The organism is Sphingomonas sp. BLHR8 (genome assembly GCF_056821725.1).
Map to the genome: position 1 here is coordinate 1,468,268 of NZ_JBPDIM010000001.1, position 108,599 is coordinate 1,576,866.

Consider the following 108,599-nt stretch of genomic DNA (forward strand, 5'->3'; position numbering starts at 1 on the left):
AGGTTCGAGCGATGCGAACACCGAAGGAGCGCCGGACAAGGCTGCTGCCAAACCGGCCCGTCGACCGCGCAAGCCCCGCGCGAGCGAAGCACAAAGTCGGGAGAGTGCACCCAGTAGCGACGCCTCCGGGTCCGGCGTCTAAGAGCTTTCAAGAATACACCGTCCGCGTGCTTTCCCCCGTCTCGACGGAGGCCATCACGCGGACGGACGTTCACCTCGACAATCTCGCTAGCTCAGCAAATTGCGGGCACACCCTGCCAAGCCTACGAGGGTCATGAACACGACCAGTGCGCCGATGAGCTTCTCCCCGACCGTCAGGTGATCGGAGCCGTCCTCGGCGTGCGGCCATTTGCGCGGCATGTGTTAGAACAGCCCTATCGGCTTCGCGCGCGACGAAAGCCCGCCGCCCGGGCCTCTTCCTCCGAGCAGAAGGTCGCCTCTGGTCTTGTCCTGGCATAATATGGATCGCTCGGCATGTGATAGATGCGTTCGCCTTCGCGGTTGATATTGCCCTTGATCCTGCATCCGCCCGTGGGTCCGACCGCGCGCTGAGCGACAGCCGTCGCTGCCCGGCCTTCGCCACGGAACGCCTCGGGCCGTACCAGCTCTGCGTCGGCCCAAGCCCCCCTCCGCTGCTCTCGGGCTGCCTGCTCGTCTGCCTGATAATCGAGACTGTAGCGGGTGAACGCCACGGCCATTCCGGCACGCACCATCATTGCACCCAAATCGGTCGCGCCGACACGACATACCGCCACGATCCGCCCGTAAGCGTCGCGGTCACGCGGACTGCACAGAACCGACTGCCCCTCGATCAGGCGTCGCAGCATGTTGCTCGCTTCACGACCACGGGGCTGCTCGGTCTCGAACGCATCGATGCCGAACAACCGCACCCGCTGACCTTGCAGCTCGATCGTATCCCCGTCGACGATCGTGGCAGGTCCCAACAACGGCGGCGTGAGCGTCGCCCCGATCGGGGGGGGTGGGGAAAGCAGCGGCACTATCGGTGACCGGAGACACAACCTGCTCGACTGGCCGATAGACCGGCACCGGTCGCACCACCGACGATCTAGGCGCTGGAGGGCTGGCGCTGACACCCCCGCGGAGCGGTTCACAAGCTATCCCGTCGCCGTCTCCATCGAGATGCGGATTGTAGCCCGGCTCGCCACGACGCATCGGAGCAGCGCCCGCAGCGCGAGCCGCGACGCAGCTGGGGTAACCTCCCTCGGACGACGGATAGGATTGGAGTGCCGAGTGGGGGGCCGGCGGAGACGCGCTAGCCCGGTGACAATGCCGAGTCCCCGCACGACGATCAAAATGGCATCCGTCCGCTGCCAGTCCGCCCGGATGAACCATCAACAACAATGCGACCGCGATCATCGTCCCTCGTCCTGTCGAAACTTGCGCCAGCGTAACACGCTACGCCTGTCAGCATGGAGGAGTCACGCGAATGCCGTTCGCGCAATCAAAAGCACGCCCTCTTTGGTGGCAACGACAACGCGGAGTCTAATGCCCGCCACCATCGCCGCGCTCATCGGGATCGCGGCTCACTCGATCGGCACACTCCAGAAAAAACGACAAGGCGAACCGGTCGATGACCCGGCGGCGGACCGCCCGCCGACAAATGGCGTCGAGGTCGCTCAAAAATTTGCCGCGGTGGCGACAGCGTCGATCCTGGGTCGCCCACACGCTCGATCGGTCGCGCGGCGGCACGCTGCCAGTCCACTGATCCAGGCAGCGTACAGCGACAAATGCGGTGCGCCCGCTCGTCAGGCACTCGACACGAATTTCGCCGAGATAGGCATCGCTCGCAGAGCGCCGGAGCCCTTCCAGCCACGAGGCCGAAACCGTTCCGGTTAGCTGGCGCAAGAGATACGGCCCCTTAGCTGACGGACGTAAGCGCCACCAGCAACGTACATTCGTCCAGCGAGCCATTGCGGGCGATTGACGCACACCCGATGGCGAAGCACCGCGCCACTCGTTCGCCACCGCCGACAAGGCGAAAGCTTCAACGACGTCTGATTGCATCCGTCCGCCCTTCGCTTGGCGGAGTGAGCGCGCACCCCTCTCCGCCGATCAGGGCAATCATGGGAAGCCATGCACCATGTTTCAATGGTTTCTGAACTATACAACTGTTTGGGTCTTCGCCGTCGAGTGAACGAGGTGGGTGTGTCAGAAGGGCTTGCCGTCAAGGCGGCCCATGACCCATTCGGTGTCTTTCCGGAGCTCGTCATAGGAAATGTGGACGACCCTCTCGTCAGCCACGATCATTCGCACGCCAGGCGCTTCGAAAAATTGAAGTTCCGTTATCAGCGCGTGGATTGCGGACATCATCTTGGTCCGAGCTTCGAACCGCACCATCTCGTCCTCATCATCCAGGCTGGAGCGCAACTCCTCGACACGGCGGGTTTGCTCTTCGGGATCAGGTGCTCCGCGCTTGATGGTCAGTTCTTCCACGACCGCCGACATCTCGCGAATGATCCTGTCCTCTTCCGCAGTCAGGTCGAGCCAAGCCGAGCGAGCCTCCAAACGTCCAGTCTCGATCGCAAATTGCATCGCCCGCTCGGCTTTGGTGCGGACCATCGCCGCAGCTCTATCGAGTTCGGCATACTGTATTTCGAGCCGCCGGACTTCTTCCAAAGGCGCCTGGGGGGCTTTGCCGATCGCCTCGTACACGATCGGATCAAGGATCGCATTGAACCACAGGTCGTAGTTGAAGTGAACGCCGTTCGGGCACCCGCGGCCGCGCTGGTAGCTGTCGCACACCAGGTAGTCCTGGTTGACCCACGAACCGCCCGCGCGTGACGCGCGTCCCTTGCTGCGGAAAGTCATCTTCGCGCCGCAGGACCCGCACGTCGCCAACCCAGCGAGCAGGTTGACGAGGCGGCGACCGCGACCGACCACCCGCCGCGACCGATCGGCCATACTGGCCCTGGCCCGCTGGTAAAGCTCCGCATCTATGATCTGCGGATAGTAGCCGCTCACGACGTCGCCGAGCACACGCTTAGAGCCGCGAGGCTTATGTCCGAGCTGCAGGTCGCCCAACACGGCCGGGCTGCGCAGAATTTTTTGCACGTACGACTCATGCCACGCATCCGCTCGACCGAAGGGCGGCACACCATCACGGTTCAAATTGCGCAGGATGGTGTTCTTTCCGTAACCGGCGGCGGTTTCCTCGTAGATCCGCCGGACCACGGCAGCACGCTCTTCGATGATCTCGAATCGACGGGGGCTTCCGGTCACCCGGAGCCACGCCGGAGCGCGCTCCGACATGACAAATCGTTCACCGCTCTCGAGCCGACGATGCTTGGACGCCCACGCCGCGCTGATGCGCTGGCTCTTCTTCTCCGACTCCTCGTGGCTCAGCTGCGCCTTGACGACCACCTCGATGATCGCAGCCATGTCGAGGTTGCCCTTGGCATACATGCGGCCGCCGTCGACCGTCGCTATCTGGACGCCGGCATCCGTCATCTGCATCATCCAGAGGAACACCCGCCCGGGCTCTTGGCGCGACAGCCGATCGAGCTTCTCACAAAGAAGGATGATGCCGTCGGGGTAGCGACCGGCGGTCACCTCATCGACAAAGCGACCGAGTGCGCCCGCCTCGGTATGGCGGCCGCTGAATGCGCTCAGACCATCGTCAACTAGTTCATCGACGACCTTCCAGCCTTTCTCAGCGGCGTGGCGACGGCAATCCTCGCGTTGCCGCTCGAGGCTCGATCCTCTAGCCTGCTCCGCGGACGACCAACGGATATAAATGACGCAATCCATCGTTTTCTCGATCGAGGTGTAGCCCTATCCTACATTAATAGGTTATGTCCCCCCGCAGCGGCGATCTCCAGCGCGCGGCGGGCCACTTCCTGCCCCTTCACCTGCGCAAGGTCGGGGCCGGCGGTGCGCCCCGGCGCTTCCGCCGGGTGTGGCGCCGGCAGCCGCGCGTCGCCGCGCAGATGCGAGAGGAGCGAGAGGAGATCGGGCGCCGCGAGCACGTCGATGTCGCCGGCCCAGGCCGCCTCGGGCCCTTGATGCGCCGGGCAGATGAGGCCCTTGCCACGTTCGGACGCGTGCAGCGCGGCAAGCAGCACGCCCGGTGAAGCGGCAAGCCGCCCGTCGAGCCCGAGTTCCCCCACCGCCACGAACCGGCCCAGCGCGCTCGCGTCGATCGCGCCCATCGCGCCGAGCAGGGCCAGCGCGATCGGCAGGTCGTAATGCGACCCTTCCTTGGGCAGGTCCGCCGGCGACAGATTCACCGTGATCCGCTTGGGCGGCAAGGCGAGGCCGATAGCGGAGAGCGATGCGCGCACACGCTCGCGGCTTTCCGCAACCGCCTTGTCGGGCAAACCGACCACCACGAAGGCCGGCATCCCGGCGGCGATGTGGCATTGTACTTCGACGCTGCGCGCCTCGAGCCCCAGAAATGCGACCGTCGTCGCGATTGCGACCATGTATCCGCTGCCCCCCTCGCCCACGCTTCGCCGTGTGAGCCCTGCCCGCCCTGCCACAGCGTTAACGCAGCGCCAACCGCACCTGTCGCATCGGGGTTAGCGTTCGTGCGCGAAAAGCGATTGCATGCGCTGGCTCCCTGCCTTGGCCATTCTGATTGCGACGCCTGCCCTCGCGGCGGAGCGGATCGACGTCGTCATGGCGTCCGACAGCCGCGATACGGTGCTCACCTACAGCGAGACGGTGATCGAAGAGGTCGACGAGGACGACGGCGAATTTGTCACCGACAGTGACGATGACGGCAGCGCCGACGCGGTGATCGCTCGCTGGGCCGGAGTTTCGCCGCATCGCGAGCCGGTCCCCGCGATCGCGGTTGCCGGACCCTTCCGCCTCGTTGCGCGCGACACGCTGGCGCTCGTCGGGACGATCGACTCGCGCGGGCCTGCGCAGTTTGCTGCGATCATGGCGCGTTATCCGGGCGTTACTCGCCTGCTGATGGTCGACTGTCCGGGCTCGGTGGACGAGGACGCCAACCGCCGCCTCGCTCGAGCGGTGCGCGCCGCAGGGCTGATCACCACCGTGCCGCACGGCGGGTCGGTGCGGTCGGGCGCGGTCGACCTGTTCCTCGCCGGTCGCACGCGCGAAGCTGCGCCCGACGCGGAGTTCGGGGTCCACAGCTGGCGCGACGAAGACGGCCGCGAAGCCAATCGCGTGCCCCCCAACGATCCGGTCCATGCGGGTTACATCGCCTATTATCGTGAGATGGGCATGAGCGACGCCGATGCGCGCCGCTTTTATGCGCTCACCAACAGCGTCGGTTTCGAAAATGTCCGTTACCTCAGCGCGCGCGAGATGGCGGCGATGGGACTCGCGCGCGTCATCAAGTGAACCGAGCGGGGTTTCGTCGATTGACTTCCTGACGCTCCGCGCTTAGTCGCGCGGGCTTGTTGGACGGGTCGAATGCGCGGATTCGCGTGGGCCCGATCCGGTTATACCGACAGATAAACGAAAAGCGATTTGATCGATGAAGCGCACCTTTCAGCCGAGCAACCTCGTCCGCGCCCGCCGTCACGGCTTCCGCTCGCGCATGGCGACCGCGGCCGGCCGCGCGATCGTTCGCATGCGTCGCGCGCGCGGCCGCAAGAAGCTGTCTGCCTGATCGGCGAAGGGCGGGCCGCTTCGGCGCCGCCTGACGGACCGATGACGATGGCGACGCCGGGTCGCCTCGACAATGCCAACGACGACGGCGCCCCGCCCACGCCTCTGCGCGGGTTGGTGAAGCGGTCGGAGTTTATCGCCGCCAATGCGGGCACGCGCGTGCCGATGCCGGCGTTCGTGCTGCTGCGGCGCGATCGCGGCGATGCCACGGCCGCTGTCGGCTTCGGCCTCACCGCGACCCGCAAGCTAGGCGGCGCGGTCGTTCGCAACCGTGCCAAGCGACGCCTGCGTCATGCGATCGCCGCCGTGTTTCCCCACGGCGCGGAGGCTGGGTGCGATTATGTGCTGATTGCGCGCGATGGCGCACTGGCCCTTCCCTGGCCGCGGCTCACCGCCGACCTCGCGGCGGCGCTGACGAAGGCGCGCAAACGCGCCGCCGACCCCCACTACGTGCCAGCGCCCCGCCGGAGCCCCCGGCGATGATCGCGCGATTGCTGATCCTCATCGCGCGGGGCTGGCAACTGGGCCCTTCGCGCATCCTTCCGCCAACCTGCCGCTACAGCCCGAGCTGCTCGGCCTATGCCATCGAAGCCCTGCAGCGGCATGGCGCAGTTCGGGGTGGATGGCTTTCGTTCAAGCGTATAATGCGCTGCCAACCCTGGGGCGGGCATGGCTATGACCCGGTGCCGTGAGGTTCGTCCTCGCCGCATCTCGATCCCGACAGAATAAGGCCGTTATCGCCGGTGAATGACCAAAAGAACATGATCACCGCGGTCGTGATCGCGCTGCTGCTCGCGATCGGATGGCCGTTCGCGATGAAGGCGTTGTTCCCCAGCCTCGTCGCCGAACCCGCCGCGACCGCTTCGCCCAAGGCGGTGCCGCCGCGGCCCGGCACGCAGGCGGCAGGCGCGGAGGCGGCGTCGATCCCCGGCGTCACCGCGCCGGCGCAGCAACCGGCGCGACCGATCAACGAGGCGCAGGCGATCGCGGCATCCCCCCGCATTGCGATCGATACGCCGCGGCTGCGCGGCTCGATCAACCTCGCGGGCGCACGCATCGACGATCTCGTGCTGCTCGACCATCGCCAGAGCGTGGAGCGCAACGCCCCGCCGGTGCGCCTGTTCGCACCTGCTGGCACACGCCAGAGCTTTTTTGCCGGCACCGGCTGGGGCGCAAGCGGAGTCGCCGTGCCGAGCGCCGACACCGTGTGGACGGCTCCGGCAGGCGCGCGGCTGACGCCGAACACGCCGGTCACGCTCACGTGGGACAACGCCACCGGTCAGCAGTTCGCGCTGACGGTGTCGGTTGATGCCAATTACATGTTCACGCTGCGGCAGAGCGTCACCAACCGCAGCGGCGCCCCGGTCGCCATGCGCCCCTTCGCCTTCGTCACGCGGCGCGGGACATCGCCGGATCCGGACACCTGGACGATCCATTCGGGCGCGGTCGGCTTCACCGGCGGCGAGATGCGCTATGTCGATCGCGACGACATCGACGAAGCGCCCGGATCGACGCTCGCCCGCCGCAGCACCGGCGGCTGGCTCGGCTTCACCGATCATTTCTGGCTCGGGGCGATCATTCCCGGGCAAGGCAACGTCGTGGATACGGCCTTCCGTCGCGCGGACGGTGGAATCTATCAGGCGGACTTTGCCGGCGCCGAGAAACTGCTGCCTGCCGGGGCGACGCGCTCGGTGTCGAGCCAGCTGTTTGCGGGGGCGAAGGAGACGCAGCTGCTCGACGCCTATTCCGCGTCGATCCCGCGGCTTGATCGCGCGACCGACTGGGGCTGGTTCATCTGGTTCGCCAAGCCGATCTTCTACCTGCTCGACTGGCTATTCCGCCTGTTCGGCAATTTCGGCGTGGCGATCATCGCGCTGACCTTCATCATCAAGGCGCTGATGTTCCCGATCGCGCAGCGGCAGTTCCGCTCGATGGCACAAATGCGCGCCGTGCAGCCCAAGGTGAAGGCGCTGCAGGAGCGGTACAAGGACGACAAGCCGCGGCAGCAGCAGGAGATGATGAAGCTCTATCGGGATGAGAAGATCAATCCGCTCGGGGGGTGCCTGCCGATCTTCATCCAGATGCCGATCTTCTACGCGCTCTACAAATGTCTGATGCTGACGGTCGAGATGCGCCACCAGCCGTTCGTTGGCTGGATCAAGGACCTCAGCGCGCCGGATCCGGCGCACGTCCTCAACCTGTTCGGGCTCCTCGACTTCAACGTTCCGGCGATGCTCGGCATCGGCGTGCTGGCGATCCTGCTGGGCATCACCATGTGGTGGCAGTTCCGCCTCAACCCGCCGGCGACCGATCCCATTCAGCAGCAGATGTTCAGCATCATGCCATGGGTATTGATGTTTGTGATGGCGCCGTTCGCGGCCGGGCTGCTGCTCTACTGGATCACCAACAACCTGCTGACGATCGCGCAGATGAAGGTGCTTTACGCACGGCACCCCGGAGCGAGAATGCCGCTCGCCGCGGCGACATGAGCGAGGCGGAGGCCGACGTCACGGCGGCGCGGGCGGCGCTGGAGGAGCGCGCCCGCAAGCTGTTCGCGGGGCCGATCGCCTTCCTCAAATCCGCACCGAAGCTTGAGCATCTGCCGAGTCCGCAAGTGCCGGAGATCGCATTCGCCGGCCGGTCCAACGTCGGCAAATCGACGCTGATCAACGCATTGACCGGGCGCAAGGCGCTGGCGCGCGCATCGAACACCCCCGGCCGCACGCAGGAACTCAATTTTTTCGACATCGGCGACCCGCTCAGCTTCAGGCTGGTCGATATGCCCGGTTATGGCTTTGCCGAAGCGCCGAAGGATGTCGTCAAGCGCTGGCGCTTCCTCGTGAACGACTATCTGCGCGGTCGTGCGGTGCTGAAGCGCGCACTGGTGCTGATCGACGCCCGGCACGGCCTCAAGCCGGTCGACGGCGAAATCCTCGACATGCTCGATGCGGCGGCCGTGTCCTATCGACTGGTGCTGACGAAGGCCGACAAGGTGAAGGCGAGCGCACTGGCGGACGTCACCGCCGCAACCGAGCAGGCGGCACGCAAGCGGCCCGCCGCGCATCCGCAGGTCATCGCGACGGCCGCCGAAACCGGCATGGGCATCGCCGAGCTGCGTGGCGCGGTGGTGGAAGCGATCGAGGAGTGAGCAGGCCATGAAACTGGTCATCGGCAACCGGGCTTACTCCAGCTGGTCGATGCGCGCGTGGCTCGCCGCGCGGCACAGCGGCCTGCGGTTTGAGGAGGTCGTCGTCCCCCTCTACGACGCGGAGTGGGAGGAGCGCCGCGGCGGCGACGAGTTTGCGCCGTCCGGTGGCAAGGTGCCGCTGCTGTGGGACCATGACGACGCCAGCGGCGATGACATCGTCGTCTGGGACAGTCTTGCGATCATCGACTACCTCGACGAGTGCACCGACCGGTCCAAAGGTTTCTGGCCCGAGGGTCGGGCGGCGCGTGCCATGGCACGGTCGATGGCATCGGAAATGCATTCGAGCTTCGCTGCGCTCCGCCGCCACTGGCCGATGAACATTCGCAGAATTTTCGACCCCGCGCCCGTCCCCGAAGATGTCGCCGCGGACATCGGTCGCATCCTCCAGATCTGGGCCCAGGCGCGCGCCCGTTTCGGTTCAGGCGGCGAGTTCCTGTTCGGCACATGGAGCGCCGCCGACATGATGTTCGCGCCGGTGGTCACCCGGTTCATCAGCTACCAGGTCCCGGTCCCGCCCTTCGCGCTCGCCTACGGACGAGCGGTGATCGCGCACGACGAGGTACAGAACTGGATCGGCGCGGCTCAGGAAGAGGACTGGACGATCGCGCAGTATGAGGCCGAACCGCAAACCCGCCCCTGACGGTGCGGGCCTGACCGGTCTCAATTGCTCTTCGGCTTCGGTGGGGCGACGTCGGCCGTTGCATCCGGATCTCCGGTGATCGCCGCCTGCATCTGGCGATGCGCCTTGGGATAGGCCTCCGGCGTGACTGACGACTGAATGCTGGTCGCAGCTTTCAGCTTGTCGTTCTTGCCGGGGTCGTCCGAGTTAAGTTCGACGGGATCGTCGGTTCGTGGCATTATCACCTCCTTGAATTGCCACCAGAGCGTCTGGCGAGCGCGAGCAGCGTGCCCCCGACCGTCACCGCCCCGGTTACGGCCAAAGTCAGCGCCGGGTGCTTCTGCGCTTTCAGGAAATAGCTGCTGGTGCGGTAGGTCACGTCCTGACTGCCCTTCTCCGCCCCGTCGGCGCGCGGTTCAAACAGATTGTCGTAGGTTGCCGCACTCGGCCTCTCGTCGGTCGTCTGTAGCTGACGCCCAATTTGCTCCATCACCATGTCGGTCAGCCGCGGCGCGACGCGACCCGTGAGGCTGATGAGATAGCCGCTTCCGCCAACGTACAGCTCGCGCTTGTGGTTCTCGGCGGCGAACAGCACCGCGTCCGCGACAAGCCGCGGGTCGTAGAGCACGGGCGGCAGCCGTGCCGGTTCGTCCATCAGATTGCGGGCATGGTCGGGATAAGGAGTATGAATGGCCGCCGGCTTGACCAGCGTCACCGAAACCGACGTCCCACCCCTCGCCAACTCCATACGCAGGGAGTCGGTAAATGCTTTCACCGCGTGCTTGGAGGCGGAGTAGGCGCCTTGGTCGATCATTGTTCGGTCGGACAGGACCGACCCGATGTTGATTATCGCCCCGCCTTTGACGCGCAGATGTTCCGCAGCGACGAGCGAACCCTTAACCAGCCCGAAATAGTTGACGTCGAATACGCGGCGGTGTTCGTCCATCGACATGGCGGCAACCGGACCGAACACCGCCGCGGCGGCGTTGTTCACCCAGGTATCGAAACCGCCGAACCGTTCGATCGCGGTCGCGGCAATCGCCTCGACGTCCTGGTCGTTGGCAACATCGGCGACGCACACGACCGCCTCACCGCCATTTGCCTTAATCTCCGCGGCGATTTTCTCGAGCGCTTCACGATTGCGCGAGGCGAGCACCACGCGCGCGCCCTGCTCGGCCGCAGCGCGCGCCGTGGCGAGCCCGTTGCCGCTGCTCGCGCCGGTAATGACGATGGTCTGTTGGTGGATAGGTTTTAATCGCATGCCGTCCGGCTCCGGCGAACTCGGCGGCTAGCCGAAGCTTCGACAGAGGGAACGCAAGGTCGCGCGTTTCGTCCCATGCGCTTTGCTTAAAAATTGTCGGCCTACCGTGGCGCGCCCGGCAGGGTTCGAACCTGCGACCCCAAGCTTAGAAGGCTCGTGCTCTATCCAGCTGAGCTACGGGCGCGCGCGGCAGTGGGGTTAGCGGAGGCGGGGGGGCGGGGAAAGGGTGGCGCGCCGGTGGATCAGCCGACCAGTTGGCACAGCACCCCCTCGAACAAGGCGCGACCATCGGTGTTGCCGTGCGCTTCATCGACCGCACGCTCCGGATGCGGCATCATGCCGACCACATTGCCGGCGTGATTGACGATCCCGGCGATGGCGCGGGCCGAACCATTGACCTCTCGCACGTCGGTGTAGCGAAACAGCACCTGCCCCTGCTGCTCCATGCGGTCGAGCGCGTCCGGATCGGCGACATAATTGCCGTCATGATGCGCGACCGGCACGGTGATGCGCTGTCCGGCGCGGTAGCCGCGGGTGAAACGATTATCAGCGCTCACCACTTCGAGTTCGACGTCGCGGCAAACGAAATGCAGCCCTGCGTTGCGCATCAACGCGCCCGGCAGCAGGCCGGCTTCGGTGAGCACCTGGAAACCGTTGCACACGCCCAGAACCGGCACCCCACGCCCTGCTGCATCGACGACCGCGCGCATCACCGGCGACCGTGCCGCCATCGCGCCCGAGCGAAGATAATCGCCATAGGAGAAGCCACCGGGCAAAGCGATGAAGTCCGTCCCCTGGGGCAGTTCGCCATCGCCGTGCCAGACCATCGCCGGCGCCTGCCCCGTGACCGCGTGAATCGCGCGCGCCATGTCACGGTCGCAGTTGCTGCCGGGAAAGACGATGACCGCGCTCTTCATGATTCTTACTCCGCGCCGACGATGCGGAAGTTCTCGATCACCGTGTTGGCAAGCAGCGTTTCGCACATGCGGCGAACGTCAGCCTCACCGGTGCCCTCGGCCACGTCGAGCTCGATATAGCGCCCGGCGCGAACGTCGTTCACGCCGTTGAAGCCCAGCCCTTCGAGCGCATGCTGGATGGCGCGTCCCTGCGGGTCGAGCACCCCGGGTTTGAGGGTGACGAACACCTCGACCTTCATCGCATCTGGCTCCCTGACGGCGGTGCCGCGCCTATGCCCCGCGAGGCGGCGGAGGGCAAGGTTCAGCCGATGAGGAACCACAGCGCGACGGCCGCGAGGCCCACTGCGAGCAGGCGGCGGACGGTGCGGGTACGCGCGGCATCAGCAACCCAATCATGCGCGCTCGCGCCGGCCGCGACCACCGCGATATGCACCAGCGTCGCGATCGTTACGCTGACGGCGCCCAGCGCGACCGCCGAGCCGAACGTGAGCCCGCTATCCCCAGAAAGCGCGGTGCCACCACCACAAAGAACAGCATCGCCTTCGGGTTGACGAGGTTCACGAGCCCGCCGCGCAACGCCGAGCCCCAGGCGGTGCCCGCGCCGCCCCGTGCGGTTTCGCGCTCGCTCGCCCCGGCCCACGCTAGCCATGCCATCATCGCCGCGCCCGCCCAGCGCAGCGCCCGACGAGGCTGGGCATCGCTTCCAACAGCGCCGCCATGCCGAGCGCCGCCAGTGCGGCGTTGATGGCCAGGCCGACCACGGTCCCCGCAACTGCGGCCAGGCCGACGCGGCGCCCCTCGGTTGCCGCCAGCGCGGCGAGCCAGGCAATGTTCGGCCCTGGCGTCAGTTCGATCAGCAGGACAGAGAGCGCGAGGCCCGCCCAGTCGGCGTTCACCCGGCGCGGCTTCAGCGCCCGCGCTTTTTGCGCTGGTCGTCGAGGTCGAGCACCACCGATTCGCCACCCTCGGGCAGCAGGCCCAGCCGCCGCGCGACCTCCTGATAGGCTTCGACCTCACCGCCGAGGTCGCGACGGAAACGATCCTTGTCGAGCTTTTCGTTGGTCGCCATGTCCCACAGGCGACAACCGTCGGGGCTGATTTCGTCGGCGAGCAGGATGCGGCTCCAGTCGCCGTCCCATTGCCGCCCGAACTCGAGCTTGAAATCGACAAGGCGGATGCCGATTCCGGCGAACAGCCCGCACAGAAAATCGTTGATGCGCAGCGTGAAATCTTCGATGTCGCGCATCTCCTCCTCGCTCGCCCAGTTGAAGCACTGGATATGCTCCTCGGCGATCAGCGGATCTCCCAGCGCGTCGTCCTTGTAACAATATTCGATCAGCGTGCGCGGCAGCGGGGAGCCCTCTTCAAGACCCAGCCGCTTACAGATGCTGCCGGCAGCGACATTGCGCACAACCACCTCGATCGGGACGATCTCGACCTGCTTGATGAGCTGCTCGCGCATGTTGAGGCGGCGGATGAAATGGGTCGGAATGCCCACCTGTCCGAGCAGGGTGAAGATATGCTCGGAAATGCGGTTGTTGAGCACGCCCTTGCCATTGATGGTCCCGCGCTTCTGCGCGTTGAAGGCGGTCGCATCGTCCTTGAAATATTGGATGAGGGTGCCCGGCTCCGGACCCTCGTACAGGATCTTGGCCTTGCCTTCGTAGATCTGACGGCGACGTGCCATGCGGCGTGAATTCCCTGACGACGGCCGTCGAGCGGGTGCCCGGCGCGACCGCAATGCTGACAGCCTCGGCGCCCCCGACGACTTGCCGGGAAGCGGCGAGGCCCCATCGCTTGCGCCACTAGGCGATTATGCCTGCCGCCTCAACTCAACGCCCGCGCGGGCGACGACGCGGCGGGGGCGAACTGGCTTCGCCGGTTCCCTGCTGCGTGCGACGGAGGCGCGACGTATCGTAGCCCAGCGCTGCAGCACGATCGACCATCGCGCGATAGTCCTCCTCCGACGGTTGGGGCGCGCGGTGAAGTAGCCAGAGATAGCGCCCCGACGGCTCACCGACGATCGCCCAGCGATAGTCGGGCGCGCGGTCGAGGATCCAGTAATCGCCCCAGAAAGGACCGAAAAAGCTCACCCGCAGGCGGGCGCGGGTCGCCTCGTCGACAACGCGCGCGCGTCCCTCGGCGACCTGCAGCTGGCCATCGAGAGTGCCCTGCCGGCAGCTGTTGATGACCCGGATCAGCCCGTCGGGGCGGCGGCTGTAGTCGGCGGTGACCCCTTCGCAACCGCGCTGAAACCCGGTTTCGTAGCGGGCGAGCTCGTACCAGCGGCCGAGATAGGAATCGAGATCGACCGCCTGCTGTGGCGCCGGCACCAGGCTGTTGCTGACGGGCGGGCGGTCGAGCAACGCGCATCCGCCCAATAATCCACCCGCGAGAGCGGCGGCAACGAGGGCGAGCGGTAGCGGACGGCGCATGCCGCGAAGATAGGGTCGCAGCCGATCAAGGGCAACGCTTGCCCTGCGCGCGCAGGCTCCGCAAAAGTCGCGGCAGCCGGGAGGATGAGACGTGAGTGACGCGACCCAGATACGGATCGAGCGCGCGGACGGGGCGATGCTGCTCACGCTCGACCGGCCGCAGGCAATGAATGCCTTTACCTCAAAGATGAAGGACGAGCTGATCGCGGCGTTCGACGAGGCCGACAAGGACGACGCGGTGCGCGCGGTGATCGTCACTGGCGCGGGAGAGCGCGCTTTCTGCGCCGGCGCCGACCTCAGCGAGGGCGCGAAAACGTTCGATTATGCCGCGCGTAGCGACGCCACGTCGCCGGTCGGTCCGAACGGCGAGGTCGACTGGACCCATCCGCTGGTGCGCGATTCGGGCGGCGAGCTGACGCTTCGCATCTTTGCGTCGAAAAAGCCGGTGATTGGAGCGATCAACGGCGCGGCGGTGGGCATCGGCGCGACGATGACGCTGCCGATGGATCGACGCATCGCCAGCGACCGCGCACGCTTTGGTTTCGTCTTTGCCCGCCGGGGAATCGTGCCCGAAGCCGCGTCGAGCTGGTTCCTGCCGCGTCTGGTGACGATGCCGACCGCGCTCGACTGGTGCCTTTCGGGGCGGTTGATCGACGCGGCCGAAGCCGCAGCGGCGGGGCTGGTGCAGGAGGTGACCGCTCCGGGCCAATTGGTCGACCGCGCTCTCTCCTACGCGCGCGAGCTGACGCGTCACAGCGCGCCGGTCTCGGTCTCCCTGACGCGGCGCATGCTGTGGCGCATGGCCGGCGCATCGGACCCGGGCGAAGCGCATCGCTGGGATAGCCGCGTGATTTTTGCGCGGGGGCGATCGTCCGATGCGCGCGAAGGCGTCACCAGCTTCCTCGAAAAGCGGGAGCCCGACTTCACCGATCGCGTAAGCGCCGACTACCCCGCCTTTACCCCGTGGGATCGAGACCCCGACTGGCCGTGATGGCGGGTCGCTTCAGGTTGCGCCGTCACAGACCCGGATGTCGCCGGGACGGGGGCGCGTGGGGGCGCGGACGAAGCTCGCATAATAGCCGCCGGTGCGCGGCAGATCGACGAATTCGACCGGGCGGTAGCCGACCGCCTGAAATTCGCAGATGAGCTGCGGCAGCGGGGTGCCGTGCTGCGCGATCGGGCGGTTCGCGTCGACCACCACGACCTGCCCGTCGCCGCGCAGCGCGGGCCACAGCCGCCACAGAAAGGCGTAGGGCTCCGCGATCTCGTGATACATGTGCACCATCATCACGCGGTCGAAGCTGTTGGCCGGGAGCTTCGGGTCATCGGGTGCGCCCAACTGCACCGAGACATTGTCGAGCCGTTCGCGCGCCACGCGCACGCCAAGCCGCTCCTTCACCTGCGGCACGATGTCCTGCGCCAGCACACGGCCCCCCTCACCCACCCGCTGCGACAGGCGCACGGTGTAATAGCCATCGCCTGCGCCGACGTCGGCGACGCTCATGCCGGGGCCGATGCCGGCGCGCTCCATGATGGTTTCCGCTTCCCCGACACGGTCGCGCGTGTCTTCATCGGACCATTGCGAGCTGACGATCGGCGCGACGGGACGCGGCGCGCGCGGGAACTGCGTCGCGCTGCCTGGGCGATTTCCCGTGCTGCCCGCGCCGAGCATGTCGCACCCGGCGAGGCCGAGCGTCGCGAGCATGAGCAGCGCGGCGCGGCGCATCAGTCGACGTCCTCCACCTCGACCTTTTCGCCGGTCACCCGCTGCGCCAGCGCGGCGGCCATGAACGGGTCGAGCGCGCCGTCGAGCACGTCCGACGGTGCAGTCGAGGTGACGCCGGTGCGCAGATCCTTCACCAGCTGATAGGGCTGGAGGACGTAGCTGCGGATCTGGTGACCCCAGCCGATGTCGGTCTTGGCGGCATGTTCCGCGCTCGCCGCTTCCTCACGGCGCCTGAGCTCCGCCTCGTACATTCGCGCCTTCAGCATCCGCATCGCTTCGGCGCGGTTCTTGTGCTGGCTGCGCTGCGTCTGGCAGGCGACGATGATCCCGGTCGGTACGTGCGTAATACGCACCGCGCTGTCGGTGGTGTTGACGTGCTGCCCGCCCGCACCCGACGCGCGATAGGTGTCGATCTTGAGGTCGCTTTCGTTGACCTCGATGTCGATGTCGTCGTCGACCACCGGATAGACCCACACGCTCGAGAAGCTGGTGTGGCGCCGTGCCGAGCTGTCGTACGGACTGATGCGGACGAGGCGATGCACCCCGCTCTCGGTCTTCGCATAGCCGTAGGCATTCTCGCCCTTGAGCATCAGCGTCGCGGATTTGATCCCCGCCTGCTCGCCCGCTTGCGCTTCGATCAGCTCGACCTTCAAACCGCGGCGTTCGGCCCAGCGCTGATACATGCGCAGCAGCATCTCGGCCCAGTCCTGGCTCTCGGTGCCGCCTGCGCCGGCGTGGATTTCGAGGTAGCTGTCGTTACCGTCGGCTTCGCCCGCGAGCAGCGCCTTCGTCTTGTCCTCGTCGGCGCGGTCGGCGAGCTTGGCGAGGCTGGCGACGGCGTCGTCGACCAGCGCCTCGTCGCCCTCCATCTCGGCGAGCTCGGCCAGTTCGACCGTGTCCGCCATCTCCTGTTCGATGGCGCGGGTGGCGCCGATGGCTTCGTCCAGCCGACGGCGTTCGCGCATGACCTCCTGCGCGGCCTTGGGGTCGTTCCACAGCGCGGAGTCCTCGACCCGCGCGTTCAGTTCGTCCAAACGCACCACCGCGCGATCCCAGTCGAGAAAGCGGCGCAGCAGCGCGGTTGCGGCATTGATCCGGTCGATATGGGCTTGCGCTTCGGCGCGCATAATTCCTCCAGCAGGCAGTGCCGCGCCGCATAGTCGCCACGCCTTGCCGTGTCGAGGCGAGCGGGGGTTGAGGGCGCGCGCCGGCACGCTAGGGGGCGGGCAATGACTTCCTCGCGCCGCCGTGCCGACCCACCGCCCGCCTCCCCGCGCCCGCTGTTGCTGATCGTGGCGCTGCTCCTTGCAGGCATCCTCGTCGCGTGGCTTTGGCCGCAGGGCGAGCGAGCGCCGGTCGAGGCACCTACCCCACCGCGTCAGGAGACGCCGGAGGTCCCGCCGCCGCCCGCGGACGCAGTCAAGGGCGTCGACGCTGTCCCCCTGCCCCCGCCCGCGCCGCCGAGCGTCGACCCGCAGGCGGCCGCTGCGCGCGCGATCTGCGCATCGGGCGGCACCGACTTTGCCGGGCAGAGCAAGCTCTACGGCCACCTGCGCCAGCCGCAGGCGTCGATGGCAAGCCTCACCCCGCCGGCCTTCGGCGCGGGTGCGGGCAACTGCATGCTGATCGAGGCGGACGCGGGCACCGCGCTCGGCGAAATGATCGCCGCCGCGCGGACCGAAGGCGCGCCGGGCCTGTTCGCCTTGTCCTGTTTCCGCAGCCACGCGCGGCAGTCGGACCTCTATTGCAAGGGCGCGCAGCTTGGTGCGCGCGGCTATGCCGGGCAGGCGCGCTGGGTGGCACCGCCGGGGTTCAGCGAGCACGCTACGGGCCGCGCGGTCGACTTCGCCGACAACAGCAATCGCGGTTGCGACCTGAGCGAATGTTTCGAGAGTACCGCGGGCGGGCGCTGGTTGGCCGCCAACGCGCGTCGCTTCGGCTTCGCCATGTCCTTTCCGCGCGGCAATGCGCAGGGGGTGAGTTACGAGCCGTGGCACTTTCGCCACCGCGGCGGCTATCGTCGCGTGGAGGTGGTCGAACAGCCTGACCCGCTGGCCGCGAATGACTCAGCCGCGCCGCCTGCAACGCCGCCAACGCCGAGCGAGCCGCCGCCCACTCCGGTCACGCCGCCGCCTCCGCCTCAGCCCGAAGCGACGCCGCCCAGCTGACACACTGGCGCGTCGCACGCCGCCGCCCTAGCTAGGCGGACATGACCGACGTGATCTCCACCGAAGCGCTCGCCGCGCCGCAGCATCCGACGATTCGCCGCGAGGATTATCGCCCGCCCGAATGGCTGGTTCCGCGGGTGAGCCTCGATTTCGACCTGTCGCTTACCGCCACGCGCGTCGAGGCGACGCTCGAGGTGACGCGGGGCGGCGCGCACGCCGAACCGCTACGGCTCGACGTCGACGGCGCTTGGCCGGAGGGACTGACCGTCGACGGCGCGCCGGTGGAGGCGACGCGGGGCGAGGATCATGTGCTGGTGCCGATCGCGGGCGATGCCGCGACGGTGCGCTTCACCACCACCATCGACCCCAGCGCCAACACGCAGCTGATGGGGCTATTCGCGTCCAACGGCATGCTTTGCACCCAGTGCGAGGCGCAGGGGTTCCGGCGGATCATCCCCTTCCCCGATCGCCCCGACGTGCTGAGCGTCTATAGCGTGCGTATGGCGGGCGACCGCGCTGCATTTCCGGTGCTGCTCTCGAATGGCGAGCCGGGCGAGGCGGGCGAGCTCGAGGGCGGGCGGCACTTTGCGGTGTGGCACGACCCCTGGCCCAAGCCCTCCTACCTGTTCGCGCTGGTGGCGGGGCAGCTGGTTGCCAACCACGATCGATTCACCACCATGTCAGGGCGCGAGGTCGCGCTCGGCATCTGGGTGCGCGACGGCGACCTCGATCGCACGCATCACGCGATGGCCGCACTCAAGGCGTCGATGCGCTGGGACGAGGAGAAATACGGCCGCGAATATGATCTCGACACCTTCAACATCGTCGCGGTCGCCGACTTCAACATGGGCGCGATGGAGAACAAGGGGCTGAACATTTTCAACAGCCGCTATGTTCTCGCCGATGCCGACACCGCCACCGACATGGACTTCGACGGGGTCGAAGGCGTCGTAGCGCATGAATATTTCCACAACTGGTCGGGCAACCGCGTCACCTGCCGCGACTGGTTCCAACTCAGCCTCAAGGAAGGCTTCACCGTCTATCGCGATCAGGTCTTTTCGGGCGACATGGGCAGCCACGCGGTCGAGCGGATCGGCCAGGTGCGACTCCTGCGCGCGGCGCAGTTCCCGGAGGACGCGGGGCCGCTGGCGCACCCGATCCGCCCCGAAAGCTACCAAGAGATCAGCAACTTCTACACCGCCACCGTCTATAACAAGGGCGCGGAGGTCATCCGCATGATGGAGACGATGGTCGGCCCGGAGCGCTATCGTGCCGGCACCGACCTCTACTTCGCGCGCCACGACGGCGAGGCGGCGACATGCGAGGATTTCGTGCGCGCGATGGAGGAAGGGGCGGGGGTCGACCTCACCCAATTCCGCCGCTGGTACGAGCAGGCCGGCACGCCCCGCGTAAGCGCGCGCGTCGAGCATGACGAGGCGAGCGGCGAGGCAGTGCTGCACCTCAGCCAAAGCGTGCCGCCGACGCCGGGGCAGCCGGTCAAGCAGCCGATGCTGCTCCCCCTCGCCATCGCCGCGCACGACGCGAGCGGTAATGCGCTGGGCGAAGAGCGACTGGTGCTGCTGACGCAAGCCGAGGACCGCGTGCCGCTCGGACGCTTCGCGACGCGGCCGATGCTGTCGTTTAACCGCCGTTTTTCCGCGCCGATCATCGCCGATGTCGAGCGCGCCGAGGGCGAGCTCGACTGGCTCGCCGCGCATGATGACGATCCGTTCGCACGTTACGAGGCGCTGCAGGCGCTGATGCTGCGCGCGCTGTTGGCGGGCGCGAAGGGCGCGCTCGACGCGGGTGCGGATGATGCGGTGGTGACCGCGGTCGGCAACCTCATCGCCCGGTGGAAGGACGATCCAGCTTTCGTCGCGGAAGCCGCCACGCTTCCCGCCGAAGCCTTCGTCGGCGACCACCTCGACACGGTCGACCCCGACGCGATCCGTACCACGCGGCGCGCGCTGCAACGCCGGCTGGGCGAGACGCACGCCGGGCAATGGCGCGCGATCCTCGACGGCTGCGCGACCGACCCGACCGACCTCGCGCCGCTGGCGAAGGGCAAGCGCAAGCTCGCCGGACTCGCGCTGATGATGCTGTGGGCGGGCGGCGTCGCGGGGACGGAGGCGCATGCGCTCGACCTCTATCGCAGTGCCAAGGGCATGACCGACCGCATGGCCGCGCTGGCGGTGCTGGCGCATGGTGACGGACCGGAACGCGACGCGGCGCTGGCGGACTTCCACGAACGCTACCGCAAGAATGCGCTGGTGCTCGACAAATGGTTCACGACGCAGGCGCTGTCGCTGCGCAGCGACGTGCCCGAGCAGGTTGAGGCGCTGGCGCAGCACCCCGCCTTCACGCTCGCCAACCCCAACCGCGTGCGCTCGCTCTACGGCGCGCTATCGGCCAACCAGTGGGCGTTTCACCGCGCCGATGGCAAGGGCTACCGCCTGCTCGCCGACCTCATCATCGCGCTCGATCCCGCCAACCCTCAAACCGCGGCGAAAATGGTACCGCCGTTCGGTCGCTGGAAGCGCTTCGACGAGGCGCGGGCCGAGAAGATGCGCGCCGAGCTCGAACGCATCCTCGCGACGCCCAGCCTGTCGCGCGACGTGACCGAGCAGGCGAGCAAGAGCCTGGCGGGGTGACCGCTCCCCTCCCCTGAAGAGGAGGGGGTTTGCGTCGCCCCGTAACAGCCTTCCCACCCCCGCGCGGCTGGGCTAGAGGAGGCGCATCGCGTGAGACCGGGGATCGCTTGTCCGCGCGCCTTCCGTTCCCCTAACCGGATGGCAGGATGCAGGGCACAGCGCGTTTGATGGCTTCGCGGCAGTTCGTGCCGCTGTTCGTCACCCAGTTTCTTAACGCCTTCAACGACAATTTCTTCAAGATGGCGATGGTCATGCTCGCCACCTACACCATCCTCCAGGGCGGTGAGGCGGAAGAGGCGAGCTACAACGCGCTCGCGGGCGCGATCTTCATCCTGCCGTTTTTTGCGCTGTCGGCGGTGGCGGGGCAGCTCGCCGACATGATCGACAAGACCCGCGTCATCCGCATGGTCAAGACCGCGGAGATCGGCATCATGGCGGTCGGCGCGGCGGGGCTGTGGCTGCACAACACCCCGCTCATGTTCCTCGCGCTGTTCGCGATGGGGGTGCATTCGACCTTCTTCGGGCCCATCAAATACGGGATTCTTCCCCAGCATCTGCCGCCCGACGACGTGCTCGGCGGAACCGGGCTGGTCGAGGCGGGGACCTATATTGCGATCCTCAGCGGCACCGTCGTCGGCGGGCTGATCCCGGCCCACTACGCCGCAGTCGGCGTGCTGGTGATCGCGCTGGTCGGGCGTGCGGCCGCGCAATATGTCCCCCCCGCCCCGCCCGAGGCCGACGCGCCCAAGGGGCCGATCGACTGGAACATCTTCCGCTCCTCCTGGACGCTGGTGAAGGCGACGATGCACGTCCGTCGGCTGTTCATGGCGATCGTCGCGATCAGCTTTTTCTGGGCAATCGGCACCGTGCTCGCCGCGCAGTTTCCGCCGCTGGTGAAGAGCGAGATCGGCGCCGACCGCACTGTGGCGACGCTGTTTACCGCGATCTTTTCGGTCGGGGTGGCAATCGGCTCGGTGGCGATCAACCGTCTGCTCAAAGGACAGGTTTCCGCGCGATGGTCACCGATTTCGGTGATCGTGATGGGCGCGTTCGTGCTGCTCCTGTGGTGGTCGGCGCGCCAGTTTTCCGCGGACGGGATCATTGGCGCTGGCGAACAGGGCCTCCTCAACTGGCGGCAGTTCCTGAGCCAGCCTGATGGCGACTTCATCCTGCTGGCGTTGCTGGGCGTGGCGATCAGTGGGGGAATGTTCGTCGTGCCCCTCTACGCCTTCCTGACCACCATCGTCGCCAAGTCGGAGACGAGCCGCACCGTCGCTGCGAACAACATCGTCAACGCCGGCGCGATGGTGCTGGGCGCGGTCGTATATGGCGCGTTGACCGCGCTCGGGGTGCAGGTTGTCGACACCTTGCTGCTGGTGGCGGGAGGCTGCCTCGTCGCCGCGATCATTGCCTGGCGGCTGCACCGGATCTGCGAGGACGGCCAGTGCACGGTCCCTGCGCACCTCGACTAGGAAGCTCGCGACCCTCGCACTCATGAAATCCGGGCGCTGCCCGCGCGGTGCGATTTAAAACAGCAGGATCATTGCCGCGGTAAAGGTGAGCGCGAAGGTCGTGGCCGCATCGCGCAGGTCCTGACGTTCGAACCAGCGCGGTTCGTTGCGCGGCGCGTAGCCGAGCCGGACCGCCGCGTCGGCGCTGAGCAACTGCATCGGCGCGGTGGTCAGTCCCCCGTTCCTGGCATCAGCCTGCGTTGTAAGGCCGCGCGGCCTCCGATAGGTGGAGGTGGTTTCGACTCGCGCGGGTGAGGTAGCCATGCCCGAAGGCTAGGCAGTGGTTACCGACCCGTTAAGGTTAAAAGGTGGTTAACGACCCGATCGTGCCGAAACGGGACGTGGCTGAACGATCCGAAGTGCGACGCTGTCGGGCGCGCCGCGCTGCCACGCGGGGCAGTGCGCCCAGCCAAAGCTGCGATCCATGCAGATGCGCACCTCGCGCAGCGAGCGGTCTGCGCGGTTTGTCTCAACGGCCAGCATGTCGCGGGTAAGCCCCGGGTTAGCGCGGACGAACGCGGCTTTGAGGTCGCCGACATTCACGAGTCTCACATCGCGCATGTCGGGGAAGCGTACGCGGCGATATTCCCGCTCGGCGACGGCGAAGTAATCGGCCGGCGTGCGGCTCATGCAGCGGCCGTGGCGCGCCCATTCGTGCTGGAGAAGCTCGGGGCTCGGCGTTATGCACATGTGGCGTCGCAGGACGTTCGGCGGCACGCGGCCGACGGGTGCGCAATATTGCGGCCATTGCCGCGTCGCGCCCTCCGGCCACAGCCCGTGCAGGGTAAAGCCGAAGCTGCCGCGGGTCGCGTCGCACTGGATCGAGCCGCGCTCGAACCCCTCGCGCCCGTCTTCGCAGAAGCTCGGCGACCAGCTCAGCGCAAGCGTGTAGCGGGTGATCGGCGTCGTGCGCCGCTCGGCCGGATTGTACCGCTCGAGCCTGGGCAGCGTGATTCGCTCAGGCACGCGGCAGGTCAGCGCCTGCGCCGCCGCCGGGCTGGCGAGGCCGAGCGCGATCAGCGCGGCGAGCGCGCGCGCCTCACGCCTGAACATGGTCGAGCCCGATGTCCGCCGCCGGCGCCGATTGGGTAAGTCTCCCGACCGAAACATAGGTCACCCCCGTGCTTGCGATCGCGCCGATCGTGTCGAGCCGCACGCCGCCGCTTGCCTCGGTCGGCACGCGCCCGCGGACCAGCGCCACCGCCTCGCGCAATTCATCGACGCTCATGTTGTCGAGCAGCAGGTGAGTGGCGCCCGCGGCGATGCCTTCCTCGATCTGGCCGATGCGGTCGACTTCGAGGATGATGCGCTCGATTCCGGCGGCGACCGCGCGGCGCACCGCTTCGCCGACGCTCCCGGCGACCGCGACGTGATTGTCCTTGATCATCGCCGCATCGTCGAGCCGCAGCCGGTGATTGGTCGCCCCGCCAGTGCGCGTCGCATATTTCTCGAGCAATCGCAGGCCGGGGATGGTCTTGCGCGTGTCGAGCAGCGTCGCGCCGCTTCCTGCCATCGCTTCGACATAGCTGCGGGTCATGGTCGCAACGCCGGTGAGGTGCTGCACCGTGTTCAGTGCGCTGCGCTCCGCCGACAGGATCGCGCGCGCGTTGCCGCTGATGCGCATGAGGTCGGTGCCCGCCGGCACTTGCGCACCCTCCGCGACCAGGATCTCGATCTCCGCTTGCGGATCGAGGCGGGCAAAGAACAGCGCCGCGATCGGGAGGCCGCAGACCGTCACCGCATCGCGACTGTCCATCACACTCGCAAAGCGTGCGTCGGCGGGGATGACTGCGGCTGAGGTAATATCGCCCCCCGTCCCCAGATCCTCGGCGAGCGTGGCGGTGACGAAGGCATCGAGATCGACGCCTGGGAGCGTGAAGGTCATGCTGCGTGCCTATGGGCGCGGCGGAGCGGGGGCAAGGGGGGGCACTCTCCCCTCCCCCTTGTGGGGAGGGGTTGGGGTGGGGGCCGCTCGCGTCTGCGAGCGGAGGAGCTTCATCGCCAGCTTGCACCAAGGATTCTTCACGAGCCGCAGACGCGGCTCAGCCCCCCACCCTGCCCTCCCCACAAGGGGGCGGGGATGAGCATCGAACAGCTCCTTACCGCACTAGCGCTCCCTCACCGCCCGCATTAGCCTTCCTGCAAAACACCCGGGGTAGAGGGCAGCCGATGACCGACGATCGCATCACCGCGGACCCGTGGCTGTCCGCCCTCACCCCGCGGAGCGTCGAGGACCTCACCTCCTGGACCAGCAATTTCGCGCGCGCGCAGGCCCTGCTTGCGGAGTTCGCGCTCGATCCTCAGGTGCAAGCGAACGGCCTGCAGGCGGCGTCGCCATGGGGCGATCCGGCGAGCTGGCTGGCGCTGATGCCGCCGCCGTTCGGCATGGCCGGGCTCGCGAACCTGAGCGGCGCCCCCGCCACTGCGCCGCTGAGTGACGGAGTCGCGCCTCCCATTCCCGGCGTCGGCATGCGTCCCTGGCCCGCGACCGGGGTCGCGCCCGAGACGGGGAACGACACGGCGAACACCGCCGCTGCCGGCGCCGCGACCATCCCCGGACTCGCCGCGACCCCCTGGCCCGCCACCGGTAAGACCGACCCCTTCGCCGGCGTCGAGGCATGGTGGAAAAGCGGGATCGAAGCGTGGCAGGCGATCCTCGGGGCGATGCTGCCTGCAAGCGCCGCCGGTGACGCGCCGAGCGCCGCCAACCCGCCCAGAGACGACAAGCGCTTCGCCGCCCCCGACTGGCGCGAACAGCCGGTGTTCGCGCTGATCAAGCAGAGCTACGACCTGTTCGCCGCCCGCATGTTCGCCGCGGCGGAGAGCACGCCGGTTACCGACGAGCGCGCGCGAGAACAGCTGCGCTTTGCGACGCAGAACATCGTCGATGCGATGGCGCCGACCAATTTCGCCGCGACCAATCCCGAGGTGATGCGCCGCACGCTCGAAACGCGCGGCGCGAACCTCGTCAAAGGACTCGAGCACATGCTCGCCGACCTGAAGCGCGGGCAGCTGACGCACGTCGACGCCGACCGCTTCGAGGTGGGCGGCAACATCGCCACCACGCCCGGCAAGGTCGTCCACCGCACTGACCTTTACGAACTCATCCACTATGCTCCGATCACCGACACGGTGCTGCGAACACCGCTGATCGTTTTTCCGCCGTGGATCAATCGCTTCTACATTCTCGACCTCAACGAGAAGAAGAGCTTCGTGCGCTGGGCGCTCGACCAGGGGCTGTCGATGTTCATGGTCAGCTGGCGCTCCGCCGACGCGTCGATGCGCGACCTCGACTGGGACGATTATGTCGCAGCGCAGATCGAGGCGATCGCCACCGTGCGCGAGGCGCTCGACGTCGATGCGGTGCACGCCATCGGCTATTGCGTCGCGGGGACGACGCTCGCCGCGACGCTGGCGCTGCTTGCCGCGCGCGGGGCCGACGATGCGGTGCGGAGCGCGACCTTCTTCACCGCGCAGGTCGATTTCGAGGATGCCGGCGACCTCGGCCTGCTTGTCACCGAACCCAATCTGCAGCTGATCGAGCAATTGTCCGCGCCTGGATATTTCGACGGGCGCTACATGGCGGCGACGTTCAACGCGCTGCGCGGACGCGACCTCATCTGGAATTATGTCGTCAGCAATTATCTGCTCGGTGAGGATTATGCGCCGTTCGACCTCCTCTACTGGAACGGCGACACCACCAACCTGCCTCCGAAATGGCACGGCGCCTATCTGCGCGACCTCTACCGCGACAACAAGCTGGTCGAGGCCGGCGGGGTAACCATCGACGGGACGCAGATCGACCTCAGGCAGGTGAAGATCCCCGCCTATATCCAGGCAGGCGAGGACGACCATATCGCCCCCGCGACGAGCGTTTTCCGCATGACGCAGCTGTTCAGCGGGCCGACGCGCTTCGTGCTGGCGGGATCGGGGCATATCGCGGGCGTCATCAACCCGCCTTCCGCGCAGAAGTATCAATATTGGCGCAACGACCGGCGCGTCGACAGCCTCGAGGAGTTTGTCGCGGACGCGACCGAGACCAAGGGCAGCTGGTGGCCCGACTGGATCGAATGGATCGCCGCCTTCGACAGGGATGAGGAGCGCGTGCCGGCGACCGGCGCGCGCGTGCCCGGCGAAACGCTCCCGGCGCTCGGCGACGCACCGGGGGAGTATGTGAGGGCGCGTTAAGGGCTGCCCCTCCCCTTTGGGGGGAAGGGGCTCCTGCGCCAGTTGCCAGTCTGGCCCCGTTCATCGCGCACCGCTACAGCCGCCCGCGATGTTCGTTCGCCTCCGCCTCTTGCTCGCCGCGCTGCTGCTCACGCTGCTCGCCTCGCCCGCCGCGGCGCAGGTCAAGCTCACCTTTTGGGGGCACGATCGCGACCAGAACTACCCGCACGCCTTCATCACCATGGAGGGGCGCGCCGGTGGGAGGACGGTAAACGACGCGATCGGCTTCACCGCGCGGCGCATCACCCCGGCGGTTCTGTTCGGCGCGGTGCCCGGCATGCTGGAGCGCCCCAGCCGCGACTATATGCGGCGTGCGACGACCTACCCCACCTTCTCGGTCACGCTCGACGACGCCGGCTATGCGCGATTGCGCGCGCACATCGCGCGCTGGCGGGCGCTCTCGCAGCCGAGCTACGACCTCAACCGGCGCAATTGCGTTCACTTCGTGCTCGAAGCCGCCGCCGCCGTCGGGTTGCGCGTCAACCGCCAGACTCCGCATACGCAGGCCCCGCGGGCGTTCCTCGACGAACTCCGCCGCCTTAACCCCCAGGTCACCCCGGAGCGGCGCGCGACCGGCTAGAGAGCGGGATTGGCGTAGGCGTGCCAGGCGAAGATCGCCGCCGCCCCACGATACGGCCGCCATGCTTCCGCAATTGCCCGCGTCGCGCGCTCGTTGGGGCGCTCGTCGAGGCGTTTGATGCGCTTGACCGCCTCCTGCACCGCGAGGTCGCCCGCCGGCCACATGTCGCGCCGCCCCTCCGCGAACAGCAGGTAGATTTCCGCCGACCAGCGCCCTACCCCGTCGATCCGCACCAGCTCGGCGATGGCTGCCTCGTCATCCTCGGGCAGCGCGTGAAAGGCGAGTTCGCCATTCGCCACGAGGCTCGCCAGGCTGCGCAGGTAGCGCGACTTCTGTCGCGACATCCCGCAACTGCGCAGCAGTTCATCATCCGCCGCCGCAAGCGCGGCGAGGTCGATGCGATCGCCGAAGCGCTCCGTCAGACGCCGCCACATCGATGCCGCCGCGGCAACGCTGACCTGCTGTCCGACGATGGTGCGCAGCAGCGTGTCTGCGCCGCGGTCGCGAATACGCGGCTCGGGATAACCGACGCGCGCAAGTTCGACGGCCATATCCGGGTCGATGCCCGCCAGCGCGTCGATGTCGGCGTTGAGCTGCTCCGCGCTCAGCCCCACGGTGCGCCTCGCTTGATCTCGCGCGAGGGCGTCGGCATGGCGCGGTGACGCACAGCCGAGGAGCGCGCATTTATGGCCGAACTGATCGTCGTCACCCGCGATGGCACCGAACACCGCGTGCCGGGCGACCCGTCGCTGACGGTGATGGAGATCATCCGCGACGCCGGCTTCGACGAGCTGCTCGCGCTGTGCGGCGGCTGCTGCAGCTGCGCCACTTGCCACGTCCATGTCGACCCGGCGTTCAAGGACGCCGTCGGCGCCATGAGCGCGGACGAAGACGACCTCCTCGATTCGAGCGGGCATCGCGACGCCAACTCGCGCCTGTCCTGCCAGATCAACTTCTCGGACGCGCTCGACGGGCTGAAGGTCACCATCGCTCAGGAAGACTGAGCGCCACGCGCCTGCGCCGCGGCATAAAGCGCGATCGCCGCGGCGTTGGAGACGTTGAGGCTTTCGACCGCGCCGCTGATCGGCAGCCGCACGATCTGGTCGCAGTGCGCGGCGGTGTTGTGGCGAAGGCCCGACCCTTCCGCGCCCATCACCAGCACCGGGCGGGCATCGCTCAGCGCATCGGCCAAGGTGACGTCGCCATCGCCGTCGAGCCCGAGCCGCCAGTAGCCACGTTCCGCCAGCGTTTCGAGCGAGCGGGCGACATTGACCACGCGCACCCACGGCACCCGCTCCAGCGCGCCCGATGCGGCCTTCGCTAGCGCACCCGATTCGGGCGGGCTGTGCCGATCCTGCGTCACCAGCGCGAGCGCATCGAACGCCGCTGCGGAGCGCATCACCGCGCCGACATTCTGCGGGTCGACCACCTGATCGAGCAGGATGATCGGCCGCCGATCGTCCGCTCCTGTGGTGTCGAGCACGTCCTCCAGCGCCAGATCGGGAAGCGGGCTCGTGTCGAGCACCAGCCCCTGATGCGGCGCCCCCGGCGCGACCATCGCGGCGAGATCTCCGGCGGTCAGCAGCACCGGCTGCACCCCCGGCGGCGCGTCGAGTTCACCGAACGCCTCGCGCGTCGCGTAGAGCGCGGCCGGCCGCCTCTGCGGGTTGGCGAGCGCCGCGGTCACCGCATGCCGCCCCCACAGCCGCACCTTGCCCGCCGGCGGCCCGGCATCGCGCGCCGCGCCGCGCCCTTCGCCGCGCGCCTGCGTCCCCCGCCCCTGCGGTCCGCGTGGAGCCGAGCCGCCACTACGGCGTCGGTCATGGGAGGGGGTTCGGCCACGCATCGTGCGCGGCTGTGAAGCGAAGGGCGTTGACTGGCAAGCCCGTCCGGTCCAATGGACGCGCCGCCGTCGAGGAACGCGCGCCCGCGCCGTCCCTCCACGCACCCGACCGATGGGGCCACGCCCGATCAGCGACGGGGACAGGTGGCCGAGTGGTTAAAGGCAGCAGACTGTAAATCTGCCCGACGTTGTCGTACGCTGGTTCGAATCCAGCCCTGTCCACCATTGTCTTCCGGGTTCAGGTCTGCCCTCATCGAGCAAGGCCTGTCATGCTGAACTCGTTTCAGCATCCTCACTCAACATTAGAGCACGACCTCAAACAAGTTCAGGGTTACGTTGGCGTTGCCATCGAGCGCGCCGTTACTTCCCGTAATATTCCCGGAACCACGTAACGAACTGCGCGATCCCCTCGCGCACGGGCGTGTTGGGGCGGAAGCCGGTGAGGCGTTCAAGGAGGCTCGCGTCGGCCCAGGTGGCGGGGACGTCGCCGGGTTGGATCGGGAGGTAGTTGCGGATCGCTTCGATGCCGAGTTCGGCTTCGATGGCATCGACGAAATCGAGCAGGCGCACCTTGTCGCTGTTGCCGATGTTGACCACGCGGAACGGCGCGACGGGGGAGAGGCTGTCGCCTTCGGGGATCGCATCGGCGCTCTCCGGGCGTACCGGCGCGGCGTCGATCAGCAGCCGGATCGCCTTCACCAGATCGCCGACATAGGTGAAGTCACGATACATCTCGCCGTGATTATAGATGTCGATCGGCCGCCCATCGAGCATCGCATCGACGAATTTGAACAGCGCCAGGTCCGGTCGTCCCCACGGCCCGTACACCGTGAAGAAGCGGAACATCGTCGTCGGCAAGCCCCACAGGTGCGCATAGCTGTGCGCCATGCTTTCGTTCGCCTTTTTGGTGGCGGCGTAGATGGTGAGCTGCGTGTCGGCCTTTTCCGTCTCGGTGAACGGCATCTCCTCGTTGGCGCCATAGACCGAGGAGGTCGACGCCATCAGCAAGTGCTGCACGCCGAGCTTGCGCGCCGCCTCCATCACGTTGAGCGTGCCGACGATATTGCTGTCGATATACGCGCGCGGGTTCTCGAGGCTGTAGCGCACCCCCGCCTGCGCTGCGAGGTGGACAATCACCTCGGGCTCGAACTTCTCTGCCACCGACCACAGCGTCGCATCATCCTCGAGCAGCGCCTCGGTCGCCGCGAAACGCGGGTTCTGCAACAGCATCTGATGGCGGCGCCGCTTCAAATTGACATCGTAATAGTCCGACATCCCGTCATAGCCCTGCACGCTGAACCCCTCGGCCAGCAGCAGTCGCGCGAGATGAAAGCCGATGAACCCGGCCGTCCCTGTGACGAGTACACGGCGGGGCGCGGGGGCGGGTTCGGTCATGCTGGCTCCGTTCGGCGATCGAATGTTCGACCCGGGCTCTACAGCCGACGCTCGGAGGCGCAACCGATAGACCCGCAGCGCTAGCTAGCGTTCCAATGCTAGCCAGCTAGCGTTCCAATGCTCATCCCATTATATGCGTGGCGATCCATGGACAGCATCGCCACGCCTCTGATGCCCATTGCCGGGCTGATCGACCCCGTGCCCGTCGCGCGTCCTGTGCCGACGACGGACGACCCGCGCGTGTCGCTGGTGGGGCTCCCCAAGGGGGAGATCGCTGCGGCGCTGGCCGCGGCCGGGCTGGATGCCAAGGCAGCGAAGCTCCGCGCCAAGCAGATCTGGCACTGGATCTACCACCGCGGGGTCACCGACTTCGAGACGATGACCGACATTGCCAAAGCGATGCGCCCGTGGCTCGGCGAGCGGTTTACCATCGACCGCCCGCGCACCGTCACCGCGCAACAATCGAACGACGGCACGCGCAAATGGCTGCTCGCCACCGCCGACGGGCACGAGTTCGAGATGGTGTTCATTCCCGACGCCGACCGGGGCACCCTGTGCATTTCGAGCCAGGTCGGCTGCACGCTCAACTGCCGCTTCTGCCACACCGGCACCATGCGCCTCGTGCGCAACCTCACCGCGGGGGAAATCGTCGGGCAGGTGCTGCTCGCGCGCGACGCGCTCGGCGAATGGCCGCGTGGGAGCATGGCGGGCGGCGACGAGGATTTCGACGACGACGCGCCGCAATATACGTCGGACGGACGCCTGCTCACCAACATCGTCCTGATGGGCATGGGCGAGCCGCTTTACAATTTCGACAATGTCCGCGATGCGATGCGCATTGTCATGGACGGCGACGGACTCGCTTTGTCAAAGCGGCGCATCACGCTGTCGACCTCGGGCGTGGTGCCGATGATGGCGCGCGCGGGTGAGGAGATCGGCGTCAACCTCGCGGTCAGCCTGCACGCGGTGACCAAGGAGATCCGCGACGAGATCGTGCCGCTCAACCGCAAATATGGCATCGACGAGCTGCTCGAAGCGTGCGCCGCCTACCCCGGCGCCAACAATGCGCGACGCATCACGTTCGAATATGTCATGCTCGCGGGGAAGAACGACAGTGACGACGACGCGCGCGAGCTGGTCCGGCTGATCCGCCAGTATCGGCTGCCGGCAAAGGTCAACCTCATCCCGTTTAACCCGTGGCCCGGCGCGCCCTACGCCTGTTCGTCGCCCGAGCGGGTCAAGCGCTTCTCCGACATCGTGTTCGAGGCGGGCATCTCCGCACCGGTTCGCACCCCGCGCGGGCGCGACATCATGGCCGCCTGCGGCCAGCTCAAAAGCGCCGCGGAAAAGAAGAGCCGCGCCGAATTGGATCGGCTGGCTGAGGAAAAGCTTGCCGCCCTCGACGCCTGAGTAACTGCCATAGGGGGAATAGAGACGATGGCCAGCGACGATCCGCTCCCTGAAGGCGAGCCCGCCATTCGCACGCGCGCCATGCCGCGCGACACCAATCCCGCAGGCGACATCTGGGGCGGGTGGCTGCTGGCGCAGATGGACCTCGCCGGCGAAGTCGCGGCGCGACAGCGGACCCGCCGCCGCGTGGTGACCGTCGGTATCGACGCGATGGAGTTCCACAGGCCCGTCCACGTCGGCGACGTCGTGAGCTTTTACGCGCAGGTGGTGCGGGTCGGCCGCACCAGCCTCACCGTCCACATCGAAGCGGTTTCGATGAAGGAAGAAAGCGGCGACCGCGCCCGCGTGACCGAGGGCAACTTCACCTTTGTCGCGCTTGACGACGCTGGAATGCCGACCCCGATCGGAACCGCCGCGAACCCCTGACGCTGATGTCGGCATGGGCGGTGCTGAGAACTCCCGTCCGCTCAATCACTTGACCGCCCCGTGCGAAAAATCGCGCAGGGTTGCGGAGCCGACCCGGCGCGCAGGTGTTTTGCACATCGAACCCCCGACGGCCTGGTCCGCTCTCTCAATGTAGGGCGCCGACACCTGTCTGGATGGGCGAGGAGAGATAGGGTGCACAACAACGTTCCCGGTGAAACCCCCGGCCGCAAGGTCGACAATCTGACCGACGGTCACGACGATCCGAACCGCGGTCCGCTCGATCGCGCGGCGAATGTGGCGCAGGGCACGGACGACCCCAATCGCGGTCCGCTCGACCGCCTCGCCAACGCCGTGACCGGCGGCACCGGCGGCGTGAACGCCGCCTTGTCGGGTCAGCACGACGATCCCAACCGCGGGCCCGTCGACCGGATGCAGAACGCGACTGACGGCTACGACGATCCGAACCGCGGCCCAGTCGATCGCACCGCAAACGCGCTCGATGGTCGTGACGACCCGAACCGCGGTCCGCTCGACCGCGCGGCGAATGCCGTTACCGGCCTGACTGGCGGCGTAGCGGCCGCGATGGGTGGCACCAGCCAAACTCAATCGCAGGGTTACACGACCGGCCACGGCTCGAGCGGCGATGCGACGATGGCTGCAACCGCCGGCGGCGGGGTCGTTTCGGCGATCTTTGACACGCAGGAAGAAGCGCAGACTGCCGTCCGCGATCTTCGCGCCGCCGGTGTCCCTGATGCCGCCCTGTCGGTGATCGCTCAGTCGGGTCGCACGACCACGACGACCGATGGTTCGGGTGAAGTCGTCGACGAGGAGCACACCAGCTACTTGCGTGGCATTCTCGGCGGCGGTGCGCTGGGCGCGGGTCTCGCCATCGCGGCGCTCGCTATCCCGGGTGTCGGCCCGTTCGCGGCTGCTGGGGCCATCGCGGCCGGCGCAGTTCCGGGTGCGGCGGCCACCGGTGCGCTGATTGGCGCGGCGGCCGGTTCGCTGAACGAAGCGCTCAAGGGCCACGGCGTGAGCGACGAGGACGCGACCTACTACAGCGAGCGGATGGGCAAGGGCGGCGTGTTCGTATCGGTCGACACGCGCAATCATCCGATGGACGCGGCGACTGCGGCGGACATTCTTTACCGCAACAGTGGCCACAACGCGGGTCGCGCGCGGGTCTAAGCGTTCGCTGGACTTGCGACGACCATGGAGGGGGGCGCGCGGGAAACCGCCGCCCCCTTTTTTGTCGCTATTTTACCCTGTCGCTCGCCTGACCGGGATGTTCAGTCGGAGTTCTCACTGCCGGTCTCAAATTCAAGCTGGCTCCGATGCCCCGAGGAGAATCAGGATGAAGAAGTTTACTGCCATCGCGCTTATCGCGGCCCTCGCCGTTCCCAGCTTCGCCAGCGCGCAGAGTGCGCGCGAAGTGCGCGACAGCCGCCGGGAGGTGCGCGAAGCACAGCGCGACCTCAACCAGGCTCGTCGCTACGGGAATCGCGACAACGTCCGCGATGCTCGTCGGGACGTGCGTGAAGCGCGCGAAGAACTGCGCGAGGATTGGCGCGACTATCGTCGTGCGAACCCCAACCAGTATCGTCAGGGCCGCTACCAGGCGCCGCGTGGCTACACCTACCGCACGCTGACCCCGGGCTACCAGCTGCGTCCCGAATATGTCGGCAACCGCTACTGGCTCAATAATCCGCAGCAGTATCGTCTGCCGGGCGTTCGCGCCGGCCAGCGCTACATCCGCTACGGCAACGACCTGGTGCTGATCAACGCCAACACCAACCGAGTCATCCGCGTCTACCGCGGTTTCTACTACTAAGTTTGGCGACGGGGCTCCGGTATCCGGGGCCCCCGCCTCGCGTCAGAAATTGAAGGCGAGGCTCACCTGCACGGTCGCGTCGTAGCGATCGGACAGCGCCGAATCCTTCGGCACGTCCGTGTCGACGTAGCGCACCCCTGCCGTTAACCCCATCGGCAGCGCATAGTCGGCGCCTAGCGACCAGTCCCAGTAATTGCGCCCCGGCGTGAGGCTGCCTGCCGAGCGCCCGAGATGCGCGTTCAGCGTCAGCGGGGTGAACGGCACCCCTGCGCTGAGATCGGCGAAGGTGTAGAGGTTGTCGCCTCCGCCGATGGCGTCCTGCGCGGGCGCGTAGGCGACGCCCAGCTTGGCGCTTGCCGGCCCAAGTGTGCCCCGCACCGAGGCATAGGGTTCCCAATAGTCGGTCCGCCCAAGTGCCCGGTCGCGATCCGGGTAAATATAGCGCAGGACTCCCACGTCGCCGGTGAGTGCGCCTCCGACCGAACCCGACCAGCCGGCGTAGAGGTCGAGCTCGATGTCGCCGCGGCGCGGGTTGTCCGAAAGGTTCGAGCCCCACGCGCCGATGTAGAAGCCGCTCTCGTGCGTCACCGTCAGCGTCGGTTGCAGCGCGCCATCGGCCCGGTTCTCGCCACGGAGACGATAGTCGCTGGTCGCGGTGATACCGCCGCTGACGTCGATCGAACCGATCACGGGCGGGTCCGCTTCGCTGGTCGCGGCGTCGGTGCCGCTGTCCTGCGCGAGAGCAGGCACGGCGGCGAAGAGGGCAAGCGGGAACATTACGGCATGGCGCATGACGCTTCCCTGACGCCCTCCGCTTCGCCCCGCAACCCGCGCTGCGCCGAGCGAAGGCGCCGAGACGTTGCGCCGAGCGTCATGGTGGGCGATAGGGTGCACGCTCCGCCGCGAAAGCGGGGTCAAGCTGCGAGCCCTCCCCCCATGTCCGTGCGTCCCTGGCGCGATATTCACCGCCGCAAATCCCGTCAGATCATGGTCGGCAACGTCGCCGTCGGTGGCGATGCGCCGATCACGGTGCAGACGATGACGAACACTCCGACCGAAGATGCGGTGGCGACGATCGACCAGATCCGGCGCTGCGAGGAAGCGGGCGCGGACATCATCCGCGTCTCCTGCCCGACCGAGGAGGCAACCGCCGCCTTCCGCCAGATCACCCGCGCCGCGCGGGTGCCGATCGTCGCCGACATCCACTTTCACTACAAGCGCGCGCTCGAAGCGGCCGATGCGGGCGCCGCGTGCCTGCGCATCAATCCAGGCAACATTGGCTCCTCGGACCGAGTGGCGGAGGTGGTTCGCGCCGCCAAGGCCAACGGCTGCGCCATCCGCATCGGCGTCAACGCCGGCAGCCTGGAACGCGACCTCCTCGAAAAATATGGCGAACCCTGCCCCGAGGCGCTGGTGGAGAGCGCGCTCGACCACATCAAGCTGCTGCAGGACCACGACTTCCACGAATATAAGGTGGCGGTGAAGGCGAGCGACGTGTTCCTCGCGGTCGCCGCCTATATGCAACTTGCCGAAACGGTCGACTGTCCCCTGCACCTCGGCATCACCGAAGCCGGCTCGATGATCGCGGGGACGGTGAAGAGCTCGATCGGGCTGGGCTCGCTCCTGTGGGCGGGAATCGGCGACACGCTGCGGGTCAGCCTGTCGGCCGAACCCGAGCAAGAGGTGCGCGTCGGCTTCGACATCCTCAAATCGCTCGGCCTGCGCACGCGCGGGGTGCGCATCGTCTCCTGCCCCAGCTGCGCGCGACAGGGTTTCGACGTAATCCGCACGGTCGAGAAGCTCGAGGAGGCGCTCTCCCACATCCGCACGCCGATGTCGGTGTCGGTGCTCGGCTGCGTCGTCAACGGCCCCGGCGAAGCGCGCGAAACCGACATCGGCATCACCGGCGGCGGCGCGGGGCGGCACATGGTCTATCTCTCGGGCGTCACCGACCACCATGTCGACGACGCCGCGATGGTCGCGCACATCGTCCGCTTGGTCGAAGCCAAGGCGGCGGAGATCGACGCCGGCACCGCCGTCAGCATGGACACGCTCCACGGCAAGGCGGCGTAGTCGCGACCTTACACCATCGCGTCGATCGCCGCCGCGAGCTTGGCATCGCGCTCGCTCAGCCCATCGGCATCATGGGTGGTGATGAGGATGGTGACGCGATTGTAGACGTTCGACCACTCCGGGTGGTGGTCCATCTTCTCCGCCACGAGCGCCACCCGCGCCATGAAACCGAACGCCTCCGCGAAATCGGCGAAGCGAAACTCGCGCACCATCGCGTCGCGCTGCGGTTCGTGAGCCCATTCAGGATGCGCCGCGAGCAGGTCGGCGCGCTCCGTCTCGTTGAGTTTCGCTACCACCGGTACCTCCCGCTTTGCACGCATCGCCCTGCCCGACTATCAGGCGCGCCATGCCGATAGCGCCGCCCAGCGACCTGCGCCACGCCCCCGATGCGGCGACCATCGAAGCCTATGCGCTGGACGCACTGGCTTCACTGCCGACGGTGCTGCGCGACGCCGCCGCAGGCGTCCGGCTCACGATCGAGGAGGTCGCGCCCGACGACGTGCTGCGCGAGCTCGGCATCGAGCACCCCTACGATCTCACCGGGCTCTATCACGGTCGCCCGCTCACCGAGCAGAGCATCATGGACACCGGCCGCCTCGCCGACGCGGTGACGCTCTACCGCGTGCCGATCCTGATCGAATGGGTCGAGGGCGGCGAGGAGCTGGGCCACCTGGTCCGCCATGTGCTGATCCACGAGATCGGCCATCATTTCGGCTTCTCCGATGAGGACATGCACCGGCTGGAAGCGGCGGCGGATTGAGCGCCGCCGCGCCCCTCGTCGAAGGCACCTCGCTCGCCTGTCTGCGCGGCGAGCGGCTGCTGTGGCGCGGGGTCGGCTTCGCGCTCCACCCGAGTGAGGCGCTGCACGTGCGCGGCGCCAACGGCATCGGCAAATCGAGCCTGCTACGCATTGTGGCCGGGCTGCTCCCCCCCGCCGCGGGAGAAGTGCAACGCCATGCAGCGATGGGGATGATCGCCGATGCAGCGGCGCTCGAAGCGGACCGACCTTTGGGCCGAGCACTCGCGTGGTGGGCGCGCCTCGATGGCGTGCCTTCGGATCGGGCAGCGGCGGCAGCTGAGCGGCTGGGCGTGGCGCGATTGGCGGAAGTTCCGGTGCGCTACCTCTCGACCGGCCAGCGCCGCCGCGCCGCGCTGGCCCGGCTGATCGCGCAAGCGCCGGCCGTGTGGCTACTCGATGAAGCCGCCAACGGTCTAGACCGCGACGGCGTGGCGCTGCTCGAAGCCTTGATCGCCGAACATCGCAGCAGCGGCGGGGCGGTGCTCTACGCGTCGCACCAGGCGCTGGCGGTGCCGGGCGCCGCGATGCTGGACCTCGCCGACCATCGTGTCGAGTTGGCGGCGTGAAGGCCCTCGCCGCCCTCATCGCGCGCGATCTGCGACGCGATCTCAGCGGCGGCGGGGCGTGGGTGCCGGTCACCTTCTTCCTGCTCGTGGCGACGCTCTACCCGTTTGCGGTTGGCGCGGACGCGGCGCTGCTCGCGCGCACCGGCGGCGGGATCGCGTGGATTGCTGCGTTGCTCGCCGCGCTGCTGCCGATCGAGCGGTTGTTTCGCACCGACGTCGACGACGGCACGCTCGACCAACTCGCGCTGCGCGGCGTGGCGGAGGAGTGGGTCGCGCTCGCCCGACTGGTCGCGCACGCGCTGGCCTTTACCCTGCCGCTGCTGCTGGCGACGCTGCCCGCGTCGGCGCTGCTCGGCATTCCTGCCGAGCGGCTTTGGCGCCTCATCTGGACTTTGGCGATTGGTGCGCCGGGGCTTGCCGCACTGGCGGTGATGATCGCCGCGATCACGCTCGGTGCGCGCGCGGGCGCGACGCTCGGCGGGCTGATGCTGCTGCCACTGGCGGTGCCGCTCTTGATCTTCGGCGCGAGCGCGCTCGATCCCGCCGCCATCGGGCCGAGCCCGCTGCTGCTAGTGGCGACCTCATTGCTGCTGGTGGCGATCGCCCCGCTTATCGCTGGTGCCGCCCTGCGCGCCGCGCGCGAACGCTAGTCCGCGCTCCAGCGCGCCCAAATCGCGGTCGGCAGGAGCAGCCCGCGCGCTTCCTCACGGATGGCGAGCTCGCCCACCTCGACCCGCCCGCCGCGCGCGCCCAACGCCTGTCGCAGCAGCTCGCCGATCGCCAGCGCCGACATGCGTACGGCATAGACGGTGAGGAACAGGAAGCGCGCATCGTCGGCGAGCAGCGTCGCGCAGTCGCGGATCAGCGGCGGGAGATGCTCCTCCAGCCGCCACAGCTCGCCCTCGGGTCCGCGCCCGAACTTGGGTGGGTCGAGCAAGATGCCCTGGTAGCGCCGCCCGCGCCGCACCTCGCGCGCGACAAACCCGCTCGCATCGTCGACGATCCAGCGGATCGGGGCGGCGTCGAGCCCCGACATTGCCGCGTTGGCGCGCGCCTGCGCGACCGACTTCTTCGACGCATCGACATGCACGACCCGCGCCCCATGTGCCGCCAACGCAAGGCTCGCGAGCCCGGTGTAGCCGAACAGGTTCAGCACCTCCGCCCCTGCAGGTTCGGGCAACCGCTCGCGCATCCAGCGCCACACCGGCGCCATGTCCGGGAAAAAGGCGAGGTGACGGAATGGCGTCGTCTGCGCGTTGAAGCGCAAGCCCTCCCACGCCAGCGGCCAGCCCTCGCGCGGCACCCCCGGCGACAGCTGCCAGCGCCCGCCGCCCTCTTCATCGCTGGCGGGCACGAACTCACCATCGGCGCGCCAGTCGGCGCTGGCGGGCGCCCACAGCGCCTGGGGTTCCGGACGGATCAGCCGCACGTCGCCGTAGCGTTCGAGCTTGCGACCGTTGCCCGAGTCGAGCAGCGCAAAGTCCGCCCACGACTCGCCGATCATCGTGTGGAGCGTGGGGCTGCTCACCCGCCCACCGCCAGCACGAAATCGCGCACCGCGGCGTAATCGTTGGGCAGCGTCGTCAGCCGCTCCTCGCGGTCGAACAGCGCGCCCACGCGCGGAGGGAGCGACGGGCGCGCGCCGGTCGCACGTTCGACCGTATCGCTGAACTTCGCCGGGTGCGCGGTAGCGAGCGTGACCATCGGCACGGCGGGGTCGCCATCATCGCGCCGCGCGGCGGCGAGGCCGATTGCGGTATGCGGGTCGATCAGCTCGCCACATGCCTCGCGCGCCCAGCGCATCGTCTCCGCCATTTCCGCCGGGTCGACGCGCGCAGAGCAGAACAGCGAAGCGATGGCGGAGCGCTGCTCGGGCGACAGGAGGAGGCGGCGGTCGCGGTCGAACGCGGTCATCTGCGCCGCGAGTTTGCCTGGGTCGCGCGCCCCCGCGTCGAACAGCAGCCGCTCGAAATTGGAGCTGACCTGGATGTCCATACTCGGCGTCGCGGTCGCGACCACATCCGCGGCGCTGTAGTCGCCGGCACAGACGGCGCGGTGGAGGATGTCGTTGACGTTGGTGGCGACCACCAGCCGCTCGACCGGCAGCCCCATGCGCGATGCGACATATCCGGCGAACACGTCGCCGAAGTTGCCGGTCGGTACGGCGAAGGCGACACGCCGCTCGGGCGCGCCAAGCCGGACCGCCGCGTAAACATAATAGACCACTTGCGCCGCAAGCCGCGCCCAGTTGATCGAGTTGACGGCGGAGAGCCGAAGCTGCGCGGTCACCGTCGGTTCGACGAACAGCCGCTTTACCATCGCCTGCGCGTCGTCGAAGCTCCCTTCGATGGCGAGGTTGTGGACGTTGGGCGCGAGCACCGTCGTCATCTGCCGCCGCTGCACTTCGGTGACGCGGCCGGCAGGATGCAGCATGACGATGCGCGTCCGCTCGCGCCCCGCCACCGCCGCGATCGCCGCCGAGCCGGTATCGCCGGAGGTCGCGCCGACGATGGTCAGCGGCGGCCCGGCATCGTCGGCGAGAAAGCGCTCGAACAGCAGCCCGAGCAGTTGCAGCGCGACGTCCTTGAAGGCGAGCGTGGGACCGTGGAACAGCTCAAGCAGCCACTGGCGCCGGTCGAGCTGCACCAACGGCGTCACCGCCGCATGCGCAAAGCTCGCGTAAGCCTCCTCGACCAACGCAGCGAGCTCGGCACGGCTCAGCACGTCACCGACAAACGGCGCCAGTACGGTGACCGCAGTCTCTGCATAGCTCGCCCCGCGCAGGCTGCGCAGGGTCTCCGCGGCGAGCGTTGGCCACCGGTCGGGCACATAAAGCCCGCCGTCCCGCGCGAGCCCCGTTAGCGTGACGCCGCGAAAGTCGAGCTCCGGCGCACCGCCACGGGTCGAGATGTAACGCATGAGCACGCCGCTATCCCGCCCTCGCCCGGTGAGCAAGGGCACCCGGGACTCACCCTACGGCACGTCGCGCTGCGGCGCGCGCAACTGACGCTGCCTCAGCGCCAGCACGTAAATCACCGCCGCCGCAATCGCGAAGAACAGCCATTGCCAGGCGTAGGCACGGTGATTATTGGGCACTTCTTCCGGGTTCGGAGTGGCGGTCGCCACCCGGCCCGGCACTGGATCGGCCGCGACGATCATCGGCCGCGCCACCGGCTCGCGCTTGCCCACCAAGCGGTCGAGCAGGCCATAAGCGACCGGCTCCTCGACCAGCACCCCGCGCACGATCCCCCCGTCATAATCTCGAGCGTTCCCGGCGTCGGCGACGCCCAGGTCCGCCACGAAGCCGGGGCCTTCGACGCCGGTCCGGCAGTCGGCGAGCAGGCGAAATCCGCTGCGACCATCCGCCCCGCGTCCGCCTATCTCACGAAAGTTCAGGGCTTCGAGGCAGTTGGCGCTGGTGGTGCGATAAAGGAGGTCGCGGGGAACAGGTCCGGGTACGGGCATCGTCACCGGCGGTTTGCCGAGGTTGGCCCGCCAAGCGGCTACGGCGCGATCCTTGATCGGCGCCTTACTCCACTGCCACCATCCGAGCGCCAGCATCGTGGCAATGGCGAGCCCGACGAGCAGCGTCGGCCACAGCGGCCAGCGCATCGGCATCAGTTCCCCGCCCCGCTGCCCGGTTCTGTGGCCGGCGCGACGACCTCGCGGGTCACCAGCCGCCCTTCACGAGCGCCGCGCTGAAACTCTGCGGCGATCAGCCACCCCTTGACGATCCGCAGTCCGACGATGGTCAGGGCAAAGCTCATCGCCGTCCAGAACAGGATCTGCACGATGACCGGGGGGTGCCACGCAAAATGCGCGACCAGCGCCGCCGGCACGACGATTGTGCCGACCACCATCATGACCAGCGCCGCCGGCCCGTCGCCCAGATTGAAGGCGTCGAAATCGAGCCCGCACTCCGGGCAGCTGCGAGGCACCTTGAGCCAGCCGGCGAGCAGCGTCTTGGCGCCGCAGCGGGGGCACAGCCCGCCCATCGCCGCGCTGGCAGTGCTCGGTCGGATCCAGCGCGAGGGATGCGCGCGCGGCAGCACCACGGGTGTGGTACCGCCGGCCGAGGACGAAGGTCGTGCGGTCGCCGGTTCGCTCACGGGCCGCTCCCTCCGTTAGTGCGTGGGAGCGCCCCAGCCGCCCCAGACGTAGATGGTGATGAAAAGGAACAGCCACACCACGTCGACGAAATGCCAGTACCAGGCGGCCGCTTCGAAACCGAAGTGCTGCTTTGGCGTGAAGTGCCCCTTGTACGCGCGCACCAGACAAACGATCAGAAAGATCGTGCCGACAATGACGTGGAACCCGTGAAACCCCGTCGCCATGTAGAAGGCCGCGCCGTAGTTGAGCCCCTTGAATGGGATCGGAGCCACCGAATATTCGTAGAACTGGATTGCCGAGAACAGCAGCCCCAGCCCGATCGTGAGCCATAGCCCGCGGATCAGGTTCCCGCGGTCACCTTTCAGCAGCGCATGGTGCGCCCAGGTGATGGTCGTGCCCGAGCAGAGCAGGATCAGCGTGTTGAGCAGCGGCAGATCGAAGGCGTTGATGACCTCGAGACCCTTTGGCGGCCACTGCAGCAGCGCAGCGGCGCCATCCTGACCGATCAAATTTTCCGTCGCGCCCTCGACCACCTGCAGTGGCGAGGGGAACAGCGAAAAGTCGAACCACGCCCAGAACCAGCCGACAAAGAACATCACTTCCGAGGCGATGAACAGCAGCATACCGTATCGCATGTGCAGCTGCACCACCGGCGTGTGATCGCCGGCATGCGCCTCGCGAATGACGTCCGACCACCAGAAATAGAAGGTCGCGATCACCCCGGCGATGCCGAGACCGAACACGATCTTGCCGATCGGGCCGAACGTTTCCGGATGCCACCAGGCCACCAGCCCGAAGAACATGACGAGCGCCGCGACGCTCCCCATCAACGGCCACAGGCTTGGGTTTACCAGGTGGTAATCGTGGTTCTTGCTCGCGGCCATTGGCTTCCCCGGCTCTCGACTCGTCTCATTGTGCACGGCGGCGGCAGGTCGCCCTCCCCCCGGCATTTCGCCCGCCTTAGCTCCCGCTACGGGAAGCGTCTACGGGGTAGAAGGTGTAGGAGAGTGTGATCTCGTCGACGTCGCGGGCGTCCGGATCATCGAGGATTGCCGGGTCGACATAATAGACGACCGGCATGCGCACTTCCTCGCCCGCCGCCAGCGTCTGCTCGGTGAAGCAGAAGCACTGCACCTTCTTGAAATATTTGCCCGCCTGCGCCGGCGAAACGTTGAACGTCGCGGTGCCTGTCAACGGCTCGGACGATTCATTCTTGGCGAGGTAGATCGCCATCGAACGCGCGCCGACGGTCACCGTGTTGCGATTGCGTTCCGGGCGAAAACTCCACGGCACGCCGCGCACATTGCTGTCGAAGCGGATCGACATCGTCCGCGTGTCGCTGGCGACGATGCCGGCGGCCTCGTCCTCGGTGATGCGCATCGTCGTGCCGCCAAACCCGGTGACCTGACAAAAGAGCTGATAGAGCGGGACCGCGGCGAAGCCCAGGCCAAGCATACCCCCCGCCAAAGCGATCGCCAGCAGCGCGGTGCGACGACGCGGATCGCGGGGAGTGTTGGCGGTGACCGCGCTCATCCGACCAGCCCGATCTTGGCGATGGTAATGAGGTAGAACAGCGCGGCGAGCACCAGCAGTCCCAGTGCCATCACCCGCGCCCGCCCGCGCTGGCGCCGCCGGATCTCGACCGTCTGCTCGCGCGTGAAATGGTCGGGGACGGTCATGCGAAGCTCCCGGCGAGAAGATGGTCGGCGACCAATATGCCGAACAGGAAAAAGAGGTAGAGCACAGAAAAGCCGAACAGCTGTTTCTCGGGCTTCATTCGATCGTCCGTTGCACTGCGGCGGAAACCGACCTTGATTGCCAGCAGCAGGAACACGCCACTCAGCACAGTGGCGACCATCCCGTAGAGTGGGCCCGCCAGCCCCAGCGCCCACGGCGCCACCGCCGCCGCCACCATCGGCAGGGTGTACCAGAAAATCTGCCGCCGCGTGGTCGGCTCACCCGCAACGACGGGCAGCATCGGGATACCGGCGTTGGCGTAGTCGGTCTTCACGAACAGCGACAGCGCCCAGAAATGCGGCGGGGTCCACAGAAAGATGATCGCGAACAGCAGCAGCGGCAGCAGGCTCATCGTGCCAGTCGCAGCCGCCCAGCCGATCATCGGCGGGAACGCCCCGGCAGCACCGCCTATGACGATGTTCTGCGGCGTCCGGGGCTTTAGCCAGATGGTGTAGACGAACACATAATAGAGGATCGACAGCGCGAGCAGAGCCGCGGCGAACCAGTTGGTCGCCATCCCGAGCAGCACGACCGAAAAGACCGCGAGCCCGACGCCGAAGTGCAGCGCTGCCTGCCGATCCATCCGGCCTGCAGGGAGCGGACGCGCGGCGGTGCGCCGCATCGCGGCGTCGACGTCATGTTCATACCACTGGTTGAGCGCCCCGCTCGCCCCGGCGCCGAGCGCGATGGCGAGGATGGCGGCAAAGCCCAGCACCGGGTGCATCGACCCGGGCGCGACGATCATCCCGCACAGCGCGGTGAAGATCGCGAGGCTCATCACCCGCGGCTTGGTAAGCGCAAGGAAATCGCGCCACTCCGCCGGGACGTCCGGCTGCCCGGCCGCGAAGGGCGCCACCGCCGCCGGCGGGGCAAGGGGGATGGGGACGGATCGGCTCATGACAATCGCGCGGCCTTCGTCGGTGGACCCGGCGCCCCCCCCCCCGGAGCGCCGGGTCAACCTAGTCAGGCGATCTTCGGCAGTTCGTTGAACTGGTGGAACGGCGGCGGGCTCGACAGCGTCCATTCGAGCGTCGTTGCGCCTTCGCCCCACGGATTGTCCGCGGCCTTGCGGCCGGCGATGAACGTCCAGGCGAGGTTGACGAAGAAGATCAGCACACCCGCGGCCATGATCGAATAGCCCCAGGCCGACGAGACGTAGTGCCAGTAGCTATACGCTTCGGCATAGTCGGGATAGCGCCGCGGCATCCCCTGCTGACCGAGGAAGTGCATCGGGAAGAACAGAATGTTCACGCCGATGAAGAACACCCAGAAGTGCAGGTGGCCGAGGAACTCGGAATACATCCGCCCCGACATCTTCGGTAGCCAGTAGTAGAAACCGGCGAACAGCGCGAACACCGCACCCAGCGACAGCACATAGTGGAAGTGCGCGACCACATAATAGGTGTCATGCAGGTTCTGGTCGATGCCGCCGTTGGCGAGCACCACGCCTGTCACGCCGCCCACGGTGAACATGAAGATGAAGCCCAGCGCCCACATCATCGGCGTCTTGAAGCTCAGCGAACCGCCCCACATGGTGGCGAGCCAGCTGAAGATCTTGATGCCCGTCGGAACCGCGATGATCATCGTCGCGGCGGTGAAGTACATCTTGAGGTTCACGCTCATGCCGACCGTGAACATGTGGTGCGCCCACACGACGAAACCGACCACGCCGATCGCGACCATGGCGTAGGCCATGCCGAGGTAACCGAACACCGGCTTGCGGCTGAACGTCGCGATGATCTGGCTTACGATGCCGAAGCCCGGCAGGATCATGATGTACACTTCGGGGTGACCGAAGAACCAGAACAGGTGCTGGTAGAGCACCGGATCACCGCCGCCCGCCGCATCGAAGAAGGTGCCGCCGAAGTTGCGGTCGACCAGCAGCATCGTAATCGCCGCGGCGAGCACCGGCAGCGCCAGCAGCAACAGGAACGCGGTGACGAGCACCGACCACACGAACAGCGGCATTTTGTGCAGGGTCATGCCCGGCGCGCGCATGTTGAAGATGGTGGTGATGAAGTTGATTGCACCGAGGATCGACGCCGCGCCGGCAAGGTGCAGCGAGAAGATCGCCATGTCCACGGCCGGACCCGCCGAACCCGCGGTCGACAGCGGCGCGTAGACGGTCCAGCCCGTGCCTGCGCCTAGGCCGCCGGTGCCGCCCGGAACGAATAGCGATCCGCACAGCATGACGAAGGCGACAAAGGTCAGCCAGAAGCTGACGTTGTTCATGCGCGGGAAGGCCATATCCGGCGCGCCGATCATCAGCGGCACGAACCAGTTACCGAACCCGCCAATCATCGCCGGCATGACCATGAAGAACACCATGATCAGCCCGTGCGCGGTGATCATCACGTTCCAGAAATGCTTGCCCGCCTCAACCGTGGCTTCGTTGCCGAACAGCCCCGCCCACTGCGGCAGATACTGGATGCCCGGCTGTGCGAGCTCGACCCGCATTAGGCCCGACAGCGCACCGCCCACGATCCCCGCGACGATTGCGAAGATCAGGTAGAGCGTGCCGATGTCCTTGTGGTTGGTCGAAAGGAACCAGCGGGTGAAGAAGCTCGGCACATGATCGTCGTGATGATCATGACCGTGCACATCATGCGCCGGGGTCGGGGCCCCACGGAAGTCGGCTGGGTTGGCGGCGATATCGGTCATCGCTTGTCGTCCTTGACTGCGATCAGCGGGCCGGAGCGACAGCCGGAGCCGTCGCCGCGGTCGCGGGAGAGGAAGCGGGGTTGGGCGTGTCCGAGGCCGGCGCGCCGCCGGCGGCGTTCGCACCGCCGCCCTGCGAAGCGGCAGCGCCTGCCGCCGCCTGACCGTCGGGGTTCTCGACCGCGACGCCGGGGACGGCGGCATTGTCGTTGGCACCCGCCTGCGGCGCATTCGGCGTCGTCGCGGCGTTGGCGGTCGCGGCGCTCGGCATCTGCCCGCCCTTCGACGCGACCCACTGCGCGAAGCGCTCCGGCGTCACGACCTCAACCGCGATCGGCATGTAACCGTGATTGATGCCGCACAGCTCTGAGCACTGGCCATAATAGACGCCGGTCCGTTCGGCGCGGAAGGTCACTTCGTTCAGCCGACCGGGAACCGCGTCCATCTTGGTCCACAGCGAAGGCACCGCCCAGCTGTGAATGACGTCGGAGCCGGTGACGATCAGCTTCACGGTGCGTCCGACCGGCACGACCATGCGGTTGTCGACCGCCAGCAGGAAAGGTTCGCCGCGCTGCTTGGCTTGGTCTTCGGGCAGCAGGTTGGAGACATATTCGCCGATTCCGTGGTCGGGATATTCGTAACCCCAATACCACTGATAGCCGGTGACCTTGATCGTCACCGCGTCGCGCGGCGGCGGCGCATATTGCCGCGCCAGAAGGTCGATCGACGGGACCGAAATGCCGACCAGAATCAGCACCGGCACCAGCGTCCAGATCACCTCGATCAGGGTATTGTGCGACGTCTTGGACGGGGTCGGATTGGCCCGCGCACGGTAGCGGGCGATGATCCACAGCAGGAGCCCGAGCACCAGCAGCGAGATGCCGAACATCATCGGCATCAGGATCGCGTTGTTCATCCAGTGCGCAAACTGACCGTTGGCGGTCACCTGCGGCTGGAAATCCATGCCCGCCTGCACCGGCTGACCAACGCCAGCCTGCGGAACGGCATAAGGAAAGGTGTCGACCTTGGGCGCGGGTGTCGCCGCGGCGGCCGGGTCCGCCGGAGTCGCGGCCGCGCTGGTTGGCGCGGCAACAGCGGAGGCGGCAGCCCCCGCCGCAGCCGGCGCGGCGGCGGTCGTCTGGGCGGTCGGCTCTGCCGCCGGGGTCGCGGTGGCCTGGCTCGTCACCGCGGGGGCCGCGGCGGCCTGGGCATGGGACGGCGCGGCCCATCCGAGCGGCGCCGCGATCAGCGCGACAGCCAGAGAAATTCGCTTGATCATCTGCATCGCGTGATCGTCACCGTCCCTGTTCGAATCCGACAGACCCGCGCGGCAGCCATGCCGAGAGAGTCGCAACCCGTTCGCTTTTCAGCCTCGCCGTAGCGTCGTTCAGGCGCGAAGCACCCCGCCCTGTTCGCTATCGGTGGGGCCGCTATAGTCGGCCTTGTTCCGCCTCACAAGCGCCTCTAAAGGCGGCGCGCGACGAAGATCCAAGCGGCAGCCCCCTCCTCGCGGAATGGGCCTGCTCCTGCCGGAAGACAAAGGCGTTCTGCTGTCCATGACCGAAGATGAAGTGCTGTCCGAATTTCGCGCCGCCGATGCGCTTTTGTCCGGTCATTTCCTGCTGAGCTCGGGCCGCCATTCCGGACATTATCTGCAGTGCGCGCGCGTGCTGATGGACCCGGCGCGTGCGTCGCGGCTGGCGCTAGCTCTGGCGCAAAAGCTGCCGCGTGAAACGCGCGCCGCGATCGATGCAGTGGTATCGCCGGCGATGGGGGGCGTGATCATCGGGCACGAGATGGGGCGCGCACTCGAACGTCCGGCGATGTTCGTGGAGCGCCCGGAAGGAAAGTTCGAGCTGCGTCGCGGCTTCTCCCTACCCGATGGCGCGCGCGTCCTGCTGGTCGAGGATGTGATCACCACCGGCCAATCTTCGCGCGAGGCGATCCGCGCGGTAGAGGCCGCGGGGGGCGAGGTGATCGCCGCCGCCAGCCTCGTCGACCGTTCGAGCGGCCAGGTGGACATCGGCGTCCCCTATGTCTCGCTGGTAAGCCTCAACTTCCCGACGTTCGCCGCGGATGAGGTTCCCGCCGAACTGGCCGCTCTGCCCATTACCAAGCCGGGTAGCCGCGCCGCCGCCGACACCGCGGCCTGAGCGGGGTGGAGATGTTCCCCCAGCGTCTGCGGCTCGGGGTCAACATCGACCATGTCGCGACCATCCGCAACGCGCGGGGCGGCGATCATCCCGACCCGGTGCGCGCGGCGCAGATCGTCGCGGCGGTGGGCGGGGACGGCATCACCGCGCATCTGCGCGAAGATCGCCGCCACATTCGCGACGATGACCTCGCGCGCATCCAGGCGGCGACCGACCTCCCGCTCAACCTCGAGATGGCGGCGACGGAGGAGATGCTGGCGATCGCGCTTCGGCATCGGCCTCAAGCAGCCTGCATCGTTCCCGAACGCCGCGAGGAGCGCACCACCGAAGGGGGACTCGACGCCGCGGGGCAGCACAACCGGCTCGCGCCGATCGTCGCCGCGCTCACTGATGCCGGTATTCGCGTGAGCCTGTTCATCGCGCCCGAGGCACGTCAGCTCGAGGCGGCGATGCGGCTGCGCGCGCCGGTGGTCGAATTTCACACCGGCGAATATGCCCATGCCACCGGCGAGGCGCGTGCGCGCGAGCTAGCGCGCATTGCGGACATGGCGGCGCTGGCCGTCAAGAATGGCATTGAGCCCCACGCGGGGCACGGCCTCACCTACGACAATGTCCAGCCGATCGCCGCCATCCCCCAGCTCGCCGAGCTCAACATCGGCCATTATCTGGTGGGTGAGGCGGTGTTCGTCGGTCTCGAGACCGCGGTGCAGCGGATGCGGACACTGATGGACGAGGCGCGGTGATCGTCGGCGTCGGGTCCGACCTCTGCAACATCGAGCGCATCCAGGCCTCGCTCGACCGTTTCGGCGCGCGCTTCGAGCAGCGTGTGTTCACCGAGGGCGAGCGCGCGAAAGCCGATCGCCGCCCGTTCACCAAGGCGGGCACGCTCGCCAAGCGCTTTGCCGCCAAGGAAGCCTTCTCAAAAGCGGTCGGCACGGGCTTCAAGCGGGGCGTGTTCATGCGCGACATCGGCGTCGTCAATGCCCCTTCGGGTGCGCCAACGCTGGCGCTCACCGGCGGCGCGGCGGAGCGGGCGGCCGCGCTTACGCCCGGAGGTCACGCGCTCCACATCCATTTGACCTTGACCGACGATCATCCTTGGGCACAAGCCTTCGTCATATTGGAGGCGCGTCCCATCGGCGCGTGATCGGGCGGGCTCACTGGGCCGCGCTCTTTAAAGCGGAGCCAAGGCGATTTCCGTGCCCCCCGCCCACACGACAGCCCCGACCCCCGCCGCGCCCACGCAAGCGCCCGAGAAAAAGCCGAACGGGCTGTGGCAGGAAATCAAGAGTTTCGCGCTGCTTCTGCTGGGCGTGCTGGCAATCCACAGCTTCATCGCCAAGCCCTTCTATATCCCGTCGGCGTCGATGATGCCCGGGCTGATGGAGGGGGATCATCTGCTGGTCACCAAATATCCCTATGGATTCTCGACCGCGTCGGTGAGCCTCCATCTGTTGCCGATCGTGCCGGGGCGGCTGTTCGGACGCACGCCCGAGCGCGGCGACATCGTCATCACCGAACCCGTTCACGCGCGGCAGGACTGGATCAAGCGCGTCATCGGCTTGCCCGGCGACACGGTCGAGCTGCGCGCGGGCCGCCTGATCCTCAACGGTCGCGCGGTGCCGAGCCAGATCATGCCGGCGCGCCTGTTGCCCTACGACGCCGCGCAGCGATGCGAGGGCATCGACGGCGGCGTGCGCAAGCTCAGCGATGGACAGCAGGCATGCGAGGTGCCGATCGTGCGCGAAACGCTGCCCAATGGAGCCACCTATGACACGATGGATCTCGTCCCGACCGGCCCTGCCGATGATTTCGGTCCCATCACCGTTCCGGCAGGTCACGTATTCCTGATGGGCGACAATCGCGATCAGAGCGCGGACAGCCGCGTTTCCTCCGCGGATGGCGGGCTTGGGGGACCGGTGCCGCTGGAGAAGATCACCGGCCGAGCGGAGCTGATCACCTTCAGCCTCGACGGGTCGCACCGTTGGTACAATCCGTTCAGCTGGTTCGGCGCAGCCCGGCCCGGACGCGCCGGGACGTCCTTGCGCCCGGCCAAGGTCGCGCCCACGCTCGGTCCGGTCGCAGGTGACGCGACGCTTCAGCCCCGATCCCCGCGCCCGTGAGCGAGGGGGGCACGAGCGGCCGCGAGAACGGCCCCGCCGACGGCACGGTGACCTCCCGCCTGCCCGCGTCGCACGCGGGGGCAATGGCGCTCACCGGCGCCGCCCCGGACGCCGCTGCCACCGCGGCAAGTTCAGCCCCTGCCGAAACGGCGCCCGTGCACGAGGCCCCCGGTCCTAACGACGCACATGATCCGGAAATTCGCCGCGAGGTCCGCCGCGCGCTGATCTGGGTCGGACTGGTCGCCGGGGTATGGCTCGCGTGGCAACTGTGGCAGCCGTTGCTGCTGATCCTCGGCGGGTTCGTCGCCGCAACCATTTTCGATGGCGGCGTGCGGCTGCTGGGCCGAGTGCTCCCGATCGGACGCGGCTGGCGCGTGGCGATCATCCTCCTTGCGGCCACCGCCGCGCTGATCTGGGTGGGATACTTCGCCGGCTCACAGATCGCGCAGCAATGGTCGCAGCTGCAGGCGGTCGTGGTCACGCAGGCCAACCGCGCGATCGAATTCGCCGCAGGATATGGCTTGGTCACTGGCAATGTGAACGCCTCGACCGTCCTCGAATATCTCGGTGCATCGGTCGGCCGAGTCACCGCCGCGGTCGGTTCTGTCGCGAGCGGCCTCACGTCGCTGTTCATGATCTTCGTGCTCGGCATCTTCATTGTCATGGAGCCGCGCCTGTACGAGCGCGGCTTTGGCTGGTTCGTCCCCATCGAAAAGCGCACCGATTTCTACGACATGTCGCGCGCCATGGGATCGACGCTGCGGCGGCTGATGGCGGGGCGCCTGCTGGGCATGGTGGTCGAAGGCGTCGCGACGGGCATCCTGCTCGCGGTCTATGGCATTCCCCTCGCCGCGCTGATCGGGCTGCTCACCGGACTGCTCGTGTTCATCCCCAACATTGGCGCGATTCTGTCGGGTGTCTTGATGGTGCTGGTCGGTTTTTCGGTGAGCACCGACGCCGGGCTTTATGCCTTTGCCGTCTACCTCATCGTCCAGACCATTGACGGCTACGTCATCGTGCCGATGGTCGCCAAACGGACTGTCGATCTTGCCCCGGCGCTGGTGCTCGGCGCGCAGCTGATTTTCGGGACTTTGTTCGGCATCCTCGGGCTGGCGCTGGCCGATCCGATCGTGGCGTTGCTCAAGGTCGCTCTCACCAAAGGCGCGGAGCATCGCCACCGCGACGCGCCCTCCACCGATATCGCAACGCAACCTGCCCTCGGCTCCAGAGCGCCGAGCATCCGCGCGCGCTGGCTCGCCATGCGGGGGCGCGCATCCTAGGATGGCAGGCGCCCGCAATCACGTCTGATTGATGCGCGGCGGTGGCGCGGGGATCGCGGGTCGGCAGGGCCGAGGGTGAGGCGCCGCGGGTGAGGCGCCGCGCGTACTACGCCCCACCCGATCGGTCTCAGCTCAGAGCTTCTGCGCCATTTCCAGATAATGCTGCAGCGTCGGGATGGTCTCCCGTGCGAGCGCGGCCGTGGTGGCGAAGTTCGATTGGGCCTGGCGCTGATATTTCTCGATGCCCTTGCGGTGATCGTCGCGCATCAACTTGCCGAATTCGCGGTCGAAGGCGGGGCCGCGCAGGCCCTGCAGCTTTTCGTAGTTGCGCTGGCGTTCCTCGGTCGCTTCATCGCGCAGGGTGATGCCCGCCTGCGCGGCCCGCGCCGCCAGCCGGACGCGGTGAGCGCCGTGATCGCGTTCGAGCATGCGGCCATATTCCTTGCCTGTCTCGCTCGTAGCGCGCTCCTGGGCGAGACGGCCGATCTGCGTTTCGCCGAAGTCGCCCTTGGCAGCTTTAACGATGAACGCGGAGTCGATGCTGCTGGGGTCGACATTGGCGGGGGTCGTGGCTGACGGCGCAGTTGCAGGTGCCGTCTTCGTCACCTCGGTCGAAGCGGTGCGATCGGCGGCTGACGCTGGCACCCCGACACGGCGAGGGCGAGCGCGAGCGCGGTCGAGGTCAACGCGGTTCTGGTGATATCGTCATCGATTCAATCCTTCGCGGTTGAACCAACTGGCGAAGAGGCTGTTTCCGGCTTCCGGCCTGTGATCATCGCCAGCGATGGTTAACGCGTTGCCTGCCTAGGTTAGCTTTGCGCCCCAAATTCGGTCGTTCGGCCTTGTCGCCTACGATCCCGAAAGCCGCCGTTCGTTCGCCAGCGCTCAACTGGTTCAGACCCGACATTGCGCTGACGGCCCAGCAGGTGTGGCCACAATTATATTCGGAGTGCAGCAATCAGGGCGTCCCGAGCCATGGCCACGCGCGGGTGGCGCAGCGATGAGCGTGCCCAGACGAGGTAGTAAGCGTTGCGCGGTACCGTGACTGGGGCAGGTATCTCGATCAGCGTGCAGGCCGAGCGTTCGCCGCGGGTGAGATAGCCGGGCAGTACCGTCCAGCCGAGGCCCGCGCACAATCCCGATCGCAACACTCTCAAATCGGGCGCGGTCAAGACGGGCTGGTTCGTCAGCTCGATCTGGTTTGCCTCAAGCCAGGTTCGTAGCAGCGGCCGGTCGAGGTCGTAGGCGAGGTGGGCCGTCCGGTTGAGCCCTTCGCCCAGCGGCAAATTGGTAATCCGCGCTGCCACGGCGGGCGAGGCGACGGCGTGCAGGTGCTCTTCGCCCAGCGCATGGAAGGCCAGCCGCGGATCTTCGGGTTGCGAGGCGGTGACGGCCAGGTGCACCTTGTCTTCAAGCAGCATGGCATAGAGCGCCTCGCGCCCGCCGATATGCAGGCGCAGGTCCAGCCCTGCTTCCAGCAGCGGAGCCAGCCTTGGCGTTATCATTTCGCCCAGCAGGTCCGACGGCGCGGCGATGTGGACCGTGCCCGAGATGCGCGACGAGCGGGCCCGCGCGCTGGCCAGTGCCGATTCCGCCGTGTCGAGGCTGCTTCCGATCGAAGCCGCCAGATCGTCGGCAATCGCGGTCGGTCGGACACCCCGCGAATGGCGATCGAACAAGGGACGGCCCAATTGCGCCTCGAGCGATGCGATGTGATGCGACGCAGCCGGTTGGGTAATGCCGATTGCCCGGGCCGCCTCGCTCAGTGAACGACGGCGGTAGACTTCGACGAAGGTGCGCAACTGCAGGAGGGACATTGCTGTTCCATAAGCGGATTTATGGCCGTCCGCCATTCCCGCTGGATTTCATGATGCCGTTCCCGGCGTATCTAAGCCGCCGAAAGGCACGATCGAATGCGCAATCGCCGCCAACTGCTGAAAGCTCTCACCGCTGTCTTCGTGGCGGGTGCGGCTGCGCCGGTTGCGTTTGCTCGTGTCCCCGACATCAATGGAAAAGGACAATTGACGATGACCCGCATTCTGATGGTGGCCACCTCCGCCGACCGTATGACTCCCGGCACCGAACCGACGGGTGTCTGGCTCGAGGAACTTACCACCCCGTACTACGCGTTCCGCGATGCGGGCGCCGAGGTGACGCTGGCCTCGATGAAGGGCGGCGCCATCCCCGTCGACCAGCGCAGCGTCAATGCCGACGGCGAGAACGACGCTTCGGTCGAGCGCTATCTGAAGGACGAGGCCCTGAAGGCCGAGGTTCTCGGCACGCCAGTGTTCACCAGCATCGATCCCGCCGGCTACGACGCGCTGTTCCTGCCCGGTGGCCACGGCACCATGTTCGATTACCCCGGCAGCGACGAACTGGCCCGCCTGGTCGAACGCTTCGACCGCGAAGGCAAGATCGTCGCCGCCGTCTGTCATGGACCGGCTGGGCTGGTCTCGGCGAAGAAGGCCGATGGCACGCCCTTCGTCGCCGACCGCCGTGTCGCGGGCTTCACCGACAGCGAGGAACGTGCGGTCGGCCTCGACAAGGCCGTGCCGTTCCTCCTCGAAACACGTCTCAAGGAACTCGGCGGCAAGCACGAGGGCGGCCCCGATTTTGCCCCCTTCGCCCTGCGCGACGGCAATCTGGTGACCGGTCAGAACCCCGCCAGCGCGGCGCGCACCGCGGAGCTCGTGATGGAAGCCCTCAAGGAAGTCGCCTGATCATGCGCTATCTCCACACCATGCTGCGCGTCGCCGATCCCGAGGCGGCGATCCGGTTCTTCACGCTGCTGGGTCTCAAGGAGACCCGGCGCATGGAGCACCAGGCCGGGCGTTACACGCTGATCTACCTTGCCGCCGACGAGGATTTCCGCGGCGACGGCGAGCGGGGCGATGCCGAAGTCGAGCTGACGTACAACTGGCCGCCCGAGGATGGCAGCCCTGCCGAGACATACACGGGGGGCCGAAACTTCGGCCATCTCGCCTACCGGGTCGACGACATCTACGAGACGTGCGCGCGGCTGCAGGCGGGCGGCGTGACGATCAATCGCCCCCCGCGCGACGGATACATGGCGTTCGTCCGCTCGCCGGACGGGATCTCGATCGAACTGCTGCAGCAGGGCGAACACAAGGCTCCGGCCGAACCCTGGGCCTCCATGCCCAACACGGGCGAATGGTGATGGCGAGATTGTTCGAACCGATTGAGGTTGGCGGGCTGCGGCTCGCCAACCGCATCGTCATCGCTCCGATGTGCCAGTATTCGGCCGAGAACGGCGAGATGACCGACTGGCACCAGATGCATCTCGGGCAGTTGGCGCTCTCGGGCGCGGGCGCGCTGACGATCGAGGCGACCGCGGTCAGCCCGGAAGGGCGCATCACCTACGGTGACGTCGGCCTGTACGATGACCGTACCGAAGCGGCGATGCAAAGCGTGCTCGAAAGTGTGCGCCGTTGGTCGGACATGCCGATGATCATCCAGCTGGCCCATGCCGGCCGCAAGGCGAGCTGCGCCAAGCCGTGGCACGGCGGAACGCAGATCGCCCCCGATGCGGAGAATGGCTGGCAGACCGTGGCACCCAGCGCCATTCCCTTCGCTCCGGACGACCATCCCCCTGTCGAACTGGACAAGCCGGCTCTTGCCCGCATCCGGGAGGCCTTCGCCGACGCCGCCCGCCGCGCCGGAAGGCTGGGCATCGATGCCGTCCAGATCCACGCTGCGCACGGTTATCTGCTCCACGCGTTTCTTTCGCCAATCTCCAACCGCCGCGCCGATGAATACGGCGGCAGCCTCGACAACCGGATGCGGTTCCCGCTCGAGGTGTTCGATGCCGTGCGCGAAGCGTTTCCCGCCGACCGCCCGGTCACCGTCCGCGTTTCGGGGACCGATTGGGTCGAAGGCGGCTGGACAGCGGAGGAAACCGCAAGGTTCGCGCAGGAACTGGAGCGGCGCGGCTGCGCGGCGATCCACATCTCCAGCGGCGGGCTTGACCCGCGCCAGCAGATCCCTGTCGGCCCCGGCTATCAGGTGCCGCTGGCGCGGGCAGTCAAGGACGCGGTCGCCATGCCTGTAATCGCTGTCGGCTTAATCACCGATCCGCATCAGGCGGAGCGCATCCTCGAAGACGGCCATGCCGACGCCATAGCAATTGCGCGCGCTGCGCTGTGGGATCCGCGCTGGCCCTGGCACGCCGCCGCCGCGCTTGGCGCCTCGGTCAAGGCACCGCCCCAATATCTCCGCTCCGAACCGCACGAGGCGGGCCGCGTTCTCAAGGAAATGTCCCTATGAAGACCTCCGCCAAACTGCTTCTAGCCGCGGGCGCTGCCCTCTCGCTCGCCGCCTGCGCGACGACCCGCGAGGGTGCATCCGCGCCCCAAATCGAACGGGTCGCGACCTTCGATGGCGCGATGCCGACTGGCGTGACCGTCGCCCCCGACGGGCGCATCTTCGTCAACTTCCCGCAATGGGGCGACAACGCGCCGTTCACGGTGGCCGAGCTGGTCGACGGCAAGGCGGTGCCCTATCCCGACGCCGCGACCAACCGTCCCGATCCGGCCGACCCGGCGGGGCATTTCATATCGGTGCAGAGCGTGGTGGCCGACGGCGCCAATCGCCTCTGGGTGCTCGACACGGCGGCTCCCAATTTCTCGCAGCCGCAGGCCGGCGGTGCAAAGCTCGTGGCAATCGACCTCGCGACCGACCGGGTGGTGAAGACGATCGTCCTGCCGCCCAGCGTGGTGCTCCCCACGACCTACCTCAACGACGTGCGCTTCGATCTGCGTCAGGGCGCCGAGGGCGTCGCCTACATCACCGACAGCAGCAACGCCGGCGTCGGCGGCATCATCGTCGTCGATATCGCCAGCGGGCGTGCGATCCGGCGCCTGTCGAACCATGCGACGACCAACCCGGAGCCCGGCTTCACCCCGGTTGTCGACGGCGCGGTGCTCATGAACCGCCCGGCTGACGGCCCCACGACGCCGGTCGCGATCGCAAGCGACGCGATTGCGCTCAGCGCCGACGGCAGCCTGCTGTATTACGGACCGCTGTCGGGTCGCACGCTGCACGCGGTGCCCACAGCGATGCTGCGCGATCCCGCGGTGTCCGAGGAGGAGCTGGGCCGCGCGGTCCGCAGCCTGGGGCGCAAAGGCGCCTCGGACGGGATTGCCGAGGACGACAACGGCCGCGTGTTCGCCGGCGATTACGAGAACAACGCAATCCGCGTGCTCGACCAGGGCCGCTGGACGACGGTGGTCAGCGACCCGCGCATCAGCTGGCCCGACACGCTGTCGATCGGCACCGACGGCTATCTCTACTTCACTGCCAACCAGCTTCACCGCCAACCCGGCTTCCACGGCGGGCGGGACTTGCGCCGCAAGCCCTACGAACTGCTCCGCATCAAAGTGGGCGCCGGGCCCGTCCTATTGCGCTCGCAGTGATCCCATCACGCCGGGCAGGCTCGCGCGGGGCCGCGATCCGGCGCAAATCAACATCTGAAATGAAGGAAATACAGTCATGACCAAGGGTATCGCAGGCAAGGTCGTTCTCATTACCGGCGGCAGCAGCGGTATCGGCGCGGAAACCGCGCGGCTTCTCGCTGATCGCGGCGCCAAGGTGGCCATCGCCGCCCGGCGCAAGGACAGGCTCGACGAGGTCGTCGCGGACATCGCCGGAAATGGCGGCACGGCACGGAGCTACGCGCTCGACGTCACCGACAAGGCGGCGGTCCAGTCTGTCGTCGCCGCGATCATTGCCGATTTCGGCCGCCTCGATGTGCTGATCAACAACGCCGGGCTGATGCCGATCCGTCCGATGGCCGAGGTCAACACCGACGAGTGGGACCAGATGATCGACGTCAATCTGAAGGGTACGCTCTACGGCATCGCGGCGGCCCTTCCCGGCTTTCTCGAGCAGGGCAACGGCCACATCATCAACCTGAGCTCGGTTGCGGGCATCAAGGTCTTCGCACCGGGCGGCACGGTTTATTCCGGCACCAAGTTCGCCGTCAGCGCGATCAGCGAGGGCTTGCGTCAGGAGGTGGGCGAAAAGGTCCGGGTCACGTCAATCGAGCCAGGAGCCGTTGAAAGCGACTTGAAGTTCACGACGTCGGGCACGGCTGCCGAGACGGTTCTCGACTTCTACAAGCGGGCGATCCCGGCGGCATCGGTAGCGCGTGCTATCGCGTTCGCTGTCGAACAGCCTGATGACGTCGACATCAACGCGATCGTCATCCGGCCGACCGCACAGGAGTTCTGATTTCGACCGGGAGGCGGGGCCGCGTGCGCTCCGCCTCATGGGGAACGTACCGGCCCGCTTGCCCGTTAATTTGCCGAATAATATCTGTTCGTTTCACTTGAGGAATAAATTATGCCCAAACTTGCCCTGTATGTACCGCTGAAGGCCAAGCCCGGAAAAGAACGCGATGTCGCAGATTTCCTGACCTCGGCATTGCCGCTCGTTCAAGCTGAGTCGGGCACTCTGACCTGGTACGCGATCGAGGGAGGTCCCGGTGAGTACGCGATCTTCGATTCGTTCGACACCGAGGAGGATCGGCAGGCCCATCTTGACGGCAAGGTTGCCGCCGCACTGATGGACAAGGCAGAAGAACTGTTTTCCGAACCGCCGCAGATTCACAAGTTCACCCTGCTGGCCGCGAAATAGCGGAGCGGTCGGCACGCTAGCGCGTCGCTCTCATCGCCCGCGTGGGGGAGGGACCTGCGCGCGGCGGGGTGTGTTGAGCGGCTTTCCCAGAACTGGCCAAGGATACACACCATGCTTACCACCCAGACGCTCGACCTGAACGACGCGCGGACAATCATCGATGCGGGGATCGCGGAGGCCGAGCGGATCGGAAACCCGATGAACATCGCGGTGGTGGATGCGGGCGGATGCCTGCTAGCGTTCGCGCGAATGGACGATGCGTGGCGCGGCAGCGTCGACATCGCGATCGGCAAGGCGTGGACGGCGCGCGCGTTCGACGTGGAGACCAAGGCGCTGGAGAAGCTCGCCCAGCCGGGCGCCGACTTTTACGGCATCCATGCCTCCAACGACGGCAAGGTGATGATCTTCGCCGGGGGCGTGCCGATCAAGGAGGGCGAGACGGTGATCGGCGCGGTGGGCGTATCGGGCGGCACCGGCAAGCAGGACCAAGGCGTGGTCGAGGCGGCGGCGCAGGCGTTCGCGCGCGGCTGAACCTTAGAGCGCGGTGCCGGCTCAGTTAACGGCGGCGGGCTCGGGCGCCGGCCAGTGCAACGTAAAGCCCTACAACCGGCGACTGATTAAGCTTATCGAGCAAGACCGGGCCAATCCTGTCCAGATCATCTCGCACCGACTGCAGCTTGATCAGACACCAGACGCCCTCAAGCATTTCGACGATCGCGATGCTGATCGGACGAAGGTCGTATTCAAGCCAGGCATCTGAACCCAGTCTTCGACGGAATAGGAGAGGAATTATGACTTTAGAAGGCAAATCAATTGCCATTCTGATCGCACCCCGCGGGACGGAAGAACCAGAATTCTCGAAGCCCAAGCAAGCTATCGAAAAGGCTGGCGGCAAAGTGACCGTGGTCAGTTTCGAAGCGGGCGTGGCTCGCACAGTCAATAACGATCTCGACGAGGGCAGCAGCTGTACCATCGATAAGACGTTTTCCGAGGTCAAAGCCGACGATTTCGACGGACTTGTTGTCCCCGGAGGGACTGTCGGCGCCGACAAGCTGCGCGGGAGCGACGAGGCAATTGGTTTCATCCGGGCTTTCTTCGATCAGAAGAAACCTGTTGCGGCTATATGCCATGCACCCTGGACATTGATCGAGGCGGGCGTGCTTCAGGGTCGTACCTTGACGTCTTACTCGACGTTGAAGGTCGATATCGAGAACGCCGGCGGTACATGGACCAATGAGGAAGTCGTGGTCGACAACGGCCTTGTTACCAGCCGCGATCCCGATGATCTGCCCGCCTTCTGCGCCAAACTCGTTGAAGAAATCGCGGAAGGTGTGGGCGCTGGGCCCGCGGCCGCGATTTAAGACAGGGCGGTTTCGACGAACCATGTGAGGGCCCGCTCCCTGGACAAGGCCAGCACAAACAGGCGTAGCGGATGGCCGGCGATTGGCTCTCCGCTACGCCGCGTACGAGACGAACACGGCGAGCACTAAATCCCCAAGCCGGGTCACCCGCGGCGACACATCGCCGGCTCCCGCTTCCAGATGCCACCTTTTCGGCGTCCGTGCGGTTGAGATTCGTCTGATCGAACGTGCGTTCGGCCAGATTTACGACCTATAGTGCCGCCTTGAGATAGCGGGCGGTGAGACTGCCTTCCGCTTCCGCAACGACGCCAGGGACGCCGCTGGCAACGATACGGCCGCCATCTTCCCCGGCTCCCGGTCCCAAATCGATGACCCAGTCCACCTGTGCGATGGCGCGCATGTCATGTTCGACGACGACGACCGTATTACCGGCGTCGACGAGGCCCTGCAGGTGGTGCATCAGCCGGTCGGCATCGGAGGGGTGGAGCCCCGAAGTTGGCTCGTCGAGGATGTAGATCGTGTTGCCGCGCTGGGCGCGTTGCAGTTCAGTCGCCAGCTTGATACGCTGCGCCTCCCCGCCAGACAGCTCGGTCGCCGGCTGACCGAGCCTCAGATAGCCAAGACCGATCTCCCGCAACACGTCGAGGGAGCGCATCACAGATGCCTCGCCAGCGAAGAAATCGCACGCATCGTCAACCGTCAGTTCGAGCACCTGGGCGATATTGCGCCCGTTCCATTCGACTTCGAGCGTTTGCGGGTTGTAGCGAGAGCCATGACAGGTCGAGCACGGGGCAAAAACGCTCGGCAGGAACAGCAGCTCCACCATGACGTATCCCTCGCCCTCGCACACAGGGCAGCGGCCTTGCGCGACGTTGAACGAGAACCTTCCCGGGCTGTAGTGCCGCCGGCGGGCGAGCGGCGTATCTGCGAAGATCCGTCGCACATGGTCGAACATGCCGCTGTAGGTGGACAGGTTCGAGCGCGGCGTGCGGCCGATCGGCTTCTGATCGACCCTCACGAGCCTGCGAACATGCTCCATGCCTGCGACAATGCGTCCTTCAGTGTCGTTCTGCGCAACATCGAGCAGCGGATCGATATCCTCTTCCTCGGCCACGGGGGAGCCGCCGAGGTGTTCCGTGACGAGCTCGGGCAGCGCCTGACTGACCAGACTGGATTTGCCTGATCCCGAAACGCCGGTGACAGCGGTGAAGCAACCGATGGGAAACTCGACGTCGAGACCATGGAGATTGTTCCGCCTGATCCCTTCAAGGCGTAGCCATGCCTTGGGATCGCGCGGTGTGCGCTCACTGCGGAGCGGCTCTGCGAACAGGTAGCGGCGGGTGATCGAAGTCTCGACGTCGGCAAGCCCCTCTATCGGCCCGCTGTAGAGGATTTCACCGCCCTTTTCCCCGGCTCCTGGCCCGACGTCGACGAGCCATTCCGCGCGGCGGATTACGTCGAGATCATGTTCGACGACGAACAGGGAGTTGCCCGCCGCCTTGAGACGCTCGAGGATGGTGAGCAAGGCTTCGCTATCTGCCGGGTGCAAACCTGCCGAAGGCTCGTCGAGCACATAGACCACCCCGAAAAGCTGTGACGACAATTGCGTGGCAAGCCGCAAGCGCTGCAGCTCTCCGGAGGAGAGCGTCGGCGTGCTGCGGTCGAGCGAAATGTAGCCAAGGCCAAGATCGATCAGCGGGTCCAGCCGTTCGATCAATTCGCAGGCGAGGCGTTGGGCAGCGATCCGCTTTTCGTCGGAGAGATTGGGCGTGCGGCGTACGTCGGGCGCGCTCTTGTGCGCAGAGCCGCCCGCCGCAACCCGTTGTTCGACCGCTGCATCGCGGGCCGCTTTTTCCAGAACATGGCCCTTTGAGGTGTCGGAGACCGCCCCATACGCGCCTTGCGCGACGGGCATCAGCAAGTCCTTCAGCTTGAGCACCGTCAGGTCGCCGAACTCGGCAATGTCGAGGCCGGCGAATTTGACCGAGAGGGCTTCGCGCTTCAGGCGCTTTCCGTCGCAGGTCGGGCAATCGCGGCCGATGATATATTGCGAGACGCGCTTCTTCATCAGCGCGCTTTTCGTGTTGGCGAAGGTTTCCAGCACATAGCGGCGCGCGCCGGTGAAGGTGCCCTGGTAGCTCGGCTCCAAGCCGCGCTTGAGCGCCGTCCGGGTCTGTTCGGGCGTCAGGCCCGCATAGACCGGCACCGTCGGCGCCTCGTCAGTGAAGAGGATCCAGTCGCGATCCTTTTTCGGCAGGTCGCGCCACGGCGTATCGACGTCGTAGCCGAGCGAAACGAGGATATCGCGCAGGTTCTGGCCATGCCAGGCGGCCGGCCAGGCGGCGATCGCCCGGTCGCGAATGGTGAGGCTGTCATCAGGAACCATCGTCTCTTCGGTCGCGTCATATACGCGGCCGATGCCGTGGCAGGTCGCGCAGGCCCCCGCGACCGTGTTGGGGGAGAAATCCTCCGCATAGAGCATGGGTTGATGGCGCGGATATTCGCCGACGCGCGAATAGAGCATCCGCACCAGGCTGGAGAGCGTCGTCACGCTGCCGACCGAGGATCGCGCGTTGGCCGAGCCGCGCTGCTGCTGCAACGCGACCGCAGGCGGCAGACCATCGATCGCGTCGACCTCGGGCACGCCGGCCTGGTCGATCAGGCGACGGGCATAGGGCGCAACCGATTCCAGATACCGCCGCTGGGCTTCGGCATAAAGGGTGCCGAACGCGAGCGATGACTTGCCCGAGCCCGATATGCCGGTGAACACTACGAAGGCGTCTCGCGGTACATCGACGTCAATATTTTTGAGGTTATTCTGGCGCGCGCCGCGAACCTGCACGCAAGCGGGCGGCCCCGCATGCCCATGATCGGTGGCCGGCGTCGCCGCGTGTACATCCTTGCTCTTCAATTCAGTCTTCCTGCCCTATACCCCCGTGCAGCCCGTGGTTCATCACAGTCGGGTAACAGATGAATGCATATCCCCGCGTTGCCCATTTGCCAGAGCGCGCGTCATCATGGCTGGGGCGAGCCATGATGACGCCCGACTTGTCGATACGAGCCTCGCGCCGCTTCGGATCGGTGGGTCAGTAGTGAATGACCGTGCGGATCGACTTGCCTTCGTGCATCAGTTCGAACGCCTCGTTGATCTCCTCCAAACCCATCGTGTGGGTAACGAACGGGGCCAGATCGATATCGCCCCTCATCGCGTCCTCGACCATGCCCGGGAGCTGTGTCCGTCCCTTGACGCCGCCGAAAGCGGACCCCTTCCATACGCGGCCCGTGACGAGCTGGAATGGGCGGGTGGAGATTTCCTCGCCCGCGCCGGCAACGCCGATCACGATCGACTGACCCCAGCCACGGTGCGCAGATTCAAGCGCGGCGCGCATGACGTGAACGTTGCCGATGCACTCGAAGGTATGATCGATGCCCCAGCCCGTCATCTCGATCAGCACTTGCTGGATGGGCTTGTCATGGTCCTTGGGGTTGATGCACTCGGTCGCACCGAACCGGCGTGCCAGCTCGAACTTGGACGGATTGGTGTCGATGGCGATGATGCGACCCGCTTTCGCCTGGCGCGCACCCTGAATCGCCGCGAGGCCGATGCCGCCCAGGCCGAACACGGCGACCGAGTCTCCGGGCTGGACCTTGGCGGTATTGTGGACTGCGCCGATGCCGGTCGTGACGCCGCAGCCCAGCAGGCAGACATGTTCGGGGTTTGCCTCGGGATTGATCCTGGCGAGCGAGACTTCGGCGACGACAGTATATTCACTGAAGGTCGAACAGCCCATGTAGTGATAGAGGGGCTGGCCATTGTACGAAAAGCGGGTCGTGCCATCGGGCATCAAGCCCTTGCCCTGCGTTTCGCGGACAGCGACGCACAGGTTGGTCTTGCCCGACAGACAGAAGTCGCACTTGCCGCACTCGGCGGTGTAGAGCGGAATCACGTGATCGCCCGGCCCGACGCTGGTGACGCCTTCACCGATCTCGACAACGATGCCCGCGCCCTCGTGGCCCAGAACCACCGGGAAAACACCCTCCGGATCGCTCCCCTCCAGCGTGTACGCGTCGGTGTGGCACACACCGGTGTGCGTCACCCGTATGAGGACTTCGCCTTTCCGCGGTGGGGCGACATCGATCTCGACGATTTCGAGTGGCTTGCCCGCCTCGAAGGCAACAGCGGCGCGAGATTTCATGTTGGGATACCCTAGTTGAGTTAAACTGATTGCTGGTGCGAGGCCGTTGCGTCGGAGCCATCGCTCGCTCCCCCCGGTTTGCCGGTCAGACCGTGACGACGACCTTGCCGATCTGTTCGTTCGATTCGAGGAAGCGGTGCGCGTCCTGGACGGCGTCGAGCGGGAAGGTGCGCGCGATCCGCGGCTTTAGCGCGCCCGATTCCAGACCCGCCACGATGAACGCCTTGGCGCGATCGAGGGCGGCGTCATCCGAGACGATCTCGCTGTAGAGATACCCCTTGAGCGTGAGGCTCTTGCCCAGCACGGAGAACAACGGAAACGGCGTCGGTTCGTCGCTGAGCGCGCCATATTCGAGCAGGATGCCGCCGCGTGCCATGCTCGCGGTCAGAAGTTCGAGCAACGGTCTGGCAGCGCGGCTACGAGGCGACATCGATGGCCGATCTGGTGGCGGAGACCGGCGTCGCCGCCGCCAGTCTCTATGCAGCGTTTGGCAACAAGGCGGGGCTGTTCGCGGCGGTGATCGAGCGCTACGCCGCGACGTTCAGCGTCCACCTCTATGCCCCCATCAACGATCCGGCATTGTCCACCTACGATGCCGTCAAAGGCCTGCTGGAACGAGCGGCGTCATCCTTCTCGGAACCCGGAACGCCGGCCGGCTGTTTCATGTATTCGGCAGCGGCAGCCGTTTCGCCGGCGTCCGCCGCCATTGAATGCCTGCTGCGCGACAAGCGTATCGCGGCGGAGGCCCTCCTGATCGAGCGTCTGCAACGCGGCGCCGCGCAGGGCGAGCTTGCGGCCAATGCCGATCCGGCCGTGCTGGGCAAATTCTTCAATACGGTCATGGAAGGCATGTCCGTTCAGGCACGCGACGGAGCTACGATCGACGAACTGCTCTCCATTGCCAGAATGGCACTGGATCGATGGCCGGCTGCGGTATGATCGTTACAGGGTGGTCATCTTCCTCTCTGCCTTCCGCGACCAGACAATCGAACTCATCTCATAGGACGAAAGAACATGCAACACTTGACACTGCCAGGCGGGGAAGTGGTTCCTTCACTGGGTCAAGGGACCTGGAAGATGGGCGAACGTGCCGAGCGCCGATCCGATGAGATCGCCGCGCTACGCGCCGGTGTCGAACTGGGCATGACGCTCATCGATACGGCCGAAATGTACGGCGATGGTGCGGCGGAAACGCTGATATCCGAGGCGCTGGGCAGCGTTCGCGACGAGTTGTTCATCGTCAGCAAGGCATATCCGCACAACGCATCGCGCTCCCGCCTTGCCGGTGCGTGCGAGGCGAGCCTGAAGCGGCTCGGCACCGACCGGCTGGACCTCTACCTACTCCACTGGCGGGGATCGGTGCCGCTCGCCGAGACAGTGGAGGCATTGGAGGCGCTCAAATCGGCAGGAAAGATCCGGCACTGGGGTGTCAGCAATCTCGATACCGATGATATGGAAGAGCTTGTCGCCGCGGGCGGGGATGGCTGCGTGACCGATCAGATCCTCTACAATCTGGTCCGCCGAGGTCCCGAATTGGACCTGCTGCCGTGGCTCGCCGAGCGTAGCATACCGGTCATGGCGTATAGTCCGGTCGAGCAGGGGCGGCTTTCTACGCACCCCGCTCTCGACAAAATTGCAACCGAGGTTGGTGCAACCCCGGTGCAGGTCGCCCTTGCGTGGACGTTGCGGCGCGACGGTCTCATCGCGATCCCCAAAGCGAGTTCAGTCGCCCATGTGCGGGAGAACCGCGCGGCGGCCGATATCGTTCTTTCCGACGCTCAGCTTGCGACACTCGACGCGGCATTTCCCAGGCCACGCGACCGCCGTCCACTCGAGATGCTTTAGCGCCGGATGGCGATATTATCGCTGGAAGGGACAAGACGCAAACCGCATCGGCGGTAGGCGCGCAGCGGTGCGGCGGTCGGACCAGTGTCGACACCGCTATCGGGCGGGTGCTGCGCGACTGACGGTTCGGGAACCAGGCCTATCGCGCCCCTGTCCCCCATTCTGCTCCTAGCCTCCATGAATAACCGTCTGACCGTTCTTACCGTCTATGGGGAGTATCCGAGCTGGCAGGGCATCCAGCCAAGGGCGTCATTCTTGTCCATCGGGTGCTCTTGATCGAAGCTTGGGCGGCCTAACTGTCAGCAGACACCGCGCTGCCTGAGTTTCCAAATCTCGACCGCCCTTGCCGCGGCGCTGATGGCGATTTTCGAGGAGGTTGAAGCGTGAGCCTGAAATCGCAAGTCAAGCGCCAGGGCCCGCGCAAAGCCTTCATCTACCTCAGGCTGTCGGTCGACAAGGAAAATGGCAACGCGCAGTCGATCGAGGCACAGCGTCACGCCATTGAAGAATTTGCGGCGTCCCGGAATATCGAAATCGTCGGCGAGTTTGTGGATAGCGGCTTGAGCGGTCAGTTCGCCGAGCGAATGGCGGCAAATCGCGCCAAACTCGCAGCCGTCACCAGCCGTATCGAAACACTGGAAGTCCAGCTGGCACATGGCCGTCGCCGGATCACCGAGGCGCACATCGATCGCTTCGGCGCGCTGCTGTCGGAAAAGCTGCGCAACGAAGACGCGCCACTTCGGTCCGCCTACCTCCGCATGTTTGTGTCAGAGGTGAGCGTCTCGGAACGCAAGATCGTCGTTTCCGGTCCTATGGCAGCCCTCGAGAGGGGCGCCACCGCGGCAGTACTGCGGCCAAAGGCCGTAGTGCCCAGCTTTGACCGGAAATGGTGCCCCAGGCCGGACTCGAACCAGCATGCCTTGCGGCGTTCGATTTTGAGTCGAATGCGTCTACCATTCCGCCACTGGGGCACGCTCGGCCGCCATAGCGCCGTCGTCGGCCCGTGCAAGGCGTGGCGCTATTTCTTGAGGTCGCGGGCGATGGTCTTGGCGGTCGCCTTGCCGAACGGTGGCTTCAGCCCCGCGAGCTTGGCAACGTCGACCCGCGCTTGGCGGTAGACCGACTTGGCGTGGCTGAAGGTGCGGAAGCCGTCGATACCATGGTACGCTCCCATGCCCGACGGACCGACCCCACCAAAGGGCAGATCTTCCTGCGCGACATGAAAAATCACGTCGTTGACCGTCACCCCGCCCGAAATGGTCGTGTCGAGCACGCGGCGTTCCTCGTCGCGGTCGGGGCCGAAATAATAGAGGCCGAGCGGGCGTGGGTTGGCGTTGACGTAGGCGACCGCCTCCCCCGCGCTGGGCGTAGTGCGGATGGGGAGGACCGGGCCGAAAATCTCCTCCTGCATCAGTTTCATGTCGTCGGTGACCCCGCGCACGATGTGGAGTGGCATCTTGCGACTGTTGGCGCTGGCGAAATCCTCGTTGGCCGGGTTGATGACGGTGACGTCCGCGCCCTTGTCACGGGCATCGTCGATCAGTCCGGTGAGCCGGGCGTGGTGCCGGTCGTTGACCACCGACGTATAATCATCGTTAGCGAGGAGCGTCGGATACATCGCCTTGACGCTCGCCCCCAGCGCCTCGACGAACGCACCCTCGCGCGCCGCGTCGATCATTACATAGTCGGGCGCGAGACAGATTTGCCCTGCATTCATCATCTTGCCCATCGCCACCTTGTCCGCGACTTCGCCGAGGTTGGCGCCCTGCCCGACGATCACCGGCGATTTGCCACCTAACTCAAGCGTCAGAGGCACCAGATTGTCGGCAGCCGCCCGCGCGACGTGCCGACCGATGCTGGTTGCGCCAGTGAAGATGAGGTGGTCCCACGGCAATTTGGTGAACGCCTCCCCCACCGCCGGGCCGCCGGTGACGACGGCAAATTCATCCTCCGCGAAATATTGCGGCACGAGCCGGGCAAACATTTCGGAGACGCGCGGCGTGAACTCTGAGGGCTTGGCGATGGCGCGATTGCCCGCCGCGAACACGCCGGCGAGCGGCCCCATGACGAGACCGATTGGAAAGTTCCAGGGCGCGACGATCCCGACCACGCCCTTCGGCTGATACTCGACCCGCGCCGACGCGCCGAGCAGCCCCAGCGGAAACATCGGCGAGCGTTTTTCCGGCCGCATCCAGCGCTCGACATGCTTGCGCGCGTGCTTGAGCGCATTGGCGCCCGCGAGCACGTCGCTGATCAGGGTAAGCTCCCGCGAGCGGTTGCCGAAATCCTCCGACGCGGCGCGAGCCCAGTCGTCGGCGTGATCGATCATCAGCGCGATGGCCCGCGTCAGCCGATCCTTGCGCACGGCGGCACTGACCGGAAGCTCAGTCGTAAATGCCGCGCGCGCACGTTCGAGGAGTGCTGCCATTGCCTCCAGGCTGGTCTCGGCAACGCGCGGCGCATCGGCCAGCGGCGGGAGGTCGGCAGCGAGCGTGGCCATCGGCAATGCATCCTGTAAACAACGATGTCAGCAATGCAGCATCGCCACCCGTCGCGTGCAAGCGAAAAGGGGGCGCTCCGCCAACGCGGAACGCCCCCTTTCTCCCGCACCAGGGCGCAGACGATTAGCTGCGGGTGCGCGTGCGCACGGTCGTGCGGTGCGACGTGCCGCGCGGGGTGACGCGCGTCGTGTGGCTGCGAGTCGAGCGCATCGTCGTGCCGCGATTGGTCGTGGCGCGCGTGCTACGGCGCGTCGTGCTCATCGTCATCCCACGCTCGTGCGCCTGAATGCAGTTGTCGGTGACCGTTCGGCCGCAGACCGGGTAGTCCTGGTTGCCCATATTGGTCGTACCGGGCTGCATATTGCCCTGCATGTTGCCCTGCGTGGTGGTGGTCGTCGTGGTCGTCGTCATGTCCTGCGCGGCGGCGGGAGCGGCGAGGCCGAGCGCGGCGATGGCCGCAGCAATACCGTAACGAAGCATAGAAACTCTCCCTCACTCATCCCGCAGACGCGGGCGTGAAGGCCGAAACGCACGGCTTCGCCCAGTGTTGCATGACGAACCGCCGCCGCCAGCGACAGCGGTAATTCGCCGCCCCGTGGGTGCGGCGTCGTCAGCAAGTCAGCGCCGGCTTGCAGCCTATCGCGCCGTTACGGCGGCGATCGCGAAGCGTCGCAATCCGTGCCGGGCCGTTGCGCCCGCGGCCGCGAGCGGCCACCTTTGCGCGATGCCGCTCCACCCCACCGTCGCCACCGTCACCGAACGTATCGTCGAGCGGAGCCGCGAGTCGCGCCGTCGCTATCTCGACCTGATGACCGCCGAACGCGAGCGGGGGATGAACCGCACGCGCCTCTCATGCGGCAACCTCGCTCACGGTTTCGCCGCCGCGCTCGACGACAAGCCGCGCATCCGCAGCGGCGCGGCGATGAACATCGGCATCGTCACCTCCTACAACGACATGTTGTCGGCGCATCAGCCATATGGTCGCTACCCCGAGCGGCTGAAGCTCTACGCGCGTGAGTTCGGCGCGACGGCGCAGGTCGCGGGCGGCGTGCCCGCGATGTGCGACGGCGTGACGCAGGGGCAGCCGGGGATGGATCTCTCCCTGTTCAGCCGCGACAACATCGCGCAGGGGACGGCCATCGCGCTCAGCCACGCGATGTTCGAGGGTGCGCTGCTGCTCGGCATCTGCGACAAGATCGTGCCCGGACTGCTGATCGGCGCGCTGCGCTTCGGCCACTTGCCGATGATCTTCGTTCCCGGCGGGCCGATGCCCTCGGGCCTGCCGAACAAGGAAAAAGCCGCGGTGCGCCAGCGCTATGCGGCGGGGGAGGCCGGCCGCGACGAGCTGCTCGAGGCCGAAGCCGCCTCTTACCACAGCCCCGGCACCTGCACCTTTTACGGGACCGCCAACTCCAACCAGATGATGATGGAGCTGATGGGGCTGCACATTCCCGGCGCGGCCTTCGTCCATCCCAACACGCCGCAGCGGGAGGCGCTCAACCGGGAGGCTGTGAGTCGTCTGACGCAGATCGGGCACGGCGGTCACGACCCTCGCCCTTTGAGCGCTTGCGTCGACGAGCGCGCTATCGTCAACGCCATCGTCGGCCTGCTCGCGACGGGCGGGTCGACCAACCACGCGATCCACCTCCCCGCCATCGCCCGCGCCGCCGGGATCGTCGTCGACTGGGAGGATTTCGACCGGCTGTCGAGCGCGGTGCCGCTGCTCGCGCGGGTCTATCCCAATGGTAGCGCCGACGTGAACCATTTCCACGCCGCGGGCGGCATGGGTTTCGTCACGCGCGAGCTGCTCAATGCGGGGCTCATCCACGGCGACATTCTCACCGTTGGCGGCAGCATGACCGACTACACCTGCGCGCCTTGCCTCGTGCGCGACGGGCCCTACCCGGGCGATGCTTCGGAATTCTCGTCGATCGCCGACCCGACGCCGGGGGACGGGGGCACACGGCTCGCGTGGCAGGAGGTGGGTGCCTCCGCGAATCTCGACATTCTGCGCCCCGCCGCCGATCCCTTCGCGCCCGAGGGCGGCCTACGCCTCCTCACCGGCAACCTCGGCCGCGCGGTTATCAAGCTGAGCGCGGTGGCGCGCGGACGCTGGCGGGTGGAGGCGCCGGCGCGCGTGTTCGCCGACCAGGACGCGGTGCTGGCGGCTTTCAACGCGGGCGAGCTCGACCGCGACGTGGTGGTGGTCGTACGCTTCCAGGGCCCGCGCGCCAACGGCATGCCCGAATTGCACAAGCTGACCCCAGCGCTCGGCGTGCTGCAGGACCGCGGTTATCGCGTCGCGCTGGTGACCGACGGCCGCATGTCGGGCGCGAGCGGCAAGGTGCCCGCAGCGATTCACCTTTCCCCCGAAGCGCTGAGTCACGCCGGCGCCGCCCCCGGCCCCGTCTCGCGTCTGCGCGACGGCGACGTGGTGCGGCTCGACGGCGCGGCGGGGACGCTCGACGCATTGGTCGATGCGTCGGACTGGGCTGCACGCGGAGCCGCCCTCCCCCCGCCCCCGCCGATCGGCACGGGGCGCGAGCTGTTCGCGCTGCAACGCCTGACCGCCGACGACGCCGAACGCGGCGCCAGCGCCATGCTCGCGGCGATGGAGGGCGTGACGGGGGTGTAGCCGACCCCTTCCCCCTCATGCTGCGGCGCACTAAGTCGCGCTCAACACTCTCTCCCCGGAGCAATTCATGGCCGACAACATCGTCATCTATTCCTACGCGCGCACCCCGATGGGGGCGATGCAGGGCGCGCTCAGCGATGCGAGCGCCACCGACCTCGGCGCGGCGGCGATCAAGGCGGCGGTCCAGCGCGCGGGCGTCGAGGGCGACGACATCGACCGCGTATACATGGGCTGCGTGCTCCCGGCCGGGCTCGGCCAGGCGCCGGCGCGGCAGGCGGCGATCAAGGCGGGGCTCCCCACCAGCGTCGGCGCCACTACCGTCAACAAGGTGTGCGGGTCGGGCATGCAGACGATCATCATGGCGCATGAAGCGATCGCGGCGGGCAATGCCGACGTGATCGTCGCCGGCGGCATGGAGTCGATGACCAACGCGCCGTACCTGCTGAAAAAGCACCGCTCGGGCGCACGCATCGGCCACGACACCGCGTACGACCACATGTTCCTCGACGGACTGGAGGATGCGTACGACGCTGGCCGCGCGATGGGCACGTTCGCGCAGGACACAGCCAACGAATATCAGCTGACTCGCGAGCAGCAGGACGCTTTCTCGATCGAATCGCTACGCCGCGCGCAGGCGGCAATCGCGGACAGCAGCTTCGCCGATGAGGTCGTGCCGGTCACCATGACCACCCGCGCGGGCGAGGTTACCGTCGACACCGACGAAGCGCCCGGCCGCGGCAAGCCCGACAAGATCCCGACGCTCAAGCCCGCCTTTGCCAAGGACGGCACGATCACCGCCGCCACGTCGAGTTCGATCAGCGATGGCGCCGCGGCGCTGGTCGTCGCGCGCGAGGGCGCGGTCGCAGGGACGCCCGTGGCGCGCATCGTCGCCACCGCCGCGCATGCCCAGGCCCCCGCTGCCTTCACCACCGCCCCGGTCGGCGCGATCCGGAAGCTGCTCGACAAGGCGGGCTGGTCGATCGACGAGGTCGACCTGTTCGAGATCAACGAAGCGTTCGCCTGCGTTGCCATGTTCGCGATGCGCGACCTCGACATTCCGCACGACAAGCTGAACGTCCACGGCGGTGCGACCGCGCTCGGCCATCCGATCGGCGCATCGGGCGCGCGCATCGTCACGACGCTGATCGGCGCGCTCAAGGCCAAGGGCGGCAAGCGCGGCGTTGCGAGCCTGTGTATCGGCGGCGGCGAAGCGACCGCAGTGGCCATCGAACTGATTTGAAGGCCGCCCCCTCTCCCTCCGGGAGGGGGCCGGGGTGGGGGTGTGTTGCTGACGCGACATAAGCGCCCCAGCCCTCACCCAACCCTCTCCCACAGGGAGAGGGCTTTGCGCTCAGTCCTCGACCGCGCCCCACAGCCCGTCGCGGGCGACCCAGCCGCGACGGCCCTGTCCGACGTCGAGCAGGCACCAGCCTTCATCGCACCGTTCGATCGTGCCGATGACCCCCGCGGCGGCGCGCCAGGCAATACCCGCCGCCGGATCGGGCCGCGTCCGCATCGGCTGCACGCCGCGCACGACCATCGCCGTCGCTCGGCCGGACAGGAGGCTACGGTGCATCCAGCCGATCGTCCCATCGGGTTCGCGCACCTGGCGCCAGTCGTCCATCACCGCCACCACCTGCACCGGCAGGCCCGGGCGGCGGTAGGTCCACATCGCCCGCATGTCGCGTGACGGGCCACGGCGCATGGTCGCCTCGCTCGACTTGATCGATCCCCAATAGGGCGTGGCGGGCGCATTTTGCGCCGTGGCGGGCGCGGCGATCGCAGCGCACAGCACGACGGCAGCGAAACGGGAATGGGAGAACGGCAAGCGCATCGCACAGCATCCTAGCAGCGGATTGGCCCCGACGCACCTTCGCGCATGACGTGCTGCTCGCAAAGCGTTAACCAACCCGTGCGAAGGACATTGTCCGAAGTTGGCACAGATGCGCTGGGGATTGGGGAATCGGAATGACAGGCAACCGATGGTGCGCGGCCGGCTCTACAGCGCTCCTCTCATTCCCCGTAACGGCACTGGCGCAGGCACAGGTCGTCCCGCTGGAGGAGATCAACGCTTCGATCGCGCCGGATAGCGGCGACACAGGCTGGCTACTGGGTGCCTCTTTCATCGCCGCGCTGCTGTTGATCCCCGCGCTCTGGCGCTGGTTCGACGCCGACGATCGGGGCCTGCTTTCCCGCCTCACCGTCGTCCTGTCCGCGGTGACTGTGCTGTTTCTCGCCATCGGTTACAGCCTGATGTTCGACGTCGCGGGGGGCGACATTCTCGGCGGCGGCGGCAACTGGATGCTCAACCTGATGGGATCGGTGCGCGACGGGACGAGCGTTCCCGAAACGGGCTTCGCCTTTGCCAATCTGCTGCTGTGCCTGGTCGCGACGACCATGCTCGTCAGTGCGCTCCATCGCCGAGCGCAGGGCGGGTGGCTGATGGGCTTTGCCGTGCTGTGGTTCCTGGTGGTGCTCGTGCCGCTGACCCGGTGGACGATCGGCGCGGGGTGGATTTATGCGCTGGGCGCGCTCGATCTGGCCGCCGGGATGCTGCTGTTCCTCGGTACCGGGGTAAGCGCGCTGGTGGCGCTCGCCATCGTCGGCGGCAGCGAAGCCGCGATCCCCGACCGTGGCCGCCTGGTGCCCGCCATCGGCATCGCCGCCGGACTTGTCGCTCTGGCCGGGGCGAGTCCGCTGGGCGCCGGTGACAGCGCCGCCGTCGCCATGCTCGTCGTAACCATCGCTGCCGCGACCGGCGCGTTAATGGGCGCGGCGCTGGCGCGCAGCATCGACGAGCGCGCGCTCGCCACGGGCCTCGTCGGCGGCGCGGTCGCCGCAAGCGTCGTCGCCGACGGTGTGAGCTTCGGCGGGGCGGTGCTGACCGGCGTGCTCGGAGCGCTTGCCGCGCGGTATGCGCCGCGGCTCGTGCCGCGACGGTTCCGCTGGCATGATGCCGACCATCGGCTCACCCCGTTGATCGCGTCCGCCGCGATGGGAACGCTATTGCTGGCGCCCCTGCTGTCGAGCGAGTGGTTCGGCGGTTCGGGCTATGCCGACGGCTTCGCCATGGGCAGCCAGCTGATCGCGCAGGTCGTGGCGATCATCGCCACCGCGGCCTGGGCGACGATCGGCACGGTCATCGCCGCGCTTACGGTCGGTCTCGTCACCCGCATGCGCGCGGAACCGTCGCAGCCCTCCCGCCCCCGCGAAGAGGCCCCGCCACCACTGGCCTGAGCGTCAATCGCCGGTCAGGATCCGGTCGACCAGCTCGCGGACGGTTGGCGTGAAGTTGTTCGAATAGAACGGGTCTTCGGCGAACCGATAGGCCGCGTGCCCGGCGAACATCAGGTTCTGCTCGACCGGCCCCCCGTGCGCGATGTCCTGCAGCGTTTTCTGGATGCAAAAACTGCGCGGGTCGGCCAGGCGACCGGTGGTGTAATCATCATGGTCCTTCCACGATGAAAACTGGCAGTGCGACAGGCAGCCCATGCAGTCGCGCTGGTCCTTTAGGATATCCTCACGCTCCGCCGCGTCCACGAACACGAGCGTGTCGTCGGGCGTCTTGAGCGCGGCGGTGAACCCCTGCGCGGCATAGCTCATCGCCTGCTCATAGGCTTCGGGCGAGACCCAGTATTTCTTGCGGTCGATTTCCATCCGCACCGGGGTGGCGGCGTCCTCGCCCTTGCCGAACGGCACCTGCCGCTCGCTGCGCGCTTCGAGGTTGCGGAGGAACGGGTTGCGCACCGCCGACGAATAAAATCCGGTGGGGGAAAATTTGTGCAGCAGCACGTCGCCGGGCTTGAGGTCGCGCAGCGCGTCCTTCCACCCCTGGGGGATGGGGCTCTCCCGCGTCAGCAAAGGGCGCGTGCCGAACTGGAACGCGATCTGCCCCAGCTCCGGATTGTCGAGCCAGTTGGCCCATTCACGCAGGAACCAGACGCCGCCCGCCATGACGATGGGTACGCTATCGGCGATGCCCTCCGCGCGCATCGTCTTGCGAAGCTCCGCCACGCGCGGATATGGGTCCTGCGGCACGCGCGGGTCCTCGGCATTGGATAGGCCGTTGTGCCCTCCGGCGAGCCAAGGATCCTCATAGACCACCGCACCGAGCCATTCGGGCACCTTGGAATAGCTGCGCTTCCACAGCGCGCGAAAGGCGCGCGCCGAGCTGACGATCGGCAAGTAGTAAACGCCGTGCCGCGCAGCGATCTCGCTCAGCTTGTAGGGCATGCCGGCGCCGCAGGTGACGCCCGTCACCTTGTCCGCGACGCGGTCGAGCGTCCCTTCGAGCACCGCCTGCGCGCCGCCCATTTCCCAAAGCACGTTGATGTTGATCGCGCCCGCGCCGCCGCTCATCGCGTGCGCACGCTCCACCTGCGTTACCGCGCCGGCGATGGCGTAGTTGATCAGCTCCTCATGACGCTCCTTGCGGGTCATGCCGGCATAGACCTGCGGCACGATGCGCCCTTCGGGATCGTAGCTGTCGGCATTGACCGCGCTGACCGTGCCGATGCCGCCCGCCGCGGCCCACGCGCCGGAGCTGTCGCCATTGGTCGCGGATACGCCCTTACCGCCCTCGATCAGCGGCCACATTTCACGCCCCGCATAGGTGATCGGCCTCAGCCCGTTCAGCAACTCAAGTGTCCCCGTTGATCGACGATTGCAGTTGCAACCGTCGTTGGCGGGAAAAGGCGGCGGGGGGAAGCAGGAAAGTGCTGCGGCAGCCTACACCGGTCTGTTGCGAAGCGATTAGCGCGGCCGCAACGCGCCCCGCCGGCCGACCGCCTGCTCATAAAGCTCGGCATAGCGCGCGACCATCTTCGCCTCGTCGAATTCGGCAACGGCCTTCGCGCGGTTGGCATCGCCCACGGCTCGCCGCAGCGCCGGATCGCGGGTGAGCGTCGTCAGCGCCGCCGCGAGATCGCTCACCGACCGGCTGGTCACGAAGCGGCGGTTTGGGTCGGCGACCATCCGTGCTACATCGCCGACATCGGGCGCGACAATCGGCAGCCCGGCCGCCATCCCTTCGATCACCGCGATCGGCTGCTGCTCCGAGAGGGATGACAAAGCCAGCACGTCGAACGCGCCGACGTAGCGGTGGGGTTCGGCCTTGAACCCGACCAGATGCACCCGGTCAGCGATGCCATGGGCAAGCGCCGCGCAGGCAATCGTCTCGCGTTCGGGGCCCTGGCCGATGATCACCAGCCGCATCGGCGCATCGGCGCGAGCGATGGCTTCCACCAACAAAGGGATGTCCTTGACGCGCCGCAGCCCCGCGATCGTTCCGACCAGCAATTCGCCGGCCACCCGGGGGACTTCGGGGAAGGGAGTTTCGCTCGGACGCTGCGCGTAAAGGCTGGTGCGGATGCCGTTGGGAATGCGGACGGGATGCGTCACCCCCCATCGCCGGCGGGCGAATGCCTCGAGCCGGTGACTCGGCACGACCAGCGCGTGCGCCCCGGGCAGCGCATAACGGCGATAGGCATTGCGTCGGCGGTAGGTGCGCTGGGCTTCGTCGGCGTTGAAGCCATCCTCATGGTGGATGAGCGGCGGCAGCGGCATGAAGCGGTGCCACATCCGCCGAGCGCCGACCACGTCCATCGCTCCCCAATTATAGCTCAGCACCAGGTCGAACCGCGCCATGTAGCGCGCCAGCTCGCGATAGCGGCGGACGCCCGGCTTGCCGTTGAGCGAAGGCGCATCGCGCGGCAGATCGACCGCGATGCCGGGGGCGATCGCCTCGCGCGCGCCCCAATCATCCGCTGCCGCCAGCACGGTATGCCGCGCGCGGTCGCCCCACGCATTCATCAGCGCGACCGCCCGCGCCTCCTTGCCACCAAGCGCGAAGGTGGAATGGCAATGCAGGATGTTGAGCGGCTGCGTCATACCGCTGCGGTATCAGGCGCGGCGCCGCGCGTGGCAAGCGCCTTGCCCCCTCCGTCCGCCGCCCCCACCTGAAGGACGATGACCCTCCCCCCGCTTCTCTCGATCGTAGACCTGATCGCCGACCCCGTTGTCCCGGCGAAGTTTCCGCAAACGATCCTGCGCTGGCGCAATGATCGGGTCGCGGCGGAGCTTGGCTTGAACACGCTCGGCGACGAGGCCTGGGTCGCGGCGATGGCGCGTTTCGAACCCTTGCCCGACAATCTCCCGCAGCCGCTCGCGCTGCGTTATCACGGGCATCAGTTCGGCCATTACAATCCGGACCTCGGCGACGGACGCGGCTTTACCTTTGCCCAGTTGCGCGATCGCGGCGGGCGCTGGCGCGACCTCGGCACCAAGGGGTCGGGGCAGACGCCCTACAGCCGCTTCGGTGATGGTCGCCTCACGCTGAAGGGTGCGGTGCGCGAGCTGCTCGCGACCGAGATGTTGACCGCGCTCGGCGTGCCGACCAGCCAGACGCTGTCGATCATCGAAACCGGCGAGCAGCTGCACCGCGGCGATGAACCTTCGCCTACGCGCTCCGCCGTGCTGGTGCGTGCGAGCCACGGACACATCCGCGTCGGCAGCTTCGAACGCCTCTCCCACCTCGGCGATGCCGCGGGGATCGAGCGACTGGCGCGTTATGCGCTGACGACGCTCTACCGGCTCGATCCTGCGGAGGTGTCGGCAATGGCCCCCGCGCAGGCCGCAGCGGCACTGCTGACGCGCACCGTCGCCTCCACCGCGCGCACAGTCGCGGCGCAGATGATCGCGGGCTTCGTCCACGGCGTCCCCAACAGCGACAACATCAATGTGACGGGGGAGAGCTTCGACTACGGCCCCTGGCGCTTCGCCCCGGCGTGGGACGCTGCGTTCACCGCCGCCTATTTCGATCACGGTGGGCTTTACGCCTTCGGCCGCCAGCCGGGCGCGGTGCACTGGGCGGTCGGCCAGCTCGCCGCCGCGCTCCGGCACATCAGCGAAGCTCCGCCGCTGATCGCGGCACTGCAGGGGTTTGCGCCCGCCTATGAAACCGCGTTTGCGCAGCAGCTGTGCTGGCGGCTGGGGGTGTCGACCGACACGCCCGAGCGCGACCGCGCGCTGGTCACCGCTGCCGATGCCTGGCTCGCGCGCAATGCGTCGGCGGCGGTCACGGACGATCCGGGCGGCCTCTCCGCGATCGACCGCTTCTTCCTCGATTGGGCGGGCGGACGCACGCCGCCTGACGCGGAGGGGGATCTCGCCGCGCCGCTGATCGCCGCGCTCGCCGAACGCACCGACCTGCGCGGACCATGGTGGTCGCGCGCGGCGCCGCAGGGCATGCTGATCGCGGAGGTCGAGGCGCTGTGGGCACCGATCGCCGAACGCGACGACTGGACGCCTTTGTGGGCCAAGGTCGACGCGGTGCGCGCGATGGGCGCGAACCTTGCACAGCCGGCCCCCGCGCCTATGGTCGCTGCCGCACCCTGACCGCCAGTCTGCCACGCTCCCCCCACGAGGACCATGACCGAGTTGATTTCCATCGAACCCGCGACCGGCGACGTGCTGTGGCGCGGACAATCGGGCGACGTGGACATCGCCGTTTCCGCCGCGCGTGACGCTTTTCCGGGCTGGGCGAGCCTGCCGCTCGCCCGGCGGCTCGACGTCGTGAAGCGCTTCGCCGAGCGGCTGAAGGCCGACCCGACGCCCTTCGCCGAGCTCATCGCGCGCGAGACGGGCAAGCCGCTGTGGGAGGCGAAGACCGAGGTCGAAAGCGTCGCCAACAAGGTCGACCTGTCGGCCAAAGCCTATACCGAGCGCACGCCGCACCGGCGCAGCGAGGGTGCGATGGGGGTACGCACCGCCCTTCGCCACAAACCCCACGGCGTCATGGCGGTGCTGGGGCCGTATAATTTCCCGGCGCATCTCCCCAACGGGCACATCATTCCGGCGCTGATCGCGGGCAATACCGTGGTGTTCAAACCGTCGGAGAAGACGCCGGCCGTGGGCGAAATGATGGTCGCCCTCTATCGCGAGGCAGGCATACCCGAAGGGGTGGTCGGCGTGCTGCATGGCGGCCCGGAGGTGGGCAAGGCGCTCGTCACGCATGGCGGGATCGACGGCGTGCTGTTCACCGGGTCGGCGCGCGCGGGGATCGCCATCAACCGTTCGCTCGCGCACCGGCCCGACCGGATCGTGGCGCTCGAAATGGGGGGCAACAATCCGATCGTTGCCTGGGACACGCATGATCTCCCCAGCGCGGCGACGCTGATTGTCCAGTCCGCCTTCCTTTCCGCCGGGCAACGCTGCTCCAACGCGCGTCGGCTGATCGTCAAGGCGGACATGGCGGAGCGGCTGCTCAAGGAAGTGAAGGCGCTCGCCGACCGGCTGATCGTCGCCGAACCCTTCGCCGATCCGCAGCCGTTCATGGGCCCGGTGATCGACAACGACACCGCCGATGGGTTGATGGAGAGTTTCCTCTACCTCATCTCCAACGGTGGCCAGGCGATCCGCTTCATGACGCGTCCGGATGAAAACCTGCCCTTCCTGACGCCCGGCATCGTCGATGTGACCGACATGGCCGAGCGCCCCGATGTCGAACTGTTCGGCCCGCTGCTGCAGGTATCGCGGGTGGAGACGCTGGATGAAGCCATCCACCTCGCCAACGCCACCGCCTATGGCCTGTCGGCGGCCCTGATTGGTGGGTCGATGGCCGATTACGACCGATTTTGGGCCAACGTGCGCGCGGGCGTGATCAACTGGAACAAGCCGACCAACGGCGCGTCCTCCTCCCTGCCCTTCGGCGGCGTGGGCCTTAGCGGCAATCATCGCCCGAGCGCCTTTTACGCCGCGGACTATTGTGCCTATCCTGTGGCCTCGAACGAAGCCGACCTGCCGCGCGCCAACATCGGCATCGGGCTTGCGGTAGCCTGATCGCCGTTGGTGCGTTGCACTCTGGTGATTTAAAAGAGGGGTTTGCCATGCCGCGTTTCGCCCGTTTCGCCGCCGTCGCAGCCTTGGCGCTGATCGCCCCTGCAGCGCCGGCCGTCGCCGCGCTCGAGGTGGGCGCCAGCGCGCCGCGCTTCATGGCGCCGGGTGCGCAGGGCGGGCGACGGCTGACCGTCGACCTTGACCGCGCACTGCGCAACGGCCCGGTCGTGCTCTATTTCTTCCCGCGGGCCTTTAGCTCGGGCTGCACGCTCGAGAGCCGCGCCTTTGCCGAAGCGATGCCCCGCTTTCGCGCAGCAGGGGCTACGGTGATCGGCGTATCGTCGGACAATGTCGACACGCTCGCGCGCTTTTCGACGCAGGAGTGCCGCGCAGCCTTTCCCATGGCGAGCGCCAATGCCGCGCAGCTGCGCGCCTTCGACGTGACGCTCGCCCCCGGCGTCGCGAGCCGGACGAGCTACGTCATCGGTCGCGGCCGGCGCGTGGCGCTGGTCCACCGCGACATGAACCCCAACGACCATGTCCGCCTGACGCTGGCGGCGGTGCAGCGCCTCAACGCGTCGAGCCGGCGCCGCGCGGGCGCCTGACCTCGGCGACCGCGCGCTAAGCCGGCCGGCGTTGCACCAGCGCGGTGCGCTCGCAGCGGCAGACGACCTCGGCCCGCTGGTTGATGAGTTCGTGGCGCCACGTGACGATGCCAGCGGTCGGACGTGACGCCGAAGCCTTCGTCGCCACCACCTCACTGGTTGCGTGCATGGTGTCACCGATAAACACGGGTTTGGGCATGACGAGCTTGTCGTAGCCGAGGTTGGCGACGAGCGTTCCGAGCGTCGTCTCCCCCACGCTCAACCCGACCATCAAAGCAAAGGTGAAGGTGCCGTTAACGAGGATCTGACCGAATTCGCTCGTCTTGGCCGCTTCGAGATCGATGTGCAGCGGCTGCGGATTGTGCGTCATCGCCGAGAACAGCAGATTGTCGGTCTCGGTCACCGTGCGCCGGATGGGATGTTCGATGCGATCGCCGACCGCCCAACCCTCGAAATAACGTCCGCTCACTCGCGCGCTCCCTTACCGTCGCCGCGGGGCTTGCCGCAGCGCGCCGACCACCGCAAGGGAGCGCCATGACCTCGCCCCAGATGATCAGCGACGTGCGATGCTTCGGCGGCGCGCAACAGGTGTGGCGTCACGCGAGCGATGCCACGCGCACGGACATGACGTTCGGTCTCTACCTCCCCCCGCACGCGCTGGCGGGGGAGCGGTGCGCGGTGTTGTGGTACCTCTCCGGGCTCACCTGCACCCATGCCAACGTCGTCGAAAAGGCCGGGGCGCAACGATATTGCGCCGAGCATGGTCTGATTCTGATCGCGCCCGACACGTCGCCGCGCGGCGAAGGCGTCCCCGACGATGCGGAGGGGTCGTGGGATTTCGGCCTCGGCGCGGGCTTTTACCTCGACGCGACGCAGGCGCCGTGGAGCGAGCATTACCGCATGCGCAGCTACCTCCTCGACGAGCTGCCGCTGGTGGTGGAGGAAGTGGCGCCCCAGGCCGATCTCTCGCGACAGGGCATCACCGGCCATTCGATGGGGGGCCACGGCGCGCTGACGCTGGCGCTGACCAACCCCGGCCGCTTCGCCAGCGTCAGCGCGTTCGCGCCGATCGCATCGCCGATGCGCTGCCCGTGGGGGGAGAAGGCGCTGTCGGGCTATCTCGGCGACGACCACGCGGCGTGGCGGCGGCACGACACAACGGCGCTGATCGAGGACGGCGCGAGGATGCCCGACGCGCTGGTCGACATCGGCACGGCCGACCCCTTCTGCGCTGACCAGCTCAAGCCGGAGTTGCTGGAAAGAGCGGCGCAGGCGGCGGGTCAGCCGATCACGCTGCGCCGTCAGGAGGGCTACGACCACAGCTATTATTTCGTCGCGAGCTTCATTGGGGATCATGTCCGCTGGCACGCGGAAAGGCTGGGTCGATGAGCGAGGGCGACGCGAACGTCTTCGATCCCGAACGCGCGTTCAAACTCATGTCGCAGTTCGGCCATTCGGGCGCGCTGGGGCTCGTCTATCATGATCATGGGCCCGACTGGGCCGCGCTGCGCCTGCCCTGGCGGCCGGAGATCGCGGGCGACGCGGTCGCGCAGACCGCCGCCGGGGGCGCCATCGTCGCGCTGTTCGACATGGCGGCGGGGCTCGCGGTGTGGACCCGCCTCACGCTGTTCCGGCCGCAGGTGACGCTCGACCTGCGCGTCGACCATATCCGCCCGCCCGCCCCCGCGCGCGATATCATCGCCCGCGTCGAATGCTACCGCGTCGCGCGCGAGATCGCCTTTGTCCGCGGCGAAGCTTTCGACCGGGAAGGCGGCGACCCGATCGCCACCGTGGCCGCGAGCTTCATGTTCATCGGCGACCCCATCCCCTTCTCCCGCAAGCCGCCGGAGTCGGCCACATGAGCGAGCTGCTGCCCCCCTACGCCGCGCTGATGGGTATCGCGCTGCACGAGGCCAATGGCGACGGCGCGCCGGTGCTGGTCGCGCCGTTCAGCGACAAGCTGTCGGGAAGGCCCGGCCACCTCCACGGCGGCGCCATCGCCGGGCTGCTCGATATGGCGGCGCACGCGGCGCTGGTCCGCTCGCTGGAGGCCGAGGGGCGAGCGCCAAAGTTCAAGCCGATCGGCGTCACCATCGACTATATGCGCGGCGGCAAGGAGCGTGCGACCTACGCCCGCGGGCGCGTGATCCGCATCGGTGCGCGGGTCGCGACGGTGATGGTCGAAGCCTGGCAGGACGAAAGCGGCGGACCACCGATCGCCGCCCAGCGCCTCCACGTCCTGCTCGCCCGTGAGGAGGGGAGCTAGTCCCCGCCCGACCACTGGCGCAGGACGAAAAACGCCGACACCGCCCCCGCGAGCAAGACGCACACCCCCGTCACGCCCCAGAAGGCCCACGGCTGTTCGGCGAACGGAATACCCTTCACGTTCATACCGAGGAGACCGGTGAGAAACGTCAGCGGCAGAAAGATCAGCGCGACGATCGCGACCTGTAGCGAACGCTGGTCGAGCCTCTCGCCCCGCAGGTCGGTAAGCTCCTCGTGCAGCACCGCGGCCCGCTCGCGCGCGGCCTCGAGCTCTTCGCCCATCCGCGCGAACTGGTCGGCGGCGCTCATGAGCTCGGCGCGCTCCCGCTCGTCGATGAAGGCGAACGGCAGGGTCGCCAGCCGCTCCAGCGCCTGCCGCTGCGGCACGACAAAGCGGCGATAGCCAATCGCCTGGCTGCGCAGCGCGGTCACCTCGCGCCGCACCGCAAAGGGCGTCGTGGGGTCGATCTCGGTCTCGAGCGTGTCGACCCGGTCGCCAATTTCGGCAATGCTGTGGTCGAGCATGTCGGCGGCGGTGGTGGCGATGGCGATGATGACGTCACCGGGATCGTTCATCGTGCCTTCGTGAAAGCGCGCTTCGACCGCGGGCAGGACCGCGTTGGTGCGAAGGCTCGCCGACAGCAGCAGGCCCGGCTCCGCCCACAGTCGCAGCGACGCCAACGGGTCGCCAGCGTCGCTCTCGCCTTGCGCCAGCGGCACGCGCAGGTTGATCAACACCCCGCCGTTGATCGCCTCGCACCGCGGGCGCGTTTCGTACGCGAGCAGCGCCTGCGCGGCGGTGGGAGGCAAGGTCACGGGGAGCGCACCCAGCTCCTCCGCGCGGCCTTCGGTGCCGGCAATATGCAACCACAGGAATCGCCCCGGCTGGGCATCGGCGAGCAGCGCGGCAAGGCTTTCGTCGCTGCAGTCGAAATCCTGCGAGCGTCCGTCCGCGAAGAGATGCGCGCGAACGTGCGCTTCGCTCACGCGGCGGCGCCTTCCGGGGAGGCCACGACCCATTCGGGCACGCGCTCGGCGGCCATGATCGTCTCGGGGGCGATACGGTCGGCAACCACCGCCCAGCGCCCGCCCGACACCAGCACCTCGGGGACCATCGCGCGGCTGTTATAGGTCGACGCCATCGTCGCGCCATAGGCGCCGGCGGTGCGAAACACGGCGAGGTCCCCTGCGCCGACCACCCCGATCTCCCGCCGCGTCGCAAAGCAGTCACTGCTCTCGCACACCGGGCCGACGATGTTGGCGGTCATCCGCGCAGGCCGCGCGGCAACCGGTTCGAAGTGATGGTAGGCGTCATAGAGCGCGGGGCGGGCGAGGTCGTTCATCGCCGCATCGACGATCACGAACGGCGCGACCACACCCGGCTTCACGCGGATGACGCGCGTGACGAGCACCCCCGCCTCCCCCACCAGCGAGCGTCCTGGCTCGATCGTCAGCGCGACGTCCCAGCCAGCGGTCACACGCGCCAGCATGGCGGCGTAGTCCGCTGGCATCGGCGGCACCTCGCCTTCGCGATAGCCGACGCCGAGCCCGCCGCCCAAATCGACGTGCGTGACGCGCTGCCCCGCCGCGCGCAGCTCCGCGAGCAACGTTGCGACCCAAGCAAACGCCGCTTCGAGCGGGGCGAGGCTCAGCAGCTGGCTGCCGATGTGCACCGCCACCCCGCGCAGGTCGAGCCCGGGCAGCGCTGCGAGGCGCGGGTACATCGCCGGCGCCTCGTCGATCGCCACCCCGAACTTCGATTCGGCGGTGCCGGTGGTGATTTTGGCGTGGGTGCCCGCATCGACGTCGGGGTTGACCCGCAGCACGACGGCTGCGCGCACCCCGCGTGCCTGGGCGATGGCGGAAAGTTCGGCCCCCTCGATCTCGCTTTCGAGATTGATCTGCCCCACGCCCGCATCGAGCGCGGCGACCATCTCCGCATGCGTCTTGCCGACGCCCGAAAAAACGATGCGCGATGGCGGCACCCCGGCGGCACGCGCGCGCTTCATCTCGCCCGCGGAGACCACGTCCGCGCCAAGGCCGAGCCGCGCCAGCACGCCGACGACGGCGAGGTTCGGGTTCGCCTTGATCGCATAGGCGATGTCGACCCCGCCCGGCACGCTCGCCATCGCATCGAGCCACGCGCGCGCCCTCGCCTCGAGCAACCCTTGCGAATAGACATAGACCGGCGTTCCCACCGCGTCGGCGATGGTATCGAGCCCGACCTGTTCGCAGGCGAGCGGCGCCGCCTGGTCCGCGCCGCGGTGAAATCCGATGATCATGCGTGCAGCTCAGCCCGGCGGGAGGTCGAAGGGGTCGGCAGGGCGGGGGTCGCCGGTGCGCGCAGGTTCGTCGCTGCGCTCAGGGCGGGCCTGCGGGCTCGGGGTGGTGAGCTGCTGCGGCGTCGGCGGGGCGACCGCTCCGACCGGCGTCGCGGGGAGCGGTCCGCTGGCCGGAAAGGCGAGCTCCTGCCGCCGTCCGCACGCGGTCACGGCCAGCGCGGCAAGACCAACGAAAATCATCGGGCGCAGGTTCACGCGAGAGTTCCTTCGAGCGCGGCGCGGGCAGCGGCGATGGCCTCCCTTACCCGCACCGGGGCGGTCCCGCCAAGGCTGGTGCGGCTGGCGACCGATCCCTCCACCGTCAGCCGCGCGAGCAGCTCGGGCGTCAGCCGCGCGTCGATCGCGGCCGCGACCGCCGGATCGAGCGCGGCGAGATCGACCCCCGCCCGCTCCGCCGCTGCCACGCAGGCGCCGACAATGTGATGCGCCTCGCGAAACGGCACGCCCGCGTCGCGCACGAGCGCATCGGCGAGGTCCGTCGCAGTCGAGAAACCCTGCCCCGCGGCTGCGCGCGTACGCTGGGTGTCGAAGGTCACGCTGGCGGTCATGCCCGTCATTGCGGCCAGCGACAGCGTCAGCAGCCGGTGCGCCTCGAACACCGGCTCCTTATCGTCCTGCATATCCTTGGAATAAGCGAGCGGCAGGCCTTTCATGGTCACCATCAGGCTGGTCATGCAGCCGACGATGCGCCCGGCGTGGCCGCGCACCAGCTCCGCCGCGTCGGGGTTGCGCTTCTGCGGCATGATCGAGCTTCCGGTGGAGAAGCTGTCGGGCAGTTTCACGAAGCCGAACATCTGGCTCGCCCAGATCACATATTCCTCCGCCATGCGCGACAGGTGCAGCGCGCATTGGGTAGCGGCGGTGAGATATTCGATGGCGAAGTCGCGGTCGGAGACGGCGTCGAGGCTGTTCTCGCTCGGCTGGTCGAAGCCGAGCGCCCGCGCGGTCGCTGCGCGGTCGAGGTCGAACCCCGTCCCCGCCAGCGCCGCCGACCCCAGCGGCGACACATTGAGCCGTCGCCGCGCATCGGCAAAGCGCCCCCGGTCGCGTCCGAACATCGCGACATAGGCCATCAGATGGTGCCCGATGGTCACTGGCTGCGCGACCTGCAGGTGGGTAAAGCCCGGCACGATGCTGTCGGCGTGCTCTTCGGCGCGAGTCAGCAGCACGCGCAGCAGCGCGACCAGCGTTGCGTCGACCTCATCGATCGCATCGCGCACCCACAGGCGAAAGGCGGTGGCGACCTGGTCGTTGCGGCTGCGCGCGGTGTGGAGGCGCCCGGCGACGGGGCCGATCTTCTCCGCCAGTCGCGCCTCGATGGTCATGTGGATGTCTTCTAGCGCGAGGTCGACCGGCACGCCGTCGCGCGCGAACTCTGCGGCGATCTCCGCCAGACCGGCATCGATCGAGGTCGCATCCTCCGCGCTGATGATCCCTTGCGCGCCGAGCATCGCGGCATGCGCGCGGCTGCCGGCGATGTCCTGCCGCCACAGCGCCTTGTCGAAGGGGATCGAGGCGTTAATCTCTCGCATGATCGCCGCCGGGCCTTCGGCGAAGCGGCCGCCCCACATCGCGCTTTTGCCGGGAGTTTTGCCCTTGTCCTCGTCCATGCCCCGCCTCGCGCTGGTCGCTGCCGCCCTCATATCCACGACGGCGCTGGGGGGCTGCGATAGGAAGGCGGGGGGCGCGGAGCAAGCCGCGACCAAGGCCTCTGCGCCGAAAGCGGGCGGCCTTGGGGAACATCGCACGCTGACCGACCGCGCGGGTCGCCCCCTCCCGTCCGCGCAGGTGATCGGCGCGGATGGCAAGCCCACGACGCTTGCGGCGCTGCGCGGCAAACCGGTGCTCGTCAATCTGTGGGCGACGTGGTGCGCGCCGTGTCTCGCCGAGCTGCCCACGCTCAACCGCCTCGCGACCGAGGTCGAGGGCCGCGCGCACGTCGTCGCGCTGGCGCAGGACGTCAATGCGACGCACGCGACCACGCGCGGGTTCCTCACGCAGCGCGGGTGGGAGACGATCGAGAGCTGGTCCGACCCCGAAAATCGCGTCGGGCTCGAAGAGGGCGGCGAGCTGCCGACGACCATCCTCTACGACGCGAGCGGCAAGGAAACCGCCCGCGTCGTTGGACCGCTCGACTGGTATTCGCCCGAAGCGCGCGAACTCCTGCGCGCCGCGGGCTTCCCCCCGGTCGAGTAGATCAGACCGCGTCGAGCGCCTGGCGGAAGTCGGCGATCAGATCCTCCGGATCCTCGATCCCGATCGACAGGCGGACGAGGTTGGGGGTAATGCCGAGCCGCGCCTTGCGGTCGTCGGCGACCGACAGGTGCGTCATCGCCGCCGGCGCCGACGCCAGCGTCTCGGTGCCGCCAAGGCTGACCGCGAGCTTGGCGATCTTGAGCGCGTCGAGGAAGCGGAAGGCCTCCGCCTCGCCGCCCTTCACGAACAGCGAAAAGGTGCTGCCCGCGCCCGTGCAGTGCCGTTCGAACACGTCGCGCTGGCGCCCTTCGGGGAGGAGGCCGAGGTAGCCCAGCCCTTCGACCTTCGGATGTTCCGCCAGCATCGCGCACACCGCCGCGGCGTTGTCGCCCGCGCGGCTCATGCGCAGTTCGAGCGTTTCGAGGCTGCGCATCAGCATCCACGCGGTATTGGGATCGACGATCGTGCCGAGTGTGTTGCGGAGCGCGCGCACCGGCGCGAGCCAGCGCTTCGCCCCCAGCACCCCGCCCGCGACGAGGTCGGAGTGGCCGCCCGCATATTTGGTGAGGCTGTACACGACCATGTCCGCGCCCTGGCGGATCGGCCGCGCCCACAGCGGGCCGAGCAGCGTGTTGTCGATGGCGATCGGCGGGCGGCTGTCCGCATCGAAGGCGGCGTCGACCGCGGCGCGAGTCGCCTCCACATCGCACAGCGCGTTGGTCGGGTTGGCCGGGCTTTCGAGATAGACCATCGCCACGCGCCCGCCGCGCTCTGCCGCCTGCGCCTTCGCCTGCGTCAGCACCGCGTCGAGCTCTTCGCGCGTCGCTTCGGCGGGATAGTCGAGGAAGCTGACGCCCCAGCGGCTCATCACCTTGGCGATGAAGGTTTCGGTCGCCGCATAGAGCGGACCCGAATGGACGATCACGTCATTTTGCCCGACGTGTGCCAGCATCATCGTGCCGATCGCGGACATGCCGCTCGAGAAGACCAGCGCCTCCTCCGCCTCGTCCCACACTGCGAGTCGTTCTTCGAGGATCTGCTGGTTCGGCCCGTTAAAGCGCGAATAGACGAGCCCGTCGTCGCCCTCGTTAGCGCGCTTGCCGGTGATGCCCTCGAAAAAGCGCTTCCCCGCCTGCGCGTTGGGAAAGGCGAAGGTCGAGGTGAGGAAGATCGGCGGCTTCAGCGCGCCTTCGCTCAGCATGGGGTCATAGCCGTGACCCATCATCAGCGTCGCGGGCGACAGGCGACGGTTGCCGATGGTCTGGGTGGAGGGTTTGGGCTTGCGGGTCGGAGTATCGGTCATGCCGATGCCCTGCGGGGCAGCGCGCGGCGGGTCAAGTTTGGCGAGAGGCACCCCGCCACCCCGCCGGTCAGATCGCGACCACGCTCCAGTTGCGCCCCGCGCGCGCGCCATCTCGCCGATAGCTGTGCAAGGCCGGATCGGTGAAGGTATCGCGCCCCAGATCCTCCACCCGCCGCACGCCGGCGAGCGACAGCCGCATCGCTACCCAAGCGGGGAGGTCGAAATACCAGCGCCCCGTCACTGCCGCGTCGGTGAAGAATGCCTCGCTCGGCGGATGTTCGCGAACGAACGCCTCAAACAGCGGCGCGTCGACCTCGTAGGAGGCGCGGGCGATGGTCGGGCCGATCGCCGCGACGATCCGCTCGCGCGCCGCCCCGAGGTCGCACATCGCCTCGACTGTCGCGTCGGTCACGCCGGCGATCGCACCGCGCCAGCCCGCATGCGCCGCGCCGATGACTCCGGCCTCTCCGTCGGCAAGCAGCACCGGTGTGCAGTCCGCAGTGCGAATGGCGAGTGCGATTCCGGGCGTCGCGCTGACCATCGCATCCGCCTCCGGCGGCGTCGCGTCGGCGTCCCAGTCCGATCGGACCTTCACCACATCCCGTCCGTGAACCTGTCGTACCCACGCCACGCGGGCGGCCGGTGCGATGAGGGCGGCGCAGCGCTGAGCGCCCTCCCGCGTCGCGTCGCCATCGCTCGTCGCGCTGCCCTGCGCAGCGCCGAAGAACCCGTGCGGCACCCCGTCGAGCAGGTGTGCGCGCCAGGGCCCCGCTGTGCGGCTCACAGCGTGCGCCGCCAGAGGCGGTCGTCATCTTCGGTCGCGCCCACCATGAAGATGATCTTCGCGACCTCCGCGAAGCCGTGACGGGCGTAGAAGCGCTGGGCGCGGTGATTCTCGCTGAACACCGACAGCTCCACTGCGTCGCACCCGCGGCGGCGCGCGTCCTCGACGGCATGACCGAGCATCGCGTCGGCGACCCCGCGCCCCTGCAACGAGGGCGCGAGGTAGAGCTGTTTCAGCTCCCACGGTCGGGCGGCACCGGCAACCCCCTGCGTCGATGGGGCGGCCAGTGCGAAGCCGGCGATGGCGCCATTTTCCTCGGCGACTTCCAGCCAGAGCTCCGCATCGTCCGCCGCCGCCGCGTAACGCGCCGCACTCATCGAAGCGTCGAAAAATTCGCGCAGGTCGGCTTCGGAATAGCGTTCGGTGCCGAAGGTCGCGACGAAACTATCGCGCGCGACCCGTTCGACGACCGGCGCGTCCGCCGCAACCGCCGGCCGAAGCGTGACCCCATCGACGATCATGCAAATCCCTCCGGCGCGGGCCATGTCGGCGCGATCGCGGCAACCACGCGAAACAGCTCTCCCATCCCCCCTTCGCGCGAGGGGCCGGTGAGGCGCACGCGGGCGGTCTGGATGTCCTGCGCCACGTCCGGTCTGGCGTCGGCCAAGCTCTGTGCGCGTGCATCGATGCCGAGGGCTTGCAGAAACGCGCCTTGTCGCACCGGACCGTGAACCATTGCCCCCTCGGCCTGCCACACCTGCGCGAGCGCGTCGAAGTCGACATGCGCGGTGAGGTCCTGCTCGCCCGGATGCGCGAATGGGTCGGCGTAGGCGTGACCGCGAACCGCCTGCAGCGTCTCCCCCGGCGCGCTTTGATCGTGGCCGTAGTCGATCGTCAGCAGCGCCCCGCCCTGGTCCACGATGCGCTGCGCGATGCCGCGCGCGATGGCAACGCTGGCGGGCGAGGTTTCGAGAATGCTCCAGATCGGCGCGTCGGCGAAGGCGGGCGGGACCGCCGCGTCCATCGGCACATTGCCGAGCGCGGGACGCAGCGCGTCGCGGTCCCACTGCACGACGCGCTCGCGCCATCCCGCCGGCGTGCGGTGAAGCTGACGGATCGGCAGAGCGTCGAAAAATTCGTTGGCGATGACGATCAGCGGGCGGTCGCACGGCAGGCCGGCGATGTCGTCATGATGGACCGCGCCAGGCACCGCGGCCGATTGCCGGTCGCGCAACGTCGGGCTCGTTTCGACGAGGTGCAGGTCGGGCGTGAAGCCGAACCGCCCCATCACGCGCCGCGCGTCTGCGGCGAGCGTGCCCCGTCCTGGCCCCAGTTCGACCCACACACAGTCCGGCCGGCCCGCGCGCTGCCACAGGTCGGCGCACCACAGCCCGATCATCTCCCCGAACATCTGGCTGATTTCGGGCGCGGTGGTAAAGTCGCCGTCTGCACCGAGCGGGTCGCGCGTCGCGTAATAATGCGCGTTGGCGTAGCTCATGTAGAGGCTGAGCGGGATTGCGCCCCCGTGCGCGAGCAGCCGCCTCAGCCTGTCGATCAGCTGCCCTGCCTCAGGCAACGCTCGGTCCGCCGGCGAACGGCTCTACCCGCTGCCGCCGCCCGCGTGCAGTCGCAACCAGATAGATGCCCACCAGGATCAGCGGGATCGTCAGCCACTGCCCCATCGACAGCCCGGTGCGCGCGACGAGGCCAGCGAGCTGCGCGTCAGGCTCACGGAAGAATTCGACGATAAACCGCGACAGGCCCATCCACAGCGCGAACACACCGCACAGCAGGCCGGGATAGTAGCGCGCCTTGGTTCGCCAGAAGAGCAGCGTCATGACGATTAGCAGCGCCAGTCCCTCGAGCCCCGCCTGGTAAAGCTGACTCGGATGGCGCGGGAGGCCGGTCGGGTCGCCGGGAAAGATCATCGCCCACGGCACATCGGTCACCCGGCCCCACAGCTCGCCATTGACGAAGTTCGCGAGCCGCCCGAGCAGCATCCCCAGCGGCACGATCACGGCCACCCAGTCGGTCACACGGAGGAAGCTGAGGTGATGCCGGCGCGACGCCCACCAGGTCGCAAACAGTACACCCAGAAAGCCGCCATGAAAGCTCATGCCGCCATCCCACAGCCGCAATGCGTGGCCGGGGTTGGCGAGATAATAGTCGGGCTGGTAAAAGAGGACATAGCCCAGCCGCCCGCCGAGGATGACGCCGAGCATTCCCCACAGCAGCAGGTCATCGAGGTGCGGGATGCTCATCGGCGCGCCGGGTTCGCGCAACATCCGCTTGAGGATCAGATAGCCGCCGAAAATGCCGACGAGGTAGGCGAGGCTGTACCACCGCAGCGTGAACACGCCGAGATCGAGGCCGGGGGTCAACCCCAGACTCTCCCATCGGGTAAATCCGCCCGCAGCAGACGACGGAAGGGCGCTGGCAAGCGTCCAGATGGCTTCGATCATCGGCGGTTTCTCTTCCCCTTGGACGTTTAGCCCCATAGCTTCGAGCGCAACGGACACAAAGGGAGAGATTCGCGGATGCCGAGCCAGCTCGATCAGCTCATCGACGAAGGCCTTGATGCGATCGTCGGTGACGGCCGCATGTTCCAGCTGACCGAGATGGAGAGCCGCGGCGTGACGATGCCCGTCATCGCCAACGCACCGCCGAGCCTCCCGCTCTACTTCGCCTATTTCTGCCACCAGCATGGCGACGCGACCTTCATCGTCGACGGCGACGAACGCCTGTCCTTCGCCGACACCTACGGCGCGGCCAAGTCGGTCGCCGAAGCGCTGGTCGGCGGCTGGGGCGTGCAAAAGGGCGACCGCATCGGCATCGCCATGCGCAACGCGCCGGCGTGGATCGTCAGCTACATGGGCGTGCTGATGGCCGGCGGCGTGGCGACACTGCTGAACGGCTGGTGGCAGGCGGGCGAATTCGCCGACGCGGTGGGCGATGTCGACTGCCGGCTGATCATCGCCGACCCGCAGCGTGCGCAGCGGATCGCCGATGCCGGGCTCGACGGCGTCGAGGTGGTCGAGGTCGACGTCCGCCAGCCGATCGCTCAGGCGATGGCGCCCGTCACCGACCGCGGCGGCGCGGGCAGTGCGCTGCCGGTAATCACGTCCGACGACCTTGCCACGATCCTCTTCACCTCGGGCTCGACCGGCCAGTCGAAGGGGGCGGTGTCGACGCATCGCGCAGTCGTGCAGGCGACGCTCAATTACGTCATTCAGACCGCCGCGATCGTGCATGTACTCAACGTCGTCGGCACCCCGCCGGAAGGCCAGGCCTCGACGCTCCTCAACGTGCCGCTGTTCCACGTCACCGGCGAGGTGCCCGTGTTCCTCCAGAGCTTCGCCATCGGTCGCAAGCTGGTGATGATGCCCAAATGGGACGCGGAGGAGGCGATGCGGCTGATCGAGCGGGAGAAGGTCACCTATTTCGTGGGCGTCCCGTTGATGAGCTACGAGATGCTCATCCACCCGAACCGCGACAAATATGACCTGTCGTCGTGCAAGAGCTTCGCCGCTGGCGGCGCGCCGCGACCGCGCGATCATGTCGAGCGGCTCGCGGAAGGGATGGGCGGCGGCCAACCGCTGCTGGGGTACGGCCTCACCGAGACGAACGGCGTCGGCTGCGGCAATCTCAACGACAATTACCGCGCCAAGCCCGACAGCACCGGCCCCGCGTCGCGTCCGCTGGTCGACCTCGCCATCGTCGACGACGCCGGCAACGTCCTGCCCCAGGGCAAGGTGGGCGAAGTGACGATCCGCTCGATCGTCAACTTCGATCGCTACTGGAACAACGAAGCGGCAACCCTCGCCGCCTTCACGCACGACGCGCGCTTTCGCACGGGCGACCTCGGCTATCTCGACGAAGACGGCTATCTGTTCATCGTCGATCGCAAGAAGGACATCATCATCCGCGGCGGCGAGAACATCAGTTGCCCGGAGGTGGAAGCCGCGATCTACGAGGATGAGGCGGTCGCCGAATGTTCGGTGTTCGGCCTGCCCGACGAACGCTTCGGCGAAATCGTCGGCGCCGCCGTCCGCTTCAAACCCGGCGAGGAGCAGAGCGAGGACGCGCTGCGCGTGTTCCTCGAAGGGCGGCTGGCGGCGTTCAAGGTGCCCGCGAAAATCTGGATCATCGACGATGCGCTGCCCGTGCTCGGTACGGGCAAGCTTGACCGGGTGAGCATCCGCCGCGATTTCCGCGAACGGTACGCCGCCGAAAGCTGATGGCTGGGCTTGCCAGCAGGACGCTGACCGCCGCGCTGTCGCGGCTGGTGCAGCACGGCCGGCTCGAGATCGCCGAAGCCGATGACGCGACGCAGCGTTTCGGCGATGGCGACCCCGCATGGCCGGACGTCGCGCTGCGCTTCGCCGATGCGCGGGTGGCCCGCGACATCATCCGCGACCCGCGACTGGGCGCGGCGGAGGCATTTCTCGACGGGCGGCTCCAGTTCGAGCGTGGCGACGTGATGCAACTCGCCACGCTGGCGCAGGGCGGCGGCGGGGGCAACCGCGCGCCGGTCGAACTTGAACGCCTGTCGACCCGCGCGCGGCGGCGCTGGATGCGGATGCGCCAGCACGCCAATCATCGCAGCGCCGCGCGCGCCAATGTCGCGCACCATTACGACCTCGACGACCGGCTCTACGATCGCTTCCTCGACCCGTGGCGGCAGTATAGCTGCGCCTACTGGAGGGACGACACGCCCGACCTCGCCGCGGCGCAGCGGGCGAAGATCGCGCACATCGCCGCCAAGCTCGACCTCGCGCCCGGGCAGCGCGTGCTCGACATCGGCTGTGGCTGGGGTGGCCTCGCCATCGCGCTGCACCGGCTGAGCGGCGCGGCGGTGACCGGCATCACCCTCTCCGCGCCGCAGCGCGACTTCGCCCGCGCCTGGGCGGAGCGCGCCGGTGTCGCCGACAAGGTCCGCTTCGAGCTGACCGACTATCGCGACATCGCCGGGCCGTTCGACCGCATCGTGTCGGTCGGCATGTTCGAGCATGTCGGCACGCCGCATTATCCGCTGTTCTTCCGCCGCATCGCCGAACTGCTCACCGACGATGGCGTCGCGCTGGTGCACAGCATCGGCCGCAGCGACGGGCCGGGCCTCACCGACGCCTTCACGCGCAAATATATCTTCCCCGGCGGCTATATCCCGGCCATCTCAGAAGTGCTGCCCTCGGTCGAAGCAGCGCGGCTGGTCGCCACCGACATCGAAATCCTGCGGCTGCACTACGCCCGCACGCTGCGCGCGTGGTACGACGCCTGTTTTGCGGCGCAGGATGAGCTTGAGGCGGTCTATGACGCCCGATTCTTCCGGCTGTGGACCTTCTACCTCGCCGGAGCGACCGCCGCATTCGAGCATGGCGGCATGATGAATTTCCAGCTGCAGCTGGCGCGCCGCGTCGACACCCTCCCGCTCACGCGCGACTATATGGCGGCGCGTGAGCGGGATTATCGGGCGGCGCTTGAGGCGATGACGCCCTAGCGCGTGCGGCGAGCGCTCCGCGCGGCGGGCGCCGAGCCCAATTCGCGCACCAGCGCCGGCGCCGGGTAGATTTTCGTCAGCGCCTCGTGGATCGCCTGGGTCGAGACGACGACGGTGCGGTTGACGCGGCCGTCATAGCCATAATCGCCGCCGAGGCTGCCGAGGTTGCCGTCGAACGCCGCGCCGATGACGCTGCCGTCGCGGGCGATCACCGGCGAGCCCGAATTGCCGCCGATAATGTCGTTGGTGGTGACGAAATCATAGGCGACATTGGGGTCGATCCGGTTGCGTGCGGCTTCGTAACCACGGGCGAGGAGGAACGGCTGCTGCCCCGTGGCGCGGTCGAACGTGCCGCCCATGCGCGTCGCATAGGGGATTTCCCGCCCGTTCTCGGTCCAGCCCTGCACCTTGCCGTAGCTCAACCGCAGCGTGAAGGTCGCGTCCGGATAGAGCGTATCGCCGTAAGCGGCAAAGCGCGCATCGGCGAGGCTCGACTGCGCCGCGGTGATCGGGCCGGTGACGCGCGCTTCGAGCGCCCGGCGCACCTCTCGCGAGCGGGCGTCATGCTCGCGCACAAACATAATCAGCGGGTCGTTCGACGCGGCGATGGCCGCCGCGCCGCCTTCCCACAGGCGCCGACGTTCGGCAGGATCGGCGAGGCGGGTGCCCGACACCAGCCGCTCGGCCAGCGCTTCGGGCGATTCGCGACCCAGCAGCGCGCGCACATCGGGATGGTCCGCGGTCAGATACTCGCGCGTCTTGGACAGCCAGAAGGCCATCGTAAGCTTCTCGAGCCACGGATAGACCGGCACCGGCCCAAGCACCTGCTCTTCGAGCAGTGGCAGGCGGCTGTCGCCATATTCGGGAAGGCGTTCGGCGTTGGGCTTGCCGCGTTCTTCTGCCGCGCGCACCAGCGTCTGCGCATAGCTGTAGAGCGTGTTGGCCTGCGGACCCGAGAGGAAACGCGCTTCGTAATACAGCTCGCGATTGGCGGCGACCGCCTGGTCGATCGAGCGATATGCATCGTCGAGGCCCGCGCGCCCGGCCGCACGACGGCGCAGATCAGCTTCGCTCGCGGTCAGGTTGCCACGGAATTCGGGATCGTTGAGCGCGCGCAGCTGGCCCGACTGCGCCTTGAAGCTGTTTTCGATGCCGAACAGCGTGTCCGCCGCCTCGCGCGTGCGGTCGGCGTTGCCTTCGGCCGCACCTATAATCCGCCCGCGCAGTTCGGAGGCGAGGATCAGCGTGACCGGCAGGCGCAGCTCGCGCTGATAGGCGCGCTCCGCTTCCGTGATCGCGCGGCGGGTGGTGCCGGGGTTGCCGGCGACGAAGGTCACCTCACCCAGCTGCGGCGCGCGCGGGTTCCACTTGAGGTAGCTCGACACCGCGACCGGGCGACCGTCCTCGTACGCCCGCAGGAAGGAGGCATCGAGTGCGTACCGGGGGAAGCTGAAATTGTCGGGATCGCCGCCGAAAAACGCCGCCTGAAATTCGGGCGCCCAGGCAATGCGGACGTCGCTGTATTTGCGGTAGCGATAGAGCTTGTACTGCCCGCCGCCGAACAAAGTCACCACCTGGCAACGGTTCTTGGCGCGGTCGGTGCAGCCTTCCCCGCTCTCGATCGCGGCAATCTCCGCATCGCGGCGGCGCACCAGCGCTTCGCCGGTGAGCGAGGCAATCGCGCCGCGCACGCGCGCGGTGACGTCGGTGAGCGAGGTCACGACCTCCGCCTGCTGCCCCGGGCAACGGCGCTCTTCACCCCGCGTGGCCGGGTTAAACCCACCCGCGACAAGGTCGTTCTGCGCGGTCGACAGGTTCTGCAAGCAGTCGATGACGCAGTGATGATTGGTGAGGATCAACCCCTCGGGGCTGACGAAGCTCGCCGAGCAGCCACCAGTCAGCCGCACCGCGCTCTGCCGCACATGATCGAGCCACGGCTGGTCGGGCGCCCAGCCATATTCGCTGCGCATCTTCGCTGCGGGGAAGTTGTCGAAGGTCCACATCCCCTCCTCGGCGCTCGCAGCGTGGCCGATCATCGCGACCCCGGCGATGGCGGTGGTGAGGCCAAGCAGGCGGGTGAGCTTCATGGTCGAGTCCCTCTCAAACGTCCCGTATTCGGCGCGGAACTTTGCGAGGGGCCGTGACGCTTGGCAAGGGGGGTGAGACCACGCGACCCCGTGCTCAAACACACGAGCTCCGTCATGCTGAACTTGTTTCAGCATCCATCGCCGCGCCAGCCGATTGGACCCTGAAACAAGTTCAGGGTGACGGGGCGGGGAGGACGGGAGTTGAACGCGGCGGTTTCTTGCACCCCCCGTCCCCCGCTGATAGCGCCGCGGGCATGAACGATATCAAGCGCGTGGTGCTCGCTTATTCGGGCGGGCTCGACACCAGTGTCATCCTGAAATGGCTGCAGAGCGAATATGGCTGCGAGGTGGTGACGTTCACCGCCGATCTCGGCCAGGGCGAGGAACTCGAGCCCGCGCGGGCCAAGGCGGAACTGCTCGGTATCAAGCCCGAGCACATCTACATCGACGATCTGCGCGAGGAGTTCGTGCGCGATTTCGTCTTTCCGATGATGCGCGCCAACGCCCGCTACGAAGGCGACTATCTCCTCGGCACGTCGATCGCGCGCCCGCTCATCGCCAAGCGGCTGGTCGAGATCGCGCACGAGGTCGGCGCCGATGCCGTGGCGCATGGCGCGACCGGCAAGGGCAACGACCAGGTCCGCTTCGAGCTCAGCGCCTACGCGCTCGACCCCGACATTCGCGTCATCGCCCCGTGGCGCGAATGGGACCTCACCTCGCGCTCGTCGCTGATCGCGTTCGCCGAGGCACACCAGATCCCGGTGCCCAAGGACAAGCGCGGGGAGAGCCCCTTTTCGATCGACGCCAACCTCCTCCACACCTCGAGCGAGGGGAAGGTGCTCGAGGATCCGTGGGAGGAGGTGCCGCCTTACGTCTTCTCGCGCACGGTCGACCCAGAGCAGGCGCCCGACACGCCCGAATATATCACCATCGATTTCGAGCGCGGCGACGGCGTCGCGCTGAACAGCGAGGCGATGAGCCCCGCGACGCTGCTCGCGGCGCTCAACGACCTTGGCCGCAAGCATGGCATCGGCCGCCTCGACCTCGTCGAAAACCGCTTCGTCGGCATGAAATCGCGCGGCATGTATGAGACGCCCGGCGGTGAGATCTACGCCCGCGCGCATCGCGGAATCGAGGCGCTGACGCTCGACCGCGGCGCTGCGCACCTCAAGGACGAGCTGATGCCGCGCTATGCCGAGCTCATCTACAACGGCTTCTGGTTCGCGCCGGAGCGGGAGATGCTGCAGGCGGCGATCGACCACAGCCAGGAAAAGGTGTCGGGCACCGTCCGCCTCAAGCTCTACAAGGGCAATGCGATGGTGGTCGGGCGGCGGAGCCCCAACAGCCTCTATTCCGAACGCCATGTTACGTTCGAGGACGACGCCGGCGCTTATGATCAAAAGGATGCCGCGGGGTTCATCCGCCTCAATGCGCTGCGGCTGAAGCTGCTGGCGCGGCGCGATCGGTAGCGCACAGCGATGATGCGCGGGATCGACTTCAGCACGTGGCAGGGGCTGCTGACGACGCTCGCGACCTTTCTCGTCATCACGCTGCTGGGCGTTGGCGTGCGGCTGCTGGTGATGATGACCGTGCAGCAGCGGCGCGAGCGGACCAACCGCCAGATCAACGAGCGGCTGCGCACGCTGATTGCCGCCTACAAGACGCTGGGTGGCAGCTTTACCGGCGACCTGATGGTCGATCCGCGCCACCTGCGCGACCTGCGGCGGGCAGCGCCAGCGCAGGGCGATGAAGCGGTGATCGACCTCACCCGCGCGGAGGGCGGCGAGCAGAGCGACCGCGCACGGCGCATCCGCGATGCCGTTGAGAGCGCGCTGTCGGACATCATCCTTCTGGGCACCGAGGAACAGGTGCGGCTCGCCGCCGACGCCGCCGCCAAGCTCGCCGCAGGGGAGCCGGTGCCGACGCAGGCGCTGGTCGCATCGCTGCGAGCGTTCATCCGCGACGCGCTCGACCTCGACCCGGTGCCCGACGACATCGCCATTCCGCAGCAAGGCCCGACCCGCCCCGCGCCCGGCGGCGGGCGCGGCGGCGGCGGCGGCGGTGAGCGCGGTGGCGGCGGTCGTGGCGGTGGTGGCGGCGGCGGGGCGATGGCCGGCGGCGGCGCGGGCATGATGGTCGGCGGCGCCGGGCTCGGACTTGGCCTCGGCCAGGCGGAGGATCGGCTCGATGGCTGACAAGCCGCAGCAGCAAGATACGTCGAGCCGCTTTCTTCCTTGGCGCTTCGGCATGTTCCTTGTCCTGACGCTGGCGATCCCGGCGTTGATCCTGTTCGGGGTAGAGCCCGGCACGGCGGCTCTGGCCGGCTACGACGTTGCGGCGCTGGCGTTCATCTTGTCGACGTGGCCACTGTTTTACGACGAGGCGGACGAGATGCGCCGCGACGCCCAGCGCAACGATGCCGGTCGCCCGCTCGCACTCGGTATCACGATCGTCACGCTGGCCATTGTGCTGGTGGCAATCGGGGTGGAAATGTCAGGCGAGCCCACCGTCTGGGACAAGGTGCTGGTCATCGCAACGCTTCTGCTCGCGTGGCTGTTCTCGAACCTCGTCTTCGCCATCCATTATGCGCATATTTACTACGGGCGCGGCGACGAGGGTGAGGACGCCAGGGGCCTCGACATCCCCGAATGCGACACCCCGGACTATGCCGATTTTGCCTATTACGCCTTTACCATCGGCATGACGTTTCAGACGTCGGACACAGAGGTTACGTCGCGCAAGATGCGGCGGACAACGCTGATTCACTCGATGGCGGCATTTCTGTTCAACATCGGTGTCGTCGCCTTCACCATCAACGCCCTCGCCCAAGGCTGACCCGAGGGGCCCGCCCCATCAGCCGACGCGACGTCGATCGGCAAACGACAGGTCGATCATCGCCTCTGGCTGCGGACGGCCGACCCAGTAGCCCTGAAGCTTGTCGACGCCGAGGCTGCGCAAAAGGTCCGCCTGCGACGCGCGTTCGACGCCCTCCGCCACCACCACCGCCCCAATCCTGCGACCGAGGTCGATCATCGTCTGCAGCAGTCCGAGCGACAACGGATCGTCGTGCGCGCGCGCGACGAAGCTTGAGTCGATTTTGAGCGCGTCGGGCGCGATGCGGTGGACGTAAGCGAGGCTTGAGTAGCCCGTGCCGAAATCGTCGAGCGCGATCAGCACGCCCATCTCGCGCATCGGCGCCAACGCCTGCGCGACGACGTCAACATCGGCGAGCAGCGCGGTTTCGGTAATTTCAAGCATGATCCTGCGGGGATCGACCCCGCTGGTGCGCACCGCCAACAACAGCCGCTGCATCTGCGTTCGACTGGCGATGTCGCATGCCGACAGATTGATCGACACGTTGAGTGCCGGATGCCGTTTCATCGCCGCCAGAGTGCGGGCGAACACGGCGCGCGTGACATGTTCGATCAGCCCGGTGCGCTCGGCGAGCTCGACCGCCTCGCCCGCACTCACTGCGCCGAGCCGCGGGCTGACCCAGCGCACCAACGCTTCGTGCCAAACCACGTCGCCTGTTCGCGCGGTCACGATCGGCTGGAGGGCGATGTGGATTTCGGCCGGATAGTCCGCTTCACGCAGGGCCTGTTCGAGCGCCACACCGCGCTGCATCCCGACCTCGTGATCGTCAGTAAACAGGATGGCGCGGCCTCCGCCCCCCTTCTTCGCCTGGTACAGCGCATAGTCCGCGCGCGCATAAGCGGCCTCGAAATCCACGCACTCGGGGCCAGGACAGTACAGACCTGCCGACGCATCCACCCGGATCGCCACGCCACTCCACTGGACTGGCAGAGCACAGAGCGCGACGCAGCGATCGGCCAGCGCCCTTGCCTCAGCCGGACCAGCCTGATCGGGCAACAGCAATGCGAATTCGTCCCCGCCGAGCCGCGCCACGCAGTGCGCGAAGGGGACCAATTTGCGCAATCGCGCGCCGATCGCTGTCAGCAAGTGGTCGCCCGCGGGGTGGCCATAGACATCGTTGATCTGCTTGAAACCGTCGAGATCGATCAGCAAAACGCTGTCGCCTAGATTTCGGCCGGCACAGGTGAAGAACTGCCGTCGATTGGCGAGTCCGGTCACCGGATCCGTGTGGGCGAGCGCATGCTGTTCACGCGACAGTTCGCGCAGGCGGACACGCACTTCGATATATTGCGTGAATTCGTCGGAAAAGCGCTTCAACACCCAGTTCGACGCCATGCCCAGAATGAGGAAGTTGACCCCCACCACGATCTCGATCGTTCCCCCCGTCAGCATGAGGTATAGGGAAAAGGGCACCGACGCGCAGAGGGCGATGTTTTGGGCGGTGCGCGCGACATGCATGAGCAGCAGGATGCAGCTGACGCTCGTGACGCCGACGAACAGGACAACGTGGCCGGCTGCGGTAATCTTTCCGCTGAGCATCGGCTCACCGAAATGATAAAGCAGAAGCGCCCAGGTGGCGATGACGACGGAGAGGACGGCGCTCGTCGGGCCCAGTTGCCGTTCGGCTTGACGCAACCGTGCGAGCGGCGCTTCGTCGATCTTCAGACGGTGCCAGAACCAGGCGCGCCAAGCAACGGCAGCAGCGGCGACGATCGGCACGCCTTCGGTCAGCCAAGGGTGCGCATGCCCGCGATAGGTCAATGAAAGCGCAGCCATGTTGACGAGGATGAGGGCGTAGAGGATCGGGATGCGTCCCCGCACGGCTCCGATCCGCGCCACGAGCAACTCGTCGCGCAGCGGCAGCGGTGCGTCATCCCTGGTCCACAATGACGCGCGCGAGATGATGGCGCGCTTCACGTCGCAGGCTGTAACGCGCCGATCATTGCGAAACGGTGAAGGCCGTCAGGAGGGCACGTACGCGCACTGGCGCTTTCTCGACAGGCGGCAATGTGCTCTGTGCAGGCCAATGACAGCGAACACTGACCCGCTCTCCAAAAAGGCCGTTCCCCGCCGCGATTGGATGTTCGACCGCTGGACGATCATCCCGGTCGTCGCCGGCATTGCCTGGCTGATCACGATGCTGGCGCCGGCGAGCGGACTGGCGCTTACGATCGGAGGGGTCGCCTTGATCGGCGCGGTGCTAGCGGCAGTGCATCATGCCGAGGTGGTCGCCCTGCGCGTCGGCGAACCCTTTGGGACGCTGGTGCTGGCGGTCGCGGTGACGGTGATCGAGGTCGGGCTGATGGTCAGCATCATGCAAGCCGGGGGCGCGGGCGCGATGGCGCTGCCGCGCGATACGGTCATGGCGGCGATTATGATCATTCTCGGCGCGGTGATCGGCGCGTGCCTGCTCGTCGGCGGCGCGCAGCACCATGTGCAGGCTTTCAAGCGCAGCGGTGTCGCCGCAGCCGTGCCGACGCTGACCGTGCTCGCGGTGAGCACGCTGATCCTGCCCAATTACCTGATCAGCGCCAGCGGGCCGCGCCTTTCGGCCGTCCAGCTGGGCTTTGCCGGGGCGGTGTCGCTGGTGCTGTATGTCACCTTCGTGTTCGTCCAGACCGTGCGCCACCGGGAATATTTCCTCGACGATCCGGACAAGGCGGAGGGGGTCGATCCCGCTGACGGACATTTTCTGGTCAGCCGACGCAAGGCGCTCAACAGCCTCGGCCTGCTGTTCCTGTGCCTGGTCGCGGTGGTTCTGCTGGCGAAGGCATTGTCGCCGGTGATCGAAGGTGCAGTCGCCGCTGCGGGGCTGCCGCGCGCGGTGGTCGGCGTCGTCATCGCCGGGCTGGTGCTGTTGCCGGAGGGGATTGCCGCAGTGCGCAACGCGCGGCGCAACCGGCTGCAGACGAGCCTCAACCTTGCGCTCGGCTCCGCGCTGGCGACCATCGGCCTCACCATCCCGACCGTCGCGGTGCTGGCGATCGTGATGGGCTGGCAGCTCGAACTCGGCGTCGATGCAAAGTCGATCGTGCTGCTGGTGCTGACGCTGCTGGTGACGACGCAGACGCTGTCGCGCGGGCAGACGACGATCATGCAGGGCGCGGTCCACCTCGCGCTGTTCGCGACCTTTATCCTCACGCTGCTGGTGCCCTGACGGGTCGACAGCGCGGCGGGTCGCGGGCATGGGCGCGAGCGATGAGCAGCCCCGCCCCGATCCGCTTTTTCTCCGACAATGCCGCGCCTGTGCATCCGCAGGTGATGGAGGCGCTCGCCCGTGCCAATCAGGTCGACACGGCCTATGACGGCGATGCTTGGTCGCAGCAGTTGGACGGGCTGTTTTCCGACTTGTTCGAGACGCGGGTGACGGCGCTGTGGGTGGCGACGGGGACCGCCGCCAACAGCCTCGCCGTCGCCGCTTGGACGCGGCCGTGGCAGGGCATCCTCTGCCACCGCGAGGCGCATATCGAGGTCGATGAATGCGGCGCGCCGGCGATGTTCTCGGGCGGGGCGAAGCTGATGCTGCTCGACGGCGAAGGCGCCAAAATCGACGCCGCCGCGATCGACGAGGCGGTGGCGCGCATCCGCCGCGACGTTCATCAAGTGCAGCCGGCGATGGTCAGCATCACCAACGCCAGCGAATATGGCCTCAGCTGGCGCGCGGACGAGGTCGCAGCCGTCGGCGACGCGGCGAATCGCCACGCCCTCAAGCTGCACATGGACGGCGCACGCTTCGCCAATGCGGTAGCCTTCACCGGGGCCTCGCCCGCGGACGTGACGTGGCGCGCGGGGGTCGATGCGCTGTCGTTCGGCTGCGTCAAAAACGGCGCGATGAATGCGGAAGCGCTGCTGTTCTTCGGTGACGCGCCGCCGGGGGTTCACGAATTGCGCAAACGCTCGGGTCACCTTCAGAGCAAGGGTCGCTTCCTCGCTGCGCAACTGATCGCGATGGTCGAAGGAGGGTTGTGGCTCGACAACGCCCGCGCCGCCAACGCCGCGGCGGCGACGCTCGGCGACGCCGCAGGCGCGCGGGCGATGTATCCGGTCGAGGCCAACGAGCTGTTCCTCCGCCTATCCGCTGACGAAGCCGCGGCACTGCGCGACCTCGGCTACGACTTCTACGACTGGGGGGCGGGCGCGGCGCGGCTGGTGACGAGCTGGCAGCACACGGCCGCGGACGTGGCGCCACTGGCCAAGGCCATCGCCGCATTGTGAGCGCCGCCCGCCGCCTTACAGAACCGGGGGTGCTGATCCCCTTCATCATCGTGACGCTGATCTGGGGTTCGACCTGGATCGTCATCCGCGACCAGCTAAACGGTGTACCGCCGAGCTGGTCTGTCGCCTATCGCTTCATTCTGGCGAGCGCGGTGATGCTGGTCATCGCATTGGTCCGGCGCGAGCGGCTGGAGGGCGGGCGCAGCCTCGCCCTCGCTGCGCTGATCGGTGTCAGCCTGTTCTGCCTCAATTTCAACCTCGTCTACCGCTCGGAACATTATATCACGAGTGGGCTGGTCGCGGTGATTTTCGGGCTGTTGTTCGTGCCCAACGCGGTGCTGGCGCGGCTGTGGCTGGGCGTAGCGATCGAGCGCCGCTTCCTTGGCGGAGGCGCCATCGCGGTCGCCGGGGCGGCGCTGCTGCTGGCACATGAGGCGCGCGGGGTGACCGGCTCGGCGTGGGAGGTGGCGCTCGGATCAGCGCTGGTCCTCGGCGGCGTGCTCGCCGCGTCGGTCGCCAACGTGGCGCAAGCCACCGCGCTTGCCCGGCGGCAGGGGCCGTTCGCGCTGCTCGGCATCGCCATGGCACTGGGCGCGCTCGCCGACGTCGGGCTGGCATGGACGACCGCCGGACCGCCGGTGTTCGATCCGCGCCCAGGCTATGGCGCGGGGCTGGTGTATCTTGCGCTCGGCGGCAGCGTGCTCGCCTTCCCGCTCTACCTCGGCGTCATTCGCGCGGTCGGCCCCGGCCCCGCCGCCTGGTCGAGCGCGCTGGTGCCGGTGGTGGCGATGGCGCTGTCGACGCTGTTCGAAGGCTATCAGTGGAGCGTGCTGTCCGTCGCCGGATCGCTGCTCGTCGCGGCGGGGCTGACGGTGGCGCTCAAGCGGTGACGACGCGCATCGCCAGCCTCGACGTGACCCGCGGGCTGGCGGTGATGGGCATCCTGCTGATGAACGCAGGGCGTTTCGCGCAGCCGGAGAATGCCTATCTCTGGCCCACCGCATGGTCGCCGCGCGGGGTGGGCGACGACCTCCTGTGGGCGCTGCAATATCTGTTCATCGATTCCAAGATGCGCGCGTTGTTCACGATGCTGTTCGGGGCGTCGGCGCTGCTGGTGATGGAGCGCGCCGGGCCGGTCGCGGCGCGCTGGACGCACTGGCAGCGCATGGTCACGCTGCTGCTGTTCGGCGCGGTGCACCAATATCTGATCTGGGTGGGCGATATCCTGTCGCTTTACGCGCTGCTTGGGTTGACGCTTCCGTTCGTCGCGCACTGGCCGGCGCGCAAGCTCGCCGCAGCCGGCGCCACCCTGCTCATTCTGTCGGTCGTGATGATCGGTCCCGCGATGTGGTTCGTCCCCAACTACGATGCGACTGCCTTCCTGCGGTCGCTCGCCGCTTCCGACCAAGCCGCGACTGCCGAGCGAGCGGCTATGCTGGGAAGCTTCGCCGACGGCCTGCGCTGGCGCATCGCCGATTCCAGCGATTGGCCGATCGGCAGCCTCGTCACCGGCGGGCCGGAAACACTGGCGATGATGTGGGTCGGCATGGCGCTTTACCGCAGTGGACTTTGGCGTGGTCGGTGGAGTCAACAGGACGAGCGGCGCGCGCTCGCGCAGACGCTGGGGGTCGGGCTCGCGGGCAATGCGCTGCTCCTCGCCTGGCAATGGACGGACGGCGGGCCCGAACCGATGCGCGTCATGCTGGCGTCGATCGCGTGGAGCGTTCCGTTCGACCTCCTCACCGCGATGGGTTACGCGCTGCTCGCCGCGCGCTGGTCGCGCGGGGGCGGGGTGGCGGTGAGCCGCGTCGCCGCTACGGGACGCGCCGCGTTCAGCAACTATCTCGGCACATCGCTGATCATGCTGCCGCTGATGGGGGGCTGGGGGGCCGGCCTGTTTGGCAGTCTGTCGCGGGCGCAGGCGCTGCTGCTCGCGCTGGCTATCTGCGCGCTGATGCTGCTGTGGTCGAAACCGTGGCTCGACCGCTTCAACTATGGCCCGTTCGAGTGGCTGTGGCGGATGCTGGCGCGCGGGCGCCGGGTGCCGCTGCGACGCTGAGCCGCGGCGGAGTCAGCCGGCGCGGCGGCCGAACACCGGCTTGCGGCGCTGCAGCGGATTGGTTTCCGCGTCGATCTCGGCGAGCAGCGCCTCGAACATCGGGCGCAGCTTGACCACGCGGTGAACATAGTCGGCCGGGCTCTCCCGCGCCTCGACGCAGTCGCGCGCGAACATCTCGATTTCCTCGGCCAGCGCGCCGAGCGCTTCGCCCCCGAACTGGCGCGCTTCGGTCTTCAGCGTGTGTGCGGGAAGGACCATCGGCGCAGGATTGCCAGCGCGCATCGCCGTTTCGATGCGCGCGATGGCCGCGTCACCATCTTCCCTGAAATAGCCGAGCACGCGCATGAAGTTCGGGCCAAGCTGGTTGCGCGTCTGCTGAAACATGGCCCAGTTGACCGGCGGATCTTGGGTATCGTTCATCTCGCGGCCTTCGCACCGTCGCCGACCGTGCCGCGTCTGGCCCCGCCGGCTTGGTCCCCTCCGGCGCTGCTACGCGCGCGATCGTGAAAATGTGGTTAGCGGCCGGTCGGTCTGCGTGGGGGGCGCCCGGGCGGCCCGCCCCGCCCGGGAGCCGCCGGCCGCCGCGGACGTTCGCCGGCGCTAGCGGCTCCGGCTGGGCCCCGTCTCGGGCGGGGTGAGCCGGGCGCACCGGGCCCGCGCGCTACGGCACGATGCGTCGTCACCGCCGCCGACTTGCGGCTGGCCTCGCCATAGGGGTTCTTCGGCGCGCGCAGGGTGAGCCGGACGGGCACGCCGGCAAAGCCGAACGCGCTGCGCAGCCCGTTGATGAGATAGCGGCGATAGCTTTCGGGCAGCAGATCGACGCGACTGCCGAACAGCACGAAGCTCGGCGGCCGCGTGCGCGCCTGCGTCACGAAGCGCAGCTTGATCCGCGCGCCCTTCACCGCCGGCGGCTGATTGGCGGCAACCGCGCGCGCGAACCAGCGGTTGAGCTCGCCGGTAGAGACGCGCTTCGACCACAGCGCGCGGGTCTGGAAGGCCGCGCCGATCAGCGCGTCGAGCCCCTTCCCTGTTTCCGCCGACACGGTCAGCAGCGGCACACCCTTCGCCTGCGCGAGGCCGTCGTCGAGCGCGCCGCGCACGCCCTGGTAAAGCGACGAGCCCTCCTCCACCATGTCCCATTTGTTGAGCGCGATCACCAGCGCGCGCCCTTCTTCCAACACGCGGTCGGCGATTCGCAGGTCCTGCGCCTCCAGCCCTAGCGTCGCGTCGAGCAACAGCACGACCACTTCGGCAAAGGCGACGGAATGCAGCGCGTCGGCCACGGACAGCTTCTCGAGCTTGTCCTGCACCTTCGCCTTCTTGCGCATGCCCGCGGTGTCGATCAGCCGCACCGGTCGCGCGGCGCCGTCGCGGTCCTGCCACTGCCAGTCGATCGCAATCGAATCGCGCGTAATCCCCGCTTCGGGCCCGGTGATCAGCCGGTCCTGGCCCAGCAGCCGGTTGATCAGCGTCGATTTGCCGGCGTTCGGGCGACCCACGACGGCGAGTTTGAGGATGCCGTCGTCGGGTTCGTCCTCGACCGCTTCCTCGTCACCGTCGACCATTGCCGCGTCCGTCGTGTCGGCGTCGTCCGCGGTCTCGACCTCGGATTCCGGCTCGTCGAGGTCCTCCTCCACCTCGATATGCGGGCGCAGCGCGTCGAACAGGTCGACCACGCCCTCGCCATGTTCGGCGCTGATTCCGAACGGCTCGCCGAGGCCGAGCGACCAGGCTTCGCTCACGCCGGCCGCGCCCTCGCGGCCCTCCGCCTTGTTGGCGACGATGATGATCGGCGTGTCGCTGTCGCGCAGCCAGCGGGCGATTTCGGCATCGAGCGGCGTGATCCCCGCGCGCGCATCGACCAGAAACAGCGCGACGTCCGCCTCCTCCACCGCCGCGGCGGTCTGGGCGCGCATGCGACCGGGGAGGGTGTCGGGATCTTCATCCTCGAACCCCGCAGTGTCGATCACCTTGAAGTCGAGCCCGAGCAGATGCGCGTCGCCTTCGCGGCGATCGCGGGTGACGCCGGGGCGGTCGTCGACCAGCGCCAGCCGTTTGCCGACCAGCCGGTTGAACAGTGTGGATTTGCCGACATTGGGTCGGCCGACGATGGCGACGGTGCGCCGCGGCCGTTCCGCGTCGCTCGCGGAACGCCGCCGTCGGCGCGCCGCCGCCATCAGCGCCAGGCCGTCAGGCGGCCCGCCTCGTCCAGCAAATACAGCGTCGAATTCGCCACCACGGGGGTCAGTCGCGAACCGCCGCCGACCGGCGTCATCGAACTGACCGCACCGCTGGCGGGATCGACCTGCGCCATGCGGCCGTCGGTCGACACGAGGATCAGGCGGTTGCCCGCGAGCACCGGTCCGGTCCAGCGGATCGCGCCCTTGCGGTCCTCCGCATCGCGCCAGCGCGGCAATTCCGACACCCAGCGCACGCGTCCGGTCGCGCGCGACACGGCGTAAAGCTTGGCATCGCCGGTCACCGCCCAGATCCAGTCGCCCGCCACCCACGGCGTCGAAATGCCGCCGATCGAAAGCTCCCAGATGCGCTGGCCGGTGACGAGCTCGTAGCTCGCCATGCGCCCGCCCTGGCCGATCGCAAATACGCGACCATTGTCGATCACCGGGTCGGCATCGACGTCGGACAGTGTCGACACCGACACCGCGATCGCGGTCAGCGCCAGCGCATCGGCCCACAGCGGGCGACCGTTTTCGTAGCGATAGGCGTTGAGCTCGCCCGAGCTGTAGCCGGCGACGACAGTCCCCTGCCCCGCGGCCGGCGACGCCGCACCGAACACCGTGCCGGGGGTGACGGCGCCCGCCACCTGCCACTGCGTCGCGCCATCAGTCTGCGACAGCGCGACCAGCTGATTGTCCTGCGTGATGACATAGACCGAGCCGAACGCCACCGTGGGCGCGCCGCGCAAAGGTCCGGCGGGCCGCTTCGACCAGCGCTTGCCGCCGCTCGCGGCATCGAGCGCCACCACATCGCCCAGGCCGGACACGGCATAGACCGTCGTGCCATCGACGCTGACGCC

Annotated in this window: 116 protein-coding genes, 3 tRNA genes and 2 pseudogenes (2 of these 121 running past the window's edge); 61 read left to right on the top strand and 60 right to left on the bottom strand. The window is 67.6% G+C overall.

Annotation, left to right across the window (positions count from 1 at the left end; genetic code table 11):
• Positions 1-142: the 3' portion of a Ros/MucR family transcriptional regulator gene (locus ACRYJK_RS07245; RefSeq protein ID WP_482666860.1), read on the top strand. It extends 494 nt beyond the left edge of the window; the window shows 142 of its 636 coding nt (coding positions 495-636); the start codon falls outside the window, past its left edge; the stop codon is at positions 140-142.
• Between the two features lie 232 nt (positions 143-374).
• Here the strand turns inward: ACRYJK_RS07245 and ACRYJK_RS07250 are convergent, their stop codons facing one another.
• Positions 375-947 (bottom strand): thermonuclease family protein, encoded by a 573-nt coding sequence (locus ACRYJK_RS07250; protein ID WP_482666861.1) that lies wholly within the window; start codon positions 945-947, stop codon positions 375-377.
• On the bottom strand, positions 838-1,377 hold the full coding sequence (locus ACRYJK_RS07255) for an excalibur calcium-binding domain-containing protein (RefSeq protein ID WP_482666862.1): 540 nt from the start codon (positions 1,375-1,377) through the stop codon (positions 838-840). The genes ACRYJK_RS07250 and ACRYJK_RS07255 overlap by 110 nt, the downstream gene beginning before the upstream one ends.
• A gap of 129 nt (positions 1,378-1,506) precedes the next feature.
• Between ACRYJK_RS07255 and ACRYJK_RS07260 the strand changes: the two genes are divergently transcribed.
• Positions 1,507-1,857, top strand: coding sequence for a hypothetical protein (locus tag ACRYJK_RS07260; RefSeq protein ID WP_482666863.1), 351 nt, complete (start codon positions 1,507-1,509; stop codon positions 1,855-1,857).
• Positions 1,858-2,169: 312 nt separating this feature from the next.
• Here ACRYJK_RS07260 and ACRYJK_RS07265 read toward each other — a convergent pair whose 3' ends face one another.
• A complete protein-coding gene (locus ACRYJK_RS07265; protein ID WP_482666864.1) occupies positions 2,170-3,768 on the bottom strand; it encodes a recombinase family protein in 1,599 nt (532 codons plus the stop codon).
• A 32-nt stretch (positions 3,769-3,800) separates the two neighbouring features.
• Positions 3,801-4,442: pseudogene (locus ACRYJK_RS07270) on the bottom strand (magnesium chelatase domain-containing protein); the annotation flags it as partial.
• A 124-nt stretch (positions 4,443-4,566) separates the two neighbouring features.
• Here ACRYJK_RS07270 and ACRYJK_RS07275 point away from each other — a divergent pair.
• The 7 genes from ACRYJK_RS07275 to ACRYJK_RS07305 all read left to right on the top strand — a co-directional run bounded on the left by ACRYJK_RS07275 (position 4,567) and on the right by ACRYJK_RS07305 (position 9,446).
• Positions 4,567-5,328, top strand: coding sequence for an alpha/beta hydrolase (locus tag ACRYJK_RS07275; protein WP_482666865.1), 762 nt, complete (start codon positions 4,567-4,569; stop codon positions 5,326-5,328).
• Between the two features lie 136 nt (positions 5,329-5,464).
• A complete protein-coding gene (gene rpmH, locus ACRYJK_RS07280) occupies positions 5,465-5,599 on the top strand; it encodes a 50S ribosomal protein L34 (protein WP_482666866.1) in 135 nt (44 codons plus the stop codon).
• A 47-nt stretch (positions 5,600-5,646) separates the two neighbouring features.
• Positions 5,647-6,081 (top strand): ribonuclease P protein component, encoded by a 435-nt coding sequence (rnpA, locus tag ACRYJK_RS07285; RefSeq protein WP_482666867.1) that lies wholly within the window; start codon positions 5,647-5,649, stop codon positions 6,079-6,081.
• The gene (yidD, locus tag ACRYJK_RS07290) at positions 6,078-6,290 is read left to right on the top strand and encodes a membrane protein insertion efficiency factor YidD (RefSeq protein WP_482666868.1); all 213 of its coding nucleotides are present in this window, start codon (positions 6,078-6,080) and stop codon (positions 6,288-6,290) included. The genes rnpA and yidD overlap by 4 nt, the downstream gene beginning before the upstream one ends.
• 51 nt (positions 6,291-6,341) lie before the next feature.
• Positions 6,342-8,087, top strand: coding sequence for a membrane protein insertase YidC (yidC, locus tag ACRYJK_RS07295; protein ID WP_482666869.1), 1,746 nt, complete (start codon positions 6,342-6,344; stop codon positions 8,085-8,087).
• Positions 8,084-8,746 (top strand): ribosome biogenesis GTP-binding protein YihA/YsxC, encoded by a 663-nt coding sequence (gene yihA / locus ACRYJK_RS07300; protein ID WP_482666870.1) that lies wholly within the window; start codon positions 8,084-8,086, stop codon positions 8,744-8,746. The genes yidC and yihA overlap by 4 nt, the downstream gene beginning before the upstream one ends.
• A 7-nt stretch (positions 8,747-8,753) precedes the next feature.
• Complete coding sequence (locus ACRYJK_RS07305) at positions 8,754-9,446, top strand: glutathione S-transferase family protein (RefSeq protein ID WP_482666871.1); 693 nt, start codon at positions 8,754-8,756, stop codon at positions 9,444-9,446.
• A 20-nt stretch (positions 9,447-9,466) separates the two neighbouring features.
• Here ACRYJK_RS07305 and ACRYJK_RS07310 read toward each other — a convergent pair whose 3' ends face one another.
• From ACRYJK_RS07310 to ACRYJK_RS07355, 10 genes are all read right to left on the bottom strand, one after another.
• Positions 9,467-9,664 (bottom strand): hypothetical protein, encoded by a 198-nt coding sequence (locus ACRYJK_RS07310; protein ID WP_482666872.1) that lies wholly within the window; start codon positions 9,662-9,664, stop codon positions 9,467-9,469.
• Between the two features lie 2 nt (positions 9,665-9,666).
• The gene (locus tag ACRYJK_RS07315; RefSeq protein WP_482666873.1) at positions 9,667-10,686 is read right to left on the bottom strand and encodes an SDR family oxidoreductase; all 1,020 of its coding nucleotides are present in this window, start codon (positions 10,684-10,686) and stop codon (positions 9,667-9,669) included.
• A gap of 107 nt (positions 10,687-10,793) precedes the next feature.
• A tRNA-Arg gene (locus ACRYJK_RS07320) sits at positions 10,794-10,870 on the bottom strand.
• A 58-nt stretch (positions 10,871-10,928) separates the two neighbouring features.
• Positions 10,929-11,603, bottom strand: coding sequence for a phosphoribosylformylglycinamidine synthase subunit PurQ (purQ, locus tag ACRYJK_RS07325; protein ID WP_482666874.1), 675 nt, complete (start codon positions 11,601-11,603; stop codon positions 10,929-10,931).
• 5 nt (positions 11,604-11,608) lie between these two features.
• The gene (gene purS / locus ACRYJK_RS07330; protein WP_482666875.1) at positions 11,609-11,842 is read right to left on the bottom strand and encodes a phosphoribosylformylglycinamidine synthase subunit PurS; all 234 of its coding nucleotides are present in this window, start codon (positions 11,840-11,842) and stop codon (positions 11,609-11,611) included.
• A gap of 62 nt (positions 11,843-11,904) precedes the next feature.
• Positions 11,905-12,036 carry a hypothetical protein gene (locus ACRYJK_RS07335; RefSeq protein ID WP_482666876.1) on the bottom strand — a complete coding sequence of 44 codons (132 nt, stop codon included), beginning with the start codon at positions 12,034-12,036 and terminating at the stop codon, positions 11,905-11,907.
• A gap of 14 nt (positions 12,037-12,050) precedes the next feature.
• Positions 12,051-12,260, bottom strand: a complete 210-nt coding sequence (locus ACRYJK_RS07340; RefSeq protein WP_482666877.1) for a LysE family transporter — start codon at positions 12,258-12,260, stop codon at positions 12,051-12,053.
• Positions 12,257-12,499 carry a LysE family transporter gene (locus tag ACRYJK_RS07345; RefSeq protein WP_482666878.1) on the bottom strand — a complete coding sequence of 81 codons (243 nt, stop codon included), beginning with the start codon at positions 12,497-12,499 and terminating at the stop codon, positions 12,257-12,259. Before ACRYJK_RS07345 ends, ACRYJK_RS07340 begins: the two co-directional genes overlap by 4 nt.
• Before the next feature lie 11 nt (positions 12,500-12,510).
• Positions 12,511-13,290, bottom strand: a complete 780-nt coding sequence (gene purC / locus ACRYJK_RS07350; RefSeq protein ID WP_482666879.1) for a phosphoribosylaminoimidazolesuccinocarboxamide synthase — start codon at positions 13,288-13,290, stop codon at positions 12,511-12,513.
• Between the two features lie 145 nt (positions 13,291-13,435).
• The gene (locus ACRYJK_RS07355) at positions 13,436-14,038 is read right to left on the bottom strand and encodes a lipocalin family protein (RefSeq protein ID WP_482666880.1); all 603 of its coding nucleotides are present in this window, start codon (positions 14,036-14,038) and stop codon (positions 13,436-13,438) included.
• A gap of 91 nt (positions 14,039-14,129) precedes the next feature.
• Between ACRYJK_RS07355 and ACRYJK_RS07360 the strand changes: the two genes are divergently transcribed.
• On the top strand, positions 14,130-15,029 hold the full coding sequence (locus ACRYJK_RS07360; protein ID WP_482666881.1) for a crotonase/enoyl-CoA hydratase family protein: 900 nt from the start codon (positions 14,130-14,132) through the stop codon (positions 15,027-15,029).
• Positions 15,030-15,041: 12 nt separating this feature from the next.
• On the opposite strand, the gene ACRYJK_RS07365 is transcribed toward ACRYJK_RS07360, so the two are convergent.
• Positions 15,042-15,764, bottom strand: a complete 723-nt coding sequence (locus ACRYJK_RS07365; RefSeq protein WP_482666882.1) for a class I SAM-dependent methyltransferase — start codon at positions 15,762-15,764, stop codon at positions 15,042-15,044.
• Positions 15,764-16,891, bottom strand: a complete 1,128-nt coding sequence (gene prfB, locus ACRYJK_RS07370) for a peptide chain release factor 2 (protein WP_482666883.1) — start codon at positions 16,889-16,891, stop codon at positions 15,764-15,766. The genes ACRYJK_RS07365 and prfB overlap by 1 nt, the downstream gene beginning before the upstream one ends.
• A 102-nt stretch (positions 16,892-16,993) precedes the next feature.
• Here prfB and ACRYJK_RS07375 point away from each other — a divergent pair, with 102 nt between their 5' ends.
• From ACRYJK_RS07375 to ACRYJK_RS07385, 3 genes are all read left to right on the top strand, one after another.
• Entirely contained in the window at positions 16,994-17,932 is a 939-nt protein-coding gene (locus tag ACRYJK_RS07375) for a M15 family metallopeptidase (RefSeq protein WP_482666884.1), read from the top strand.
• A 41-nt stretch (positions 17,933-17,973) separates the two neighbouring features.
• A complete protein-coding gene (pepN, locus tag ACRYJK_RS07380) occupies positions 17,974-20,583 on the top strand; it encodes an aminopeptidase N (protein WP_482666885.1) in 2,610 nt (869 codons plus the stop codon).
• A 146-nt stretch (positions 20,584-20,729) separates the two neighbouring features.
• Entirely contained in the window at positions 20,730-22,055 is a 1,326-nt protein-coding gene (locus ACRYJK_RS07385; RefSeq protein ID WP_482666886.1) for an MFS transporter, read from the top strand.
• A 54-nt stretch (positions 22,056-22,109) separates the two neighbouring features.
• Here ACRYJK_RS07385 and ACRYJK_RS07390 read toward each other — a convergent pair whose 3' ends face one another.
• Genes ACRYJK_RS07390 through nadC form a run of 3 tightly spaced genes read right to left on the bottom strand, consistent with a single transcriptional unit; the run spans position 22,110 to position 23,979 of the window.
• Positions 22,110-22,358 (bottom strand): hypothetical protein, encoded by a 249-nt coding sequence (locus ACRYJK_RS07390; protein WP_482666887.1) that lies wholly within the window; start codon positions 22,356-22,358, stop codon positions 22,110-22,112.
• 48 nt (positions 22,359-22,406) lie between these two features.
• Complete coding sequence (locus tag ACRYJK_RS07395; protein WP_482666888.1) at positions 22,407-23,147, bottom strand: ribonuclease T2 family protein; 741 nt, start codon at positions 23,145-23,147, stop codon at positions 22,407-22,409.
• Entirely contained in the window at positions 23,134-23,979 is an 846-nt protein-coding gene (gene nadC / locus ACRYJK_RS07400; RefSeq protein ID WP_482666889.1) for a carboxylating nicotinate-nucleotide diphosphorylase, read from the bottom strand. Before nadC ends, ACRYJK_RS07395 begins: the two co-directional genes overlap by 14 nt.
• Before the next feature lie 500 nt (positions 23,980-24,479).
• On the opposite strand from nadC, the gene ACRYJK_RS07405 reads away from it, so the two are divergent.
• Positions 24,480-26,282 carry a PHA/PHB synthase family protein gene (locus ACRYJK_RS07405; RefSeq protein WP_482667418.1) on the top strand — a complete coding sequence of 601 codons (1,803 nt, stop codon included), beginning with the start codon at positions 24,480-24,482 and terminating at the stop codon, positions 26,280-26,282.
• 88 nt (positions 26,283-26,370) lie between these two features.
• Positions 26,371-26,901, top strand: a complete 531-nt coding sequence (locus ACRYJK_RS07410; RefSeq protein WP_482666890.1) for a hypothetical protein — start codon at positions 26,371-26,373, stop codon at positions 26,899-26,901.
• Here the strand turns inward: ACRYJK_RS07410 and ACRYJK_RS07415 are convergent.
• Positions 26,898-27,515, bottom strand: coding sequence for a DNA-3-methyladenine glycosylase family protein (locus ACRYJK_RS07415; RefSeq protein WP_482666891.1), 618 nt, complete (start codon positions 27,513-27,515; stop codon positions 26,898-26,900). The two genes, ACRYJK_RS07410 and ACRYJK_RS07415, sit on opposite strands and share 4 nt — an antisense overlap.
• 72 nt (positions 27,516-27,587) lie before the next feature.
• Here ACRYJK_RS07415 and ACRYJK_RS07420 point away from each other — a divergent pair, with 72 nt between their 5' ends.
• A complete protein-coding gene (locus tag ACRYJK_RS07420; RefSeq protein ID WP_482666892.1) occupies positions 27,588-27,905 on the top strand; it encodes a 2Fe-2S iron-sulfur cluster-binding protein in 318 nt (105 codons plus the stop codon).
• Here ACRYJK_RS07420 and ACRYJK_RS07425 read toward each other — a convergent pair.
• Positions 27,893-28,747 carry a TrmH family RNA methyltransferase gene (locus tag ACRYJK_RS07425; RefSeq protein WP_482666893.1) on the bottom strand — a complete coding sequence of 285 codons (855 nt, stop codon included), beginning with the start codon at positions 28,745-28,747 and terminating at the stop codon, positions 27,893-27,895. The genes ACRYJK_RS07420 and ACRYJK_RS07425 overlap by 13 nt on opposite strands.
• 135 nt (positions 28,748-28,882) lie before the next feature.
• Here ACRYJK_RS07425 and ACRYJK_RS07430 point away from each other — a divergent pair.
• A tRNA-Tyr gene (locus ACRYJK_RS07430) sits at positions 28,883-28,969 on the top strand.
• A gap of 135 nt (positions 28,970-29,104) precedes the next feature.
• Here the strand turns inward: ACRYJK_RS07430 and ACRYJK_RS07435 are convergent.
• Positions 29,105-30,139 (bottom strand): NAD-dependent epimerase/dehydratase family protein, encoded by a 1,035-nt coding sequence (locus ACRYJK_RS07435; protein WP_482666894.1) that lies wholly within the window; start codon positions 30,137-30,139, stop codon positions 29,105-29,107.
• A gap of 147 nt (positions 30,140-30,286) precedes the next feature.
• Between ACRYJK_RS07435 and rlmN the strand changes: the two genes are divergently transcribed.
• The 4 genes from rlmN (at position 30,287) to ACRYJK_RS07455 (ending at position 33,806) form a co-directional block, all read left to right on the top strand.
• Positions 30,287-31,549, top strand: coding sequence for a dual-specificity RNA methyltransferase RlmN (gene rlmN, locus ACRYJK_RS07440; protein ID WP_482666895.1), 1,263 nt, complete (start codon positions 30,287-30,289; stop codon positions 31,547-31,549).
• 27 nt (positions 31,550-31,576) lie between these two features.
• On the top strand, positions 31,577-31,975 hold the full coding sequence (locus tag ACRYJK_RS07445) for an acyl-CoA thioesterase (RefSeq protein WP_482666896.1): 399 nt from the start codon (positions 31,577-31,579) through the stop codon (positions 31,973-31,975).
• Positions 31,976-32,167: 192 nt separating this feature from the next.
• Positions 32,168-33,163, top strand: a complete 996-nt coding sequence (locus ACRYJK_RS07450) for a hypothetical protein (protein WP_482666897.1) — start codon at positions 32,168-32,170, stop codon at positions 33,161-33,163.
• 166 nt (positions 33,164-33,329) lie between these two features.
• Positions 33,330-33,806 (top strand): DUF1090 family protein, encoded by a 477-nt coding sequence (locus tag ACRYJK_RS07455; RefSeq protein WP_482666898.1) that lies wholly within the window; start codon positions 33,330-33,332, stop codon positions 33,804-33,806.
• Between the two features lie 42 nt (positions 33,807-33,848).
• On the opposite strand, the gene ACRYJK_RS07460 is transcribed toward ACRYJK_RS07455, so the two are convergent.
• Complete coding sequence (locus ACRYJK_RS07460; protein ID WP_482666899.1) at positions 33,849-34,598, bottom strand: TorF family putative porin; 750 nt, start codon at positions 34,596-34,598, stop codon at positions 33,849-33,851.
• Positions 34,599-34,742: 144 nt separating this feature from the next.
• Here ACRYJK_RS07460 and ispG point away from each other — a divergent pair, with 144 nt between their 5' ends.
• Positions 34,743-35,879: a flavodoxin-dependent (E)-4-hydroxy-3-methylbut-2-enyl-diphosphate synthase gene (gene ispG, locus ACRYJK_RS07465; RefSeq protein WP_482666900.1), complete on the top strand. Its 1,137-nt coding sequence runs from the start codon at positions 34,743-34,745 to the stop codon at positions 35,877-35,879.
• A gap of 8 nt (positions 35,880-35,887) precedes the next feature.
• On the opposite strand, the gene ACRYJK_RS07470 is transcribed toward ispG, so the two are convergent.
• Positions 35,888-36,199 (bottom strand): 4a-hydroxytetrahydrobiopterin dehydratase, encoded by a 312-nt coding sequence (locus ACRYJK_RS07470; protein ID WP_482666901.1) that lies wholly within the window; start codon positions 36,197-36,199, stop codon positions 35,888-35,890.
• Positions 36,200-36,225: 26 nt separating this feature from the next.
• Between ACRYJK_RS07470 and ACRYJK_RS07475 the strand changes: the two genes are divergently transcribed.
• The 3 genes from ACRYJK_RS07475 to ACRYJK_RS07485 are packed head-to-tail and all read left to right on the top strand — an operon-like array spanning position 36,226 to position 37,894.
• Positions 36,226-36,639: a metallopeptidase family protein gene (locus tag ACRYJK_RS07475; protein ID WP_482666902.1), complete on the top strand. Its 414-nt coding sequence runs from the start codon at positions 36,226-36,228 to the stop codon at positions 36,637-36,639.
• Complete coding sequence (ccmA, locus tag ACRYJK_RS07480) at positions 36,636-37,244, top strand: heme ABC exporter ATP-binding protein CcmA (protein ID WP_482666903.1); 609 nt, start codon at positions 36,636-36,638, stop codon at positions 37,242-37,244. Before ACRYJK_RS07475 ends, ccmA begins: the two co-directional genes overlap by 4 nt.
• Positions 37,241-37,894 carry a heme exporter protein CcmB gene (locus tag ACRYJK_RS07485; RefSeq protein WP_482666904.1) on the top strand — a complete coding sequence of 218 codons (654 nt, stop codon included), beginning with the start codon at positions 37,241-37,243 and terminating at the stop codon, positions 37,892-37,894. Before ccmA ends, ACRYJK_RS07485 begins: the two co-directional genes overlap by 4 nt.
• Here ACRYJK_RS07485 and ACRYJK_RS07490 read toward each other — a convergent pair.
• From ACRYJK_RS07490 to coxB, 10 genes are all read right to left on the bottom strand, one after another.
• Positions 37,891-38,748 (bottom strand): class I SAM-dependent methyltransferase, encoded by an 858-nt coding sequence (locus ACRYJK_RS07490; protein WP_482667419.1) that lies wholly within the window; start codon positions 38,746-38,748, stop codon positions 37,891-37,893. The two genes, ACRYJK_RS07485 and ACRYJK_RS07490, sit on opposite strands and share 4 nt — an antisense overlap.
• Before the next feature lie 20 nt (positions 38,749-38,768).
• Positions 38,769-40,163 carry a threonine synthase gene (gene thrC, locus ACRYJK_RS07495; RefSeq protein ID WP_482666905.1) on the bottom strand — a complete coding sequence of 465 codons (1,395 nt, stop codon included), beginning with the start codon at positions 40,161-40,163 and terminating at the stop codon, positions 38,769-38,771.
• 54 nt (positions 40,164-40,217) lie between these two features.
• Positions 40,218-40,856 (bottom strand): SURF1 family cytochrome oxidase biogenesis protein, encoded by a 639-nt coding sequence (locus ACRYJK_RS07500; RefSeq protein ID WP_482666906.1) that lies wholly within the window; start codon positions 40,854-40,856, stop codon positions 40,218-40,220.
• A gap of 5 nt (positions 40,857-40,861) precedes the next feature.
• Positions 40,862-41,353, bottom strand: a complete 492-nt coding sequence (locus ACRYJK_RS07505) for a DUF983 domain-containing protein (RefSeq protein WP_482666907.1) — start codon at positions 41,351-41,353, stop codon at positions 40,862-40,864.
• A 15-nt stretch (positions 41,354-41,368) separates the two neighbouring features.
• Positions 41,369-42,238, bottom strand: a complete 870-nt coding sequence (locus tag ACRYJK_RS07510; protein WP_482666908.1) for a cytochrome c oxidase subunit 3 — start codon at positions 42,236-42,238, stop codon at positions 41,369-41,371.
• Positions 42,239-42,314: 76 nt separating this feature from the next.
• Positions 42,315-42,887, bottom strand: coding sequence for a cytochrome c oxidase assembly protein (locus ACRYJK_RS07515; RefSeq protein WP_482666909.1), 573 nt, complete (start codon positions 42,885-42,887; stop codon positions 42,315-42,317).
• A complete protein-coding gene (locus ACRYJK_RS07520; RefSeq protein ID WP_482666910.1) occupies positions 42,884-43,033 on the bottom strand; it encodes a hypothetical protein in 150 nt (49 codons plus the stop codon). The genes ACRYJK_RS07515 and ACRYJK_RS07520 overlap by 4 nt, the downstream gene beginning before the upstream one ends.
• Positions 43,030-43,989 (bottom strand): heme o synthase, encoded by a 960-nt coding sequence (locus ACRYJK_RS07525; RefSeq protein ID WP_482666911.1) that lies wholly within the window; start codon positions 43,987-43,989, stop codon positions 43,030-43,032. Before ACRYJK_RS07525 ends, ACRYJK_RS07520 begins: the two co-directional genes overlap by 4 nt.
• 65 nt (positions 43,990-44,054) lie before the next feature.
• On the bottom strand, positions 44,055-45,752 hold the full coding sequence (gene ctaD / locus ACRYJK_RS07530) for a cytochrome c oxidase subunit I (RefSeq protein WP_482666912.1): 1,698 nt from the start codon (positions 45,750-45,752) through the stop codon (positions 44,055-44,057).
• 22 nt (positions 45,753-45,774) lie between these two features.
• Positions 45,775-47,034: a cytochrome c oxidase subunit II gene (gene coxB / locus ACRYJK_RS07535; RefSeq protein WP_482666913.1), complete on the bottom strand. Its 1,260-nt coding sequence runs from the start codon at positions 47,032-47,034 to the stop codon at positions 45,775-45,777.
• Between the two features lie 271 nt (positions 47,035-47,305).
• Here coxB and pyrE point away from each other — a divergent pair, with 271 nt between their 5' ends.
• From pyrE to ACRYJK_RS07560, 5 genes are read left to right on the top strand one after another with little or no spacing between them, the layout of a single operon-like run.
• On the top strand, positions 47,306-47,902 hold the full coding sequence (gene pyrE / locus ACRYJK_RS07540) for an orotate phosphoribosyltransferase (RefSeq protein WP_482666914.1): 597 nt from the start codon (positions 47,306-47,308) through the stop codon (positions 47,900-47,902).
• A gap of 11 nt (positions 47,903-47,913) precedes the next feature.
• Positions 47,914-48,645 (top strand): pyridoxine 5'-phosphate synthase, encoded by a 732-nt coding sequence (locus tag ACRYJK_RS07545; protein ID WP_482666915.1) that lies wholly within the window; start codon positions 47,914-47,916, stop codon positions 48,643-48,645.
• Complete coding sequence (acpS, locus tag ACRYJK_RS07550) at positions 48,642-49,049, top strand: holo-ACP synthase (protein ID WP_482666916.1); 408 nt, start codon at positions 48,642-48,644, stop codon at positions 49,047-49,049. Before ACRYJK_RS07545 ends, acpS begins: the two co-directional genes overlap by 4 nt.
• A 52-nt stretch (positions 49,050-49,101) precedes the next feature.
• A complete protein-coding gene (gene lepB / locus ACRYJK_RS07555; protein ID WP_482666917.1) occupies positions 49,102-50,025 on the top strand; it encodes a signal peptidase I in 924 nt (307 codons plus the stop codon).
• Positions 50,022-51,305: an AI-2E family transporter gene (locus ACRYJK_RS07560; RefSeq protein ID WP_482666918.1), complete on the top strand. Its 1,284-nt coding sequence runs from the start codon at positions 50,022-50,024 to the stop codon at positions 51,303-51,305. The genes lepB and ACRYJK_RS07560 overlap by 4 nt, the downstream gene beginning before the upstream one ends.
• Before the next feature lie 132 nt (positions 51,306-51,437).
• On the opposite strand, the gene ACRYJK_RS07565 is transcribed toward ACRYJK_RS07560, so the two are convergent.
• Positions 51,438-51,950, bottom strand: coding sequence for a DUF4142 domain-containing protein (locus ACRYJK_RS07565; protein WP_482666919.1), 513 nt, complete (start codon positions 51,948-51,950; stop codon positions 51,438-51,440).
• A gap of 293 nt (positions 51,951-52,243) precedes the next feature.
• A complete protein-coding gene (locus ACRYJK_RS07570; protein ID WP_482666920.1) occupies positions 52,244-53,158 on the bottom strand; it encodes a LysR family transcriptional regulator in 915 nt (304 codons plus the stop codon).
• Between the two features lie 60 nt (positions 53,159-53,218).
• Here ACRYJK_RS07570 and ACRYJK_RS07575 point away from each other — a divergent pair, with 60 nt between their 5' ends.
• The 9 genes from ACRYJK_RS07575 (at position 53,219) to ACRYJK_RS07615 (ending at position 59,320) form a co-directional block, all read left to right on the top strand.
• Positions 53,219-54,025 (top strand): type 1 glutamine amidotransferase domain-containing protein, encoded by an 807-nt coding sequence (locus ACRYJK_RS07575; protein ID WP_482666921.1) that lies wholly within the window; start codon positions 53,219-53,221, stop codon positions 54,023-54,025.
• A 2-nt stretch (positions 54,026-54,027) separates the two neighbouring features.
• Positions 54,028-54,483, top strand: a complete 456-nt coding sequence (locus tag ACRYJK_RS07580; RefSeq protein WP_482666922.1) for a VOC family protein — start codon at positions 54,028-54,030, stop codon at positions 54,481-54,483.
• Complete coding sequence (locus ACRYJK_RS07585; protein ID WP_482666923.1) at positions 54,483-55,589, top strand: NADH:flavin oxidoreductase/NADH oxidase; 1,107 nt, start codon at positions 54,483-54,485, stop codon at positions 55,587-55,589. Before ACRYJK_RS07580 ends, ACRYJK_RS07585 begins: the two co-directional genes overlap by 1 nt.
• Entirely contained in the window at positions 55,586-56,737 is a 1,152-nt protein-coding gene (locus tag ACRYJK_RS07590; protein ID WP_482666924.1) for an L-dopachrome tautomerase-related protein, read from the top strand. The genes ACRYJK_RS07585 and ACRYJK_RS07590 overlap by 4 nt, the downstream gene beginning before the upstream one ends.
• 76 nt (positions 56,738-56,813) lie before the next feature.
• Positions 56,814-57,554 carry an SDR family oxidoreductase gene (locus ACRYJK_RS07595; RefSeq protein WP_482666925.1) on the top strand — a complete coding sequence of 247 codons (741 nt, stop codon included), beginning with the start codon at positions 56,814-56,816 and terminating at the stop codon, positions 57,552-57,554.
• A gap of 111 nt (positions 57,555-57,665) precedes the next feature.
• Positions 57,666-57,959, top strand: a complete 294-nt coding sequence (locus tag ACRYJK_RS07600) for a putative quinol monooxygenase (protein WP_482666926.1) — start codon at positions 57,666-57,668, stop codon at positions 57,957-57,959.
• A gap of 111 nt (positions 57,960-58,070) precedes the next feature.
• Positions 58,071-58,490, top strand: coding sequence for a GlcG/HbpS family heme-binding protein (locus tag ACRYJK_RS07605; protein WP_482666927.1), 420 nt, complete (start codon positions 58,071-58,073; stop codon positions 58,488-58,490).
• Between the two features lie 13 nt (positions 58,491-58,503).
• Entirely contained in the window at positions 58,504-58,719 is a 216-nt protein-coding gene (locus ACRYJK_RS07610; protein WP_482666928.1) for a hypothetical protein, read from the top strand.
• Positions 58,720-58,750: 31 nt separating this feature from the next.
• Complete coding sequence (locus ACRYJK_RS07615; protein WP_482666929.1) at positions 58,751-59,320, top strand: type 1 glutamine amidotransferase domain-containing protein; 570 nt, start codon at positions 58,751-58,753, stop codon at positions 59,318-59,320.
• Positions 59,321-59,570: 250 nt separating this feature from the next.
• Here ACRYJK_RS07615 and ACRYJK_RS07620 read toward each other — a convergent pair whose 3' ends face one another.
• From ACRYJK_RS07620 to ACRYJK_RS07630, 3 genes are all read right to left on the bottom strand, one after another.
• Positions 59,571-62,231 carry an excinuclease ABC subunit UvrA gene (locus ACRYJK_RS07620; RefSeq protein ID WP_482666930.1) on the bottom strand — a complete coding sequence of 887 codons (2,661 nt, stop codon included), beginning with the start codon at positions 62,229-62,231 and terminating at the stop codon, positions 59,571-59,573.
• A 175-nt stretch (positions 62,232-62,406) separates the two neighbouring features.
• Positions 62,407-63,516, bottom strand: a complete 1,110-nt coding sequence (locus ACRYJK_RS07625; RefSeq protein ID WP_482666931.1) for an S-(hydroxymethyl)glutathione dehydrogenase/class III alcohol dehydrogenase — start codon at positions 63,514-63,516, stop codon at positions 62,407-62,409.
• Positions 63,517-63,601: 85 nt separating this feature from the next.
• Positions 63,602-63,916, bottom strand: coding sequence for a zinc-binding dehydrogenase (locus ACRYJK_RS07630; RefSeq protein ID WP_482666932.1), 315 nt, complete (start codon positions 63,914-63,916; stop codon positions 63,602-63,604).
• On the opposite strand from ACRYJK_RS07630, the gene ACRYJK_RS07635 reads away from it, so the two are divergent.
• From ACRYJK_RS07635 to ACRYJK_RS07645, 3 genes and pseudogenes are all read left to right on the top strand, one after another.
• Positions 63,886-64,455: a TetR/AcrR family transcriptional regulator gene (locus tag ACRYJK_RS07635; protein ID WP_482666933.1), complete on the top strand. Its 570-nt coding sequence runs from the start codon at positions 63,886-63,888 to the stop codon at positions 64,453-64,455. The genes ACRYJK_RS07630 and ACRYJK_RS07635 overlap by 31 nt on opposite strands.
• A gap of 75 nt (positions 64,456-64,530) precedes the next feature.
• Positions 64,531-65,361 (top strand): aldo/keto reductase, encoded by an 831-nt coding sequence (locus ACRYJK_RS07640; RefSeq protein WP_482666934.1) that lies wholly within the window; start codon positions 64,531-64,533, stop codon positions 65,359-65,361.
• Between the two features lie 383 nt (positions 65,362-65,744).
• Positions 65,745-65,939: pseudogene (locus ACRYJK_RS07645) on the top strand (recombinase family protein); the annotation flags it as partial.
• Between the two features lie 309 nt (positions 65,940-66,248).
• Here ACRYJK_RS07645 and ACRYJK_RS07650 read toward each other — a convergent pair.
• The 3 genes from ACRYJK_RS07650 to ACRYJK_RS07660 form a co-directional block, all read right to left on the bottom strand.
• Positions 66,249-66,332: transfer RNA gene (locus ACRYJK_RS07650), tRNA-Leu, on the bottom strand.
• A gap of 47 nt (positions 66,333-66,379) precedes the next feature.
• Positions 66,380-67,861, bottom strand: coding sequence for a coniferyl aldehyde dehydrogenase (locus ACRYJK_RS07655; RefSeq protein ID WP_482666935.1), 1,482 nt, complete (start codon positions 67,859-67,861; stop codon positions 66,380-66,382).
• 124 nt (positions 67,862-67,985) lie between these two features.
• On the bottom strand, positions 67,986-68,342 hold the full coding sequence (locus ACRYJK_RS07660) for a hypothetical protein (RefSeq protein WP_482666936.1): 357 nt from the start codon (positions 68,340-68,342) through the stop codon (positions 67,986-67,988).
• Positions 68,343-68,586: 244 nt separating this feature from the next.
• On the opposite strand from ACRYJK_RS07660, the gene edd reads away from it, so the two are divergent.
• A complete protein-coding gene (gene edd / locus ACRYJK_RS07665; RefSeq protein ID WP_482666937.1) occupies positions 68,587-70,497 on the top strand; it encodes a phosphogluconate dehydratase in 1,911 nt (636 codons plus the stop codon).
• A gap of 67 nt (positions 70,498-70,564) precedes the next feature.
• The gene (locus ACRYJK_RS07670) at positions 70,565-71,737 is read left to right on the top strand and encodes an acetyl-CoA C-acyltransferase (RefSeq protein WP_482666938.1); all 1,173 of its coding nucleotides are present in this window, start codon (positions 70,565-70,567) and stop codon (positions 71,735-71,737) included.
• 111 nt (positions 71,738-71,848) lie between these two features.
• Here the strand turns inward: ACRYJK_RS07670 and ACRYJK_RS07675 are convergent, their stop codons facing one another.
• Complete coding sequence (locus ACRYJK_RS07675) at positions 71,849-72,331, bottom strand: SH3 domain-containing protein (protein ID WP_482666939.1); 483 nt, start codon at positions 72,329-72,331, stop codon at positions 71,849-71,851.
• A 134-nt stretch (positions 72,332-72,465) separates the two neighbouring features.
• On the opposite strand from ACRYJK_RS07675, the gene ACRYJK_RS07680 reads away from it, so the two are divergent.
• On the top strand, positions 72,466-73,734 hold the full coding sequence (locus tag ACRYJK_RS07680) for a hypothetical protein (protein ID WP_482666940.1): 1,269 nt from the start codon (positions 72,466-72,468) through the stop codon (positions 73,732-73,734).
• A 3-nt stretch (positions 73,735-73,737) separates the two neighbouring features.
• Here the strand turns inward: ACRYJK_RS07680 and ACRYJK_RS07685 are convergent, their stop codons facing one another.
• On the bottom strand, positions 73,738-75,093 hold the full coding sequence (locus ACRYJK_RS07685) for an NAD(P)H-dependent flavin oxidoreductase (protein WP_482667420.1): 1,356 nt from the start codon (positions 75,091-75,093) through the stop codon (positions 73,738-73,740).
• A gap of 156 nt (positions 75,094-75,249) precedes the next feature.
• On the bottom strand, positions 75,250-76,386 hold the full coding sequence (locus ACRYJK_RS07690) for a glycosyltransferase family 4 protein (protein ID WP_482666941.1): 1,137 nt from the start codon (positions 76,384-76,386) through the stop codon (positions 75,250-75,252).
• Positions 76,387-76,464: 78 nt separating this feature from the next.
• Between ACRYJK_RS07690 and ACRYJK_RS07695 the strand changes: the two genes are divergently transcribed.
• The 3 genes from ACRYJK_RS07695 to ACRYJK_RS07705 are packed head-to-tail and all read left to right on the top strand — an operon-like array spanning position 76,465 to position 79,937.
• Entirely contained in the window at positions 76,465-77,892 is a 1,428-nt protein-coding gene (locus tag ACRYJK_RS07695; RefSeq protein WP_482666942.1) for a protein adenylyltransferase SelO family protein, read from the top strand.
• 33 nt (positions 77,893-77,925) lie between these two features.
• Positions 77,926-79,335, top strand: coding sequence for a succinylglutamate-semialdehyde dehydrogenase (astD, locus tag ACRYJK_RS07700; protein WP_482666943.1), 1,410 nt, complete (start codon positions 77,926-77,928; stop codon positions 79,333-79,335).
• Positions 79,336-79,382: 47 nt separating this feature from the next.
• Positions 79,383-79,937, top strand: coding sequence for a peroxiredoxin (locus ACRYJK_RS07705; RefSeq protein WP_482666944.1), 555 nt, complete (start codon positions 79,383-79,385; stop codon positions 79,935-79,937).
• Positions 79,938-79,953: 16 nt separating this feature from the next.
• Here ACRYJK_RS07705 and ACRYJK_RS07710 read toward each other — a convergent pair whose 3' ends face one another.
• Positions 79,954-80,406: a MaoC family dehydratase gene (locus ACRYJK_RS07710; protein ID WP_482666945.1), complete on the bottom strand. Its 453-nt coding sequence runs from the start codon at positions 80,404-80,406 to the stop codon at positions 79,954-79,956.
• 65 nt (positions 80,407-80,471) lie between these two features.
• On the opposite strand from ACRYJK_RS07710, the gene fghA reads away from it, so the two are divergent.
• From fghA to ACRYJK_RS07725, 3 genes are read left to right on the top strand one after another with little or no spacing between them, the layout of a single operon-like run.
• The gene (gene fghA / locus ACRYJK_RS07715) at positions 80,472-81,326 is read left to right on the top strand and encodes an S-formylglutathione hydrolase (protein ID WP_482666946.1); all 855 of its coding nucleotides are present in this window, start codon (positions 80,472-80,474) and stop codon (positions 81,324-81,326) included.
• Positions 81,323-81,799: a PaaI family thioesterase gene (locus ACRYJK_RS07720; RefSeq protein WP_482666947.1), complete on the top strand. Its 477-nt coding sequence runs from the start codon at positions 81,323-81,325 to the stop codon at positions 81,797-81,799. The genes fghA and ACRYJK_RS07720 overlap by 4 nt, the downstream gene beginning before the upstream one ends.
• Entirely contained in the window at positions 81,796-82,203 is a 408-nt protein-coding gene (locus tag ACRYJK_RS07725; RefSeq protein ID WP_482666948.1) for a PaaI family thioesterase, read from the top strand. Before ACRYJK_RS07720 ends, ACRYJK_RS07725 begins: the two co-directional genes overlap by 4 nt.
• Here the strand turns inward: ACRYJK_RS07725 and ACRYJK_RS07730 are convergent.
• From ACRYJK_RS07730 to argH, 4 genes are read right to left on the bottom strand one after another with little or no spacing between them, the layout of a single operon-like run.
• The gene (locus ACRYJK_RS07730; protein WP_482666949.1) at positions 82,200-83,189 is read right to left on the bottom strand and encodes a CorA family divalent cation transporter; all 990 of its coding nucleotides are present in this window, start codon (positions 83,187-83,189) and stop codon (positions 82,200-82,202) included. The genes ACRYJK_RS07725 and ACRYJK_RS07730 overlap by 4 nt on opposite strands.
• A complete protein-coding gene (gene lysA / locus ACRYJK_RS07735; RefSeq protein ID WP_482666950.1) occupies positions 83,186-84,484 on the bottom strand; it encodes a diaminopimelate decarboxylase in 1,299 nt (432 codons plus the stop codon). Before lysA ends, ACRYJK_RS07730 begins: the two co-directional genes overlap by 4 nt.
• A 9-nt stretch (positions 84,485-84,493) precedes the next feature.
• On the bottom strand, positions 84,494-84,739 hold the full coding sequence (locus ACRYJK_RS07740) for a hypothetical protein (protein WP_482666951.1): 246 nt from the start codon (positions 84,737-84,739) through the stop codon (positions 84,494-84,496).
• The gene (gene argH / locus ACRYJK_RS07745) at positions 84,736-86,115 is read right to left on the bottom strand and encodes an argininosuccinate lyase (protein ID WP_482667421.1); all 1,380 of its coding nucleotides are present in this window, start codon (positions 86,113-86,115) and stop codon (positions 84,736-84,738) included. The genes ACRYJK_RS07740 and argH overlap by 4 nt, the downstream gene beginning before the upstream one ends.
• Positions 86,116-86,140: 25 nt before the next feature.
• Here argH and ACRYJK_RS07750 point away from each other — a divergent pair, with 25 nt between their 5' ends.
• Positions 86,141-86,740, top strand: coding sequence for a TlpA family protein disulfide reductase (locus ACRYJK_RS07750; protein ID WP_482666952.1), 600 nt, complete (start codon positions 86,141-86,143; stop codon positions 86,738-86,740).
• Between the two features lies 1 nt (position 86,741).
• Here the strand turns inward: ACRYJK_RS07750 and ACRYJK_RS07755 are convergent, their stop codons facing one another.
• The 5 genes from ACRYJK_RS07755 to lgt form a co-directional block, all read right to left on the bottom strand.
• Positions 86,742-88,043 (bottom strand): cystathionine gamma-synthase family protein, encoded by a 1,302-nt coding sequence (locus ACRYJK_RS07755; protein WP_482666953.1) that lies wholly within the window; start codon positions 88,041-88,043, stop codon positions 86,742-86,744.
• Positions 88,044-88,110: 67 nt separating this feature from the next.
• Complete coding sequence (pgeF, locus tag ACRYJK_RS07760) at positions 88,111-88,827, bottom strand: peptidoglycan editing factor PgeF (RefSeq protein ID WP_482666954.1); 717 nt, start codon at positions 88,825-88,827, stop codon at positions 88,111-88,113.
• Entirely contained in the window at positions 88,824-89,348 is a 525-nt protein-coding gene (locus tag ACRYJK_RS07765; protein ID WP_482666955.1) for a GNAT family N-acetyltransferase, read from the bottom strand. The genes pgeF and ACRYJK_RS07765 overlap by 4 nt, the downstream gene beginning before the upstream one ends.
• Entirely contained in the window at positions 89,345-90,403 is a 1,059-nt protein-coding gene (locus ACRYJK_RS07770; RefSeq protein WP_482666956.1) for a class I SAM-dependent methyltransferase, read from the bottom strand. The genes ACRYJK_RS07765 and ACRYJK_RS07770 overlap by 4 nt, the downstream gene beginning before the upstream one ends.
• Positions 90,396-91,289 (bottom strand): prolipoprotein diacylglyceryl transferase, encoded by an 894-nt coding sequence (gene lgt, locus ACRYJK_RS07775; protein WP_482666957.1) that lies wholly within the window; start codon positions 91,287-91,289, stop codon positions 90,396-90,398. The genes ACRYJK_RS07770 and lgt overlap by 8 nt, the downstream gene beginning before the upstream one ends.
• Positions 91,290-91,364: 75 nt before the next feature.
• Between lgt and ACRYJK_RS07780 the strand changes: the two genes are divergently transcribed.
• Both ACRYJK_RS07780 and ACRYJK_RS07785 read left to right on the top strand, forming a co-directional pair.
• Positions 91,365-93,065, top strand: coding sequence for a class I adenylate-forming enzyme family protein (locus ACRYJK_RS07780; RefSeq protein ID WP_482666958.1), 1,701 nt, complete (start codon positions 91,365-91,367; stop codon positions 93,063-93,065).
• Positions 93,065-94,324 carry a class I SAM-dependent methyltransferase gene (locus ACRYJK_RS07785; protein WP_482666959.1) on the top strand — a complete coding sequence of 420 codons (1,260 nt, stop codon included), beginning with the start codon at positions 93,065-93,067 and terminating at the stop codon, positions 94,322-94,324. Before ACRYJK_RS07780 ends, ACRYJK_RS07785 begins: the two co-directional genes overlap by 1 nt.
• Here the strand turns inward: ACRYJK_RS07785 and ACRYJK_RS07790 are convergent.
• Positions 94,321-96,411: a S46 family peptidase gene (locus ACRYJK_RS07790; RefSeq protein ID WP_482666960.1), complete on the bottom strand. Its 2,091-nt coding sequence runs from the start codon at positions 96,409-96,411 to the stop codon at positions 94,321-94,323. The two genes, ACRYJK_RS07785 and ACRYJK_RS07790, sit on opposite strands and share 4 nt — an antisense overlap.
• Before the next feature lie 254 nt (positions 96,412-96,665).
• Between ACRYJK_RS07790 and ACRYJK_RS07795 the strand changes: the two genes are divergently transcribed.
• From ACRYJK_RS07795 to ACRYJK_RS07805, 3 genes are read left to right on the top strand one after another with little or no spacing between them, the layout of a single operon-like run.
• Complete coding sequence (locus ACRYJK_RS07795) at positions 96,666-97,880, top strand: argininosuccinate synthase (protein WP_482666961.1); 1,215 nt, start codon at positions 96,666-96,668, stop codon at positions 97,878-97,880.
• Between the two features lie 9 nt (positions 97,881-97,889).
• The gene (locus ACRYJK_RS07800; RefSeq protein ID WP_482666962.1) at positions 97,890-98,606 is read left to right on the top strand and encodes a hypothetical protein; all 717 of its coding nucleotides are present in this window, start codon (positions 97,890-97,892) and stop codon (positions 98,604-98,606) included.
• Positions 98,599-99,246: a DUF1345 domain-containing protein gene (locus ACRYJK_RS07805; RefSeq protein WP_482666963.1), complete on the top strand. Its 648-nt coding sequence runs from the start codon at positions 98,599-98,601 to the stop codon at positions 99,244-99,246. The genes ACRYJK_RS07800 and ACRYJK_RS07805 overlap by 8 nt, the downstream gene beginning before the upstream one ends.
• 18 nt (positions 99,247-99,264) lie before the next feature.
• Here the strand turns inward: ACRYJK_RS07805 and ACRYJK_RS07810 are convergent, their stop codons facing one another.
• Positions 99,265-101,202, bottom strand: coding sequence for a putative bifunctional diguanylate cyclase/phosphodiesterase (locus tag ACRYJK_RS07810; protein WP_482666964.1), 1,938 nt, complete (start codon positions 101,200-101,202; stop codon positions 99,265-99,267).
• Positions 101,203-101,311: 109 nt separating this feature from the next.
• Here ACRYJK_RS07810 and ACRYJK_RS07815 point away from each other — a divergent pair, with 109 nt between their 5' ends.
• From ACRYJK_RS07815 to ACRYJK_RS07830, 4 genes are read left to right on the top strand one after another with little or no spacing between them, the layout of a single operon-like run.
• The gene (locus ACRYJK_RS07815) at positions 101,312-102,442 is read left to right on the top strand and encodes a calcium:cation antiporter (RefSeq protein WP_482666965.1); all 1,131 of its coding nucleotides are present in this window, start codon (positions 101,312-101,314) and stop codon (positions 102,440-102,442) included.
• 59 nt (positions 102,443-102,501) lie between these two features.
• Positions 102,502-103,500 (top strand): threonine aldolase family protein, encoded by a 999-nt coding sequence (locus ACRYJK_RS07820; protein ID WP_482667422.1) that lies wholly within the window; start codon positions 102,502-102,504, stop codon positions 103,498-103,500.
• Positions 103,497-104,390, top strand: a complete 894-nt coding sequence (locus tag ACRYJK_RS07825; RefSeq protein ID WP_482666966.1) for a DMT family transporter — start codon at positions 103,497-103,499, stop codon at positions 104,388-104,390. The genes ACRYJK_RS07820 and ACRYJK_RS07825 overlap by 4 nt, the downstream gene beginning before the upstream one ends.
• Entirely contained in the window at positions 104,387-105,559 is a 1,173-nt protein-coding gene (locus ACRYJK_RS07830; RefSeq protein WP_482666967.1) for a DUF418 domain-containing protein, read from the top strand. The genes ACRYJK_RS07825 and ACRYJK_RS07830 overlap by 4 nt, the downstream gene beginning before the upstream one ends.
• Positions 105,560-105,571: 12 nt before the next feature.
• On the opposite strand, the gene ACRYJK_RS07835 is transcribed toward ACRYJK_RS07830, so the two are convergent.
• From ACRYJK_RS07835 to ACRYJK_RS07845, 3 genes are all read right to left on the bottom strand, one after another.
• A complete protein-coding gene (locus ACRYJK_RS07835; RefSeq protein WP_482666968.1) occupies positions 105,572-105,979 on the bottom strand; it encodes an Hpt domain-containing protein in 408 nt (135 codons plus the stop codon).
• Between the two features lie 95 nt (positions 105,980-106,074).
• Positions 106,075-107,739, bottom strand: coding sequence for a ribosome biogenesis GTPase Der (der, locus tag ACRYJK_RS07840; protein ID WP_482666969.1), 1,665 nt, complete (start codon positions 107,737-107,739; stop codon positions 106,075-106,077).
• A protein-coding gene (locus tag ACRYJK_RS07845; RefSeq protein WP_482666970.1) for an outer membrane protein assembly factor BamB family protein crosses the window boundary here: on the bottom strand, positions 107,739-108,599 show its 3' portion. The gene runs 480 nt beyond the window's last position; 861 of the gene's 1,341 nt are visible here — the last part of the coding sequence; the start codon falls outside the window, past its right edge — the gene reads right to left on this strand; it ends in the stop codon at positions 107,739-107,741. The genes der and ACRYJK_RS07845 overlap by 1 nt, the downstream gene beginning before the upstream one ends.

What these genes read in the sequence shown, in the direction of transcription:
- ACRYJK_RS07660 (WP_482666936.1), bottom strand. Translation starts at nt 68,342, where the DNA reads ATGCTTCGTTACGGTATTGCTGCGGCCATCGCCGCGCTCGGCCTCGCC.
- ACRYJK_RS07525 (WP_482666911.1), bottom strand. Translation starts at nt 43,989, where the DNA reads ATGAGCCGATCCGTCCCCATCCCCCTTGCCCCGCCGGCGGCGGTGGCG.
- ACRYJK_RS07545 (WP_482666915.1), top strand. Translation starts at nt 47,914, where the DNA reads ATGTTCCCCCAGCGTCTGCGGCTCGGGGTCAACATCGACCATGTCGCG.
- ACRYJK_RS07340 (WP_482666877.1), bottom strand. Translation starts at nt 12,260, where the DNA reads ATGATGGCATGGCTAGCGTGGGCCGGGGCGAGCGAGCGCGAAACCGCA.
- ACRYJK_RS07365 (WP_482666882.1), bottom strand. Translation starts at nt 15,764, where the DNA reads ATGCGCCGCGCCGCGCTGCTCATGCTCGCGACGCTCGGCCTCGCCGGG.
- pyrE (WP_482666914.1), top strand. Translation starts at nt 47,306, where the DNA reads ATGACCGAAGATGAAGTGCTGTCCGAATTTCGCGCCGCCGATGCGCTT.
- ACRYJK_RS07455 (WP_482666898.1), top strand. Translation starts at nt 33,330, where the DNA reads ATGAAGAAGTTTACTGCCATCGCGCTTATCGCGGCCCTCGCCGTTCCC.
- ACRYJK_RS07435 (WP_482666894.1), bottom strand. Translation starts at nt 30,139, where the DNA reads ATGACCGAACCCGCCCCCGCGCCCCGCCGTGTACTCGTCACAGGGACG.
- astD (WP_482666943.1), top strand. Translation starts at nt 77,926, where the DNA reads ATGACCGAGTTGATTTCCATCGAACCCGCGACCGGCGACGTGCTGTGG.
- ACRYJK_RS07600 (WP_482666926.1), top strand. Translation starts at nt 57,666, where the DNA reads ATGCCCAAACTTGCCCTGTATGTACCGCTGAAGGCCAAGCCCGGAAAA.
- ACRYJK_RS07265 (WP_482666864.1), bottom strand. Translation starts at nt 3,768, where the DNA reads ATGGATTGCGTCATTTATATCCGTTGGTCGTCCGCGGAGCAGGCTAGA.
- ACRYJK_RS07755 (WP_482666953.1), bottom strand. Translation starts at nt 88,043, where the DNA reads ATGACCGATACTCCGACCCGCAAGCCCAAACCCTCCACCCAGACCATC.
- der (WP_482666969.1), bottom strand. Translation starts at nt 107,739, where the DNA reads ATGGCGGCGGCGCGCCGACGGCGGCGTTCCGCGAGCGACGCGGAACGG.
- ACRYJK_RS07605 (WP_482666927.1), top strand. Translation starts at nt 58,071, where the DNA reads ATGCTTACCACCCAGACGCTCGACCTGAACGACGCGCGGACAATCATC.
- ACRYJK_RS07815 (WP_482666965.1), top strand. Translation starts at nt 101,312, where the DNA reads ATGACAGCGAACACTGACCCGCTCTCCAAAAAGGCCGTTCCCCGCCGC.
- lysA (WP_482666950.1), bottom strand. Translation starts at nt 84,484, where the DNA reads ATGATCATCGGATTTCACCGCGGCGCGGACCAGGCGGCGCCGCTCGCC.
- ACRYJK_RS07255 (WP_482666862.1), bottom strand. Translation starts at nt 1,377, where the DNA reads ATGATCGCGGTCGCATTGTTGTTGATGGTTCATCCGGGCGGACTGGCA.
- ACRYJK_RS07705 (WP_482666944.1), top strand. Translation starts at nt 79,383, where the DNA reads ATGCCGCGTTTCGCCCGTTTCGCCGCCGTCGCAGCCTTGGCGCTGATC.
- ACRYJK_RS07595 (WP_482666925.1), top strand. Translation starts at nt 56,814, where the DNA reads ATGACCAAGGGTATCGCAGGCAAGGTCGTTCTCATTACCGGCGGCAGC.
- ACRYJK_RS07500 (WP_482666906.1), bottom strand. Translation starts at nt 40,856, where the DNA reads ATGCGCTGGCCGCTGTGGCCGACGCTGCTCGTCGGGCTCGCCATTGCC.
- ACRYJK_RS07725 (WP_482666948.1), top strand. Translation starts at nt 81,796, where the DNA reads ATGAGCGAGCTGCTGCCCCCCTACGCCGCGCTGATGGGTATCGCGCTG.
- ACRYJK_RS07585 (WP_482666923.1), top strand. Translation starts at nt 54,483, where the DNA reads ATGGCGAGATTGTTCGAACCGATTGAGGTTGGCGGGCTGCGGCTCGCC.
- ACRYJK_RS07390 (WP_482666887.1), bottom strand. Translation starts at nt 22,358, where the DNA reads ATGGCTACCTCACCCGCGCGAGTCGAAACCACCTCCACCTATCGGAGG.
- argH (WP_482667421.1), bottom strand. Translation starts at nt 86,115, where the DNA reads ATGTGGGGCGGCCGCTTCGCCGAAGGCCCGGCGGCGATCATGCGAGAG.
- ACRYJK_RS07625 (WP_482666931.1), bottom strand. Translation starts at nt 63,516, where the DNA reads ATGAAATCTCGCGCCGCTGTTGCCTTCGAGGCGGGCAAGCCACTCGAA.
- ACRYJK_RS07640 (WP_482666934.1), top strand. Translation starts at nt 64,531, where the DNA reads ATGCAACACTTGACACTGCCAGGCGGGGAAGTGGTTCCTTCACTGGGT.
- ACRYJK_RS07720 (WP_482666947.1), top strand. Translation starts at nt 81,323, where the DNA reads ATGAGCGAGGGCGACGCGAACGTCTTCGATCCCGAACGCGCGTTCAAA.
- ACRYJK_RS07470 (WP_482666901.1), bottom strand. Translation starts at nt 36,199, where the DNA reads ATGCGTGCAAAGCGGGAGGTACCGGTGGTAGCGAAACTCAACGAGACG.
- ACRYJK_RS07695 (WP_482666942.1), top strand. Translation starts at nt 76,465, where the DNA reads ATGACCCTCCCCCCGCTTCTCTCGATCGTAGACCTGATCGCCGACCCC.
- ACRYJK_RS07510 (WP_482666908.1), bottom strand. Translation starts at nt 42,238, where the DNA reads ATGGCCGCGAGCAAGAACCACGATTACCACCTGGTAAACCCAAGCCTG.
- ACRYJK_RS07805 (WP_482666963.1), top strand. Translation starts at nt 98,599, where the DNA reads ATGGCTGACAAGCCGCAGCAGCAAGATACGTCGAGCCGCTTTCTTCCT.
- ACRYJK_RS07580 (WP_482666922.1), top strand. Translation starts at nt 54,028, where the DNA reads ATGCGCTATCTCCACACCATGCTGCGCGTCGCCGATCCCGAGGCGGCG.
- pepN (WP_482666885.1), top strand. Translation starts at nt 17,974, where the DNA reads ATGACCGACGTGATCTCCACCGAAGCGCTCGCCGCGCCGCAGCATCCG.
- rlmN (WP_482666895.1), top strand. Translation starts at nt 30,287, where the DNA reads ATGGACAGCATCGCCACGCCTCTGATGCCCATTGCCGGGCTGATCGAC.
- ACRYJK_RS07445 (WP_482666896.1), top strand. Translation starts at nt 31,577, where the DNA reads ATGGCCAGCGACGATCCGCTCCCTGAAGGCGAGCCCGCCATTCGCACG.
- ACRYJK_RS07425 (WP_482666893.1), bottom strand. Translation starts at nt 28,747, where the DNA reads ATGCGTGGCCGAACCCCCTCCCATGACCGACGCCGTAGTGGCGGCTCG.
- ACRYJK_RS07310 (WP_482666872.1), bottom strand. Translation starts at nt 9,664, where the DNA reads ATGCCACGAACCGACGATCCCGTCGAACTTAACTCGGACGACCCCGGC.
- ACRYJK_RS07405 (WP_482667418.1), top strand. Translation starts at nt 24,480, where the DNA reads ATGGCCGGGCTCGCGAACCTGAGCGGCGCCCCCGCCACTGCGCCGCTG.
- rpmH (WP_482666866.1), top strand. Translation starts at nt 5,465, where the DNA reads ATGAAGCGCACCTTTCAGCCGAGCAACCTCGTCCGCGCCCGCCGTCAC.
- ACRYJK_RS07305 (WP_482666871.1), top strand. Translation starts at nt 8,754, where the DNA reads ATGAAACTGGTCATCGGCAACCGGGCTTACTCCAGCTGGTCGATGCGC.
- ACRYJK_RS07570 (WP_482666920.1), bottom strand. Translation starts at nt 53,158, where the DNA reads ATGGCGGACGGCCATAAATCCGCTTATGGAACAGCAATGTCCCTCCTG.
- ACRYJK_RS07615 (WP_482666929.1), top strand. Translation starts at nt 58,751, where the DNA reads ATGACTTTAGAAGGCAAATCAATTGCCATTCTGATCGCACCCCGCGGG.
- ACRYJK_RS07670 (WP_482666938.1), top strand. Translation starts at nt 70,565, where the DNA reads ATGGCCGACAACATCGTCATCTATTCCTACGCGCGCACCCCGATGGGG.
- purQ (WP_482666874.1), bottom strand. Translation starts at nt 11,603, where the DNA reads ATGAAGAGCGCGGTCATCGTCTTTCCCGGCAGCAACTGCGACCGTGAC.
- ACRYJK_RS07790 (WP_482666960.1), bottom strand. Translation starts at nt 96,411, where the DNA reads ATGAAGCTCACCCGCCTGCTTGGCCTCACCACCGCCATCGCCGGGGTC.
- yihA (WP_482666870.1), top strand. Translation starts at nt 8,084, where the DNA reads ATGAGCGAGGCGGAGGCCGACGTCACGGCGGCGCGGGCGGCGCTGGAG.
- purC (WP_482666879.1), bottom strand. Translation starts at nt 13,290, where the DNA reads ATGGCACGTCGCCGTCAGATCTACGAAGGCAAGGCCAAGATCCTGTAC.
- nadC (WP_482666889.1), bottom strand. Translation starts at nt 23,979, where the DNA reads ATGACCTTCACGCTCCCAGGCGTCGATCTCGATGCCTTCGTCACCGCC.
- ispG (WP_482666900.1), top strand. Translation starts at nt 34,743, where the DNA reads ATGTCCGTGCGTCCCTGGCGCGATATTCACCGCCGCAAATCCCGTCAG.
- rnpA (WP_482666867.1), top strand. Translation starts at nt 5,647, where the DNA reads ATGGCGACGCCGGGTCGCCTCGACAATGCCAACGACGACGGCGCCCCG.
- ACRYJK_RS07765 (WP_482666955.1), bottom strand. Translation starts at nt 89,348, where the DNA reads ATGATCGTCGATGGGGTCACGCTTCGGCCGGCGGTTGCGGCGGACGCG.
- ACRYJK_RS07420 (WP_482666892.1), top strand. Translation starts at nt 27,588, where the DNA reads ATGGCCGAACTGATCGTCGTCACCCGCGATGGCACCGAACACCGCGTG.
- ACRYJK_RS07780 (WP_482666958.1), top strand. Translation starts at nt 91,365, where the DNA reads ATGCCGAGCCAGCTCGATCAGCTCATCGACGAAGGCCTTGATGCGATC.
- ACRYJK_RS07685 (WP_482667420.1), bottom strand. Translation starts at nt 75,093, where the DNA reads ATGTGGCCGCTGATCGAGGGCGGTAAGGGCGTATCCGCGACCAATGGC.
- ACRYJK_RS07375 (WP_482666884.1), top strand. Translation starts at nt 16,994, where the DNA reads ATGACTTCCTCGCGCCGCCGTGCCGACCCACCGCCCGCCTCCCCGCGC.
- ACRYJK_RS07260 (WP_482666863.1), top strand. Translation starts at nt 1,507, where the DNA reads ATGCCCGCCACCATCGCCGCGCTCATCGGGATCGCGGCTCACTCGATC.
- ACRYJK_RS07690 (WP_482666941.1), bottom strand. Translation starts at nt 76,386, where the DNA reads ATGACGCAGCCGCTCAACATCCTGCATTGCCATTCCACCTTCGCGCTT.
- purS (WP_482666875.1), bottom strand. Translation starts at nt 11,842, where the DNA reads ATGAAGGTCGAGGTGTTCGTCACCCTCAAACCCGGGGTGCTCGACCCG.
- ACRYJK_RS07680 (WP_482666940.1), top strand. Translation starts at nt 72,466, where the DNA reads ATGACAGGCAACCGATGGTGCGCGGCCGGCTCTACAGCGCTCCTCTCA.
- ACRYJK_RS07835 (WP_482666968.1), bottom strand. Translation starts at nt 105,979, where the DNA reads ATGAACGATACCCAAGATCCGCCGGTCAACTGGGCCATGTTTCAGCAG.
- ACRYJK_RS07590 (WP_482666924.1), top strand. Translation starts at nt 55,586, where the DNA reads ATGAAGACCTCCGCCAAACTGCTTCTAGCCGCGGGCGCTGCCCTCTCG.
- ACRYJK_RS07475 (WP_482666902.1), top strand. Translation starts at nt 36,226, where the DNA reads ATGCCGATAGCGCCGCCCAGCGACCTGCGCCACGCCCCCGATGCGGCG.
- edd (WP_482666937.1), top strand. Translation starts at nt 68,587, where the DNA reads ATGCCGCTCCACCCCACCGTCGCCACCGTCACCGAACGTATCGTCGAG.
- ACRYJK_RS07315 (WP_482666873.1), bottom strand. Translation starts at nt 10,686, where the DNA reads ATGCGATTAAAACCTATCCACCAACAGACCATCGTCATTACCGGCGCG.
- ACRYJK_RS07395 (WP_482666888.1), bottom strand. Translation starts at nt 23,147, where the DNA reads ATGTTCAGGCGTGAGGCGCGCGCGCTCGCCGCGCTGATCGCGCTCGGC.
- ACRYJK_RS07410 (WP_482666890.1), top strand. Translation starts at nt 26,371, where the DNA reads ATGTTCGTTCGCCTCCGCCTCTTGCTCGCCGCGCTGCTGCTCACGCTG.
- ACRYJK_RS07460 (WP_482666899.1), bottom strand. Translation starts at nt 34,598, where the DNA reads ATGCGCCATGCCGTAATGTTCCCGCTTGCCCTCTTCGCCGCCGTGCCT.
- yidD (WP_482666868.1), top strand. Translation starts at nt 6,078, where the DNA reads ATGATCGCGCGATTGCTGATCCTCATCGCGCGGGGCTGGCAACTGGGC.
- ACRYJK_RS07575 (WP_482666921.1), top strand. Translation starts at nt 53,219, where the DNA reads ATGCGCAATCGCCGCCAACTGCTGAAAGCTCTCACCGCTGTCTTCGTG.
- ACRYJK_RS07515 (WP_482666909.1), bottom strand. Translation starts at nt 42,887, where the DNA reads ATGAGCGCGGTCACCGCCAACACTCCCCGCGATCCGCGTCGTCGCACC.
- coxB (WP_482666913.1), bottom strand. Translation starts at nt 47,034, where the DNA reads ATGCAGATGATCAAGCGAATTTCTCTGGCTGTCGCGCTGATCGCGGCG.
- ACRYJK_RS07490 (WP_482667419.1), bottom strand. Translation starts at nt 38,748, where the DNA reads ATGATCGGCGAGTCGTGGGCGGACTTTGCGCTGCTCGACTCGGGCAAC.
- ACRYJK_RS07675 (WP_482666939.1), bottom strand. Translation starts at nt 72,331, where the DNA reads ATGCGCTTGCCGTTCTCCCATTCCCGTTTCGCTGCCGTCGTGCTGTGC.
- ACRYJK_RS07520 (WP_482666910.1), bottom strand. Translation starts at nt 43,033, where the DNA reads ATGACCGTCCCCGACCATTTCACGCGCGAGCAGACGGTCGAGATCCGG.
- ACRYJK_RS07275 (WP_482666865.1), top strand. Translation starts at nt 4,567, where the DNA reads ATGCGCTGGCTCCCTGCCTTGGCCATTCTGATTGCGACGCCTGCCCTC.
- ACRYJK_RS07795 (WP_482666961.1), top strand. Translation starts at nt 96,666, where the DNA reads ATGAACGATATCAAGCGCGTGGTGCTCGCTTATTCGGGCGGGCTCGAC.
- ctaD (WP_482666912.1), bottom strand. Translation starts at nt 45,752, where the DNA reads ATGACCGATATCGCCGCCAACCCAGCCGACTTCCGTGGGGCCCCGACC.
- fghA (WP_482666946.1), top strand. Translation starts at nt 80,472, where the DNA reads ATGACCTCGCCCCAGATGATCAGCGACGTGCGATGCTTCGGCGGCGCG.
- ACRYJK_RS07385 (WP_482666886.1), top strand. Translation starts at nt 20,730, where the DNA reads ATGCAGGGCACAGCGCGTTTGATGGCTTCGCGGCAGTTCGTGCCGCTG.
- ACRYJK_RS07655 (WP_482666935.1), bottom strand. Translation starts at nt 67,861, where the DNA reads ATGGCCACGCTCGCTGCCGACCTCCCGCCGCTGGCCGATGCGCCGCGC.
- lgt (WP_482666957.1), bottom strand. Translation starts at nt 91,289, where the DNA reads ATGATCGAAGCCATCTGGACGCTTGCCAGCGCCCTTCCGTCGTCTGCT.
- ACRYJK_RS07785 (WP_482666959.1), top strand. Translation starts at nt 93,065, where the DNA reads ATGGCTGGGCTTGCCAGCAGGACGCTGACCGCCGCGCTGTCGCGGCTG.
- ACRYJK_RS07355 (WP_482666880.1), bottom strand. Translation starts at nt 14,038, where the DNA reads ATGCGCCGTCCGCTACCGCTCGCCCTCGTTGCCGCCGCTCTCGCGGGT.
- thrC (WP_482666905.1), bottom strand. Translation starts at nt 40,163, where the DNA reads ATGCGTTACATCTCGACCCGTGGCGGTGCGCCGGAGCTCGACTTTCGC.
- prfB (WP_482666883.1), bottom strand. Translation starts at nt 16,891, where the DNA reads ATGCGCGCCGAAGCGCAAGCCCATATCGACCGGATCAATGCCGCAACC.
- ACRYJK_RS07800 (WP_482666962.1), top strand. Translation starts at nt 97,890, where the DNA reads ATGATGCGCGGGATCGACTTCAGCACGTGGCAGGGGCTGCTGACGACG.